The 91,118-nt window shown below is 71.0% G+C and carries 85 protein-coding genes and 2 tRNA genes (1 of these 87 cut by a window edge); 46 read left to right on the forward strand and 41 right to left on the reverse strand.

Annotation, left to right across the window (positions count from 1 at the left end; all coding sequences use genetic code 11):
* From flgF to ASF58_RS21690, 3 genes are all read right to left on the reverse strand, one after another.
* Positions 1–446, reverse strand: the 5' portion of a protein-coding gene (gene flgF, locus ASF58_RS21680) for a flagellar basal-body rod protein FlgF (RefSeq protein WP_055957446.1). The gene continues 280 nt to the left of window position 1, outside the view; only the first 446 of its 726 coding nucleotides appear in the window; the start codon lies at positions 444–446; its stop codon lies off the left edge, out of view.
* A gap of 6 nt (positions 447–452) precedes the next feature.
* Positions 453–1,229: a DUF1217 domain-containing protein gene (locus ASF58_RS21685; RefSeq protein ID WP_055957450.1), complete on the reverse strand. Its 777-nt coding sequence runs from the start codon at positions 1,227–1,229 to the stop codon at positions 453–455.
* Positions 1,230–1,398: 169 nt separating this feature from the next.
* A complete protein-coding gene (locus ASF58_RS21690; RefSeq protein ID WP_082513244.1) occupies positions 1,399–1,950 on the reverse strand; it encodes a hypothetical protein in 552 nt (183 codons plus the stop codon).
* Positions 1,951–2,091: 141 nt separating this feature from the next.
* On the opposite strand from ASF58_RS21690, the gene ASF58_RS21695 reads away from it, so the two are divergent.
* Together ASF58_RS21695 and ASF58_RS27565 are read left to right on the forward strand one after the other, a co-directional pair.
* Positions 2,092–2,385, forward strand: a complete 294-nt coding sequence (locus ASF58_RS21695) for a PilZ domain-containing protein (RefSeq protein WP_055957452.1) — start codon at positions 2,092–2,094, stop codon at positions 2,383–2,385.
* 330 nt (positions 2,386–2,715) lie between these two features.
* Positions 2,716–4,005: a flagellin gene (locus tag ASF58_RS27565; protein ID WP_055957455.1), complete on the forward strand. Its 1,290-nt coding sequence runs from the start codon at positions 2,716–2,718 to the stop codon at positions 4,003–4,005.
* Between the two features lie 121 nt (positions 4,006–4,126).
* On the opposite strand, the gene ASF58_RS21705 is transcribed toward ASF58_RS27565, so the two are convergent.
* The 4 genes from ASF58_RS21705 to ASF58_RS21725 form a co-directional block, all read right to left on the reverse strand.
* On the reverse strand, positions 4,127–4,801 hold the full coding sequence (locus tag ASF58_RS21705) for a response regulator transcription factor (protein ID WP_055957459.1): 675 nt from the start codon (positions 4,799–4,801) through the stop codon (positions 4,127–4,129).
* A 425-nt stretch (positions 4,802–5,226) separates the two neighbouring features.
* Positions 5,227–7,395 carry an FUSC family protein gene (locus tag ASF58_RS21710; RefSeq protein ID WP_055957461.1) on the reverse strand — a complete coding sequence of 723 codons (2,169 nt, stop codon included), beginning with the start codon at positions 7,393–7,395 and terminating at the stop codon, positions 5,227–5,229.
* 266 nt (positions 7,396–7,661) lie between these two features.
* On the reverse strand, positions 7,662–8,402 hold the full coding sequence (gene aqpZ, locus ASF58_RS21720; RefSeq protein WP_055957467.1) for an aquaporin Z: 741 nt from the start codon (positions 8,400–8,402) through the stop codon (positions 7,662–7,664).
* A 510-nt stretch (positions 8,403–8,912) separates the two neighbouring features.
* A complete protein-coding gene (locus tag ASF58_RS21725; protein WP_055957470.1) occupies positions 8,913–9,290 on the reverse strand; it encodes a hypothetical protein in 378 nt (125 codons plus the stop codon).
* Positions 9,291–9,709: 419 nt separating this feature from the next.
* Between ASF58_RS21725 and ASF58_RS21730 the strand changes: the two genes are divergently transcribed.
* The 3 genes from ASF58_RS21730 (at position 9,710) to ASF58_RS21740 (ending at position 13,927) form a co-directional block, all read left to right on the forward strand.
* Positions 9,710–10,555 (forward strand): PRC-barrel domain-containing protein, encoded by an 846-nt coding sequence (locus tag ASF58_RS21730; protein ID WP_055957473.1) that lies wholly within the window; start codon positions 9,710–9,712, stop codon positions 10,553–10,555.
* Positions 10,552–11,904 (forward strand): MFS transporter, encoded by a 1,353-nt coding sequence (locus ASF58_RS21735; protein ID WP_055957476.1) that lies wholly within the window; start codon positions 10,552–10,554, stop codon positions 11,902–11,904. Before ASF58_RS21730 ends, ASF58_RS21735 begins: the two co-directional genes overlap by 4 nt.
* A gap of 256 nt (positions 11,905–12,160) precedes the next feature.
* Entirely contained in the window at positions 12,161–13,927 is a 1,767-nt protein-coding gene (locus ASF58_RS21740) for an ABC transporter ATP-binding protein (RefSeq protein WP_055957479.1), read from the forward strand.
* Between the two features lie 390 nt (positions 13,928–14,317).
* Here the strand turns inward: ASF58_RS21740 and phaZ are convergent, their stop codons facing one another.
* Positions 14,318–15,532, reverse strand: coding sequence for a polyhydroxyalkanoate depolymerase (gene phaZ / locus ASF58_RS21745; RefSeq protein WP_055957482.1), 1,215 nt, complete (start codon positions 15,530–15,532; stop codon positions 14,318–14,320).
* Between the two features lie 374 nt (positions 15,533–15,906).
* Between phaZ and ASF58_RS21750 the strand changes: the two genes are divergently transcribed.
* Positions 15,907–16,563, forward strand: coding sequence for a glutathione S-transferase family protein (locus tag ASF58_RS21750; RefSeq protein ID WP_055957486.1), 657 nt, complete (start codon positions 15,907–15,909; stop codon positions 16,561–16,563).
* A 221-nt stretch (positions 16,564–16,784) separates the two neighbouring features.
* The gene (locus ASF58_RS21755) at positions 16,785–17,054 is read left to right on the forward strand and encodes a hypothetical protein (protein WP_055957488.1); all 270 of its coding nucleotides are present in this window, start codon (positions 16,785–16,787) and stop codon (positions 17,052–17,054) included.
* Positions 17,055–17,179: 125 nt separating this feature from the next.
* Here the strand turns inward: ASF58_RS21755 and ASF58_RS21760 are convergent, their stop codons facing one another.
* Together ASF58_RS21760 and ASF58_RS21765 are read right to left on the reverse strand one after the other, a co-directional pair.
* Entirely contained in the window at positions 17,180–18,613 is a 1,434-nt protein-coding gene (locus ASF58_RS21760) for an ATP-binding protein (protein WP_055957491.1), read from the reverse strand.
* A gap of 10 nt (positions 18,614–18,623) precedes the next feature.
* Positions 18,624–19,352, reverse strand: a complete 729-nt coding sequence (locus tag ASF58_RS21765; RefSeq protein WP_055957686.1) for a response regulator — start codon at positions 19,350–19,352, stop codon at positions 18,624–18,626.
* Positions 19,353–19,651: 299 nt separating this feature from the next.
* Here ASF58_RS21765 and ASF58_RS21770 point away from each other — a divergent pair, with 299 nt between their 5' ends.
* From ASF58_RS21770 to ASF58_RS21785, 4 genes are all read left to right on the forward strand, one after another.
* Positions 19,652–19,930: an accessory factor UbiK family protein gene (locus ASF58_RS21770; protein WP_055957494.1), complete on the forward strand. Its 279-nt coding sequence runs from the start codon at positions 19,652–19,654 to the stop codon at positions 19,928–19,930.
* A gap of 303 nt (positions 19,931–20,233) precedes the next feature.
* Positions 20,234–20,737, forward strand: coding sequence for a YbjN domain-containing protein (locus ASF58_RS21775; protein ID WP_055957499.1), 504 nt, complete (start codon positions 20,234–20,236; stop codon positions 20,735–20,737).
* Complete coding sequence (gene proC / locus ASF58_RS21780) at positions 20,734–21,561, forward strand: pyrroline-5-carboxylate reductase (RefSeq protein WP_055957502.1); 828 nt, start codon at positions 20,734–20,736, stop codon at positions 21,559–21,561. Before ASF58_RS21775 ends, proC begins: the two co-directional genes overlap by 4 nt.
* Positions 21,562–21,627: 66 nt before the next feature.
* Positions 21,628–22,446, forward strand: coding sequence for a TetR/AcrR family transcriptional regulator (locus tag ASF58_RS21785; RefSeq protein WP_244477440.1), 819 nt, complete (start codon positions 21,628–21,630; stop codon positions 22,444–22,446).
* 4 nt (positions 22,447–22,450) lie between these two features.
* On the opposite strand, the gene ASF58_RS21790 is transcribed toward ASF58_RS21785, so the two are convergent.
* Entirely contained in the window at positions 22,451–22,804 is a 354-nt protein-coding gene (locus tag ASF58_RS21790) for a cupin domain-containing protein (RefSeq protein ID WP_055957505.1), read from the reverse strand.
* A gap of 166 nt (positions 22,805–22,970) precedes the next feature.
* Here ASF58_RS21790 and ASF58_RS21795 point away from each other — a divergent pair, with 166 nt between their 5' ends.
* Entirely contained in the window at positions 22,971–23,882 is a 912-nt protein-coding gene (locus tag ASF58_RS21795; RefSeq protein WP_156375837.1) for a DUF3471 domain-containing protein, read from the forward strand.
* 288 nt (positions 23,883–24,170) lie between these two features.
* On the opposite strand, the gene ASF58_RS21800 is transcribed toward ASF58_RS21795, so the two are convergent.
* Complete coding sequence (locus ASF58_RS21800; RefSeq protein ID WP_055957512.1) at positions 24,171–25,310, reverse strand: HPP family protein; 1,140 nt, start codon at positions 25,308–25,310, stop codon at positions 24,171–24,173.
* Positions 25,311–25,539: 229 nt separating this feature from the next.
* A complete protein-coding gene (locus ASF58_RS21805) occupies positions 25,540–26,766 on the reverse strand; it encodes a phosphatase domain-containing protein (RefSeq protein ID WP_055957514.1) in 1,227 nt (408 codons plus the stop codon).
* Between the two features lie 208 nt (positions 26,767–26,974).
* Between ASF58_RS21805 and gntA the strand changes: the two genes are divergently transcribed.
* From gntA to ASF58_RS21825, 4 genes are all read left to right on the forward strand, one after another.
* A complete protein-coding gene (gene gntA, locus ASF58_RS21810; protein WP_055957517.1) occupies positions 26,975–27,673 on the forward strand; it encodes a guanitoxin biosynthesis heme-dependent pre-guanitoxin N-hydroxylase GntA in 699 nt (232 codons plus the stop codon).
* Positions 27,663–28,286 (forward strand): urea carboxylase-associated family protein, encoded by a 624-nt coding sequence (locus tag ASF58_RS21815; protein WP_055957520.1) that lies wholly within the window; start codon positions 27,663–27,665, stop codon positions 28,284–28,286. Before gntA ends, ASF58_RS21815 begins: the two co-directional genes overlap by 11 nt.
* Positions 28,287–28,391: 105 nt before the next feature.
* Positions 28,392–29,168, forward strand: a complete 777-nt coding sequence (gene rnhA / locus ASF58_RS21820) for a ribonuclease HI (protein ID WP_055957522.1) — start codon at positions 28,392–28,394, stop codon at positions 29,166–29,168.
* Positions 29,165–29,779 (forward strand): DNA-3-methyladenine glycosylase, encoded by a 615-nt coding sequence (locus ASF58_RS21825; protein WP_055957526.1) that lies wholly within the window; start codon positions 29,165–29,167, stop codon positions 29,777–29,779. The genes rnhA and ASF58_RS21825 overlap by 4 nt, the downstream gene beginning before the upstream one ends.
* On the opposite strand, the gene ASF58_RS21830 is transcribed toward ASF58_RS21825, so the two are convergent.
* Positions 29,766–31,457: a methyl-accepting chemotaxis protein gene (locus tag ASF58_RS21830; protein WP_055957528.1), complete on the reverse strand. Its 1,692-nt coding sequence runs from the start codon at positions 31,455–31,457 to the stop codon at positions 29,766–29,768. The two genes, ASF58_RS21825 and ASF58_RS21830, sit on opposite strands and share 14 nt — an antisense overlap.
* A gap of 443 nt (positions 31,458–31,900) precedes the next feature.
* On the opposite strand from ASF58_RS21830, the gene ASF58_RS21835 reads away from it, so the two are divergent.
* Together ASF58_RS21835 and ASF58_RS21840 are read left to right on the forward strand one after the other, a co-directional pair.
* Complete coding sequence (locus ASF58_RS21835; protein WP_156375838.1) at positions 31,901–32,119, forward strand: hypothetical protein; 219 nt, start codon at positions 31,901–31,903, stop codon at positions 32,117–32,119.
* 422 nt (positions 32,120–32,541) lie between these two features.
* Positions 32,542–34,635, forward strand: coding sequence for a carbohydrate porin (locus tag ASF58_RS21840; RefSeq protein WP_244477442.1), 2,094 nt, complete (start codon positions 32,542–32,544; stop codon positions 34,633–34,635).
* Between the two features lie 22 nt (positions 34,636–34,657).
* On the opposite strand, the gene ASF58_RS21845 is transcribed toward ASF58_RS21840, so the two are convergent.
* Entirely contained in the window at positions 34,658–34,951 is a 294-nt protein-coding gene (locus tag ASF58_RS21845) for a hypothetical protein (RefSeq protein ID WP_146056431.1), read from the reverse strand.
* Positions 34,952–35,063: 112 nt separating this feature from the next.
* Positions 35,064–35,693 (reverse strand): recombinase family protein, encoded by a 630-nt coding sequence (locus tag ASF58_RS21850; protein WP_055957539.1) that lies wholly within the window; start codon positions 35,691–35,693, stop codon positions 35,064–35,066.
* 373 nt (positions 35,694–36,066) lie between these two features.
* Here ASF58_RS21850 and ASF58_RS21855 point away from each other — a divergent pair, with 373 nt between their 5' ends.
* From ASF58_RS21855 to mnhG, 7 genes are all read left to right on the forward strand, one after another.
* Positions 36,067–36,327 (forward strand): hypothetical protein, encoded by a 261-nt coding sequence (locus tag ASF58_RS21855; protein ID WP_055957542.1) that lies wholly within the window; start codon positions 36,067–36,069, stop codon positions 36,325–36,327.
* Positions 36,328–36,671: 344 nt separating this feature from the next.
* Positions 36,672–39,605, forward strand: coding sequence for a monovalent cation/H+ antiporter subunit A (locus tag ASF58_RS21860; RefSeq protein WP_055957545.1), 2,934 nt, complete (start codon positions 36,672–36,674; stop codon positions 39,603–39,605).
* Positions 39,605–39,973: a Na+/H+ antiporter subunit C gene (locus tag ASF58_RS21865; RefSeq protein ID WP_055957547.1), complete on the forward strand. Its 369-nt coding sequence runs from the start codon at positions 39,605–39,607 to the stop codon at positions 39,971–39,973. The genes ASF58_RS21860 and ASF58_RS21865 overlap by 1 nt, the downstream gene beginning before the upstream one ends.
* A 46-nt stretch (positions 39,974–40,019) precedes the next feature.
* Positions 40,020–41,627 (forward strand): monovalent cation/H+ antiporter subunit D, encoded by a 1,608-nt coding sequence (locus ASF58_RS21870; protein WP_055957550.1) that lies wholly within the window; start codon positions 40,020–40,022, stop codon positions 41,625–41,627.
* Entirely contained in the window at positions 41,624–42,112 is a 489-nt protein-coding gene (locus tag ASF58_RS21875) for a Na+/H+ antiporter subunit E (RefSeq protein ID WP_055957552.1), read from the forward strand. Before ASF58_RS21870 ends, ASF58_RS21875 begins: the two co-directional genes overlap by 4 nt.
* Positions 42,109–42,393, forward strand: coding sequence for a K+/H+ antiporter subunit F (locus ASF58_RS21880; RefSeq protein WP_055957555.1), 285 nt, complete (start codon positions 42,109–42,111; stop codon positions 42,391–42,393). The genes ASF58_RS21875 and ASF58_RS21880 overlap by 4 nt, the downstream gene beginning before the upstream one ends.
* Positions 42,390–42,731, forward strand: coding sequence for a monovalent cation/H(+) antiporter subunit G (gene mnhG / locus ASF58_RS21885; RefSeq protein WP_055957558.1), 342 nt, complete (start codon positions 42,390–42,392; stop codon positions 42,729–42,731). The genes ASF58_RS21880 and mnhG overlap by 4 nt, the downstream gene beginning before the upstream one ends.
* 324 nt (positions 42,732–43,055) lie before the next feature.
* Here mnhG and ASF58_RS26315 read toward each other — a convergent pair whose 3' ends face one another.
* A complete protein-coding gene (locus tag ASF58_RS26315; RefSeq protein ID WP_156375839.1) occupies positions 43,056–43,238 on the reverse strand; it encodes a hypothetical protein in 183 nt (60 codons plus the stop codon).
* Between the two features lie 309 nt (positions 43,239–43,547).
* Between ASF58_RS26315 and soxC the strand changes: the two genes are divergently transcribed.
* Together soxC and ASF58_RS21900 are read left to right on the forward strand one after the other, a co-directional pair.
* Positions 43,548–44,852, forward strand: a complete 1,305-nt coding sequence (gene soxC / locus ASF58_RS21895) for a sulfite dehydrogenase (RefSeq protein WP_244477443.1) — start codon at positions 43,548–43,550, stop codon at positions 44,850–44,852.
* Positions 44,833–45,456, forward strand: a complete 624-nt coding sequence (locus ASF58_RS21900; RefSeq protein ID WP_244477444.1) for a cytochrome c — start codon at positions 44,833–44,835, stop codon at positions 45,454–45,456. The genes soxC and ASF58_RS21900 overlap by 20 nt, the downstream gene beginning before the upstream one ends.
* 58 nt (positions 45,457–45,514) lie before the next feature.
* Here ASF58_RS21900 and ASF58_RS21905 read toward each other — a convergent pair whose 3' ends face one another.
* The 9 genes from ASF58_RS21905 to ASF58_RS21945 all read right to left on the reverse strand — a co-directional run bounded on the left by ASF58_RS21905 (position 45,515) and on the right by ASF58_RS21945 (position 54,256).
* Positions 45,515–46,531: an ABC transporter substrate-binding protein gene (locus ASF58_RS21905; RefSeq protein ID WP_055957563.1), complete on the reverse strand. Its 1,017-nt coding sequence runs from the start codon at positions 46,529–46,531 to the stop codon at positions 45,515–45,517.
* 49 nt (positions 46,532–46,580) lie between these two features.
* Positions 46,581–48,311: a thiamine pyrophosphate-binding protein gene (locus tag ASF58_RS21910; RefSeq protein WP_055957564.1), complete on the reverse strand. Its 1,731-nt coding sequence runs from the start codon at positions 48,309–48,311 to the stop codon at positions 46,581–46,583.
* A gap of 100 nt (positions 48,312–48,411) precedes the next feature.
* The gene (locus tag ASF58_RS21915; protein WP_055957567.1) at positions 48,412–50,142 is read right to left on the reverse strand and encodes an FAD-binding protein; all 1,731 of its coding nucleotides are present in this window, start codon (positions 50,140–50,142) and stop codon (positions 48,412–48,414) included.
* Positions 50,142–50,747 (reverse strand): fumarate hydratase C-terminal domain-containing protein, encoded by a 606-nt coding sequence (locus ASF58_RS21920; protein WP_055957569.1) that lies wholly within the window; start codon positions 50,745–50,747, stop codon positions 50,142–50,144. The genes ASF58_RS21915 and ASF58_RS21920 overlap by 1 nt, the downstream gene beginning before the upstream one ends.
* 56 nt (positions 50,748–50,803) lie before the next feature.
* The gene (locus ASF58_RS21925; RefSeq protein ID WP_055957572.1) at positions 50,804–51,676 is read right to left on the reverse strand and encodes a fumarate hydratase; all 873 of its coding nucleotides are present in this window, start codon (positions 51,674–51,676) and stop codon (positions 50,804–50,806) included.
* Positions 51,677–51,702: 26 nt separating this feature from the next.
* Positions 51,703–52,083, reverse strand: a complete 381-nt coding sequence (gene sdhC / locus ASF58_RS21930; RefSeq protein ID WP_055957575.1) for a succinate dehydrogenase, cytochrome b556 subunit — start codon at positions 52,081–52,083, stop codon at positions 51,703–51,705.
* On the reverse strand, positions 52,080–52,409 hold the full coding sequence (locus ASF58_RS21935; protein WP_055957578.1) for a succinate dehydrogenase: 330 nt from the start codon (positions 52,407–52,409) through the stop codon (positions 52,080–52,082). Before ASF58_RS21935 ends, sdhC begins: the two co-directional genes overlap by 4 nt.
* Positions 52,406–53,191 (reverse strand): succinate dehydrogenase/fumarate reductase iron-sulfur subunit, encoded by a 786-nt coding sequence (locus ASF58_RS21940; protein WP_082513235.1) that lies wholly within the window; start codon positions 53,189–53,191, stop codon positions 52,406–52,408. The genes ASF58_RS21935 and ASF58_RS21940 overlap by 4 nt, the downstream gene beginning before the upstream one ends.
* Before the next feature lie 3 nt (positions 53,192–53,194).
* Positions 53,195–54,256, reverse strand: a complete 1,062-nt coding sequence (locus ASF58_RS21945) for an ABC transporter substrate-binding protein (RefSeq protein ID WP_082513236.1) — start codon at positions 54,254–54,256, stop codon at positions 53,195–53,197.
* 105 nt (positions 54,257–54,361) lie between these two features.
* Here ASF58_RS21945 and ASF58_RS21950 point away from each other — a divergent pair, with 105 nt between their 5' ends.
* Positions 54,362–55,258: a GntR family transcriptional regulator gene (locus tag ASF58_RS21950; protein ID WP_055957581.1), complete on the forward strand. Its 897-nt coding sequence runs from the start codon at positions 54,362–54,364 to the stop codon at positions 55,256–55,258.
* 191 nt (positions 55,259–55,449) lie between these two features.
* Here the strand turns inward: ASF58_RS21950 and ASF58_RS21955 are convergent, their stop codons facing one another.
* Together ASF58_RS21955 and ASF58_RS21960 are read right to left on the reverse strand one after the other, a co-directional pair.
* The gene (locus ASF58_RS21955) at positions 55,450–56,349 is read right to left on the reverse strand and encodes an ABC transporter permease (protein WP_055957584.1); all 900 of its coding nucleotides are present in this window, start codon (positions 56,347–56,349) and stop codon (positions 55,450–55,452) included.
* Complete coding sequence (locus ASF58_RS21960; RefSeq protein ID WP_055957586.1) at positions 56,342–57,136, reverse strand: ABC transporter ATP-binding protein; 795 nt, start codon at positions 57,134–57,136, stop codon at positions 56,342–56,344. The genes ASF58_RS21955 and ASF58_RS21960 overlap by 8 nt, the downstream gene beginning before the upstream one ends.
* A gap of 524 nt (positions 57,137–57,660) precedes the next feature.
* Here ASF58_RS21960 and ASF58_RS27330 point away from each other — a divergent pair.
* Positions 57,661–57,810 (forward strand): hypothetical protein, encoded by a 150-nt coding sequence (locus ASF58_RS27330; RefSeq protein WP_156375840.1) that lies wholly within the window; start codon positions 57,661–57,663, stop codon positions 57,808–57,810.
* 232 nt (positions 57,811–58,042) lie between these two features.
* The gene (locus ASF58_RS21965) at positions 58,043–58,843 is read left to right on the forward strand and encodes a TerC family protein (protein WP_055957590.1); all 801 of its coding nucleotides are present in this window, start codon (positions 58,043–58,045) and stop codon (positions 58,841–58,843) included.
* 63 nt (positions 58,844–58,906) lie between these two features.
* Here ASF58_RS21965 and ASF58_RS26770 read toward each other — a convergent pair whose 3' ends face one another.
* Positions 58,907–59,071 carry a hypothetical protein gene (locus tag ASF58_RS26770; RefSeq protein ID WP_200930235.1) on the reverse strand — a complete coding sequence of 55 codons (165 nt, stop codon included), beginning with the start codon at positions 59,069–59,071 and terminating at the stop codon, positions 58,907–58,909.
* Between the two features lie 230 nt (positions 59,072–59,301).
* A complete protein-coding gene (locus ASF58_RS21970; protein ID WP_055957699.1) occupies positions 59,302–60,318 on the reverse strand; it encodes an NAD(P)H-binding protein in 1,017 nt (338 codons plus the stop codon).
* A 250-nt stretch (positions 60,319–60,568) separates the two neighbouring features.
* Between ASF58_RS21970 and ASF58_RS21975 the strand changes: the two genes are divergently transcribed.
* From ASF58_RS21975 to ASF58_RS21985, 3 genes are read left to right on the forward strand one after another with little or no spacing between them, the layout of a single operon-like run.
* The gene (locus ASF58_RS21975; protein WP_055957593.1) at positions 60,569–61,321 is read left to right on the forward strand and encodes an NUDIX domain-containing protein; all 753 of its coding nucleotides are present in this window, start codon (positions 60,569–60,571) and stop codon (positions 61,319–61,321) included.
* A 29-nt stretch (positions 61,322–61,350) separates the two neighbouring features.
* Positions 61,351–62,346, forward strand: a complete 996-nt coding sequence (locus ASF58_RS21980) for an SPFH domain-containing protein (protein ID WP_055957596.1) — start codon at positions 61,351–61,353, stop codon at positions 62,344–62,346.
* A gap of 9 nt (positions 62,347–62,355) precedes the next feature.
* Positions 62,356–63,249 (forward strand): NAD(+)/NADH kinase, encoded by an 894-nt coding sequence (locus ASF58_RS21985; protein WP_055957599.1) that lies wholly within the window; start codon positions 62,356–62,358, stop codon positions 63,247–63,249.
* Between the two features lie 110 nt (positions 63,250–63,359).
* On the opposite strand, the gene ASF58_RS21990 is transcribed toward ASF58_RS21985, so the two are convergent.
* The 4 genes from ASF58_RS21990 to ASF58_RS22005 all read right to left on the reverse strand — a co-directional run bounded on the left by ASF58_RS21990 (position 63,360) and on the right by ASF58_RS22005 (position 69,271).
* A complete protein-coding gene (locus tag ASF58_RS21990) occupies positions 63,360–65,036 on the reverse strand; it encodes a cache domain-containing protein (protein WP_055957602.1) in 1,677 nt (558 codons plus the stop codon).
* A 283-nt stretch (positions 65,037–65,319) separates the two neighbouring features.
* The gene (locus tag ASF58_RS21995; RefSeq protein ID WP_055957606.1) at positions 65,320–67,680 is read right to left on the reverse strand and encodes an EAL domain-containing protein; all 2,361 of its coding nucleotides are present in this window, start codon (positions 67,678–67,680) and stop codon (positions 65,320–65,322) included.
* A gap of 190 nt (positions 67,681–67,870) precedes the next feature.
* The gene (locus ASF58_RS22000) at positions 67,871–68,563 is read right to left on the reverse strand and encodes a hypothetical protein (RefSeq protein WP_055957609.1); all 693 of its coding nucleotides are present in this window, start codon (positions 68,561–68,563) and stop codon (positions 67,871–67,873) included.
* 60 nt (positions 68,564–68,623) lie between these two features.
* Positions 68,624–69,271 (reverse strand): hypothetical protein, encoded by a 648-nt coding sequence (locus tag ASF58_RS22005; RefSeq protein ID WP_200930239.1) that lies wholly within the window; start codon positions 69,269–69,271, stop codon positions 68,624–68,626.
* 190 nt (positions 69,272–69,461) lie between these two features.
* On the opposite strand from ASF58_RS22005, the gene ASF58_RS22010 reads away from it, so the two are divergent.
* Positions 69,462–70,445: a hypothetical protein gene (locus ASF58_RS22010; RefSeq protein WP_055957704.1), complete on the forward strand. Its 984-nt coding sequence runs from the start codon at positions 69,462–69,464 to the stop codon at positions 70,443–70,445.
* Here ASF58_RS22010 and ASF58_RS22015 read toward each other — a convergent pair.
* Entirely contained in the window at positions 70,433–71,650 is a 1,218-nt protein-coding gene (locus tag ASF58_RS22015) for a glycosyltransferase family 4 protein (protein WP_055957611.1), read from the reverse strand. The genes ASF58_RS22010 and ASF58_RS22015 overlap by 13 nt on opposite strands.
* Positions 71,650–72,690 carry a glycosyltransferase family 4 protein gene (locus ASF58_RS22020; RefSeq protein WP_055957613.1) on the reverse strand — a complete coding sequence of 347 codons (1,041 nt, stop codon included), beginning with the start codon at positions 72,688–72,690 and terminating at the stop codon, positions 71,650–71,652. Before ASF58_RS22020 ends, ASF58_RS22015 begins: the two co-directional genes overlap by 1 nt.
* 75 nt (positions 72,691–72,765) lie before the next feature.
* Between ASF58_RS22020 and ASF58_RS22025 the strand changes: the two genes are divergently transcribed.
* From ASF58_RS22025 to ASF58_RS22050, 6 genes are read left to right on the forward strand one after another with little or no spacing between them, the layout of a single operon-like run.
* Positions 72,766–74,820: an HAD-IIB family hydrolase gene (locus tag ASF58_RS22025; RefSeq protein ID WP_055957616.1), complete on the forward strand. Its 2,055-nt coding sequence runs from the start codon at positions 72,766–72,768 to the stop codon at positions 74,818–74,820.
* Positions 74,810–75,721, forward strand: coding sequence for a galactosyltransferase-related protein (locus ASF58_RS22030; protein ID WP_200930236.1), 912 nt, complete (start codon positions 74,810–74,812; stop codon positions 75,719–75,721). The genes ASF58_RS22025 and ASF58_RS22030 overlap by 11 nt, the downstream gene beginning before the upstream one ends.
* A gap of 21 nt (positions 75,722–75,742) precedes the next feature.
* Positions 75,743–76,879: a glycosyltransferase gene (locus ASF58_RS22035; protein ID WP_055957619.1), complete on the forward strand. Its 1,137-nt coding sequence runs from the start codon at positions 75,743–75,745 to the stop codon at positions 76,877–76,879.
* Positions 76,880–76,925: 46 nt separating this feature from the next.
* Positions 76,926–77,843, forward strand: coding sequence for a galactosyltransferase-related protein (locus tag ASF58_RS22040; RefSeq protein WP_055957622.1), 918 nt, complete (start codon positions 76,926–76,928; stop codon positions 77,841–77,843).
* A complete protein-coding gene (locus ASF58_RS22045) occupies positions 77,840–78,916 on the forward strand; it encodes a glycosyltransferase (RefSeq protein WP_055957625.1) in 1,077 nt (358 codons plus the stop codon). Before ASF58_RS22040 ends, ASF58_RS22045 begins: the two co-directional genes overlap by 4 nt.
* 56 nt (positions 78,917–78,972) lie before the next feature.
* Entirely contained in the window at positions 78,973–79,656 is a 684-nt protein-coding gene (locus ASF58_RS22050; RefSeq protein WP_055957627.1) for a class I SAM-dependent methyltransferase, read from the forward strand.
* A gap of 123 nt (positions 79,657–79,779) precedes the next feature.
* Here the strand turns inward: ASF58_RS22050 and ASF58_RS22055 are convergent, their stop codons facing one another.
* The gene (locus tag ASF58_RS22055) at positions 79,780–80,223 is read right to left on the reverse strand and encodes a MarR family winged helix-turn-helix transcriptional regulator (protein WP_055957630.1); all 444 of its coding nucleotides are present in this window, start codon (positions 80,221–80,223) and stop codon (positions 79,780–79,782) included.
* Positions 80,224–80,299: 76 nt separating this feature from the next.
* Between ASF58_RS22055 and ASF58_RS22060 the strand changes: the two genes are divergently transcribed.
* A complete protein-coding gene (locus ASF58_RS22060; protein ID WP_055957632.1) occupies positions 80,300–82,162 on the forward strand; it encodes a chloride channel protein in 1,863 nt (620 codons plus the stop codon).
* Between the two features lie 176 nt (positions 82,163–82,338).
* Here the strand turns inward: ASF58_RS22060 and ASF58_RS22065 are convergent, their stop codons facing one another.
* Positions 82,339–86,358 carry an SdrD B-like domain-containing protein gene (locus ASF58_RS22065; protein WP_055957635.1) on the reverse strand — a complete coding sequence of 1,340 codons (4,020 nt, stop codon included), beginning with the start codon at positions 86,356–86,358 and terminating at the stop codon, positions 82,339–82,341.
* A gap of 510 nt (positions 86,359–86,868) precedes the next feature.
* A tRNA-Ser gene (locus ASF58_RS22070) sits at positions 86,869–86,958 on the reverse strand.
* Positions 86,959–87,201: 243 nt separating this feature from the next.
* On the opposite strand from ASF58_RS22070, the gene ASF58_RS22075 reads away from it, so the two are divergent.
* From ASF58_RS22075 to ASF58_RS22095, 5 genes are all read left to right on the forward strand, one after another.
* Positions 87,202–88,269, forward strand: a complete 1,068-nt coding sequence (locus ASF58_RS22075; protein ID WP_082513237.1) for an HD domain-containing phosphohydrolase — start codon at positions 87,202–87,204, stop codon at positions 88,267–88,269.
* A gap of 211 nt (positions 88,270–88,480) precedes the next feature.
* Complete coding sequence (locus tag ASF58_RS22080) at positions 88,481–88,945, forward strand: MarR family transcriptional regulator (protein ID WP_181017394.1); 465 nt, start codon at positions 88,481–88,483, stop codon at positions 88,943–88,945.
* 326 nt (positions 88,946–89,271) lie between these two features.
* A complete protein-coding gene (locus ASF58_RS22085) occupies positions 89,272–89,730 on the forward strand; it encodes an NUDIX hydrolase (protein WP_055957640.1) in 459 nt (152 codons plus the stop codon).
* A 159-nt stretch (positions 89,731–89,889) separates the two neighbouring features.
* Positions 89,890–89,964, forward strand: a tRNA-Thr gene (locus ASF58_RS22090).
* 105 nt (positions 89,965–90,069) lie between these two features.
* Positions 90,070–90,279, forward strand: a complete 210-nt coding sequence (locus ASF58_RS22095; protein WP_055957643.1) for a hypothetical protein — start codon at positions 90,070–90,072, stop codon at positions 90,277–90,279.
* A 3-nt stretch (positions 90,280–90,282) separates the two neighbouring features.
* On the opposite strand, the gene ASF58_RS22100 is transcribed toward ASF58_RS22095, so the two are convergent.
* Both ASF58_RS22100 and ASF58_RS26325 read right to left on the reverse strand, forming a co-directional pair.
* Positions 90,283–90,651, reverse strand: coding sequence for a hypothetical protein (locus ASF58_RS22100; protein WP_055957646.1), 369 nt, complete (start codon positions 90,649–90,651; stop codon positions 90,283–90,285).
* Positions 90,652–90,706: 55 nt separating this feature from the next.
* On the reverse strand, positions 90,707–91,003 hold the full coding sequence (locus ASF58_RS26325) for a hypothetical protein (RefSeq protein ID WP_156375841.1): 297 nt from the start codon (positions 91,001–91,003) through the stop codon (positions 90,707–90,709).
* Positions 91,004–91,118: the final 115 nt, after the last annotated feature.

Consider the following 91,118-nt stretch of genomic DNA (forward strand, 5'->3'; position numbering starts at 1 on the left):
TTGATGCCCTGGGAGACGCTGCCGTCGCGCCCGATGGTGGGCGGACCGGCCTGCGGATCGAGCAGGATCGGCGCGCCGCCGGGATCCAGCATCGGCTGGCCGGTGAGGTTGCGCAGCTGGCCCAGCGCATCCATCGTCATGCGGCCGTCGCGGGTATAGACGGGGCCCTTGGCACCGCGCACGGCGAACCAGGCCTCGCCCTGGACCGCCACGTCGAGGGGGCTGTCCGTCTTGATCGTCGGTCCGGCGCGCTGGGAGATGTAGGTGTCGCCGGAGGACGCGAAGGCGATGGCGCCCTTGGTGGCCTGGGCGAGGAGCGCGGTGAACTTGGTGTCCTCGGCGCGGTAACCGCTGGTGGAGAGGTTGGCGACGTTGTTGGCGACCGCGTTCAGCCGCTTGTCCATCGCGATCTGCGCGGAGAGCGAAACGTAGAGGGCGTTCTGCATGGCGCCTCAGTTCCCCGTTCGGATGCGCTGGAGGCTGAGCAGCAGGCTCGCGTCGAGCCCCTGCGTCGACGAATCGGCGAACAGGTTGAGGATGGGCGCCGAGGCGGCGTTGTTCTGGGCGTCCCAGATCGCGGTGAAGCGCTGCACGAAGCGCTGCAACTTGTCCGGGTCCTTGAAGCTCGCCAGATCCACCCGCTTCTCGATGATCGCCGCCTGGCTGGCGATGCCGTCCGCGCTGGACCCGTCGGGCAGTCCCAGGACGGTCTTGACCACCTGCGACAGGGCCGGGTCTCCCAGCACGCCGTAGCCCGAGGAGACGGTGGGCGCCTTGCGGGCGAAGTACAGGGCGAGACGCACGCCGGCATCCTCGCTGCCCGCATCGGTTTCCAGGGTCTGGCGCAGGTAGGCGGTGGTGGTCTCCGAGGTGGCGGCGGCCCGGGTCGTGGCGGCCGCGCCGTAGGTGTCGAAATCGAAGGCGCTGGCGAAGGCGACGTAGCGGTCGTCGGCGAGACGGTTGGCGAAGGCCCTCGGGTCCAGGACCCCCTCGGTCAGGACCTTGCGCATGAAGGCCTTGGCGTAGGTCATGTCCTCCAGGCCATAGGCCTTCATCGCGTAGGTGTAGAGGCGCCGGTCGCCGAGGAAGTCGTCGATGGATTTCACGTCGCCGATCTTGGCCTTGTAGTAGGCGGTCTCGCGGGCGACGTCGGGCTGTGCGGCCTTGCGCGCCAGGGTCGCGTCGAGGTCGCGGGCGATCAGACGGTAGCTCGTGAAGGTGCTCGTCATGGCAGGACGCGATCGCTCGTGCGGCGCGGTGGCATCGCCGGATGGAAGGATGGGGGCGGACACGGCCGGCCCGGGAAGGCTCCCGGCAGCGGAGCCAGGGCGGCGCCCGTCTGCTCTAGAGCGCATGGCTTGCGGCAGGCTGGTGCCGGGGCGGGGCCTCGCCCGGACGTCACAGCGGGGACGGCCCGATGATCGTCTCCGAGGTGATCACGACCCAGCCGGACCCGGTGGCGCGAATGGAGAGGATGCGGCCCGCGCCCGGCAGGACGGCGCCCGGCACGACCTGGCGCAGGCCCTCGGGGCCTTCCACCAGGGCCGCGCCCTCGGTCACCCGGCGCAGGACGTAGCCGCGCGCCTTCGCGGGGGATTCGCTCCGCTCCTCGTCGGATTGCGGCGGGACGGGATCGGGCAGCGCGCCGGTGGTGGTCGGATCGAGATCGAGGGCCGCCTCGCGGGTGGGGGCGACGGTTCGCTTCCAGGCGAAGCCGCCAGCCACCGCCGGCAGGAAGGGCTGGACCGAGTAGGTGTTCGTCGCCCCCGTGATCGCGTAGGCCGCGAAGGTGCCGGAGACGACGGCGAGGCCGAGGCAGATGCCGATGGCGGCGCGCTCCACGGCGGCGGCCCGGGACCGGCGCAGGACCTCGGCCCCGGCCGAGGGACGGGTGTAGCCGGGACGCGGCGAGAGCGGGGTGGCGGCGCGACGGGAGAGGGTCGTGGTCATGGCCATCGCAAGAGGAAGCCGGCGGACGTCACTGAACACTCCCATGTTATAGTTACCAAAGCGTTAAGGCTGGGTCTGGATCGACAGTCCGGACACCCGCTGTTAAGCCTGCGCGCAGGTTGCAGACAGGACAGCGGGACGATGGCGGATTGGCAGGAGGCGGTTGCCCGGGGAGACCGGCCCGCGCGCACGCCCGCGCCGAAGCGCTTCCGCGTGATGCAGCAGGGCCGCATCGTCCTCGGCCCGGAACGGCTCGTGGCCTGCATCGTCCGGGACCTCTCGCCGAAGGGCGCCAGCCTGCGCCTGCCGCGCCCGACCCCGCTGCCCGAGCGCTTCGACCTCGTCATCGCCGGCCACGAACTCCGGACCGTCGCGGTCCAGCTGCGCTGGCAGCGCGCCGACTTCGCCGGCGTGACCTTCCTGACGCAGGACTGAGAACAGGCCCGACGCACAACCCAGACTGGCATTCGGTGCATCCGGGACAGGCCCGGGCGATCGGCCTTAAGCTCCTGCTAAGTCGGAGCGGGCATAGTCGCCTCATCGGCAAGCGACTGTCCCGGATCGGGACGGAAGCCCCTCGATACGAGCGCGGTGGATAGGTTTCGTGGACCTATAGACATGATGTCGTCCCACCGGTCCGGTGAAAATCCGGGATGTATGAAGCAATACTAGGACCTCACTCAGGGATCCCTATCGCCCTCGCGGCGTATTGCTCGGCGACGCACACGAATTCCTTGTAATTCCTGTCAACCGGACATCCTCGCAATGACCAGCCTGCTGACCAACAACGCCGCCATGACGGCGCTGACGACCCTCAAGAACATCACGACCCAGCTCGACGTGACCAGCAACCGGGTCTCGACCGGCCTGCGCGTGTCGTCCGCGGCCGACAACGCCGCCTACTGGTCGATCGCCACCACCGTCCGCGCCGACAACGGCTCGCTCGGCGCCATCAAGGACGTGCTCGGGATCGGCAGCTCCTCGATCGACACGGCCTATAACGGCATCAACGCCATCATCGAGAACGTGAAGAACCTGCGCAACCAGCTGACCTCGGCCCTGTCCTCGAACGTGGACCGCGCCAAGGTTCAGTTCGAAATCTCGGCGATCCAGTCGACCATGAAGGCCACGGCCGACTCGTCGGTCATGAGCGGGCAGAACTGGCTCTCGGTCGACTCGTCCAGCGCGAAGTTCGCAGCCACGCAGAAGATCACGGCCGGCTTCTCCCGCGACATTGCCGGCGGCATCAAGTTCTCCGAGGTGTCGATCAACGTCGGCAACGCCGGCGGCCTGAAGCTCTACGATGCGGGCGCGAGCGCCGGTACGTCGGGTAAGGTCACGGCGGCGGCCTCCTTCGGCCCCACCACCGATGTCTCGACCGCGATCGCCTTCTCGGTCAACGCCGGCGGCGGTGCCGTGACCGTCACCCTGAATGCTGCGAAATTCCCCGCGGCCTCGGGCTTCGACCCGACCAAGGTCACGAGCGATCAGATCGTTGCAGAGATCAACAACCAGCTGGCGGCTGATCCCAAGACCAACGGCGCCGTGACGGCGAGCCTGGACGAGGACGGCCGTCTCCAGTTCGAGACGACCAAGCTCGGGGCTTCCGCCTCGGTCGTCGTGACCTTCACGGCCGCCGGCCTCGGGTTCGGCACGACCGCTCAGACGGGTACCGGCGTCGCCGGAACTGCGGCCTCCAAGGGTATCCTGGACAGCGTGGATGCGATCACCGGCAAGTCGGTGAGCAACATCGATATCTCCACCGCCACCGACGCCCAGGTGAAGGCCTACATCACCCAGGTCGACAAGGCCCTGGCCGCCATGACCAACACCGCGACCTCGCTCGGTTCGAGCAAGAAGCAGGTCGATGGCCAGAAGGCGTTCATCGACACCCTGATGAAGGCCAACGACCGGACGATCGGCACCCTCGTCGATGCCGACATCGAGGAGGAGTCCACGAAGCTCAAGGCCCTGCAGACCCAGCAGCAGCTCGGCGTGCAGGCCCTCAGCATCGCCAACTCGGCCAGCCAGAACGTCCTCTCGCTCTTCCGCTAAGCCGCACGGCGCCCCCGGAGGATCCGGGGGCGCTCCACGCGAAAAAGGCCACGCGTCCGCGAGGAGGCGTGGCCTTTTTTCGATTCCGGAGGGTGCGCGACCGCGACGGGGCCCGCGCGGATCAGCCCACGAAGGTGTAGCCGGCCAGCCGCTTGGCCTCGATCGGGTCGTAGCCGAGGCGCATGCGCAGCTTCTTGCGCAGCTTGCTAATGTGGCCCTCGACCACGCTCTCCTCCACGTCGGTGCCGTGGTCGGCATAGACCGCGGTGAAGATCTGCGCCCGGCTGAGCTGCCGGCCGCGATGGCTGGCGAAATACTCGAGGATGTGCCGCTCGCGGCGCGGCAGGATCAGGCTGATCCCGTCGATCTCCGGGTCGCGGCCGTCGGAGAAGACCTTGAGGCGGCCGCTGCGATCCTGGGCGGGGGGCGCCTGGATCTCGCCGCGGATACCGCGCCGGCGGATCGCCTCGGCCCGGGCTAGGATCTCGCGGACATGGACCGGGCGGCGCACGACGTCGTCGATGCCGGCGGTGAAGAGGTCGAGGGTCTGCTCCAGGGAGCGGGTCTCGTTGAGGGCGATGATCGGTGCCTGGGAGAAGCTGCGGATCGCGGCGGTCCGGCTGGCGCGATCGGCGCATTCGCCGAGCACGATCCCCTTGAGGGCATCGGCCGGGTTTCCGGCGAGCCAGGCCAGGAAGTCGTCAGCATTGGTGCCACGCGCCGGAACCGATTGCGCGTTGAAGCCCGCCACGTACTCGGCGGCAACCGAGTGCCGCTCATCGACAACGATATACATTCCAGCGCCCCGCCGAAAACGAACTGTTATGCAAACCCACCGGACGATCACCTGGGAAGCGGAGCGACTTCGTTGTTCGCCCTTGATACCCAAGCTTTACTTGATGATGACTTCGCAGCGACATCTCTTTGGGGGGATGTATTTGCTGCCGTCCGGCGCTTTGCGTTAAGAATGTTTCTTTAAGGAAATGGTTAATTTTGAATTAAGTGAATCGGCGTCCTGTGATCCCGGGCCGATTTTGGGGCGTTTGGCATACCAGACGTGCCTCCGGAGGCGTCGGATGTGGCAAATCGATCACGGTTTCGCGAACGGCCGGATCCGATTCCCCGCGCCGTACGAATCGCGCGAGCAGCATGCGGGACCTGTTCGGAGCGCCGACCGCGACGGCGGGCGCCGGGCCGAGGGCCGCGCGCCGGGACCGCGCCTCAGGCGCTCCGCGCCGCGGCGGGGGCCAGGGTCTCGCCCAGGAGTTCGATCTGGGCGACGAGGCGGGTCAGGCCTTCGCTGCGGGGAACCGAGGGCATCGGCGGTGACGTGCCCTCGCCTTCGCCCCCGAGGCTCGACAGGGTCGCGGTGATCCAGCCGCTCCAGGCCGCGAGCGCCTCGGGTTCGGCCACCTCGACGGCGTAGCGCAGGGCGGTGAGACGGGCCGAGATCCGCCGCAGGGTGGCGTCCGCCACCATGGCGGATTCCACCTGCGGGTGTCGCCCGGCCCGGGGCTGCTGGAGGGCGCGGGCGAGGGCGGCTTCGAGGTCGTTGAGGGCGAGGCCGGCACCCCGGGCGGCCTGGGCCCGCAGGCCGCTGGCCTCCGCTTCGGGCCCGGCGCAGAGCACCGCCCGGGCAAAGGCCGCATGGGCCCGCACCGCCTTGCGCAGTTCGATGCGTACCTGATCGGGCTCCCAGATCGGCCAGAGCACGAGGGCGCTGGCCACCGCGATGAGGCCGCCCAGGAGGGTGAGGAGGGCGCGCATGCCCGCCACCTCCCAGGAGCCGTGCCCGGGCTCCACCACCTCGACGAGGAGGACCACGAGCGGCGTCAGGCAGGCGATGAAGACGCCGTAGCTCACCTGCCGGGCGGCAAAGCCGATGATGCTCAAGGGAAAGACCAGGGCGGCCAGGGCCAGGGGCGAGGTGGCGAAGCTGGCGAGGATGGCCCCGATCAGGCCGCCGAGCACCGTGCCGCCGATCCGCTCCAGGGCCCGCTGCCAAGTGGCGGCGTAGAAGGGCTGCATCGTCAGCACCACCGTCATGGTGAGCCAGTGGGCGAACGGCCCGGCCCAGACGAGGGTCGCCCAGAGGGCGGGGGCCGCCACCACGGTGGCGCGCACGGCGTGGCGCAGGTTGGCGGAGGCGACGGTGAAATTGGTGCTGAGCGGCCCGAGGAGTCGGGTCCCGAGGGGGAGGCTGGCCCGGCCCAGCAGGGCGCCGCCGGGCCGGTAGCCGTCCGGCGTCGAGAGTTTCGCGCCGATGCGGACGCGGTCGAGGATGCGGGTGGCGAGATCGTGCAGCCCGCGGTCATGGGCGAGGCGCCGGGTGCTCCGGTCGATCGCCCGGTCCAGGCGGGCGAGGTCGATCACGCTGTCGTCGCGGATGGCCCGGGCGATCACCCCGAGGAGCGGACGCAGGCGGCGCAGGAAGCGGCGGGCCATCCGGCGCCGGCGCGGGTCCGGCTCGCCCTCGATCAGGTCCGAGACCGCGATCAGGGCGGCGAAGATCTGCTCGGCCGCCTCCAGGCGGATCAGGGCCTGGGCCGTGCGGTCCGAGATGCGCTCGCGGCTGCGGGCGAGGTCGACGATCACCGTCCGGGCCTGCTCAATCGCCTCGCGCACACCCCGGCGGTGGGCCCGGGCATGCCGGTCGAAAGCCTGCAGATCGAAGGTCTGGCGGTCGAAGATCTGGCGGGCCCCGCCCCGGGCGGCGGCCTTGGTCTCGGAATTTTCCGGCCAGGCGAGATTCTCGGGCCAGGTCAGGGAGGCGAGATCCTCGAGATCGTCGCAGAGGCGGGTCAGGCGGCGCCAGACCTCGGCCACCGCGCGATGCGTCGGGCGATAGGGATGGAGGCGCCACAGGAGGAGCGCCAGCAGCGTCGCCCACAGGCCTCCGGCGCTGAAGACCAAGCCCGCCACCAGGGCCTGGTCAGGGGTGAGCGGCCGGTCCAGGGCAAAGCACAGGACGAGGACCAGGACGTTGCCGGCGGCCTGGGCCTGCACTCCCCAGACCCGGGCGTAGGTGCAGCCGAAGATGACGATGCCGGCGAGCGGCACCACCGGCAGCGGCCCGAGCGGCTGCATCAGGCCGAACAGCCCCCAGATGATCCCGCCGAGGAGCGAGAACACCGTCAGCACGAGGAGGCGCGAGCGCATCGGGCCGCCCGCATCGGCGAAGCAGGCGAGGTTCGCCGCGAGCGCCACGGTGAGGAGCGGCGGCCAGGGAAACCCTTCGTGCAGCAGGATGACGAGGCCGAAGGCCAGGGCCGCCCGCACCCCGTCGACGAGGCTGAGGCCGCGGGGATCGAGGCCGATCGGCAGGCGCGTGAGGTCGAGCCCCGGATTGGTCAGCGTCCCGCGGCCCCGCAGGAAGGCGGCCGCGCGCACCCGCCGGCGTCGGCTCCCCTCGGGGCCGGTCGGGGCAGGCGTCGACGGGCCGGGGGTAGACCGGGTGGGACTGGACCGGGTGGAAGGGGGCCGGGTGGAGGACGAAGGCATCGCGGACGAGCGGAACTCCCGGCGGGCGCAGGCCTGCCGTACCTCCGCGATCTAGGGCGCATCCGTCTCGCGTGGAACCGCCAGGCTCGGCACGGGAGCCCTGCGCGACGCGGGAGCCTTCCGTATCCCGCAGGGCGAGACGCCGGTGCCCGAGGTCAGATCGCGCGGCCTTTCTCGACCACCGTCGTGTTCACGACGTCCGCGGGCTCATAGAGCCAGCGCGTCATGGCGCCCGCCGCCATCGCGCCGACGATCGGCGCGAGCCAGAACAGCCAGAGCTGCGCCACGGATGCGCCGCCCGCGATCAAGGCCGGACCGGTGCTGCGCGCCGGATTGACCGACGTGTTGGTCACCGGGATCGAGATCAGGTGGATCAGCACCAGGGCGAACCCGATCGGGATTCCGGCAAAGCCCGTCGCGGCCCCCTTCGAGGTGGTGCCGACGATGATGACGAGGAAGAAGAACGTCGTCAGGAATTCGGTGATGAGACAGGCCGCGAGGCTGTACTGGCCCGGGCTGAGGTCTCCGTAGCCGTTCGCGGCGAATCCGTTCGGGAGCCAGCCGGCCTTGCCCGAGGCGATGGAATAGAGGACGCCGGCCGCCAGGAGCGCGCCCGTCACCTGGGCGACGATGTAGGGCAGGACGTGCTGGTTGGCGCAGCGCTGGGCCGACCACAGCCCGAGGGTCACGGCCGGGTTGAAGTGCCCGCCGGAGATGTGCCCGACCGCGTAGGCCATCGTCAGCACCGTGAGGCCGAAGGCCAGGGCGACCCCGAGAAAGCCGATGCCGAGGTCGGGAAAGGCCGCCGACAGGATTGCGGCACCGCAGCCGCCAAAGGTCAGCCAGAACGTCCCGAAGACCTCGGCGGTCGCCCGCCGCATCGTGTCGTGATCCATGACGCCGCCTCCCGCTCGCGTGGTCGCGAGGCGCTCGTCCCGTGGCGGGTTCGCCGCCACCGCCGGCACGACGCGAGATCGAATCCCCTGCGTCGCAGAAGCGGCGCAGGATCGCGGATGACACGGCCGCAGGATGACAGCAACGACACTGTAAACTCAAATTGTCATATCTCCGACCGGCTGCGGAGATTGGCCTGTTTTCAGTGTTCGGCGACACTGAACCGGCGCGAAGACTGGGCAGGACTGACGAAGGCCGCTGCGCGAGCGATCGCCGGAAGGCGGTGTCCGTCCGGCACAGCTGTGGGTCCGCGCCGTTCGGACGCCGCGCGCCCCGTACTTCCTTCCGCGCAGGGCGGGCTGACAGGCCGGTTTCAGCCGGGCCGGCGGCGCGTCCCCGCGCAAGTCTGGCCCAGGCGAATCTGGCGAAGGCGAGTCCGGACCGCGTCGCGGGGCCAAAGCGCCGGACCCGACCGTTCGGACCGTCAGGCCGCGGCCGTCAGGTCCCGGCCGTTAGAATTTGCCGCCGAGACCGACGCTGCCGCTCTGCCCCATCTGGGGGGCGAGGCCGCCGGAGCTCGACCGGGTCGTGGTCTCGCCCTCGATATCCTCGCGGCGGATCCGGCGCTCCTCGTTCGCGGCCGCGCGGGTCTGGCCGCCGGCGGCGGTCGGCACGTTGAGGCGGCGGGTCGGCGAGGTCTGCAGCGGGCCGCCGTCGGGATCGACCTCGGCGGAGCGGCTGCGCTGGGGGCCCGGCACCGCGCCGCGCATGGAGGGCGGCGGCCCGATTTCCGTCTCGGGCATCACACCGCCGCCGCCGCCGAGCGCTTGGCACCCGGCAAGCGCAGCGGCAACGAGCGCGACGGCGCAAACTCTGGACGGAAGGGACATCGGTTCTGGTCCTCGGCAACACCGGCGACCGCATTCGGACGCCCACTCAAGCTAATCGCCTCTGTACGACGCAGTTTTGTCGAAAACCAGACACGCTCTGGTGCGCAAGAGCATTGCGGCCACGCTTGGCGCAATGCCAGAGTGCTGGGATCGGAACGAAGATCGGTCGCAGCCCGGTCCGTTTCTTGCGCGCGATCGCGTCGTCCTGCTTTCGCCGGGGTCGGGTTCATCCATCCCCGGGGATCGCAGGAGGGACGCCGCTCGCGGGTCCATTCCTGTCGCCCATCCACAACTTCGCCTTGGTCCACGCGCAATGAGGCCGGAGCCGCCCGTCAGGCGGAACCCGCCGCCCAAGCTGCCATTGTGTCAGGCCGGCGAGTCGCACCACTCGGGGAACGCGCGTGTTCAGAACTGTCCGGATGATCGCCACTGCGACGATCACCCTGTTGGCCGCCTCCGCGGCCGCCGAAACCCCGGCCGCGCCGGGCAAGGACGCCGCGCCGAGCTCCGGCGAGGTGACGACGGGCGCGTCCGCGCCGCCGGCCTCCGCCCCCGGGGCTTCCGCCCCGGCCCCGACCCCGCCGAACCAGGCGCAGCCGGCGCAAGCCCCCGCACAGCCCGCGCCGGTGCCCGTCCAGCCGGCGGCGCCCGGAACCCCACCCGTGGCCGGCCCGCCCGCACCGAGTGCGCCCGCCGGGGCGCCCGCGACGGGCACGCCCGCCACCGTCCTGGACACCCAGGATTACGAGGGCGTCCTCGGCAAGGCCGTGCGCAGCTCAACCGGCGAGGATATGGGCCGGATCATCGACATCATCCTCGACAAGGACGGGCGTCCGCGCGCGGCCATCATCGATTTCGGCGGCTTCCTCGGGGTCGGCTCCCGCAAGATCGCGGTGGACTGGCGCGCCATGCGCTTCACCACCGACGGCAAGGCGAGCCGGCCGGTCCTCCAGCTCAGCCGCAACCAGGTTCGCGTCTCGCCGGAATACAAGCCGGGCGAGCCGATCGTGGTGCTCGGCCCGGCGAGCCCGGCCGCCCCGGCCGAGGGCGAGCAGGCCGCGGCACCGGCCCAGGGGCCGGTCGCCCCCCCGGCAATCGTCGCGCCGCCTCCGGCCTCCAGCGCCGCCCCGGGCACAGCGCCCACCCCGACCACAACACCTGCCGCGACCACAGCCCCTGCCGCGCCGGTGCCGCCCGCCCCGGCCGCCGCGCCGATGCCTGAGAGAGCGCCGGACAAACCGGCCGAGAAGTCGCCGGATCGATGACGGTTCCGCTTCCGAAGGATCGCCGGGCGCTCAAGCCGCGGGAGGTGGCGCGTCCGGAGTTCCGGCCACGGCCGCTCCCGCGCCGCGACGCCCTCACGGACGACGTCCCGCCGGGGACGGCAGCGGAGAACCCGGCCGACATGAAGGTGATCTCGCGCCGGAGCACGCGCGGCCTCGACGGGTTCGCGTTCTTCGTGGCGAACCTCCAGACCGGCTTCGGACCGTTCCTGGCCGTCTACTTCACCCAGGCGAAGTGGACGCAGTCCGATATCGGCTTCGCGCTGACCGTCGGGAGCCTCGTGAGCCTGCTCGGCCAGGTGCCCGGTGGCGCCTTCGTGGACGCCGTGCGCTCGCGCCGCTTCGCCGCCGGCTTCTCGGTCGTGGCGATCGCGCTGAGCGCCTTCGCGCTGGCCATGTGGCCGAACTTCCTCGTCGTGCTCCTGGCCATGGCCGCCCACTCGGCGGCGAGCTGCATCCTCACCCCCGCCATCGCGGCGATCAGCATCGGCCTCGTCGGGCATGCCCGGGCGGGCGAGCGGCTGGGCCGCAATGCCAGCTTCTCGGCCCTCGGCAATGCCGTGGCCGCCGCCGGCATGGGCGCCTGCGGCTACTACCTCTCGAACGACGCGGTGTTCTACCTCACCGCCGCCCTGATGGTGCCGACCCTGATCGCGCTGTCGCGCATCCGGCCGGAGGAGATCGACGGGCCGGCCCACGCCAAGGCGGCCGGGGCCACCGGCGCGCCGCAGGGCGAGGCCGGCCTGCGCGCCCTCCTCACCAACCGCGCGCTCCTGTGCTTCGGGGCCTGCATGACCCTGTTCTTCCTCGCCAACGCGGCGATGCTGCCGCTGGTGGGCAGCATGCTGACCCTGCGGGCCAGCGAGACCGCCACGGCGCTGATCGCCGCCTGCATCGTCGTGCCCCAGGTCGTCCTCGCGGTCTCGGCGCCCACCATCGGGCGGCTGGCCGAGCGCTGGGGCCGTCGCCCGCTGCTGCTCCTCGGCTTCGCGGCCCTGCCGATCCGCGGACTGCTCTTCGCCTACGTCGACAGCCCGGAACTCCTCGTGGCGGTCCAGATCTTCGACGGCATCTCGGCGGCGGTGTTCGGCGTGATGGTGCCCCTGGTGGTCTCGGACGTCACTCGCAGGACCGGCCACTTCAACCTCGCCCTCGGCGCGGTCGGCACCGCGATGGGCATCGGCGCCGCCCTGTCCACCTCGCTCGCCGGCGTGATGGCGGATCGGCTGGGCAGCCACACCGCCTTCCTCGGCCTCGCGATCGTGGGCTTCGCGGCCTTCGCCCTCGTGGTGCTCATCATGCCCGAGACGCGCCGCGACCCCGCGGTGTAACGTCGGGCGGGTCCAAAGACGGATCCGCGCGGCATCGAATTCGCTTGCCGCTCAAGCGATGTTCAGGTTTGCACGCTAAAACGCGCAAACCTCCGCCCGACACTGCAACGCTTGCGTTTGCTTCGCGTTGCGAGTTCGGGGGGCTCCGAAACCTGTGTGGGGCACGCGCGGGAAACCAGGGTCCGCGAGGACGCCTTAACAGAAGCCGGTCCACCCAACGTCCGGGCGGACCCTCGAAACCGGGACGGTCACCGTGATGGAAGACCTCTGCGTTTATGCCGATAGGCCGTTCGCCTTCGTGGGACGCTATCTGCGCCGACGCGCCCTGCCGCACCTCGTCATCCTGTGCGCCGTGCTCGGCGCCGTCGGATTCTCCGTCAGCACGGACTACGCGCTGAAGGGCGTGGTCGATGCCCTGAGCAAGGGACCGGATGCCGGCCTGATCTGGGGCGCGCTCGCCCTCCTCATCGCCTTCATCGCGGCCGACAACATGCTCTGGCGCGTGGCGAGCCTCGTCGGCTCCTTCACCTTCGTGGGCGTGACCGGCGACATCCGCCGCGACCTGTTCCGGCACATGACCGGGCATTCGCCGACCTTCTTCGCCGACCGCCAGCCCGGCACCCTGGCCTCGCGCATCACCGCGACCTCGAACGCGATCTTCACGGTCGAGAACATGTTCGTGTTCAACGTGATGCCGCCCTGCGTCGCCGCCTTCGGCTCGATCCTCTACATCGGCACCGTCAGCCTCACGATGGCGCTGGTGCTCGCCGGCATCTTCGCCGCCGTGGTGCTGCTGATGTTCAAGATGGCGGCCGCCGGCAAGCCGCTGCACCACGACTTCGCCGCCAAGGCCGCTTCGGTCGACGGCGAGATGGTCGACCTCGTCGGCAACATGCCGCTGGTCCGCGCCTTCTCGGCCTTCAAGCGCGAATACGTCCGCTTCGACGGCACCATCGGCCAGGAGATGCGCTCGCGCCGCTCCTCGCTGCTCTACCTCGAGAAGCTGCGCATCGTACACGCGATCCTCACGGTGCTGGCGGTGCTGGGCCTGCTCTACTGGGCGATCAACCTGTGGGAGAACAAGCAGGCCACCAACGGTCAGGTGGTTCTGGTCTGCACCCTCGGCATCCGCATCCTCGCCGCCACCCGCGACCTCGCCGTGGCGCTGGTGGACGCCACCCAGCACACCGCCCGCCTCTCGGAGGCGCTCCACACCCTGCTGCAGCCGCACGACCTCATCGACCACCCGGAGGCGGAGCCGCTCTCCGGCAGCACGGGCGCCGAGATCACCTTCGACCACGTCGCCTTCTCCTACCCGGACGGCCGCGGGGTGTTCACCGACTTCGACCTCGTGATCCAGCCGGGCCAGCGCGTTGGCCTCGTGGGCAAGTCCGGCGGGGGCAAGTCGACCCTGTTCTCGCTGCTGCAGCGCTTCTACGACGCGCAGGGCGGGCGCCTCCTGATCAACGGCCAGGACATCCAGCGGGTCACGCAGGAATCCCTGCGCGAGGCCATCACGGTGGTGCCGCAGGACGTTTCGATGTTCCATCGGACCTTGCGCGAGAACATCCGCTACGGCCGGCCCGACGCCTCCGACGAGGATGTCTGGAAGGCGGCCGCGGCGGCCCATTGCACCGACTTCATCGAGGCACTGCCGGAAGGCTTCGACACCATCGTGGGCGACCGCGGCGTGAAGCTCTCCGGTGGCCAGCGCCAGCGCATCGCCATCGCGCGGGCCATCCTCAAGGATTCGCCGATCCTGCTCCTCGACGAAGCGACCTCGGCTCTCGACGCCGAGTCCGAGGAGGCGATCCGGCACGCGCTCGCCAACCTGATGGAGGGCCGCACGGTCATCGCGATCGCGCACCGTCTCTCGACCCTGAAGGACTTCGACCGGATCGTGGTGCTCGAGGGCGGCCGCATCATCCAGGACGGCTCGCCCGACAAGCTGACCCACCTCGACGGCTTCTACCGCGAGCTGATGAAGAAGGAATCGATGTCGATGTCGCTCGCGGCCGCCTGAGGGCCGGTCTTCCGCGGTTCGGTCGGGGGGTCCCCGCTGGCGCAGGGCCGGGTTCAGACGGCGAGGAAGTGCGGTCGCCGATACGGATGATCGTCCCGACATCGTTCCCGCAGCACCGCGTCATCCTGGGGCCGCGCAGCGGAGCCCGGGATCCCGATACCCAGGTGGTGCAAGATCCGGCGCTGTCGTGCGGTTCGGGTGTCCGGGCTCGCCTGCGGCGACCCGGAATGACGGCGCGGTTCACGGGCCATCGCCCTGCCGGCGGGGCGAGGGCGTGGGCACCATCGGCGTGCATTGCCGGCCCACTGACCTGCGTCACGCCCACCGAGCCACCAACGGCGTCGGCCGGCGCGAAACGGGGGCGGATGAGAACCGCCCCCGGGGTCGGCGTCAGTTGTGCGACTGGATGAAGTTGCGCACCAGCGGGTAGGTCTGGGTCTCCCACTTGCGGCCCGAGAACACCCCGTAGTGGCCGACGCCGGCCTGGAGGTGATGGCTCTTCATGTGGTGCGGCAGGCTGGTGCAGAGGTCGTGCGCCGCCATGGTCTGGCCCACGGCGCAGATGTCGTCGCGCTCCCCCTCGACCGTCATGAGCGCGGTCTTGCGGATGGCGCCCATGTCGATCGGATTGCCGCGATAGGTGAGCTCGTTCTTGGCCAGGGTGTAGTCCTGGAACACGGTCTTGACCGTCTCGATGTAGAACTCCGCCGCGAGGTCGAGGACGGCGAAATACTCGTCGTAGAAGCCCTCGATCTGGCGCGCCTTCTCGGTCTCTCCGTTGGCGAGATGCCAGAACAGATCGGCATGGCCCTGGACGTGGCGCTTGGCGTTCATCGAGACGAAGGCCGAGACCTGCATGAAGCCCGGATAGACCCGCCGTCCGGCGCCCTTGTGCCGGTCGGGCACGGTGGCGATCAGGTTCTTCTCGAACCACGCGATCGGCTTCGAGGTGGCGAGGTGGTTCACCGAGGTCGGCGAGATCCGGCAATCCACCGGGCCGGCCATCAGCGTCATGCTGCGCGGATGCGCCACGTCCTTCGAATGCGCCATGACGGCCGCGGCGGCCAGCGCCTGCACGGCCGGCTGGCACACGGCGACGAGATGGGCGCCCTCCCCGATTACCCCGAGGAACTGCACGAGGTGGTCGACATAGTCGTCGAAGCCGAACGGGCCGGCGCTCAGCGGCACGTCGCGGGCATTGTGCCAGTCGGTGATGTAGACGTCATGATCGGGCAGCAGGGTCCGCACCGTGCCGCGCAGCAGCGTGGCGAAGTGGCCCGACAGGGGCGCCACCACGAGGACGCGGGGCTGATCGGTGTCGATGTCCTTCTTGAACCGCAGCAGCGTGCCGAACGGTGTCGCGAACGCCGCCTCCTCCGTCACCGGCACCTCGCGGTTGCCCACCATCACGCTGTCGATGCCGTAGGCGGGCCGTGAGAAGGTCAAGCCGGCCCGCATCATCATTCGGGCGCCGGCCGACCACCAGCTCAGCGGCTCCCGGAAGCCGGCCGCGGTCCAGGGCGAGACGGCGTCGTGGACGAGCCGTCCCCAGGCGCGCGTCTGCTCAGCCAGGTCCGACTGGGCATCGAAGGCACGATAGAGCATGCAGCCCGAACTCCTACGCGAACGGTCAAATCGCAGAACGTCCGCGGCAAGCGGGCGCGACGGCAGAGCCGCCGACGATGGGGCGCTAGGCTGCGGCAGGCGGGTCTCGGACGCAACGGTCTTAACGTGTGATATCCTGCGGTTGTTGTGCGTATGCATCACCTCGGATGTGTCGCGTTTCGCGTCGGAATAACTGGTGAACATCGCGCCGCCGGGTGTCGTGACTGTGAAAGGTCAACCTTCGCGATGGGAAAAGGCTCCCGCGTCGGTGGATCCTGCGCCGAGCGCACCGGAAACATCCTGCCTGTCGGGGCTGCGGGCGGCACGAGTCTTGGATCACGTGTCGGCGAGGGACCACCAGGGGGGACGGACCGATGCCCGCGGCAACGCTGACGATTTCAAGCCGGAACTACTCGTCGTGGTCGCTACGAGGCTGGCTGGTCTGCCGCATGGCCGGCCTCGACTTCGAGACCGAGCTCCTGTCGGGGAACGACGCCTCCACCCGGGCGGAGCTGCTGCACCTGTCGCCCTCGTTCCTCGTGCCCCGCCTGGTCCACGGCGAGATCATCGTCTGGGACACCCTCGCCATCGCCCAGTATCTCAACGAGATCCGTCCGGAGGCGGGGTTCCTGCCGCGCAACGCCGTGGCGCGGGCCCATTGCCGCTCGATCTCGGGCGAGATGCACGGCGGCTTCATCAACCTGCGCTCCGCGCTGCCCATGAACCTCAAGGCGCGCCACACGAACTTCAAGATCTTCAATGGCGCGCGCGGCGACATCGAGCGCATCATCACGATCGTCGACGAGTGCCTGGGGCGCTACGACGGCCCGTTCCTGTTCGGCGAGACCCCGAGCCTTGCCGACGCCATGTACGCCCCCGTCTGCACGCGGTTCCGCACCTACGACGTGAGCCTGACGCGCCGGACCGAAGCCTATCGCAACACCATCCTGGCCTGGCCGCTGATGGCGGAATGGGCGGCCGAAGCGGCGCGGGAGCCCGACGAGATCGAGGAACTCGACATGGAGTTCTGAAGCGCCGAGTTTCAAAGCGCCAAGCTCCGCTCCGAAGCGCCAAGCTCCGAGGCGCGCCCACGTCGAAGCCGCACCGGCGCGGGAAGCCTTCGGCAGCGTCGCCCGCCGTCAAGGTGCGCGGTGGCACGTCGTCCCGGTCGAGCGCTTCCCATATCACTCTCATCGCAGTCGAGACGCAGAGACATACGGTTCTCGTCTCACACAGGAGTGATCATTTTCCAATGAACCATCGTCTTTTCGCCCTCGTTGCTGCAACTGTTCTTGCTGTTGCGGCCCCGGCGACCGGCAGCTTCGCGCGCGATCGGGTTGCACCGGCCTACGGCGATGTGCCGGCCTCGCGCTACGACGACATCACGACGGGTTCGATCCGCTCCTACGACGCCCCGGTGACCGGACGTTGCGCGGACAATTCGGCGAGCCAGGGCAATGCCAACCAGCAGAACTTCCCGGTCCAGCAATATGGCCAGACCTCGGGCGGCCCGCGCTGCTGACGCCCTGATGACGTGAGGCAAGCCGGCGCGAGGCGCACGGCTTCAGAGGAAGGCCCGCCCGCGAGGGGCGGGCCTTTTTCGTGTCTCCCCCCGGAGCGATCACGCCACGGGATTGCTCGGCGTGGTCACTCGGCGGCAGCGCGGTGGTCCGTATCGAGCGCAACGCTCGGCGCGGTGGCCGGGGCGGAGGCGGCCCGCGGCAGCTCGATCCGCGCCGTGAGACCGCGCGGGGTCCGGTTGCGCAGGGTGAAGCGGCCCTCGTGCGAATCCGCGATGGCCAGCACGATGGACAGGCCGAGGCCGAAACCGCTGGCCGTGTCGAGGTTGCGCGCCCGGTCGCCGCGCACGAAGGGCTGGAGCATGGCGTCCCGCTCCGCCTCCGGGATGCCGGGGCCGTCGTCACTGACCTCCACGGCGACACCGCGCTCGGTTTGGGTCACGGTCAGCCGCGCCGCGCCGCCATACTTCACCGCGTTGTCCACGAGGTTCATGATCGCGCGCTGCAGCTCGTCCGGCCGGCCCTGGACCAGCACGTGGCGGGTCTCGTCGACCCGGACATCGGCGCCGATATCGGCGAACTCGTCGGCCACGGTCTGGACGATGGAGGCGAGGTCGACCAGCATTTTCGCGCCGCCTTCCGGGCCGTGGCCGTCCCGGACGAAGGACAGGGCCGCCTCCACGAGGCCGTTCATCTGGTCGAGGTCGCGCAGGGTCATGGTCCGGGCGTGATCATCCTCGATGAACTCGGCGCGCAGGCGCAGGCGCGTGATCGGGGTGCGCAGGTCGTGGCTGATGGCCGCGAGCATCTGGGTACGGTCGTCGATCAGGCGTCGCACGCGGGCCCGCATCCGGTCGAGGGCGCGGGACAGGGTGACGACCTCGCGCGGTCCATTCTCGGGCAGATCCACGAGGTTCATGCGGGTGCCGAACACGTCCGCGGCCTCGGCGAGGCGCGCCAGGGGCGCCGTGAGCGCCCGCGTGGCCCAGAGGCAGATCAGCGAGACGGCCACGCCCAGGAACACGAAGGTGAAGATGATCGCGCCCTGCCGCATGGGCGGGCGGTCGTCGTCCGGCACCAGGGCGGAGAGCCGGGCGCCACCCGGCGTCGCGATGCCGACGCGCACGCCCGCGGTCGCATCCGCCGGGCGCCGGACCGCCCAGAGGTCGGTGATGGCGAGGGGCCGCCCGAAGCCGTCACGCAGGCGCTGGACCATGGAATGGTCGCCGATCCGGTCGCCCGCGGCCGTTTCGGGGCCGGCAATCTCCGGGACGGTGCCGTCCCAGGCCTCGATCCGCAGGGTGGGCAGCATCCGGGCGGCATTGGCGAGCAGCGCCGGACGATCCGCCGGGCTCGCGCCGTCGAGGAGGCGGGAGACCGTGGCGAGGCGGGTGGCGGCCACGCCGGGATGGTCGTCGGGCCGCCAGGGCTCGCGCAGGGTGAAGAACGCCAGGGTCGCCATGGCGTGCGCCAGCACCACGGCGGCGACGATGAGCAGGGCGATCTGCCCGGCGACGCTCGCGGGGACGAGGGCGCGCAGGCGGTTCCACGGGGCCTTCACGAGCGAGCCTTCATGTGCGGGTGACCTCGGGGGTGAAGAGGTAGCCGCCGGAGCGGATGGTGCGGATGATCTCCGGGTTGCGCGGATCCTGCTCGACCTTCTGGCGGATGCGACTGATCAGGACGTCGATGCTGCGCTCGAACGGGCCGGCGGCGCGCCCCTGCGTCAGGTCGAGGAGCTGATCGCGGGAGAGCACCCGGCCGGGACGCAGGCAGAGGGCGTGCAGCAGGTCGAACTCCGCCCCCGTGATGGCGATGCGCGCCTCCTCCGGGCTGAGAAGCTGGCGCAGGGAGACGTCGAGGGTCCAGCCCAGGAAATGCAGGCGACGCACGCCCTCCTCCGCCTCGGCCTCCGGGCCCGAGCCCCGCCGCAGGATCGCGCGGATGCGGGCCAGGAGCTCGCGCGGGTTGAACGGCTTGCCGAGATAGTCGTCGGCGCCGATCTCGAGGCCGATGATCCGGTCGATCTCCTCGGCCTTGGCGGTGAGCATCAGGATGGGGATGCGCGAAGTGGCGCGCAGGCGCCGGCACAGGCTCAGGCCATCCTCGCCCGGAAGCATCAGGTCGAGGACGACGAGGTCGACCCGGGCGTCGGCCAGGACCTTGTCCATGGCCGCCCCGTCCCCGGCGAGGCTGACCCGGCACTCGTTGGCGCGCAGGTAGCGGGCGACGAGGGCGCTGATCTCGCGATCGTCTTCCACGAGGAGGATGTGCGGATGGGTCGTGGTCGTCTGCGTCATGGTCCCGAGCATCGCGGCTCCCTCCGCATCCGGGGCCGGCGCCCGGACCCCATGCGGATCTGTCAACGCGCGAGTATGCGCCGACGCGCACGGAGTTCGAAGGGCCGGCGCGGCGGGGATTTGTAAATGCCTGTTTCGGACCGCCCCGCCGGACAGGGCCGGAAACATCCCCGTCGGGGCTCCCAAAGCACCGGCGCGGATTGCCGGGACGCCCGGGGATTCTTATGTCGTGGCGCACAGGCGCCGGTCTCGTGGCCGTCACGGACGGATGGCGGCCTCACTGCTCCCGGGAGACGACGATGCAAGGCTCGAACCGGCTGTTCGACGATTTCGCCCGCCTGATGACCGATGCCGCCGGAGCCGCGCAGGGTGTGCGCCGCGAGGCGGAGACGGTGTTCAAGGCCCAGGTCGAGCGCCTGATCCGCGACATGGACATCGCCTCCCGCGAGGAGCTCGACGTGCTGCGCGACCTCGTCTCGGCCCTGCGCAGCCAGAACGACGCCCTGGCCGCCCGGGTCACCGCCCTGGAGGCGAAACTCGGCGCCGATCCGGTGGCCGGAGCCAGCGAGGCGATCTGATTCCAGGTTGATTCGCAGGGGCTCCGGCCCCGCCACGCTTGTGCACAGGAAGGAACGGTGGACGGTCGCTTTCCTGTTCACCGGCTTCCCGGGCCGCTTTGAAACGCGAGTCCGGCACGGTCTATAGTGGGTCATGACCTGATTCGCTCCTGCCCCGAACCGCTCTGAACCGAACAGAATCGCCGCCTGCCACACCCTTCCGGGTGGGCGCGGAGCAAGTCCGGAACAGAGTGCCGACGGTCACCGGAACGAGTTTCACAACGACTTCGCCGATCTTCGACGAGATCGACACACTGGACCGCCATGACCCAACTCCACATCGAAGATCACGATCGGCACGAGCATCCCCTCGACATCGTCGAGCGCCTCGCGTCGCTGCGCGACTGGATCTTCGACCGGGCCGAGACCGACGAGATGTCCGTCTCCGTCGCCGGGCGCTGGGCCGACTACCACGTGGCGTTCACCTGGATCGAGGACGTGGAGGCGCTCCACGTCGCTTCCGCCTTCGACCTCAAGGTGCCGGAGCGCCGGCGCACCGAGATCCTGACCTTGGTCTCCCTGGTCAACGAGCAGCTGTGGGTCGGGCATTTCGACCTGTGGTCCACCGACAACGTCGTGATGTTCCGCCACTCGCTGCTGCTGACCGGCGGCGCCGCCCCGACCCAGGGCCAGTGCACCATGATGCTGAAGTCGGCGGTCGATGCCTGCGAGCGCTACTACCAGGCCTTCCAGTTCGTGCTCTGGGCGGGCAAGTCCGCCCGCGAGGCGCTCGACGCGGTGCTGTTCGAGACCGAAGGCGAGGCGTGAGCGCGCCCGTCGACGCCGCCCTCCCCGCCTCCCTCACCCTGGTGGGGGCCGGCAAGATGGGGGGGGCCATGCTCGCCGGCTGGCTGGCAGGCGGGCTCGACCCGGCCCGCACCACCGTTCTCGATCCGCAGGCCTCGCCCGAGATGCAGGCGCTCTGCGCCGAACGCGGGCTCGCCCTGAACCCCGCCGCCCCCCCGGTCGCCGACGCCCTGGTGCTCGCCATGAAGCCGCAGGGGCTGGAGGGCGCCGCACCCGCGCTGGCGCCGCTGATCGGCCCCGGAACCCTCGTCGTGTCGATCCTGGCCGGCAAGACCATCGCCAACCTGCGCGACCGGCTGCCCGGCGCCCGCGCCATCGTGCGGGCGATGCCGAACCTGCCCGCCAGCATCGGCCGGGGAGCCACCGGTGCGGTGGCCAGCCCGGAGGTCGATGACCGGCAGCGGGCGCAGGCGCACGCGCTCCTCGCCAGCGTCGGCCTGGTGGAGTGGCTCGACGACGAGGGGCTGATCGACGCCCTGACGGCGGTGTCGGGGTCCGGCCCCGCCTACGTCTTCCTCCTGGCCGAGGTGATGGCCGAGGCGGGCATCGCCGCCGGACTGCCCGCGGACATGGCCACGCGCCTCGCCCGCGAGACCGTCTCGGGGGCCGCCGCGCTCCTCGCGGCCAATCCTCGCGACGCCGCGCTGCTGCGCCGGGACGTAACCTCGCCGGGCGGGACCACGGCTGAGGCCCTCGCCGTGCTGATGCGCGACGGCGGCCTGCCGGACCTGATGCGCGAGGCCGTGGACGCGGCGCGGCGCCGCGCCGGAGCCCTCGCGGGCTGAGCCGGCCCTGACGATCCGGCCGCGGGACCCTACATGAAGGCCTGATTGGACGAGGATCGCACGACCATGGCCAAACGCCCCGGCTCTCCCAAGCCCGAAACCGACACGCACGAGTCTCACCCGCAGGAATCGGATGCCACCGGTACCGTGGCGGTGTCGGCCGCCCCTGCCGAGAAGGCGCTGCCCCCGCGCGAGGCGGCGGTCGAGGCGCTGATGCGGCTCGCAGCCGAGCAGCCCTGGAACGACATCGAGGTCGGCGACATCGCCCGGGAGGCCGGCCTCACGCTGGCGGAGTTCCGCGACCTGTTCCCGTCGAAGGGCGCCGTTCTCGGAGGTCTGTCGCGTCTCATCGATCGCAAGGTGCTGGAGGGCGACAATACCGATCTCGCCGACGAGCCGACCCGCGAGCGCCTGTTCGACGTGCTGATGCGCCGCCTCGACGCGATGACGCCCTACAAGGACGCCCTGCGCCGGATCTCCTACGCCCTGCGCGGCGATCCGCTGTCGATGCTCGCCCTGAACGGGGTCGCGCTGAACTCGCACCGCTTCATGCTGGCCGCCGCCGGCATCAACACCGAGGGGCCCCTCGGCCGTCTCAAGCTCCAGGGCGTGGTCATCGCCTTCGCCCGCACGGTGGAGGTCTGGCTCGACGACGAAGATCCGGCCCTGGCCCGTACCATGGCGCGCCTCGACAAGGAGATTCGCAACGGCGAGCGCTTCATGGAGCGCGCCGACGATGCTCGCCGCCTCACGGCCCCCTTCCGGGCACTCGGGCGCTCGCTGCTCGATCGGGGTGGCCGCGCGCGCCGGGAACGGCACGCGGCGGACGACCGCAACGAGGATGCGGGCAATCCCCTCGGCGGCGATCCGGCCGCCGCGATCTGAAGCGCTAGTCCCCGGCCGGGCGGTCGGTCTCGCCGAGATGAACGGCGAGCCAGACCGTCGGCCGGTCGGGATCGGTGAAGGTGACCCGGTGCACGCACCCGGCCGGGATGAACAGGGTGTCACCCGGCGAGAGCGCGATCTCCGCACCCGCCATCGCGACGCGGGCCGCACCGGCAAGAAGCAGCACCCACTCGTCATGGGCCTGTTGGTAGGGCATGTCCGGCGGCGTGACCTGACCCTGCGAGACGATGCGCTCGATCCGGCAGCCCGGCCGCACGAGGAGTTCGGTGAAGACCTCGCCCGCCGCGGCGTCGGGCAGGTCCGCGAGCAGATTGCCCGCGTGGGCGGGGCGGGTCATGTGCCGAGTCCTCTTGCCGTTTTGCGGGTCCGATCCTAGCATCGCCTCGGCCTCCGGATAGGCCAACGGTCCGCGTAAAGGGCTCAGCCCATTCGTCGTTGTCTGATCATTCCCCGACTTCCTGCCCGAGAACGCGGACAAAGGGCGCTGAGGAAGGAAGGATTCGATGACGGCTACACTTTTATCGGGCGCCGCTCCCGTGCGTGCACTCCCCGTCCGCCCCAACCTCGAACACCTGCGCAACGAAGCCAAGTCGCGGTTGAAGCAGGAGCGCGCCACCGACCCGACGGCGCAGCTCGCGACGGCGCAACGCGATCTCGCCCGTGACTACGGTTTCCCTAGTTGGCGCCGTCTCTTGGCTGAAGTCCGGAAGTTGACCGAGGGGCTGACGGAGACCGGCAAAGAACGCATGGAGCGGCTCAGGATCGAGCAGGCGCGTCCGCGAACGGAAGTCCCGATCGATCCGACGGTCGTGGACGGATATCTCGGCTTCTACGAACTGACTCCAACGATTATCCTCGTAGTCCAGCGCGACCAAAACGATCTTATCGTCCGCCTCACCGGACAGGCGTTCTGCGCGATCGTGCCCGAAAGCCGTCGGAAGTTTTTCTATCGAAACAGCACCATCCAGGCACAGATCAGCTTCACCGTTGGTCCGGATGGCATTGCGACCGCCGCCACCCTTCATCAGAACGGGCTCGAACAGACGTCTCCGCGGATTACGGGAGACCGGGCGAACGCCATCGAGGCACGGCGGGAGGCGCGGCAGGCTGCGAATACGCCGGCCCCCGGAAGTGAAGCGGCGCTGCGGCGGATCATCGAGGCCACCCAGCAGGGCAGGCCGGAACTCGCGCGTATGAGCAAGCCGCTCGCACGGGCGTTCGACGAACAGTTGCCCGACAACTTGAGGACGGTGAGATCCTGGGGCGATCTCGTGTCGGTCGACTTCAAGGGCGTCTCTCGCATCGACGACAGCGATGTCTTCACCGTCGTCTTCTCCGCCGCAGAGAGCGAATGGCGGCTCACCATGAACGGCCCCGAGACGATCGAGAGCGCCAGCTTCCGATTGACGCCCTAGGACAGGTCCGGCGCGAGCTGCGCATCAGCGGCGGCGGCAGGGCGTCCCTGCCGCCGTACCGCACCGCGCAGCCGGCCGTCAGCCCCGTCCGAGGAGCCGATGGACCTGCCAGGTCAGCATCATGCTGGCCACCATCAGGGTGGCGTACAGGAGGTGGAGATAAAGCGGTGCGTCGTGCATCGGCTCGAACCCGTGGGCTCCGGTGCGAGGAGAGCTCGGCTCCCTGCAACAACCGCGCCACGGTTTGAAGACGGGCTGGGACGCCCGCCTGCCTTCCGTGCCCGCCACTCAGGCCGCCGACGCGGCGCTCAGGTCGAAGGCCTTGGTGGAGGCCAGGCGCGTCAGCACGGCGAGCAGATCGGTCTGGGTGATGATCCCGAGGATCCGACGGTCTTCGCCCGTGACCAGCACGGCGTGCGTGTGGCCGTTGGTCAGCGGCTCCACCAGGCTCACCACGGGCTCGCTGGCCTTGGCGGTCCGCGCCTCGGACATCACCTGCGCGATGCTGCCCTCCCCGCGCAGGGCCAGCTCGCGCAGGCCCAGGGTCCCGGCGAGGCGGCCCGCCTCGTCCACCACCGGCAGGGTCCGGATGTTGTGCCGGAGCAGGAGGTCACGCGCCCGAGCGAGCGGCTCATGCAGACCGATCGTCACCACGTCGCGGGACATCACCGCCTGGCAGTCCAGGGCGCCGTGCGCCCGCACCAGGGCCTGGCTCTCGACCTCCCGCAGCAGCCGGTCGAGGTCGGTGCGGTCGATGTCGAGGGTCTCGTTGAGGTTGAGGAGCGCGGCGTCGACGTCGCGGGCATGGAAGCCGACCCGGATGGGGGCCGGCAGGTCGGCCGTACCGTGCACGTTGGCCGGAGGTGCCGCCGGGACGTGCGGATACTTGCGCCCGGAGATCCGATGGAAGGCGATGCCGAGGCTGACCAGGATGATGGAGTTCAGGCAGACCGGCACGAAGGGGAACAGGAAGCCCGAGGAGGCGATGGCCGGGCCGCCGATGAGCGCGGTGAGCGCCGCGGCCCCGCCCGGCGGATGCAGGCTGCGGGTGAACGACATCGCCGCGATGGCCAGCGAGACGCCGACCCCGATGGCCAGCACCGGATTGGGAATGAAGTGGGCGGCCGTGACGCCGATCAGAGCCGAGATCGTGTTGCCGCCGATGATCGGCCAGGGCTGGGCCAGCGGGCTCGCCGGCACCGCGAAGAGCAGCACCGCCGTGGCGCCCATGGGCGCCACGATCAGGGGAATGTGCGGGCCCTGGCCGACCATCCAGCCTGTCATGAGCCCCGTCAGGGCGATGCCGATGAGGGCGCCGAGGCAGCCGATCAGGCGCTCACGCAGGGTGGCGCCGGCCAGGATCGGCCGGAACAGGCGGGAGCCGAGCAGCGTGTCGGCGTGGCGGTCGGGACCGGCGGTGTCGGACATCCTGTGCCCCTGTCTCGCGAAGCGCCCGCGTCACGGGCAAACGCCGAAAATGCAGGCCGGCGCCTCTGGTATACCAGAGAGACCTTACAGGGCGAGGACGAAATTGCAAACGGTTCAGGCAGATTGCCCACCTCGACGGCAGAACGCTCCGGGCAAAACACTCCGGTCTGCCGCCAGGGGGTTCTCGAAACGGGCCACGAGCGCTGCAGGGCAGCCGCCTGCCGGCCGGTCAGGCCGGCGGGTCGGCGCGGCCGGGCTCGACGATGACGTTGGGCGGCGTCGGGCCGGCCCCGTCGAGGACCTTGCGCAGGGCGCGGGCACGGGTGCGGCCGGCGCGGCGGCGGGTCTCCGGCACGGCGCCGTATTCCCGCGCCACATCGGCCACGGCCGTCCGGGCGATCAGGCCGTGCTCGGCGGCATGCTCGGCCATGGCGAGGCTGTCCGCGGCGAGAACGAGGCTGCTGCCGGCGGCCTCCACCGCCTCGGCGAGCTTGGCGATCTCCTCCAGCCGCCCCGCATCCCGCGAGACGTTGCGGATATAGACCGCCGCCACCCGGCCGGGATGCGCGGCGACGATGCCTGCATAGACCTCGGGATCGTGCTGGCCGCTGTCGCCGATGAGCACGAAGGGCAGGTCGTGGTAGAGCGTCAGCATGTGGTCGATGAGGTGGCGCTTGTGGTCCTCGGCCCGGCGCGGCAGCGGGCTCGTCCAGGACAGGCCCCACTCGCGCAGGAACAGCACCGGCCCGACCGGGATCCGATGCATGACGAAGAACTCGCTGAGCATGTCGTAGATGCCCCACGGCGCCCGGGAGACGTAGAGCATCGGATTGCCCTCCGCCCCGCACGGCCCGGCATAGAGGGCGCGGTAGAGGGCGGCGGCGCCCGGAAAGGCGACGCGGTTCTCCGCATCCTCCACGAACAGCCGCCACAGCATCTTGACCTTGTTGGCCACGCCCGTGCGCATGATCGTGTCGTCGATGTCGCTGATCACCACCCGCCGGCAATCGGCCGAGGGGATGAACACCTGCCCCTTCGCCCGCACGGGCTCGGGGCCGGCCAAGTCGAGCTCCATGCTGTGCCAGGAGGCCTGCGGCGGCGCGGGCAGGTTCGGGCGCAGGTGGACGCGGAAGTAGCCGTCCCGGTCGGTGACGACCTGTTCCTCGCAGCCGAAGAAGCGCGCGGTGAGCACCGCGCCCGCCACCGTCCGGCGGGTGATGCGGCGCCGGATGTCGCGCAGTTCGGCGGTCCAGCCCTCGTCCGGGGCATCGGCCGCCCGGCTCGACTGCCGGAAGACCCGGCCGATGAGAAAGACCTCGTCACGGGAGCCGTAGCCGCGGTAGGTCTCGACCACCGTGCCGGCGCGCCCCTGGGAGCGCCGGACCGGCTTGGCCAGCAGGCGCAGCCCCCGCAGGGCGCCTTTCGCGAACCGGGCGGCCCCCTGTCGGCCGGTCATCGTTGCGTCGTCATCGTCGTAGGGCCCCGTCGCAGCATCGCCGGTTCAATGCCCGGCGCCGGCAAAGGTTCGGCGCCGGCCCCGGCAACCGTCGCCCACAAGGCTGTGGAGCATGCGTGCCATGCCGTCGCGCGAACGGAACTCGGCCATCGAGCCCCGGTTCATCCCATGCACCCTGCGTTCCGGGTGCTGTCAGCGTCGAGTTTCCATGCATCTCCCCACCGATGACAGCGGCCATCCCCTGGCCGTGGACTTCCAGAATTTCATCCGAAGCCAGCCCTTTCCCTGCGTCGGCGCGAAATCCGCCCTCTCGAAGGGCCAGATGAAGATCGTCGTGGCGCGCAGTATCGCCTCGAGCTGGGACGACCCCCGGCTCTATCCCGCGCTCCTGGCCTTCATCTGCCGCTATCGCGCCAAGCCCGACCTGTTCCAGAGCTTCGCCGTCATCTTCGAGGGGCCGACGGACCTCGGCGAGGAGGCCTTCGAGCGCCACCTCTGGGACCGCGTGCAGTCCCTGTCGGACAAGGACGCCTTCCTCGGCCAGCGCTACGACACCCGCGTCGAGGCCGACCCGAACGATCCGCACTTCTCGCTCTCCTTCGGTGGCGAGGCGTTCTTCGTCGTCGGCATGCATCCCGGCGCCAGCCGGCCGGCCCGGCGCTTCCCGCACCCGGTCCTGGTGTTCAACCTGCGCGCCCAGTTCGAGCAGTTGCGCGCCGAAGGGCGCTACGAGAAGCTGCGCAGCGCGATCCTGTCGCGCGACGAGGCGCTGGCCGGCTCGATGAACCCGATGCTCGCCCGGCACGGCGACGCCTCGGAGGCGCGCCAGTACAGCGGTCGGGCCGTCGGAGCGGACTGGGTCTGCCCGTTCCGGGGTCGCGACGCGGAGGCCCGCGATGCCGCCTGAGACCCACGCGCACCCGGCGACCCTGCACGAGATTGCGCCGCGCTCCGGCGTGGCCTTCACCCTCGACAAGGGCGAGCGCCTCACCGTGATCGACCCCCAGGGCGAGCAGGTGGCCGACCTCCTCGCCTTCGTGCGCGGCGACCTCGACGAGGTGATCTCGTCGGGCCGCACTCTGGATTACGCCAGCCGGATCTATCTCACCACCGGCGACCCGATCTATTCCAACCGCTCGAACGTGCTCCTGCGCATCGTCGAGGACACGGTGGGCCGCCACGACTTCCTGCTGACCCCGTGCTCGGCCGACACCTTCCGGATCATCTACGGCGACACCCATCCGCACCGGGGCTGCTTCGGCAACCTCGCGGCGGCACTGGCACCCTACGGCGTCGTGCCGGACCGGATCCCGGTGGCCTTCAACGTGTTCATGAACGTCACGGTGGACGGCGGCACGGGCGAACTGAAGGTCGAGCCGCCGCTCAGCCGAGCCGGCGACCACGTCACCTTCGAGGCCGAGTGCGACCTCGTGATCGGGCTGACCGCCTGCTCGGCCCTGCAGTCCAACAACAACAGCTTCAAGCCGATCCGCTACCGCATCGACCCCGCCCGCGCCTGAGGCGGGTGCCCGAGGGGGCCGCGGTCGTGCTATGGGCGGCGCCCGGATGCCCCGGCGCCGCCTCTCCCCGGGGCGGCCCGTCGTGAACAGGTCGAAGCGAGCCCCATGCGAACCATCGTCTATGCCGACGGCGGATGCGATCCCAATCCCGGTCCCGGTGGCTGGGGCGTGGTGATCGAGGCCGAGAGCGGCCGGATCGAACTCTGCGGCGGCGACCGGGCCACCACCAACAACCGCATGGAACTGACCGCCGCGATCAATGCCCTGCGCCACTTCCCGGAGGGCGCGCAGATCGAGATGCGCTGCGACAGCCAGTACGTCATCAAGTCGGTGACCGAGTGGATGCGCGGCTGGAAGGCCAAGGGCTGGCGAACCGCCACCGGCCCGGTGAAGAACGTCGAGCTGATGCAGGAACTCGATGCCCTCGCGGCCCGCCGCGACGTGCGCTGGACCTGGGTCCGGGGCCATACCGGCGAGGTCGGAAACGAGCGGGCCGACCGGCTGGCGGCGCAGGGCCGGCGCGAGGCCCTCGGCCTGCCGTCGCGCCCGGAGAGCGGGCCGGCACCGCTCACCGGCACCGCAGCCCTGCGCGCGGCGGTTGCCCCCGCCGTCTCGCAGGCTGCCTCGCAGACTACCTCTCAGGCTGCCTTGGCCACGGCGCCCGCCGCGGCCGAGCCCGCGCCCGCGCGCACGAGCGCGATCCCCCTCGACCTCGGCCTCGGCCTGGAGGTGTCGCGCGCCGCGAAGGCCTCCGGCCTGACCCCGCAGGCCTACGTGGAACGGGCAGTGCGGCTCGCCCTCGACCTCGGACCCGAGGGGCTGGAGCGGGCCCGTGCCGACCTGCGCAGTGCCAAGGGTGCCAAGGGCGCCTCCCCCCCGTGACTCCGTCGAGCCGTCCCCTCGGCCCGCCCCTACGGGCCGGGTTCTTTGCCCGGCCGGCGGCGGACGTGGCCGCGTCCTTGATCGGCTGCGACCTGCGGGTCGACGGGATCGGCGGGATCATCGTCGAGACGGAAGCCTATGATCGGAGCGACCCGGCCTCACACAGCGTCAACGGTCCGACCCGGCGCAATGCCAGCATGTTCGGGCCGCCCGGGCACGCCTACGTCTACCGCTCCTACGGCATCCACTGGTGCCTGAATCTCGTCTGTGAGCCGGGCAGCGCCGTGCTGATCCGGGCGCTGGAGCCCCGCCACGGCCTCGAAACCATGGCGGCCCGCCGGGGCTTGTCCGATCCACGCCGCCTCTGCGCCGGGCCCGGCCGCCTGTGCCAGGCCCTGGCCGTCAGCCTCGCGATGGACGGCCTCGCCCTCGACGCGCCCCCCTTCGCGCTGGCTGCCCCCGAGACGGCCCCGGCCTGGATCGCCGATCGCCGGATCGGCATCTCCCGCGCGGTGGAGACACCCTGGCGCTTCCTGCTCGCCGGCTCGCGGGCGTTGAGCCGGCCGGCCTCGCCTCACGCGACGCCGGGCCGTTCCCTCACGCCGCCCTGACCGTCTCCAGGAAGCGGGTGACCTGCACGGTCAGGTGCTCCGACTGGGCCGTCAGGTCAGAGGCCGACACCAGCACCTGACGGGCGGCGGCGCCGGTCTCCTCGGCCGCGTGGGCGACGCCCGAGATGTTCTCCGTGACCTCGCTGGTGCCGCTGGCGGCCTGGCCGACGTTGCGCACGATCTCCTGGGTCGCCGAGCCCTGCTCCTCCACCGCCGCGGCGATCGAGGTCGTCACCTGGCTGATCTCGCCGATCCGGCCGCTGATGGTGCGGATCGCCCCGACCGCGTGCTCCGTCGAGGCCTGGATGCGGCCGATCTGCTCCTCGATCTCGTGGGTCGCCCGCGTGGTCTGGTTGGCGAGCTCCTTGACCTCGGCGGCCACCACCGCGAAGCCGCGGCCCGCCTCGCCGGCCCGTGCCGCCTCGATGGTGGCATTGAGTGCCAGCAGGTTGGTCTGGCCCGCGATGGTGGTGATGAGCGCCACGACGTCGCCGATCCGCGCCGCAGCGGTGCTGAGGTCCTGGACGAGGCCGGCGGTCTGGGCCGCCTCCTCCACCGCCCGCAGGGCGAGGTTGGCCGACCCGTCGACCTGGCGGCCGATCTCCTGCACGGAGGAGCCGAGCTCCTCGGCCGCGGCCGCCACGGTGTTGACGTTGGAGGCCGCCTCCTCGGCGGCTGCCGCCACCGTCACCGACTGGTCGGTGGTCCGGGCCGCGTTGGTGCTCATCGCCTCGGCGGTCTCCTGCAGCGCGCCGGCCGAGGCCGACACCGTCGCGATGATCGAGCCCACCGCCGCCTCGAAGCCGTCGGCGAGCTCGTGCATGGTGCGCTGGCGCTCGGCTGCGGCCGCCGCATCGGCGATCTGCCGGCGCTCGGCCTCCTCCGTCGCCTTGCGGGCGACCAGGGCGCGGATCTCCTCCACCGCACGGCCCACGGCGCCGACCTCGTCGCGCCGGTCGCGCCCGAGGATCACCGCGTCGCTGTCCCCGCGCGCCATCCGGCGCAGGGCCGCGACCAGTTGGCCGATCGGCCGGGTGATACCGAACACCGCAACGAGCCCAGCCGCCGCGAGGCCGACGAGGAGGCCGAGGCCGCCGAGGAGCAGGGTGTTGGTCCGCGTCCGATCCGTCAGCGCCGCGAGATTGCGGGCGCCCTCGTCGACGAAGGTCCGGATGTCCCGGCCGAGCGCGCTTCCCTCCAACACCATGGCGTCGAAGGTCGGGTCGACGGTCTGGTGCAGCAATGTGACGGCCTCCGCCTTGAGGCCGCTGCTGGCCAGGGTGCGCGCCTCGGAGCTGTCGGCCATGAAGCGGTTGACCTTCTGCTTCAGGCCGTCGATGCGCGGCGCGAAGCTGGGGGCGGCATCGCGCAGTTCCGCCAGCACCTTGTTCAGGCGCTCGCTCGCCTCGTCGAATCCCTTGTCGGTCTTCTGCATCTCGTCGGGGCTGGCCTCGGCGATGTTGCGGAAGTTGAAGTAGCTCATCGTGAAGACCAGCCGGTTGACCGTCCGCAGATCGGCGATCGCCTTCGTATCGTGGGAGACGAAGCGGCTGTAGGCCTCGTCGATCGTCGTCATCTGGGTCGTGGCGTACCAGAGGCAGCCACTGACGATGACTCCGATCAGGCTGACCACCGCGATCAATTTGGTGATGATGCTGAAGCGAGCGAGCAAAGCCACGAGAGATCTCCGGACCAATATCGGTGCCAGGGCTAGCAGCCGGAAACTTAAGGCCCCGCTAAAGGATCGCAGTTGCTCACCGTTTGCGCTGACCTGCAATGGCATTGCATTATATTTACTTTCTGGTTTGTGTCTGAAGGTCTCCAATTACGGACTTGCTCCAGGTCTTTGCCGAATTGATCCGGCAGAAATACCTGGCGAAACGTGCGTTGCCGGTGGCAGCCGCTGGAGCGGAGCGCCGGCACAGGCCCGAAAAAACCCGCCTCGGCGTGAGCCGGGCGGGGATGAGGTCTTCGAGCTTGGGTCGTCGGTGCAACGGCCGGCCGGCGCTATGGTTCCGGTCCGCGCCACCTGAACCCGGGACCGAATGTCCGCGTTTCCCGGGCGAGGCCTGCCCGTCAGGCGATCCGGGTGCATTGCGCGCCATCCGCCAGGGAATGACCATGCCCGCCACCGACGACCGGAAGACCCAGTATCTCGCCGAGCGCGATCGCCTGATGGCAGAGCTCGCCGCACTCGGACAGGTCGCCCATACGGAAAAGCGCCAGTTCGAGGACGGGTACGCCCTGCGCGACATGGACGAGAGCACCCGGGAAGGCCTTCGGCTGCGCATCGGAGAATTGACGGCGCTCATCGAGAAGATCGAAACCGGCACCGCCTAGCCGGGAATGGACCGGCTGCAGCGACCGAAAAAAAGAGGCTCGCAAGGGCGGTGCCCTGCGAGCCGAGACGGTCCGAAACCTTGGAGACGCCCAGGCTAGACCGCAGCTCCCGTGCCTCGCATCCCCCAAATGGAGGGTGACGAGAGGGTCATCCGGTCTTCGTATGAAACCGCTACGGGGTCGGAACGTCGCGAAAAAGCTCCCTCCCAACAGGCTGGGCTTCGGACGGCGGGCCCCACGGACCAGAGATCCCGACCGGGTCGCCCTTGCGCTGTTTGCGCAACAGTCGCCTCGATCCTGTCCAGCCCTGGATTAAACCATATTGTCATAGTTATAGCACCGTCTATACCGCGGTCTGGGACCAGAGGCGCGGGGGCGGCATGTCGAGAGTGGATCGCTATGGGCGCAGCGGCTCTGGCCGCGTGAGGCTCACGGGCCTCGCCCTGCTCACCCTGACGGCCGCTTCGAGCGCCCACGCGGCCGATCTCGGTGCGCCGCGCCCGCGGGCCACCGCGCCTGCGTTCGTCGATTGGTCGGGCCCCTATCTCGGGATCGAGGGCAGCGCCGGCAATTCCTACGGCGCCTACAACTTTCGCGACACCACGGTCGGTGGCCGCCCCGTCCGGGCATTCAAGACCGGCGACGCCACCGGTCAGTCCGACCTCGGTCGCAACGCCACCACCGCCGTCGGCGGCCTGTTCGGCGGTTACAACTGGCAGACCGGCCCCTGGCTGTACGGCATCGAGGCCGATGTCGCGGGCGCGAACCTGAAGCGGCCGGTGCTCCTGCCCACCCCCGGCTTCGTCGGCGACGGCGATCCGGGTCTCGGCCTGATCCGGGCCAAGACCGACGCCTACGGAACCCTGCGCGGGCGCTTCGGCTACGCCTTCGAGCGGTCGCTGGTCTATGCGAGCTTCGGGCTCGCCGGCGCCAATGCCCGCCTCCTGGCGAGCTATCCGGATCCCGGCACCGGCCTCGTCACCCCTGCGCGGCGCGACCTCGCCTCCCTCGGCTTTACGCTGGGTGCCGGCGTGCAGTTCGCCGTGACCGAGAGCCTCGCCCTCGGGATCGACTACCGCTATCTCGACCTCGGCGACAACGGCCGCGTCAACCTCGGCGCCGTCCCGGGCCTCGGCCCGGTCACGACGCACCAGGATTCCTTCACCTCGCACCAGATGATGGCGCGCCTGTCCTGGCACCCGAACGGCTTCGTGCTGCCACCGGAGGTCGACGAGGCCGCCCCCCACGATCCCGGCGACGGCTCCGGAGACCGGTTCTCGCTCCACGGCCAGACCACCTTCATCGCCCAGGGGGTGCCGGGCTTCCGCGCGCCCTATACCGGCCCGGCGAGCCTGATCGGCCATCAGGTGCAGTCGACTACCACCGCCACCGCCTTCCTGGGGCTCAAGCTCTTCGAAGGCACGGAACTCTACTACAATCCCGAATTCTCCCAGGGCTTCGGCCTGAGCCGGACCCTGGGCGTTGCCGGCTTCGTCAACGGCGAGGCGCAGAAGGCGGGCGCGCCGTTTCCGAAGCTGCGCTCCAACCGCTACTTCGTGCGTCAGACCTTCGGCTTCGGCGGTGAGACCGAGGACGTTCCGGACGGCCCGAACCAGGTCGCCACCCGGCGCGACATCGAGCGGATCACCGTGGTGGCGGGCAAGTTCGCCCTCGGCGACTACTTCGATGGCAACATCTACGCCCACGACCCGCGGGTCGACTTCATGAACTGGGGCATCTGGGCCTCCGGCGCCTACGACTTCCCCGCCAACCTGCCCGGCTTCACCCAGGGCGTGATGGTCGAGTACAACCGCGCCGCGTTCGCGATCCGGGCCGCCTACACCCAGGTGCCGAAGGAGCCCTCCAGCGACGTCCTCGACCCCCGCGTCTTCCGCCGGGCCGGCACCACCATCGAGTTCGAGGAACGCCACGTGCTGCCGGTCCTCGACCAGCCCGGAAAGCTGCGCCTCGGCTTCTTCAGCAATGTCGGCAACACGGCGGATTTCCGGGAGGTGGTGTCGCTGACCCAGGCCGGGCTCTTCGGTGACATCAACGACGCGGCCGCCGCCACGCGGGCCGCACGGCGCAAGACCGGCTTCTACCTGAATCTCGAGCAGGCGGTGACGCCGGACCTCGGCGTCTTCGCCCGCTTCAGCGCCAATGACGGCCGCACCGAGAGCCTGTCCTTCACCGATATCGACCAGTCCGTCTCCGGCGGCCTGTCCCTCAAGGGCACCGCCTGGGGCCGGCCCGGCGACACGGTGGGCCTCGGCACCTCGATGAACACGATCTCGCCGAGCCATCGCGCCTTCTTCGCCAACGGCGGCGTCGGCCTCCTCATCGGCGACGGCCGGCTCGACTATGCCCCCGAGCGCGCGGTGGAGGCCTACTACGCCTTCGCCCTGAGCAAGTCCCTGACCCTGTCGGTCAATTATCAGCACGTGGAGAACCCGGCCTACAACCGGGACCGCGGACCGGCGGACTTCTTCGGCACCCGCATCCACGCGGATTTCTGAACACGACGGCGCCGGTCTCGCGTCAGGAGCGCGGACGCTCCGGCTGGTCGCAGCGATAGGCCCGCCCGTTGAGCGACGCGACCGGCACGAACCGGCCGCCCGCGGCCCGGCACTCGGCGACATGCGCGTCCATGGCCCACTTGTCGGCGAGGGCGAGGCTGAGCGGGACGACCGTAACCACCAGCAGCAGCGCGACCACGGCGCAGACGGCCCAGCCGATCCCACGGGGCGGCGGCTCCGGTGGATGGAATCGCTCAGGTGGAAGCGGCGCGAGGAACGCCAGCGTGGTGAGCCCGAGGAGAGTGGCGCCGCCCATGATCATCCCGCATCGGTCAGGCACCCCAACCTATCGGATGCCGGCGCCCAGGGGAGGCGACCATACGAAGCAGCGCCCCCGCCGAGCCCCGGGGCACCGGCCGGCCCCGGCCTCACGCCCAGCGCGCCAGGGCCGCCTCCGCCTCCGCGGCGTTGTCGCGGATGCGGTAGACGGTCTGCCGGCTGAGGCCCGTGGCGGTGGCGATCGCCGAGATCCCCCTCCCCTCGACCAGGGCGGAGCGCACCGCCTCGTACTGCGCCCGGCTGAAGCTCGGCTTGCGTCCGCGATAGACGTCGCTGCGCGCCCGCGCCTGGGCGATGCCGGCCTTCTGCGCCTCACGCATGGCCTCCGCCTGGGCCTGGGCCGTCGCCGCCATGAAACCGATGAGGGCATCGCGCACGGCCTGTTGCATCGGATCCGCCGTGGCCCCGTCGAAGGTCAGCCGGTGGATGACCGTGCGCACCACGACGCCTCGGCGCATCATCTCTCGGAGCGTGTCGCAGACATCCGCGTAGTTGCGGCCCAGGCGGTCCACCCAGCGCACCACCAGCACGTCGCCCCGCCGCAGCAGATCGAACAGTCGGCGCCCCTGCGGCCGCTCGCGCAGGCAGGTGCTCAGGCCCGACACCCCGTCATCGGCCACCACCTCGTCGATCACGAAGCCCGCGGCGACCGCCTGCGCCTCCTGGAGGGCGATGGTCTGGTCTCCTGTCGAGACCCGGGCATACAGAATGGTCTTCATCGATCACGACCGCACCTGGACATCAGGCCCGCACGACGCCGTCCGTCCGTTCCCGTGTCAATCCATTCAACGGGAGGAGGGCCGAGGTGCGGCGGCGTGATGCGGCGGCTCGACACCCCGGAGGCTTGGCATCCGGAGGCTTCGTCCGTCGCCGACCCGCAAGGCCGAGGCTGCCGGCTGACGACGTCGTCCAAGATGTATTCATGATGCATCGAGACTTGATCAGACCCTGATCTCAGGCCCCAGCGTTTAATCCTGCCCTCCACGTGCCTGGACGCACGTCATGGATGAGATCGAGGCCCCATATTGGGTTCAGACAGATGAAACGAGCCAATTAACCCGGCTTGCACTGTATAGGAGCTCGATAGCCTCAATGAAGACCCGTATCGCCGCCATCGCCGCCGCTCTCGTCCTCGGCGCTGCTCCGATCTCGTCCGCCATGGCCTACGACAGCCCCGCCCGTTACACGTCCTTCGCGCCCTACGATGTCGAGACGACGGGCTCGGTGAACGACATGCGCCGTCCCCCGGCCTATCTCGGTTGTCCGATGAGCTCGGCCGCCGAGGGCAACGCCAACCAGCAGAACTTCCCCACCCAGCAGTACGGCCAGACCTCGGGCGGTAACCGCTGCTGATCGGACGCGGGAAGGAGACTCACATGCTGCTGAAAGGCTTCTCCTACGCCATGGTCGCGGCCTTTGCCGGCGGCCTCGTCTTCACCATCGTCGGCTCGGCCCAGGCCTATCTCAACCTGTAAGCCGTGCCTGGACCGACAGGATCCCCCACCGACCCGCCCGGCCTTCGCCGCGGCGGGTCGCGTCGTGAGCGCGGGCAGCGCCCGTTGCCCAGCGCTCGCCACCCGGTCTCCGGGAGGCTATAGCCGTCGGGCGTGCGTCAGTGCGTCCCCGCTCGCGGAAGGGCGCCTCCGGCCGATCCCGAGGCTGCCCGTGTCTGCCCGTTCCTCTCATCGCTCGAGCTGATGCCGCCTCAACTCCTCCTTGCCATCGCCGCGATCCTTCCCTTTCTGGGCAGCGCGGCCGTGATCAGCCTGCCCGGACATGCGCGCAACGCCGCCGCGATCCTGGCCGGGTCGATCCTGCTGGCGTGCCTGGCCTGCATCGGGCTCCTCTACCCGGCGGTCTCCGCGTCCGGCAGCAGCCTCGTCTGGGCGGTGGATTGGTTGCCGACGCTCGGCGTCCAGTTCGTCCTGCGGCTCGATGGCCTGGCCTGGCTGTTCGCGATCCTCGTGCTCGGGATCGGCGCGCTCGTGGTCCTGTACGCCCGCTACTACATGGCCGCCGAAGATCCGGTCCCGCGCCTCTTCAGCTATCTCCTCGCCTTCGTCGGCGCGATGCTGGGAATCGTGCTCTCGGGCAATCTGATCCAGCTCGTCGTCTTCTGGGAACTGACGAGCATCGTGTCCTTCCTGCTGATCGGCTACTGGACCGACAACGCCTCCGCCCGCGATGGGGCCCGGATGGCCCTCACCATCACGGCGGCCGGCGGGCTCTGCCTGTTCGTCGGCATGGTGCTGATCGGGCAGATCGTCGGGAGCTATGACCTCGGGGTGGTCCTGGCCTCGGGCGACGCGATCCGCTCCAGTCCGCTCTACCTGCCGGCCCTGGTGCTGGTGCTGGCGGGCGCCCTGACCAAGTCGGCGCAGTTCCCCTTCCATATCTGGCTGCCGCGCGCGATGGCGGCCCCGACGCCGATCAGCGCGTACCTGCACTCCGCCACGATGGTGAAGGCCGGCATCTTCCTGATGATCCGCTTCTGGCCCGTGCTGGCCGGCACCGAGAGCTGGTACTGGATCGTCGGCACCGCCGGCATGGCGACGATGCTGGTGGGGGCCTGGAGCGCGATCTTCCAGCACGACCTCAAGGGCCTGCTCGCCTACTCCACGATCAGCCATCTCGGGCTCATCACCCTCCTGCTCGGCCTGGATTCGCCCCTCGCCGTCGTGGCGGCGATCTTCCACACCGTGAACCACGCGACCTTCAAGGCCTCGCTCTTCATGGCGGCCGGGATCATCGACCACGAGACCGGCACGCGGGACATGCGCCGCCTCAGCGGGCTGTGGCGGGCGATGCCCTACACGGCGACGCTGGCGATGGTGGCTGCCGCCGCGATGGCGGGCGTGCCCCTCCTCAACGGCTTCCTCTCGAAGGAGATGTTCCTGGCTGAAGCCGTCGACAATGCGGGCGAGCACTGGCTGAACCTCGCCCTGCCGGTGCTGGCGACGCTCGCGAGCGCCTTCACCATGCTCTACTCGGTGCGCTTCATCCGCCAGACCTTCTTCGGGCCCGCCCCCCACGACCTGCCGCACGCACCCCACGAGCCGGTCCGGTGGATGCGCATCCCGATCGAACTCCTCGTCCTGGTCTGCATCGCGATCGGCCTCGTGCCGAACCTCACCATCGGGCCTGCCCTGGCGGGCGCGGTCCGGTCGGTCCTCGGCGCACGGACGCCGGACTACGACCTCGCGATCTGGCACGGCTTCAACGCGCCGCTGGCCCTGAGCGTCGTGGCGCTCGTCGGAGGCGTCGCGCTCTACGTCGCGTTCGGGCGGCGGATCAACCGCAATCCCCGCGGCGGCCCCTGGCTGATGGACCGGATCGACGGCGGCTGGCTGTTCGAGCGGGCGATGACGGGCCTCGTGACCGGTGCCCGGCGGCTTGAGGGGCACCTGGGCAGCGAGCGCCTCCAGGTGCAGTTGCGCATCCTCTTTCTGACCGTGCTCCTGGCCGCCATGATGGCCGGAGCCGACCGGGGGCTCGATCTCTTCGCTTCGGGAAAAACAACGGCGTTCGACCCCGCCTTCGCGCTGATGTGGCTGGTGGGCGCGGCTTGCGCGATCGGGGCGGCGGAGCGGGCGAAGTACCATCGCCTCTCGGCCGCCATCTTCGTCGGCGGCGCCGGGCTCGTGAGCAGCCTGACCTTCCTCTGGCTCTCGGCGCCCGACCTCGCGGTCACGCAGATCCTGGTGGAGATCGTCACCACGGTGATGCTGCTGTTGGGCTTGCGCTGGCTGCCCAAGCGCGACGCCGCGATTTCGGCGTCGGCCTCCGAGACCGCGCGCGCCCGGCGCCGGCGCATGATCGATTTCTGCATCGCGGCCTTCGCCGGCCTCGGTCTCGCCGGGCTCGCCTACGCGGTGATGACGCGGCCGGCGGTCGACGGCATCGCGCGCTGGTTCGTGGAGGAGGCCTACCCGCGCGCTGGCGGGCGCAACGTCGTCAACGTCCTGCTGGTCGATTTCCGCGCGTTCGACACCCTGGGCGAGATCTGCGTGCTCGGCATCGTCGGCCTCACGGTGTTCGCGCTGCTGCGCCGCTTCCGCCCGGGGTCGGACAGTCTGCAGCGTCCCAAGCAGCAGGTCAGCCACGATGCCTACGACGCGGCGCGGGCCGACCGCAGCCCCGGCGACACTGCCGCCGATGCCCTGCTGGTTCCCCGGGTGGTCACGACCTGGCTGTTCCCCTTCATCGTCCTGCTCGCCCTGCACCTGTTCCTGCGGGGACATGACCTGCCCGGCGGGGGCTTCGCGGGCGGCATCGCGCTGACCATCGCTTTCGTGCTGCAATACATGGCCCAGGGGGCCGAGTGGGTGGAGGAGCGCCTGCGCATCCGACCCATCGCCTGGATCGGCGTCGGCCTGCTGGTCGCCGTCCTGGCGGGCGCGGGATCCTGGCTGTTCGGGCGGCCGTTCCTCACCGCCTACTTCGCCTACTGGGAGCCGCCGCTGCTCGGAAAGGTGCCGGTTGCGAGCGCGCTGGTGTTCGACCTCGGGATCATGGTCCTGGTGGTGGGGGCGAGCGCGCTGATGCTCGTCGCCTTGGCGCACCAATCGGTGCGTCGGACGCGGGCGGCCGAAGCCGAGGCGGAGCGGATCGCCGAGAGGGAGCCGGCCTGATGGAACTCGTCCTGTCGCTGGGCATCGGCGTCTTCGCTGCCTCGGGCATCTGGCTGATGCTGCGCCCGCGCACCTTCCAGGTCGCCCTCGGTATTTCGCTGCTGAGCTACGCCGTGAACCTCTTCATCTTCGCCATGGGACGTCTCACGGTCGGGGCGCCGCCGGTACTCGGGGCCGGCGCCGAGGTGGTCTCCGTCGACGATCCGGTGCCCCAGGCCCTGGTCCTCACCGCCCTGGTGATCGGCTTCGCGCTGACCGCACTCTTCCTCGTCGTCCTGCTGGCCGCCCGCGGCATCACCGGAAGCGATCACGTGGATGGGCGCGAGCCCGCCCAGGCCGAACCGCAGCCCGGGAATCCGCACCCATGAGACGCTCCCCCAGCAGGAGGCCTCCCTCCGCGATGGCCCGTTGCCGATGACCTCGTCCGTCCTGACTGCCACCGCGGAGACCGCCTGGTCGGACCACCTCGTGGTGCTGCCGATCGTGCTGCCGATCGCCGTGGCGGGGGTGATGCTCCTGTTGGACGAGCGACGGCGCCGGCTGAAATCGGGGCTCAGCCTCGTCACCGTGCTTCTGCTCCTCGGCATCGCCCTGATGCTGGCCCTGCGCGCCGATGCAGCGGCCCAGGTCTACCGCCTCGGCAACTGGGACGCGCCCTACGGCATCGTCCTGGTGGCCGACCGGCTCTCGGCGATGATGCTGGTGCTGGCCAGCGTCCTCGGCCTGTGCGCCCTCGTCTTCTCCTTCGCCCGCTGGGGCCGGGCCGGGCCTCGCTTCCACGGCCTGTTCCTGCTGCTCCTGATGGGCGTGAACGGGGCCTTCCTCACCGGCGACCTGTTCAACCTGTTCGTCTTCTTCGAGGTGATGCTGGCCGCCTCCTACGGCCTCGTCCTGCACGGCTCGGGCGAGACGCGGATCCGGGCCGGCCTCGGCTACATCGCCGTGAACCTGGTCGCCTCGCTGTTCTTCCTCGTCGGCGTCAGCCTGATCTACGGAACCATGGGGACGCTCAACATGGCGGACCTCGCGCGGCGGCTCGCGGCGCCGGCGGCCGCCGAACCGGCCCTGTTCGAGATCGGCTGCGCCGTGCTGGGCATCGCCTTCCTGATCAAGTGCAGCGCCTGGCCCCTCGGCTTCTGGCTGCCGACGACCTACGCGGCGGCGAGCGCGCCCGCGGCCGCGATCCTCGCCATCCTGAGCAAGGTCGGCATCTACGTGGTGATCCGGCTGAGCCTGCTCCTGTTCGGTTCGGGTCTGTCCGCCGGCTTCGGCCAGACCTGGATCCTCGCGGCCGGGCTTGCGACCATGGCCTACGGGACCATCGGGATCCTCGCCGCGCGGGAACTCACCCGGGCCGCGGGCTACGCCGTGATGATCTCGTCCGGCACGATGCTGGCAGTCCTGGGCACTGGCAGCGCCGCGGCGCTCGCGGGCGCCCTGTACTACCTCGTCGGATCGACGTTGGCGGCCGGAGCCCTGTTCCTCCTCGCCGAGATCCTGCAGCGCGGCCGTGCGCCGGGGCAGGCCCAGCAAGCGGTCTTTGCGGACGAGTACCGCGACCCCTTCGACGACGCCGACGCCATCGAGATCGGCCGGACGTTTCCGGCGGCGGTCGCACTGCTGGGCAGCGGCTTTCTCCTCTGCACGCTGATGCTCGCCGGTATTCCACCCCTGTCCGGGTTCGTCGGCAAGCTCGCGATGTTCACCGGACTGGCCACCGGCCCGATCACGGCCGTGGCCTGGTGGCTGATCGCCGCCCTGACGCTCTCCAGCTTCGGCACCCTGGCGCCGCTGGTGCGCCTCGGCATCCAGAACCTCTGGGTTCCGAGCGTCGACCCGCCCCCGGTCCTCCGAACGTCCGAGTTCCTGGCCCTGTCCGGACTGCTCGCCGCCTGTCTGGCCCTCGCCCTCTGGGGCGGCCCGGCCCTCGCCTATGCGGACGCCACCGTCCGTTGGCTGGCGCAACCGCAGGATTACGTCCGGGCCGTTCTCGGCGCGGCCCAGGGAGGCGCGGGCACTTGAGACGGTTCCTGCCCTACCCGCTGCTGACGGTCGGCCTCGCCCTGACCTGGCTCCTGCTGAACGCACCGGTCACACCCGGAAGCGCCGCGCTGGCGCTCCTGGTCGGGTTGTCGGTTCCCGCCGTGATGCGGGCCCTGAAGCCCCAGGCCGTGCCCCTGCGCGCGCCGGGTACCCTCGCGCGCCTCGCCGTCGTCGTCCTCTACGACATGGTCCGGTCGAACATCGACGTCGCCCGGATCATCCTGGGGTTGCGCCGCGGCGAGCGGCGCACCGGGTTCGTGACGATCCCCCTCGACCTGCGCGAGCCCTTCGGCATCACGGTCCTGTCGATCATCCTCACCGGCACCCCCGGCACGCTCTGGGTGCAGTACGATTCGCAGACCGGCTGCCTGCTCCTGCACGTGCTCGACTATACGGGCGGGGACGAATGGGTGCGGCGCGTGAAGGATCGCTACGAGCGCCCCCTGATGGAGGTCTTCGCATGAGCGCCACCACCGTTCTCGACTGGGGGCTCGGCCTCGCCCAGGGCATGCTGGTGCTGGCCATGGCGCTCGCCGCGTGGCGGATGCTACGCGGTCCGCGCGCGCAGGACCGCATCCTCGGGCTCGACACCCTCTACCTCAACGGCATGCTGGCGATCGTGGTCCATGGCATGCGCACCGGCAGCGGCCTCTACTTCGAGGCCGCGCTGATCCTCGGCATGATCGGCTTCACCGCCACCGTGGCGCTGGCCAAGTTCCTGATGCAGGGTGAGGTGATCCAGTGAGCGGCGCGGAGCTGCCGCTCTGGGCGGCCTGGCTGGTGGTCGCCCTGGCGGTCGTCGGAGCCGCCTTCGCGCTGACCGGCGCCCTCGGCCTCATCCGCCTGCGGACCTTCTACGAGCGCGTCCACGCGCCGACCCTCGGGGCGACGCTGGGCATGGCCCTGATCCTCATCAGTTCCATGCTGCTCCTGTCGCTCATCGAGGGCCGGCTCGTCCTGCGCGACGCCCTGATCGGCGTATTCCTCACCGTGTCGACGCCCGTCACGCTCCTGCTCCTCGCGCGGGCCGCGGCACATCGCGACCGCCACGAGGGCACGCCCGGCGCGCCGCCGGAGGTCTGACGCTCGCTCCGACCAGCGCCCGGCTTTGCCGGACCGGGCCGCCGCGATGGTCGCGTTCAGGGCTAAGAGGTTGATCTGGCTCGCGATTGCCGACCTGCCGGAGGCGGTCGCGCGCAGGGCGCCCTGCAACACCGACGACCGGGTCCTGGGCGCGGACGGCCTCTGCCGCGGGTTCGAGGCCAGCGGCGCTCCGGTCCTGGATCGTGACGGCGCGGTGCGGGAGCGGGTCGGACACGACGCGATCCGGGCCGGGCGCTGGGGATGGGTGGCGTCGCGTCGTGCGTTTCGCGGGGCGACGGCATCGGGCCGCCCCGGACAAATTGCTCAGTTGGCCGTCCGATCCGACGCGGCCGGCGCGAAGGTCCAGCCGTTCAGGGAGCGGGGAATCGGCAAGCGCGCAAGGTCCAGCCCACACGAGGCTTTGTAGGCGTGCTCCTCGGTCAGCATCTTGAGCCCCTGCTCCGCCGACTCGCAGGTTCCGAGAACGTCATGGTCCAGCAGAACCACGTAACAATCCTTCTGCGCCAGGAGCGTTCGCTGGATGCGGAGCGCTCCTTGAGGCGTGTCACAGAGCCAATAACCACCCATTGCACGCACCTCCGCCTGAGATCCGGGAGCGAGATCATGGGGCGCGCACCCGATTCCTGTCCAGAACCTTAATGCATACCATTTGGTATGACATGCAAAATTCCGCCGGCGCGCCTGGCCTGCCGCGATGCCGGACCTTCGAAGGCCCGAGAGGGGATGACGGGGTCGGGGGAGCGGTTCTACACTCCCGCCCCCGACGACGGCCCCGATCCGGTGAAGGAGTGCAGGGTGAGCGGAACAGAATCCGACGAAGACCGCCTCCGGAATACCACGCGGGTCGTGTCGAGGTCGCGCCGGTCCTTCCTGGCGCAGGGCACCGCCCTCGTCGGCGGCGGCCTGATGGCTGAACGCGCGGTGGGTCCGGCCACGGCGCAGGAATCGGCCGACGGTCCGCCCGGCGTACCGCCGTGGATGACGACCCCCGGCGCGGATACCGGGGCGCAGCCCTACGGGACGCCGTCGCCGTTCGAGAAGAACGTCGTCAAGAACATTCCGAAGACCCTCAAGCAGTATACCTCGGCCTCGGTGCGCACGCCGCTGCAGGAGCTCGACGGCATCATCACGCCCAACGGGCTGTTCTACGAGCGCCACCATGGCGGGGTCCCCGAGATCGACCCGGCCCAGCACCGGCTGATGATCCACGGCCTGGTCGAGCGGCCCCTGGTCCTCACCATGGCGGACGTCCGGCGCTTCCCGAGCGTGTCGCAGATCCATTTCATCGAGTGCTCGGGCAATCCCGACTTCAAGGCGATCCGGGCGGGCCGCACCGCGTCCGACCTGGTGGGGCTGGTGAGCTGCGCCGAATGGACGGGCGTGCGCCTGAGGACGGTGCTGGAGGAGGCCGGTCTCAAGCCGGGCGCCAAGTGGGTGATCGCCGAGGGCGCGGATTCGGCCGCGCTGACCCGCAGCCTGCCGATCGCGAAGTGTCTCGACGATGCGCTGCTGGTCTACAGCCAGAACGGCGAGCGCCTGCGCCCGCAGCAGGGCTACCCCCTGCGCGTGCTGCTGCCCGGCTACGAGGGCAACATGAGCGTGAAGTGGCTGCGCCGGCTCAACGTGACGGACGAGCCGGCCTATTCCCGCGAGGAGACGGCGAAGTACACCGACCTGATGCCGGACGGGACCGCGCGGCAGTTCACCTTCACCATGGAGGCGAAGTCGGTGATCACGCGCCCCTCGGGGACGCAGCGGATCGTGCCCGGCTTCAACGAGATCACCGGGATCGCCTGGAGCGGGCGGGGCAGGATCGCCCGGGTCGAGGTCTCGGTCGATGACGGCCGGAGCTGGCAGGAGGCGCAGCTCCAGGCACCCGTCCTCGACAAGGCGCTGACCCGGTTCCGCCTGGCCTGGAGCTGGGGCGGAGAGGCCGCCGTGATCCAGAGCCGGGCCACCGACGAGACCGGCTACGTGCAGCCGCTCTTCTCCGCGCTGGCCGGGGCCCGGGGCCTGAACTCGTTCTATCACAACAACGCCGTCATCCCCTGGCGCATCGCGGAGAGCGGAGAGGTCTCGAATGGCTATCCCAAGGCGTGACGGCGCCGCGCGCCCGATGGGCGCGAGTCCCGCGACCACCCCGGCCGCCATCGGCTTTTCCGCCATCGGCTTGGCCGCACTCACCCTGGCCGCGCTCACCCTGGCCGCGCTCACCCTGGTCGGCCCGGCCTCGGCCGAGACCCGCTACGGGATCGGGCGCCCCGCCACCGCGGCGGAGATCGCCGCCTGGAACATCGACATCGACCGGGACGGCCGCAAGCTTCCGCCGGGCCGCGGCAGCGTCGCCCAGGGCGGCACGCTCTTCGCCGAGCGCTGCGCCGCCTGCCACGGCGAGAAGGCCGAAGGCGGCCTCGGCGACCGGCTCGTGGGCGGCCAGGGCACGCTCGCCTCGGCCACGCCGGTGAAGACGGTCGGCAGTTTCTGGCCCTATGCCCCGACGCTGTTCGACTACGTCCGCCGCGCCATGCCGATGAACGCGCCGCAATCGCTCACGGACGACGAGGTCTACGCCGTGGTCGGCTACCTGCTGAACCTGAACGGCCTGGTGCCGGACGACGCCGTCCTGGAGGCCAGGACGCTCGCCGCCGTGCGGATGCCCAACCGCGACGGCTTCGTGCCGGATCCGCGCCCCGACGTGCCCTGAGGCGCGGCCGGAAGCCGGGGCCTCGGCTGCCGGGCTTGAGTCAGCGGCCCGGCTCGACTCAGCTGCCCGGCTTGGCGTGGACGTTGGCGAAGAACAGCTCTCGCCAGTCCTGGGCGCCGCGGCGGATCACCTTGGTGCGGGCCATGAAGGTCACCACGGGGAGGATCGCCTGGGGCGTGGTCGTGAAGGTGACCTGGGGCGAGGCCAGGATCGACGCGATCAGGCCGACATCGGAGCCGTCGCGGGCGAGGCGCGCATAGGCCGCGGCGGCGGCCCGGGGGTCGCCCGCGATGGACGCCACCGCCTCCTCGAGAGCGGCCGTGAAGGCGGCATGGACGGTGGGGTTGGCCTCCACGAAGGCGGCGGTAGCCCAGACCACGTTGAAGGTCGAGGGCCCGCCGAGCACGTCGAAGCTGTTGAGGATCGTCCGGATGCCGGGCCTGCGCAGCTCCAGCTCCTGGATCGGCGCGGCGGTGAAATGCGCGGTCACCTCCTGGCCGGCCAGGAGCGCGGCCATGCCGTCCGGGTGCGACAGGGTCACGGTCAGGCGGTCGAGGTCGTTCCGCCGCGCCGCGCCGAGTTCCTTCTCGGCCGCCATCTGCAGGAACATGGCCTGGACCGAGACCTTCACGGCGGGCAGCGCGATCTTGTCCCGGTCGGTGAAGTCGGCCAGCGACCGGATGCGCTCCGCGTTGGTGTTCATGAGGAGCGGCATGGCGTTCATCGCCGCCACGCCCTTCACCGCCAGGCCGGTGCCCTCGGTCTTGGACCAGAGCAGGACGAGGGGCGGCACGCCGCCGGCCACGAACTGGATCGAGCCCGACAGGAGCGCATCGTTCATCGCGGCCCCGCCCGCTAGGGTGACGTAGCGGGCGGCGAGCCCCGTCAGGCCCCGGGCCGCGGCGTGCTTCTGGAGCAGGCCCTGGTCCTCCATCAGCATCAGCGGCAGGTGCCCCAGGCTCGGCTGGCGCGCGATGCTGACCGCCTGCACCTCGGCCCGGGCCGGGCGCAGGCCCGCGAGGAGGGGCAGTCCCGCGCCGAGCAGCCCCCGGGCCAGTACGTCGCGTCGGCGCATGTGAACCTCCCTGGACCGGACTCGCGAGGGTGGGGGCGGTCGGCCCGCCTTACGGAGCGGAGACCTTCGGCCGGCGGATCACCGGGGCGGGCACGCTGTCGATCAGCACGTTGAGGCAGGCCGGCAGGCCGCTGGCATGGGCCTCCTCCAGCGCCCCGGGCAGGTCCTCGGCCCGGGTCACGAGGGCGCCGTGGCCGCCGAGCGCCGTGACGACGCGGTCGTAGCGGGAGCTGAGGAGGTCGCAGTGGCGGGCCCGCGCCGCGCCGTACTGGCGCAGCTGGATCTGGTACTCGGCGTTCCAGCGGGCATCGTTGCCCACCACCGCGATGAAAGGCAGGCCGTAGCGCACGGCGGTGTCGAACTCGGCCATGTGGAAGCCGAAGGTGCCGTCCCCCAGGACCGCCACCACGGGCCCCGCCGGGTCGTGGAGCCGGGCCGCCAGGGCGAAGGGCAGCGAGGCCCCGATGGTGCCCGAGACCCCGTTGATGAGGCGCCGGGGGGCCTGCACCAGGGCCTGGGGCCATTGCCCGATCTCGCCCCCGTCGCAGATCAGCGTGCCGCCGGGATGCCGGTCGAGGAAGGCGGCGACCCCGCGGCACAGCTCCACCGGATGGAGGCGGCCCTCGGGACCGCGCCGGTCGTCCCAGTCCGCGGGCCGGTACGCCACCGCGGCCCGCACGGCGGCCGGCCAGTCCGTCCCGTCGCCGGGGCGGCGCGCCGCGTCGGAGGAGCGTGCGCGGCAGGATCGGGCCAGGGCCGCGAGGGTCGCCAGCGCATCGCCCGCGCCCGCGACGGCGAGGCGGGCCGGGTCGACCCGCGCGACGAGGGTGGGATCGGGGTCGATGACGACGAAGCGGCAGGCCGGCGCCACCGCGGGCGCCTCGCCGAACTTCAGGGTGAAGTCGAGGGGCTTGCCCACGAGCACGAGGCAGTCGGCCTGGGCCAGCACCTCGGCGAAGGCACCGAGACTCGGATCGTTGAGGCCGCGCGGGCTTTCCATGCCGAGGACCGGCAGGCCCGAGGCCGCCTCCAGCGCCGCCATCCGGGCGCGCCCCGCGGCGCCGCAGGCGACCGGGCCGCACAGGATCAGCGGGCGCTGCGCCCGGCCGAGCTCCGCCATCACCGCCGCGACGAGGTCGGCGCCAGGCTCGCCGGCCCGGATCGCGGCCTCGGCCGGGGCCGAGGAAGGAGGGGCGGCCGCGGCGGGGGCCGAGGAAGGGGGGGCGGCCTCGGCTGGGACTGAGGAAGGAGGGACGGCCTGGGCCGGTGCCTCCAGGAGGTCGACCGGCAGGCTGAGATGCACGGGCCCCGGCCGGCCCTCGCGGGCGATCCGCAGGGCCCGGGCGATGTCGTCCGCCAGGGTGTCGACGGAGGCGGCGGTCCACGAGGCCTTGGTCATCGGCCGGGCGATGTCGGCCTGGGCGAGTTCCTGGAAGGCGCCGCGCCCGATCTCCGACAGGCCGGCATGCCCCGAGAGCAGCAGGACCGGGCTCTCCGCCGCCAGCGCGGTGAACAGGGCGGCGGCACCGTTGGTCTGCCCCTGGCCGCCGGTGACCAGGGCGACGCCGACCTCCCCGGTCAGGCGCCCCCAGGCATCGGCCATGTGCACGCAGGCGGCCTCCTGGCGGACATGCACCACCGCGATGTCCGTGCCCAGCAGGGCGTCGAAGATCGGCATGATGTGGTTGCCCGACAGGGTGAAGATGCGGCGGACGCCGAGGCGCTCCAGCGTCTCGACGACGATGTCGGCGCCGCGCGGCCGGCCCGGGGACTGGTCCATGACGTCTCTCTCCGCGCTCCGTCGGATGGGGGTGCGGCCTCAGGCGGCCGCGTTGAGGGGGTGCGGCCTCCGGCGGCCGCGTCGAGGTGGGGGTGCGGCCTCAGGCGGCCGCGTCGAGGAGGGAGGCGCCCGGGCGCACATGGGTGAAGGCGACGGGCTCCAGGGTGACGTCGAGTCCGTCCCCGGCCTGGCGCACCACGGTGTAGTGCGAGGTGGCGAGATCCGAGGTCTCGGGGAAGTCCTCGCGGAAATGCGCCCCGCGGCTGTCGGTGCGGGCCAGGGCCGCGGCCTGGATCGCCTGGCTGACGAGGACGAGGTTCTCGAGGTTGAGCCGGTCCATCCAGGTCAGGTTGTAGCGGCGGTCGCCGTCGGGGATGCCGGCCTCCGCCACCGCGGCCGCGAGGCCGTCGAGGCGCTCGCCCGCCCGGGCCAGCCCGGCCGCGTCGCGCAGGATGCCGACATCGTCCCACATGGTGGCGTAGAGGGCCTCCCGGATCGCCTCCAGGTCTCCGGCCGGGCGGCCGAGGGGACCGTAGGCGCGGGCGAGCCCGGCCTCGACCGCGTGGGGATCGGGCTCGGCCAGGGTCCGCGCACCGCGCACCGCGCGGGCCATGGCGGAGCCGGCCAGCCCGCCGAACACCGTCGAGTTGGCGACGCCGTTGCCGCCGAGGCGGTTGGCCCCGTGCACCCCGCCGGTATCCTCGCCGGCCGCGTAGAGGCGCGGCAGCGCGGTGCCGCAGCCGGGACGGAAGGCGACCCCGCCCATCATGTAGTGGGCCGTGGGGATGACCTCGACCAGGCCCCCGGCGAGGTCGAAGCCGCAATCGGCGCAGCGCTCGACCATGCCCTTGAACTTGGCGGCCACGTCCGCGGTGCCGAGATGGCTCATCTGGATGTAGACGCCGCCATGCGGCGTGGCATGGCCGTCGCGGATCCGCCGCATGATCGAGCGGCTGACGACGTCGCGGGTCGCCCGCTCGGCGCGGGGATCGTAGTGCTGCATGAAGCGCTCCTGCGACGCATCGAGCAGGTAGCCGCCCGCGCCCCGGAGCCCCTCCTCCAGCACCGTGCCGGTCATCCGGGTGCCCGCGCCCGCCAGCAGGCCGGTGGGATGGAACTGGACCATCTCCATGTCGCGCAGGGGCAGGCCCGCGCGGAGCGCCATGGCGAGCCCGTCGCAGGTCTTGTCGCCGGAGGGCGTGTGGAACTTGTACATGGTCGGGCCGCCGCCGGTGGCGAGCAGGGTCGCCCGGGCGCGGACCAGGACCGGGATGCCGGTCCGCATGTCGAGCATCAGGACGCCGGCGAGGCCGGAGCCGTCGGCGGCCGGGATCAGCTCGAGGGCGCGGTGATCCTCCAGGCGCCGGACGTCGCGGCGCCAGACCTGCTCGGAGAGGCGGTTGATGATCTCGATGCCGGTGAGGTCGCCCTTGTGCACCGTGCGGTCGAAGGTCTGCCCGGCGAAGGCCTTCTGGTGGACGCTGCCGTCGGGGTTGCGGTCGAAGAAGCAGCCGAGCTCGGTCTCCAGCTCGCGGATGCGGACCTGCGCCTCCGTGACCAGGGTCCAGGCCAGCTCCTGGTTGTTGAGCCACTTGCCGCCCTCGATCGTGTCCATGAAGTGGCGCTCGACCGAATCGCCCGGGGCGAGGGCGACGTTGTAGCCGCCCTGGACCATGCGGGTGCAGCCGCACTTGCCGAGCAGCCCCTTGACCGCGACGGTGACCTCCAGGTCGGGGGCGGCCTTCTTGGCGTGGAGGGCGGCGAACAGGCCGGCGCCCCCGGAGCCCAGGATGAGGATGTCGGTCTCGATGGTCGTCGGCACGGTGCGCATCAGGCGGCTCCCAGGCTCTCGATGATGGCATCCCGCCGGCTGGCGACGTCGCGCTGGACCTCGGCGAAGAGCGAGCCGCCATGGGAATCCATGCCGACCAGGAGGGGTCCGAAGTCGCGGATCGCGAACTTCCACAGGCTCTCGGGGTGGAGGTCGTCGAGGTCGATGTCGTCGATCCGCTCGATCCAGGTCGTCTCCAGGGCAGCGGCGCCGCCCACGATGGCGAGGTAGGCGCCGCCCTGCTCGGCGAAGGCCTCCAGGGTCTTCGGCCCCATGCCGCCCTTGCCGACGATGAGGCGGACGCCCTCGCGCCGCATCAGGGCGTCGGTGAAGCGCTCCATCCGCATGGAGGTGGTGGTGCCGATGCAGAACGGCGCGTAGCCCACGGGCGCCTCGGGCGAGACCGGCACGCGGTGGACGTTGGGCGCGGTGTGGATGACCGCGTGGCCGGACAGGTCGAGATGGGTCCGGCGCTCCCGGTCGAACATGTGGATCAGGGTGGCGTCGCGGATGCCGAACAGGGTCTTGCGCAGGGTGACGGTGTCGCCGATCTTCAGGGCGCGGGCCTGCGCCGCGTCGATCGGCATGTCGAGAACGTGGTGCATGGCGCTGCCCTCCCGGCGGCCGCGTCTGTGAAGGCGTCTGGTGGCGTGCGCCGGGCTCAGTCGAAGGCGATGCCGCCGGGCGTGAAGGTCGCCCGGGCCCGGCGGGCCGAGTGGCACTGGATGTTCACCGCCACCGGGTTCTGGGTGATGTGGGTCGCGGCGACCTCGACATGGACCGCGAAGCTGGTGGAGCGGCCGCCGAGCCCTTGCGGGCCGATGCCGAGCTCGTTGACGGCGCGCGACAGCTCCGCCTCGATCCGGGCGCCCTCGGGATCGGAGCAGGCGGTGCGCAGCTTGCGGGTGGCCGCCACCTTGGCGAGGTGCATGCACAGGTCCGAGGTGCCGCCGATGCCGACGCCCACGATGGTCGGCGGGCAGACGCGGCCGCCGAGCTCGATCACCCGGTCGATGACGAAGCGCTTGACCGCGTTGATGCCGTCCGAGGGCAGGAGCATCTGCAGGAACGAGCCGTTCTCCGAGCCCGAGCCCTTGGGGATCATCTCCACCGACACGGTCTCGGGCCGGTCGTCGAAATCCACGTGGATGATCGGCACGCGGAGGCCGCAGGAGGTCTGCTCGTTCACGCGGGTGATCGGGTGGACCACGGAGGAGCGCAGGGAGTGCTCGGTGGTGGCCCGGGCGCAGCCGCGTCGGATGGCGGCCTTGAGGTCGATGCCCTCGACGCGCACGTCGCGCCCGATCACCACGTTGTAGATCGGGATGCCGGTGTCCTGGCAGAGGATGTTCCTGGTGCGCTCGGCCACCGCGATGTTCTCCACCATGGTGCCGAGGATCGCCCGGCCGGTGGCGCTGGTCTCGTCGCGGGCGAGATCCGCGAAGCCCGCCTTGATGTCCGGCGGCAGCAGCTTCAGGGCGCGGACGTAGAGGTCCTTGCACACCGCTTCGACTTCGGTGAGGTCGAGGTCCATGCCGGTCTCCTTTCAGGGGGTTGGGCTCAGGCGCCGCCGAGCAGGAACAGGAGCCCCACCGCGAGGCCCGCCGCCACGCAGGCGGAGACGACGAGCGCCGTCCGCTCCCGGGCGACGAACCACTCCACGGCCAGCACGCGCAGGCCCAGGACCATGTGCAGGGCGAGCGCGCTGACGAGGCCCCATTCGGCCGTGCGCACGAAGCCGTTATGGGTCAGCCCGAGGAAGCTCTCGAGGCGGTCGGCCCCCTGCAGCGCGGTGCCGAGGGCGATGAAGTGCATCGGCAGGAACAGCGCCAGGGCGATCCCCGAGAGGCGATGCAGCAGGGCGGCGGCGAAGCCCGCGCGCGGACGGGCCGCCCGGAATGCGCCGCGCCGCGGGCCGGCGGTCTGCGTCCCGGCGCTCATGCGACGTAGACCGCTAGCGCCGCCCGCAGGCCGAGGACGAGGAGGAGCGCCGCGACGGCGAGCATCGCCCCGTCGAGGGAGCGTCCGCGCCAGGACGTCCACTCCCGCAGGATGCTGCGCAGGCCGATGGGCGCGTGGATCGCCGCCGCCACCACGAAGAGGCCGTAGAACAGCAGGAAAGCGTGGTTGCCCTGCGTCCGGCCGAGGATCTCCCCGGCGGTGAGGCCGCCGCGCACGGCGTACAGGATCGTGCCGAGATGGACCGCCACCGCCACCGCCAGGATCACGGCGGTGCCGCGCTGCGCCACGTAGAGGAGCGGGCTCATGCCGACCTCCGGAAGTGCCGGGCACCGAGCCGCTTCAGGGCGGACCGGGCGGTGGCGCGCTTCAGGCCCGCGATGGCGAAGGTCGGCGCCAGGGCCTTCGGGCAATGCTCGGTGCAGCTCATGTGGGTGTGGCAGGACTGGCAGCCCGCATCCCCGGACACGGCCTCCAGCCGCGCCTCCTGGCCCCGGTCGCGGACGTCGTTCACCAGGGTCCAGGCCCGGTTGAGGGCGGCCGGGCCGAGATAGTCCGGGTTCCAGGTAACCACGTCGCAGGCGGCGTAGCAGACGCCGCAATTGATGCACTCGATGCCGGCATCCACCGCCCGGCGCGCCGGCGAGTCCGGCGCCACCCGGGCGAAGTCCGCGGGCGGCGCGTCGCCGGGCTCGAAGGCGCCGTGGGCGGCCGTCCACTTCGCGAAGAACGGCTCCATGTCGACGGCCAGATCCTTGATCACCGGCAGGTTGCGCAGGGGCTCGAGGGTCAGGCCGTCGTCCTCCGCCACCGCCGCGACCCGGGTGCGGCAGGTCCAGCGCGGGCGGCCGTTCACCGTCATGGCGCAGGAGCCGCACATGCCGACCCGGCAGGCGAAGCGGTAGGCGAGCGTCGGGTCCTGCGCGCGCTGGATCTCCGTGACCACGTCGAGGATGGTCTGGGCCGGGCGCCGCGCCACGGTGAAGGTCTGGAAGCCGTCGTCCCGCCGGATGCGCACCGTCAGCGCTTCGCCCGGCACGGCCTCGACCGTGGGGTCGGCCCGGGAGGGGGTGGGAACCGGAGCGTTCATGCCTCAGCGCTCCGCCTTGGCGACGGCGCCGGGGAAGAACAGCTCGCCCTGGTCGGTGGCCTTGGCGGCCACGAGGCCGGCGCGGTTCATGTAGTCGAGATAGGCCAGCATGTTCAGGGGCGCACTGGTCCACTGGGTCTGCGGCGCGCGGATGATCTCCACCGCCTCCGCCTCGGTGAGCCGGGCGTTCTCCGCCTTGATCCAGAGGGCGGCGACCCGGGCCGGCTCGGCCTTGATCAGGGCCAGGCTCTCCTCCAGGGCGGCCCGGAAGGCGGCCACGATCTTCGGGTTGGCGGTGACGAAGCGGCTGCTCGCCCAGACGAGGTTGAAGGTGTGCGGCCCCCCGAGGACGTCGTAGCTGTCGAGCACCTTGCGGGCCTTGGGGTCCTTCAGCTCCATCTCCTGGAACGGCGGCGACCCGAAATGCGCGGTGATCTCGGAGCGGCCGCCGAGCATCGCCGTCTGGGCGTCGGGATGGCCCATGGAGACCGTGAGGGGGTCGAGCTTGCCCTGCTGGCCCGGCCCGAAGGCCTTCTCGGCGGCCATCTGCAGGGTGATGGCCTGGATCGAACTCTTCACCGTGGGCAGGGCGATCTTGTCCTTCTCGGTGAAGTCCTTGATCGACGTGACCGCCGGGTTCACGCTCACCAGCCAGAGCGGCATGGCGTTCAGGGCCGCCACGCCCCTGACCTGCAGGTTGCCCCGCGTGCGCCCCCAGATCGTGAGCATCGGCCCGACCCCGCCGGCGGCGAAGTCGAGGTTCCCCGAGAGCAGGGCCTCGTTCATGCCCGAGCCGCCGGTGAAGCGCAGCCACTCGGTCTTGAGCTCCAGCCCCTGCTGGCGGGCCTGCTTCTCGAGGAGCTTCTCCTCCTCCATCACGGTGAGCGGCAGGTAGGAGATGCCGAACTGCTTGGCGAGGCGCACCACGGAGGCCTCCGCCCGGGCGGATCCCGCGCCGGCCAGGAGGCTCGCGGAAAGACCCGCCGCGAGACCGGCCGAGATCACGGCCGCGGCGCCGCAGAGCCGGACGAGACGGCCAAAAGCCACGAGACGGCCGAGTGCCATGGGTTCCTCCTGCGCAGGCCCGAATTCTCTGGTCCGGTGCCGAGCGCCACGATAGCCTCGTGCCGACCCCTGTCAACGGTCATATGTCATATACATGAGTTGTCGATGTCGAACCGCATGCGCGCCCCCGCCGATCCCGAGGCGCATCCCGACGTCCGGTCGCCGGACGCGGCCGAGGACGCCGCCAAGGACGCGGCCCGGGTCGAGCCCAAGCTCGAGGCCCGGGTCGAGCCCAAGCTCGAGCCCAAGGTCGAACCCAAGCTCGAACCCATGACGTCGCTGATGACGGAACCCCTGGCGAGTCGCCCGCTCTACCTGCAGGCCCGCGACCTGCTGCTGCGCCGGATCGTGGACGGGACCTGGAAGCCGGGCGGCTACCTGCCGAGCGAGCCGCAGCTGGCCCTCGACCTCGGCGTCTCCATCGGGACGATCCGCAAGGCCATGGAGGACCTCGTCGGGCAAGGGCTGCTGGAGCGCCAGCACGGCCGCGGCACGCAGGTCGTGCCCCATTCCAGCGACCGGTCGCGCTTCCGCTTCCTGCGCTTCGTCCACGGCGACGGGCGGCCGTTCCGCCCCGTGGCCCGCGTCCTCTCGGCCGGGACCGCGCGGGCCGACGCGCAGGACCGGGCCGCCCTCGGGCTGGCGGCGGGTGCGCGGGTGCTGGTCCTGCTGCGGACCCGCAGCGAGGACGGCGTGCCGCTGATCTACGAGCGCATCGCGCTGCCGGCCGAACCCTTCGCCGCCCTGAAGCCGGAACCCGGCGCCGAGATGCTGGAGGAGATCTACGTGCTCTACCAGGCACGCTGCGGCCAGACCGTGGCGCGGGCCCGGGACACGATCGCCACCGACCGGGCTGGCCCCGCCATGGCGGACGCCCTCGGCTGTGCGCCGGGCGCGCCCCTGCTGCTGGTGCGCCGGGTCGCGGTCGCCCTCACGGGCGACCCCATCGAGTATCGCCAGAGCTGGACGGCGGCGCTCGACTACCGCGCCGACCTCGACTGACGGAGCGGAGGCCGGTCGGGCACCCCTGGGCGGCGCGCGAAGCCCCCGTCCGCGCCCCTGAGGGATCGAACGGATCGGGTCCCGGACCCTCTCCGATCGCTCCCTCCGGCGCCTGTCACGCGCGGGTCCCACACGGGCGGGGAGGCCCGCTCCGCCCGCGCCGATCGGAAAGCGATCGACCGGACGCGGACTTACGCCTGCATGCCCCAGCGCTGCAGGGTGTGGCGCTCGATGGTCTGGAAGATCAGGTTCTCGACGCAGAGACCGATGAGGATCACCGTCAGCAGCCCCGCGAAGACATTGGGGATGTCGAGCATGTTCTTGTTCTCGAAGATGAACCAGCCGAGGCCGCCCGAGCCCGAGCTGACGCCGAAGACCAGTTCCGCCGCGATCAGGGTGCGCCAGGCGAAGGCCCAGCCGACCTTGAGGCCGGTGAGGATGCTGGGGAAGGCCGCCGGGATCAGGATCTTGGTGATCAGCCGGCCGCCGCGCAGACCGTAGTTGCGCCCGACCATCTTCAGGGTCCGGCTGACCGAGAGGAAGCCCGAATGGGTGTTGAGGGCGATGGCCCAGGTCACCGAATGGACCAGCACGAAGATCAGGCTGCCGTTGCCGAGGCCGAACCAGATCAGCGCCAGGGGCAGCAGCGCGATGGCCGGCAGGGGATTGAACATCGACGTCATCGTCTCGAGGAAGTCGGTACCGATGCGCGAGCTGATCGCGATGCCGGTGAGCAGGGTCGCCAGCACGATCCCGAGGCCGTAGCCGATCAGCAGGACCTTGATCGAGCCCCAGGCCCGCAGCACCAGGGTGCCGTCCGCCACGCCCCGGCCGAAGGCCGCCACGGTGGCGGTGAAGGTCGGGAACAGGAGGTCGTTGTCGAGGTAGCGCCCGTAGGCCTCCCAGATCAGGGCCAGCACCGCCAGGATCACGAGCTTGCGCAGCCAGCCCTGGTTGTAGAGACGCTCGACGGTCGAGAGCGGCTTCTCGACCACGGCGCCGCCATAGGCGCCGCCGGTCTCGCGGACGATCTCGGGACGGGCGGGCCGGAGGAGGACGGGTGACACGAGCGCCTTCGCAGTCCTAGACATTCTCCGCCTCCTGGATCTCTTCGGAAAACAGCATCTGATGGATGCGCTGCTCCAGCAGCAGGGTCTCCTGCGGCGAGCCGGCGGTGTTGAGCTCGGCCTTGACCTCGCCGGGATGCGGCGAGAGCAGGAGGATGCGCGAGCCGATCTTGATCGCCTCCGGGATCGAGTGCGTGACGAACAGCACCGTGAAGCGGGTCTCCTCCCACAGGGCCAAGAGCTCGTCCTGCATCCGCCGGCGGGTGAGCGCGTCCAGGGCCGCGAAGGGCTCGTCCATCAGCAGGATGTCGGGCTCCATCGCCATGCCGCGGGCGATGGCCACCCGCTGCTTCATGCCGCCCGACAGCATGTGCGGATAGCTGTCGGCGAAGGCCGAGAGGTTGACCTTGTCGATATAGTGCATGGCCCGCTCGTCGGCGGCCCGGCCCGACAGGCGCCCCGAGGCCTCGAGGGCGAAGGCGACGTTCTGGCGGACGGTCTTCCAGGGCAGGAGCTGGTCGAATTCCTGGAACACCATCATCCGGTCCGGGCCGGGCTCGGTGATGGCCTGGCCCTTGAGGCGGATCTGCCCCTCCGTCGGCGCCATGTAGCCGCCCACCGACTTCAGCAGGGTGGATTTCCCGCAGCCCGAGGGTCCGAGCAGGACGAAGCGGTCGCTCGGGAAGACCTGGAAGCTGACCCGGTAGGTCGCCGTGACGAGGTGGTGGGGGGTCTTGTACTGCAGCGTAACGCCGTCGACCTCGAGCAGCGGCACCGTGAAGGTCGAGGGCAAGCCTGTCACCAAGCTCATGGCATCCTCCCGTTAGCCACGCGTAGGGCGGCCGTGCTGATTTTGATGAGCGGTCTGGAGCCGCTTTGCCTTCGGACGTTCGTCCACCGGAGTTCCGGGTTCGCCGGAATCCGGTGTTCGCCGGAGCCCCGAACCGTCGGCCCCGGCAACATCGTTCGCCCGCCTCCTCGATACCAAGCAGGATCCTTCCTGTAAATATAATAGCTATCTATTATAAGACAGGTTTTTATTCTTGTTCGACAGGGTTTCGGCGCCGCCGGCTGCCTCCTCGGCCGCGGCGCGGAGGCGTCCTCGGTCCCGGTCCACCCCGGCAAGGCGCGCGCCGCGCGCGGCGTGCCGCTGATCCGATGCTCGGGCCGGAACCTGGTCGCTCCGCAGCACAGTCCGCCTCCGCACGATCCCCGATCGGCCAAGGATTAGAACCTGTTCTGCGATGTCTTCAAGTCTCGTGTGGCGAGATCTTCCAATCGGTCGATTGCGCCGTCACGGGCTCTCGCCGGGACTTCGTTCTACGACACAGGCTCTTGAGAAGAACCATTCCGAGCGACCCCGATCCTGCGGGGCGCATCGTCCTGGTCCTGCTCGGGACATTCGGCCTCTGGGCCGCGAGCGACCGGCCGCGCGGCGGCGCGGCGCGCGCGGATCCGGGCACGACGCAGCGCATCCTGGAATAGGGTGGTACAGTGCCTGGGGAGGCCGAAGCCGGTCCGCTCGCCCTGCAGGCCCTCGTCGCGCGCGAGGTCGCGCGGCGGACGCCCGTGCTCCGCTCCGCCGTCGAAGCCAATCCCTCGATCGTGTCCGAAACCGGTCCGCCGCGCGCGGCCGTGCCGGTCCCTTCAGCATCCCGAGCGCGTTGCCCGGTCCCCCATCGCTTCGCCGAGCCGGAGCAGCAGAGGCGTTTTCCGCGTGGATTCCTACTTCACCTCTTCCTTCCTGCTGTCGCTCCTGCAGATCGTCTGGATCGACATCATCCTGTCGGGCGACAACGCGGTGGTCATCGCCATGGCCTGCCGCGGCCTGCCCGAGCGGCAGCGGCGGATCGGCGTCTTCGCGGGCGCCCTCGCGGCGGCCCTGCTGCGGATCTTCTTCGCCGTCATCATCTCGCAGCTGCTGGCGGTGCCGCTCCTGAAGGTGGTGGGCGGCCTCATCCTGCTGCACATCGCCGTCAAGCTCGTCTGCGGCGAGGCGGAGGACGAGAGCGCCATCCAGGAGCATTCCAGCCTGCCCAGGGCGATCTGGACCATCGTGGTGGCGGATGCCGTCATGAGCTTCGACAACGTCGTGGCGGTGGCGGGGGCCGCCAAGGGGCACGACGCGCTCTTCATCATCGGCCTCGCCCTGTCGGTGCCGCTCCTGGTGGTCGGCGCAAGCCTGATCACCCGGCTGATCGACCGGTTCCCGGTCCTGATCTGGTTCGGCGGCGGATTGCTGGGCTGGGTGGCCGGCGAGATGATCGGCACCGATCGGCTGGTCCAGCGGCACCTGATCGAGGGGCTGCCCGCGGCCCTGCAGGGCGCCGTCCCGCACGCGATGGGCGCCCTCGGGGCCGCCCTCGTGGTCGGCATCGGCCTGCTGCTCAAGCGCCGATCCGAGCGGGCGATCACGCGGCCGCCGTCGGCCGCCGTGGGCCGGGCCGAGGCGGACGTCCGCGGCAGCCGATCCGCAGCGCCCGCGTCAGGCCTCGGCCGCGGCGGAACACAGACCTGAAAAAGCCCCGCCTCGAGGAGGCGGGGCCGATGGCTCCGGTCGTCAGGAGAGGGTGACGGGCCGTCAGGCGGCCAGCTTCACCGCCGAGGCCGGGGCGTTGTCGTTCACGACGACGAGCTCGCCCGCCGCGGTGACGGCAGCGTCCTTCGGGGTCAGCCGGTCGGCCACGAAGGCCACGAGCGCCACGTTGGCGGTACCGGCGAGGGCGACGAGAAGCAGAGCGGTCATGAAGGGCGGTCCCGAGCGGTGATGGCGTTGCAGCGCTTATGACGCGTCCCGCCGCTCCTTGGTATGCCAGATACGATATGCCAGATATACCAGTCTTGCATGGATGACGGCGCCGGCGCGACTGAAGCCTCTCTTTATTGCATTATGCTGCGCGATGCTGATCTCGCAACACGGTACTATTCTTCAGCATAGCCGGGTGGCGCGTGCTGGTCCGAGCGCGCCGCGCCGCCTCAGAACACCGCGTGGTCGCCGCGCTCGGCGACCGCCTCGCCGCGGATCAGCTGGGCGTAATAGTCGAACAGCGTCTCCGACCCCGTCGCGGGGGTCATCGCGTCATCGTATCGGCCGGTGGCGGGATCGCGCACGAGCATGGACTCGGTGGCGTAGTAGCGGCCGATCCGGGCGAGTTCGGCCTTGGCCGCCAGCGCCGGCACCCCGCGTCCGAGCGTCGCCATGACGGCGACGATCCCGTCGAGCAGGGCGACCGGAACGTGCCGGAACCGCGGTTCGCGCCCGAGCAGCGCGAACAGTCGCTCACCCTGCGCCCGCGGCGTGATGGCGTCGCCCGGTCCGCCGATCGGCAGCACGCGATTGCGCCGCGCCGGGTCATCGAGGCAATCCGCGAGGTAGCGGCCCAGGTCCCCGTCACTGATCGGCCTGCAGGCCGTCAGGGTCCCGTCACCGAAGACCAGGAAGGGCTTGCCGCGCTTCACGCGCTCCACTTGGCCCGAGAGGGATTTGAAGAAGGCCGTCGGCCGAACGATGGTGTAGGTGAGCCCCGAGGCGACCAGGACCGCTTCGAAGGCCAGCTTGGCCCGCTGAAAGGCGAGGATCGGCTTCTGGACGCAGATCGCCGACAGCAGGACGACCTGGGTCACGCCGGCCGCCCGGCTCGCCTCCAGGGCGTTCCGCGACACGCCGTAATCGATCGCCCAGGCATCCGCGGGCAATCCGGTCCGCGACGCGAGACACGAGACCAGGACGTCGAACCGTTCGCCGCGGATGCCGTCGCGCGCCAACGACGCGGGATCCGCGAAGTCCACGATCCGTTCGGAGGCGCCCGGGGGCGCTCGGGGCGGGTCGGCTGCACCGGTCGGGGGCGTGGGACCGACCCGGCGCCGGACGAGGCAGACGACCGCATGCCCGCGGGCCACGAGCGCCCGCGCGGTGGCCCGTCCGATCGTGCCGGTCGCCCCCAGGAGGAGGACGCGGCGCGGCCCCGGGCCGTCCGGTCGATCCAGGCTCATGCGCGCGTCCTCCCGGTGCTCGGACATCCCCGGCGCCCGGCGTTTGTCGGGGATACGGGGGAACCGCTTATCCCGATACGACGAACGCCAAGACAGACCCTAGCCGAACGGCACCGCATAGCCCTCCCCGAACGTCCGGTCGTGGCCACGCCCGGCGCCGCCGACCCATCGGGCGCCCCCCGGGAGCACGGGCTTGACTTATATCCATTTTGCATCTTAGTTAGATGTGAAATGGACATAAGGCCCCGCCGTGACCGAGGACGACTTTCTCCGCGCGTATGACCCCGCCGCCTTCCCGCGGCCGGCCCTCACCGTCGATCTCGTCCTGATGGGGCTGCGCGCCGGCCGTCCGGCCGTGCTCCTGACGCAGCGCACCCAGCACCCGCATGCCGGCCGCTGGGCGCTGCCCGGCAGCTTCGTGCGCCCCGACGAGACCCTGGACGGCGCGGCCGAGCGCGTGCTGCGCGAGAAGGCGGGGTTCGCCCCGGCGGCGGTGGCGGACACCCACCGGGAGCAGCTCTACACCTTCGGCGCCCTCGACCGCGACCCGCGCATGCGCATCGTCACCGTGGCCTACCTCGCGCTGATGCCGGAGGCCGCCTTCGCCCGGGCGCTGGCGCAGGAGGCGGGGCTGTCGGCCGCCCTCCTCGCGGTGCCCTGGGCGGGCGAGGCGGGGGGCCCGGTCGCGGCCTTCGCAGCGGGCGACCCCGACCGGGCGACGCCGCTGCGCCTCGCCTTCGACCACGCCGCGATCCTCGCCCTGGCGGTGCAGCGGATGCGGGGAAAGCTCGACTATTCCGACGTCGCCTTCGCGCTGCTGCCCGAGGCCTTCACCCTGCGCCAGTTGCAGGACGTGCACGAGGCGATCCTGGGCACCGCCCTGAACAAGCCCGCCTTCCGCCGCCGGATGCTCGACCGCGGCTGGCTCGTCCCCACCGGCGCCCGCGAGGCCGGCACCTCGTTCCGGCCCGCCGAGCTCTACCGCTTCCAGAAACCGCTCTGAACCCAGTGCGCGCCCCACAGGAGGGTCCCATGGCTACGATCCGCAACCTCGGCCCGGTCGCCCAGCTCAGGAGCGAGGCGAGCAGCCACGTCATCCGCTACCGCAACGGCCGCATCCGGCAGAGCGGGCGGGGCCTCGTCTTCTGGTTCCGGCCGGAAACCGCGAGCATCAGCGAGGTGCCGATGGACGACCGGGAGATGACCCTGTTCGTGCGCGGCCGCAGCCGGGACTTCCAGACCGTGGTCGTGCAGGGGACGATCGGCTGGCGCGTCGTCGACCCGGAGCTGCTGGCGAGCCGCGTCGACTTCTCCCTCGGGCTTCGCACCGGCCGGCCGCAGGGCGAGCCGATCGAGCGGATCGAGGCGCGTCTCGGCGGCATCGCCGGCCAGGCCGTCCTGGAGGTGATCGGCGCCAGCCCGGTGGGCGCCCTCCTGGATGCCGGGCCCGAGCCCCTGCGCCTGAGCCTCGAGGCGGTGCTGGGGACGGCCCCGGCCCTGGCGGAGATCGGCCTCGCGGTGGTCTCGGTGCGGCTCACCAACCTGGCGCCGTCGAGCGAGCTGGAGCGCGCCCTGCAGACGCCCACCTTCGAGGCCCTGCAGCAGAAGGCCGATGCGGCGACCTTCGCCCGGCGCGCCCTGGCGGTGGAGAAGGAGCGGGCCATCGCGGAGAACGAGCTGGAGACCCGGACGGAGCTGGCCCGGCAGGAAGCGCTGCTCATCGCGCGGGAGGCGGAGAACGCCCGCGACCGCGCGGCGGGCCTCGCCGAGGCGACAGGGCTGGCGGCGGCGGCGGAGGCCGAGCGCATCCGTCTCGTCGAGGGCGCCCAGGCCGAGGCCGAGCAGCGCCGGGCCGCGATCTACCGCGACCTTCCGCCGGCCGTGCTCCTCGGACTGGCCGCCCGCGAACTCGCGGGCAAGCTGGAGACCATCGAGCACGTCAACGTCACGCCGGACCTGCTGGCGAGCGCCCTCGGGGCATTCCGCGGGGCGGCCCCGCCGGTCGCACCCCCCGCCCCGCCCCGCTGAGGACGCGCCATGGCGGTCATCACCCCGCGCGCCGTGTTCGTCGTCCGCGAGACCGATTACGAGGCCCTGCTCGCCCGGCACGCCACCCGCGGCCAGGCCCGGTTCTTCCTGGAGAGCCGCGGACAGAGCCTCGCGGAGGTCGAGGACCGGCACGCCCGCTTCCACGCCGTGCTCGGCCAGGCGCGGGCCGCGGTGCCGGGGGACTGGCGGCAGGCGCTGGCCCGGCGCATCGACCTCGATCGCTTCCTGTTCGCCCCCGAGGACGTCGTCGTCACGGTGGGCCAGGACGGCCTCGTCGCCAACGTGGCGAAGTACCTGCGCGCGCAGCCGGTGATCGGCGTCAATCCGGCCCCCGACCTCTACGACGGCGCCCTCGCGCGGGTCGCGGTGGAACGCCTGCGCACCCTGCTCCCGGCCAGCGCCGCGGGAGCGGCCCCGGTGGAGCGGCGCACCATGGTGCAGGCTGCCCTCGACGGCGGCCAGCGGCTCGTGGCCCTGAACGAGATCTTCGTCGGCCACCGCAGCCATCAATCCGCGCGCTACCGGATCGCGGTCGACGGCACCGCCGAGGATCAGTCGTCGAGCGGCCTCATCGTGGCCTCGGGCACCGGCCTGACCGGCTGGGCTCGCTCGATCGGCGAGGCGACGCACCTCACCGTCGGGATCGGCACGGAGGAAGCGGCGGTCGGCTACTGGGTGCGCGAGCCGTTCCCGAGCGTCGCCACCGGGACGACCCTTCGGGCGGGCCGGCTCGCCGGGGCCGTCCTCGCCGTCACGTCACGGATGAACGAGGGCGGCGTGGTCTTCGCCGACGGGATCGAGCAGGACTTCCTCGCCTTCGACTGGGGCCGCCGGGTCGACCTCGGGCCGGCAGATCGGGCCCTGACCCTGGTGGTCGGCTAGGGCTGCGGTACGGGCCTGGGGCGATCCCAGGCCATCGGGCCCCCGCCGGATCGGGCGGAGGCCTGGCCGGGACAGGCCCGTCGCCCGTCCCGCGCGACGAACGCCCCCGCTCAGGCGGCCCGGATGGTCGCGAGGAAGCGTCCGACTTCCTGGTTCAGCTGCTCGGCCTGGCGCGAGAGGTCCGATGCCGCGCCGAGGACCTGGCTGGCGGCGGCGCCGGTCTCCTCGGCCGCAGAGGCCACACCGGAGATGTTGCTGGTGACCTCGCCCGCGCCCGCCGCGGCCTGGTTCACGTTCCGGACGATCTCCTGCGTGGCCGCTCCCTGCTGCTCGACGGCAGCCGCGATCGACGCGGCCACGCCGCTGATCTCCTGGATCCGACCGGCGATCCCGCCGATCGACGTCACGGCCCGCCGGGTCGACGCCTGGATCTGCCCGATCTGCTGCGAGATCTCGTTCGTCGCCTCCGCGGTCTGCTGCGCCAGGACCTTCACCTCGGAGGCCACGACGGTGAAGCCGAGGCCGGCCTCGCCGGCACGGGCCGCCTCGATGGTCGCATTCAGCGCCAGGAGGTTGGTCTGGCGGGCGATCGACGCGATCAACCCGACCACGTCCCCGATCCGCGTGACGGCCGCGCTCAGGTCCCGCACCAGGGTCGCGGTCTCATCCGCCTCGCCGACGGCGGCCCGGGCCAGCTGGGCCGAGCCGGTGACCTGCCGGCCGATTTCCTGGACCGACGAGCCGAGCTCCTCGGCGGCTGCGGCGACGGTGCCGACGTTCGAGGTGGCTTCCTCGGCGGCGGCGGCAACGGTCGTCGACTGGCTGGCGGTCTCGGTCGCGGTGGTGGTCATCGCCTGCGCGGTGGCCTGGAGTTCGGTGGCTGCCGAGGAGACCAGGCCGATGACGCCACCGACGGCCGATTCGAAGGCGTCGGCCATCTGGTACATCCCGGCCCTGCGCTGCGCCTCGGCGCTCAGGCGCGCCTGCGCCGTCTCGGCCTCCAGCACGCGCGTGCGGATCAGGTTGTCCTTGAAGACCTGCACGGCGCCGATCATGCGCCCCACCTCGTCGGCCCTTTGCGCGGCCGGGACCGCCTGGTCGAGATGGCCGGCGGCCAGCCCTTCCATCGCGCGCGTCAGGGTGTCGACGGGCCGTGCCACGCCGCGTCCGATCAGCGTCGCCAGGATCCCCAGCAGGATCGCGGCCACGATCGCGGCGCCGAACAGCCGCACCAGGGTCGGCCGGAGCTGGGCCGCCGTGTCGTCGGCGTAGATGCCCGAGCCGATGATCCAGCCCCAGGGCTCGAACCCCTGGACATACGAGATCTTGGCGACCGGAGCCGCGACGCCGGGCTTCGACCACATGTAGGGGACGAAGCCGGCCCCGGATTGGCGGACCCGCGCGACCATCTCGGCGAAGAGAGGCTTGCCGGTGGGATCGGTGATTCCGCCGATGTCCTTGCCGATGAGCTCGGCCTTGGGGTGCAGCACCATGCGGGGCTGCATGTCCTGGATCCAGAAATACTCGCTGCCGGCGTAGTGCAACCCGCGCACCGCCGCCACGGCCGCCGCCTGCGCCGCCGCGCGGTCCATCCGGCCGGCGCGCGCCTCCCCCTCGAAATAGGACAGGACGCCGTGAGCGGTCTCCACGAGATCGCGCGTCTTCATCTCACGGGCGTCCGTGATCGCCTGCGAGAGATCCCAGGCCGACAGGCCGATCAGCGCGGCCATGCACAGGAGGGCCGTGACGGTGATGAGTTGGATTCGCGTACCGATGCGGAAGGTCATGGATGCCTGGACTCTGGAGATGCCTGGATTCTGGACTGGCCCCGCAGGCGGCGGACGGGCCTTGGCCTGCCGGCCGCCTGCGGGGCGATGGATGTCTGAAGGGGCGAGAGCCGCACGCCACCGGCGCGCGGCGCGATGTCTTCACGCGGAGGCGAGCGGGACGGTCTGGCCCTCGATCCGGGTGAGCGTGCGCCGCTCACGGCAACGCCGCGTCACGATGAGGCTCGAGCTTCGGGGTCCCCGTTCCGAGGACGCGGCGTGCCGACGGACTGACGGGGCATCCTCAGGCCGCCATCTTCGTGTCGGTGAGAAAGGCCAGGAAGTCGCCGTGGGGCAGCGGGCGGCTGACGTGATAGCCCTGCACCTGGCCGCACTGCTCGGCCGCCACGAAGGCGTATTGCTCGGCGGTCTCGACCCCCTCGACCGTCGTCGCCATGCCGAGGCAGGCCCCCATGGTGATGATGGCCCGAACGATGGCCGCGCTCTCGGGGTCCGAGGGCAGCTGGCGGACGAACGAACGATCGATCTTGATCTTCGAGAACGGAAAGCGGCGCAGGTAGCTCAGGGACGAGTAGCCGGTACCGAAATCGTCCATGGCGAGGCCGACCCCGATGGCTTTGAGCTTGGTCAGCATCGCGAGGGTGCGGGTCTCGTCGTCGAGCATCACCCCCTCGGTGATCTCCAGCTCGAGCCGGTTCGCGGGGAGTCCCGTCGTCTCCAGGACGGCGGCCACCATCTCGGGAAGCCGGTCGTCCCGGAACTGAACCGGCGAGAGATTGACGGCGATCTTGATCGTGCCGGCCCAGGCCGCCGCATGGGTGCAGGCGGTCCGCAGCACCCAGGCCCCGAGGGGCATGATGAGGCCGGTCTCTTCCGCGAGGGGAATGAAGTCGGCCGGGGCGACGAGCCCCTGCTCGGGATGGCGCCAGCGCACCAGGGCCTCCGCCGCCGTGACCACGCCCGTCTGCGAGTCGACGAGGGGCTGGTAGTGCACCTCGAACTCGCCGGCCTCCAGGGCGCGGCGCATGTCGGCCTCGAGGCGGCTGCGCGCCTGCATCCGCTCGGCCAGCGCCGGCTCGAACATCCGGAAGGTCGCCCTGCCCTCGGCCTTGGCCTTGTAGAGGGCAAGGTCGGCGTTGCGCAGCAGGGCGTCGGGCTCACGGCCGTCCTGGACGGCGATCGCGACACCGACGCTGACGCCGACATGGACCAGCTGGCCGTCCAGCAGGAAGGCGCGGTCGATCGCCTCGACGATCCGCGCGGCGATGGCCTCCGGCCCCGGCGCGCCCGCCCGGTTTAGGAGGAGGATCGCGAACTCGTCGCCCCCGAGGCGCGCGACGACGTCGGCCTCGCCGACGGCCGCCTGCAGGCGGGCCGCGACCTTGCGCAGGAGCTCGTCGCCCATCCCGTGCCCGAGCGTGTCGTTGACGAACTTGAAGCGGTCGAGGTCGAGCATCAGGACGGCAAAGCCACGCTCCTGCTCGCGCAGGGCGGCGGCGTGGTGGGCCAGCAGATCGCCGAAGCGGGCCCGGTTCGGCAGGCCCGTCACGGTATCGGTGAAGGCGAGCGTCCGAAGCCGGGCCTCGGAGCGCAGGCGCTCGCGCTGATCGCGGAAGGCGACGACCGTCTGGCGCTTGTGCCCCAGCATGATGTCCTTGCGCAGGACCCGCACCGGGACGCCCTGGCCGTCCGCGTCGATGAGCTCGGCGTCGCGCTCCTCCTGCTCGGGCAGGTCGGCCAGCATCAATCCCGGCAGCATCCGGGTGATGCTGGAACCGATGAGCGCGCTCTGGCTCCGGCCGGACAGCAGTTCCAGGCTTCGATTGGCGGTGGTGATGGTGTCGTCCTCGCAGACGGCGAGCCCCTCGAGGGCCAGGCTCGCCAGCTCGCGCAGGCGCTCGCGGTCGCGACGCAGCTGCGCGCGGGCCGCCAAGGTCATGCGCAGGCCGACGAAGGCCAGCACCAGCAGGCCGATCGAGATCGCGGCGATGATCGGCGCGATCGTCGACGGCGCGATGGCCGTCGCCGGCAGTTGGACCTCGGGGTCGTAGACCAGCGTCGCCGCGGTCATGCCGCAGAGGTGCAGGACGATGATCGAGCCGAGGAGAAGGGGGACGGCGCCCCGGCGCCACAGGCGATTGCGCTCGCCCGCCGCGATGAGGGCAAGGCCGGAGAGGACGAGGCTGATCAGGACGGACGCGCCCACCAGGCCCATGTCCCAGGAGACATGGCCGGTCACGCGATACGACGCTTGCCCGACATAGTGCAGGGCCGCGATCCCGAGGCCCAGGATCACGCCCGCGGCAAACCGGCGGAGACGGCTTCGCTGACCCAGGGACAGCTGGACCCCGGCGCCGATGCCGCCGATCACCAGGAGCAGGGAGACGGCCGTGAGGATCGGCTCGAAGCCGGATGCCATGCCGGGCTGGAACGCCAGCAAGGCGATCATGTGCGTGGCCCAGGCGGTACACCCGGACGCGACGATGCTGGAAATCCCCCACTTGAGACGCGTCAGGCCCTCCGCCCGTGCGGCGTGGGTGGCAATGGCGGACGCGGCGTAGATGCCAATCGAACAGACCAGAGCCGCAGCGAGTAAGAGCTGCTGGTCATGCCTCTGAGTAACACACGTTAAAAGCGCCTGCATGGCCACCTCACTGCTTAGGGTCTGAGCCGGCAGGGGTTAAGCCTTCGAAAAAATTCCCAACTATTTACTCAGAGAAAACATCCGGAAACACTTTTTACACCTTCAATGCAGCTTCGTTTTACGTCGAGCCGAGTGCGACATTGTGAACGTCGAAGATGTCCCGTCCGATGCCGGCCGTAAAGATGAAGGGTCAGCGCACGGCTCCCGAGGCCCCGGCGGGATCGTCGCCCCGCGCGGGCGACGCGCCGTCCCAGGCGGTCCGGATCGGGCCGGTCGCGGTATCGGGCTTTGACTCGCCGATGAAGATGACCACCGGACCGTGTTCGGCCCGTCGCGGGTCGTAGAAATCGAGCAGCGCGGGGGACCGATGCTGGAAGAAATCCGGAGTCAGGCCCTCCCGGCGCAGCAGGTGGTCGATGACGACCTGATCCCCGTGCACGGCGTTCGGCACCGGTCCGCAGGAACCGGCCGCCATCCAGCGCGCCGGCTCGGCCGCGAAGGCGGTGTAGAGGAAATCCAGTTCGCCGCCCCGCCACCGCAGCAGGGCGCTGGAGAGGCGGCCCTTGTGGAAGTAATCCTCCATGGCGGTGAGGCCCGGCTCCGCCAGGGCATCGGCCGGCCCGGTGAGGACGGTGTCGAGGTCGCAGAGCAGCGTCGGTCCGCGCGTGAGCCCGGGGCGGAACGCCTCCATCTTCGCCCACCAGGCCGGCCAGTCGTGCCGGAGCGGCACGCGCTCCACGCCGGCCACGGCCAGGGGCAGGTCCGTGAGGCAGAGGATCCGGTCGAAGGCCGGGGCGTGGCGGCGCACGCCGCGGGCGAGGCGCTCGACCCAGGCCGCGTCGTAGCGGCCGCCGCTCTTCAGGACGGTGATGAGTGTCGTCATCGGAGGGGCGCGATCCTGGGCGGGGCGGTCGGAGAGGACTGGGAAGTCGGGTGGCGGCGTTCAGGAATGGCAAGGATGGAGGCGGAGATGCCCGGCCGCCTCGGCCTGCCGGAACCAGGCGCGCTCGGCCGTCCAGGGATGGCCGGGCCAGCCGTCGAAGCCGAAGCCATGCGCCGCGACCGGGCCGCGCCGGAGGGGGCGGCCCAGGAGGAAGGCCAGCGTCACCAGGAAGCCGGTGCTCGGGTTCGGCCGCCCGGCCGGTCCAGGGTCGGTGGTGACGGGTGCGAGCCGGAGCCGTGCCGCCCGATGCAGGTCCTCGGGCAGGATGTGGACGGGTTTGCCCAGGGGAGCCAGCAGGTCCAGCACCTCGCGGGTCCAGCACACCTGTTCGGGGCGGTTCTGCTCCGCCGGCAGCATCGGGAACGGCAGGATGAAGGCATCCGCACACCGGACCACCGGGCGGTCGAGGAAGCGCGGATCGCGGAGCCACTCGCGCATCTGCCCGCCCCGATTGACCAGGGCGAGATGGGTGACCCGGACGCCGGCGCGGCCGCCGAAGCCCGGCGCGTTGTTGAAGCGCACGACGCAGGACGCCGCGTCGATCGCGGCGGCGGCATCGAGGCCCGGCGCATTGCCGACGATGGCGAGCGGTCCCGAGGCGGCGGGGAACAGGTCGAGCCTGCGCGGGGAGTCGACCGGGAGGTCCACTTGGTAGAAGTCCGATGGCGGCAGGGGTTCGCGGAGCAGCGGACGTATGGCGCCGGCCCGGCGCGGCAAGGTCCGTTCGGATCCTTCCGCTACAGGCCGAGTCGATTGGTGCAGAGTCAGTTGATGAAAGCAGACCGTCTCCGGTGAGCGCCGGGATGTCCGCGGTGAGACGAAGGGTCCGGGACCGATGATGCGCCGATGCTTCGTCTGCGCGGCCGACATGCTCGGGCCGAGCAGCCGTACCCTCGCCTACCCGAACGGGCGGGTCAGGAGGTTTCCCATCGCCTGCGGCGCCTGCGGCCTCCTGCTGGAGGTGGCGGCCGATCCGGCGGAATGCCGGGCGCACCTGGCCGCGCAGCTCGCCGGCCCGGTCTTCGACCCCGACCCGGATGCGCCCTACGGCCTCGACCTCTACACCCTGCGCAGCGCCGCGACCGGCCACGGGCGCGGCGTCCGGCCCCGTGACGCGGCAGGGCGCGCGGCGCTCAGCCGGCCACACGACCGGCACGCCGCATGCGCGGCGCTCTACGCCCTCGACCGGGCGGCGGGGCGGCCCGTCTCCCTCGGCCTGCTCTGCCGCCCCGACGCCGTGGAGGCTGTCCTGGCGACGCTCGCGGTCCATGCGGCCTGGACCGACGACGTCGTGATCCTCGCCGATGCCGAGGCGCGTCCGCCGGGCGTGGTGCCGTCCGCCGCGTTCCCGCGGGGCGCCGTTCGGGTGGGGGCCCGGCCCCTGGGGCAGGACTTCGCGGCCCAGCGCAACGCCCTTCAGGACCTCGCCCGCCATACCTGGATGCTGCAGCTCGACGCCGACGAGACCCTGTCCGCCGAGGCCGGCCGGCGGCTGCCGGCGCTGGCGGCCCTGGCCGAGGCGGGGGATGTCGTCTCCATCGGATTGGCGCGCCGGAACCACGTCGACGGCCGCCTCTCGGACGTCTACCCGGACGTCCAGTACCGGCTGAACCGCCGGTCCGTGCGCTATGCCGGCCGCGTGCACGAGCGGCCGGTGCTCGACGGCGGCTGGCCGCGCAGCCTCATCGCCCTGCACGGGACGATCGCGCATCATCTCGACCGGGCCCACGTCCTGGCGCGCTCGCGGCGCTACGAGCGCCTCGCGCCCGGGCACGGGCGCCCCGAGGAGGAAGCCGCGCTGCTGCGCCCCTACCGGGACTGAGGCGCGGAAGCGCGCCGGCGCGGGCCGGTTTGGGCCGCCGCGACGGCGCGGGCGTAGAGGTCGAGGGTCTCGCGCGCCAGGACCTCCCGGGTGAAGCGGCCGGATGCCGCCAGCGCCCGCCCCCGGTAGGCCGCGCGCAGAGCCGGATCGGCGAGGAGCGGACGCAGGGCCTCCGCCAGGGCCGCACCGGTGGCCTCCGACGCCAGGGGCCCTGCACCCGGCGCCCCCACGAAGGCGCGGGCGCTCGCGTCCGCGGCGCAGGCCACCACCGGCCGGCCATAGGCGAGGGCCTCCTGGTAGACGAGACCGAAGCTCTCGTAGCGGGAGGGGGCGAGCACCGCGTGGGCCTCCGCATAGGCCTGGGCCAGGGCCCCGGCCGGGACCCGACCGCGGGCGTGGATGCGGGCACGGGCCGCCTCGGGCAGGTCGCCCGGCAGATCCTCCGGGGGCACGCCGATCAGGTCCAGGCGGAAGGGGGGACCGGCGCCCCGCTCCGCCGCGTCGGCCAGGATCGCGATCGCGCCGAGGAGCGCGTCGAAGCCCTTGCGCGCCTCCGCCCGGCCCACGAAGAGCAGGCGCACCGGCCCGGTCTCGTCCGGATAGGAGGCCCCGCGCGCCGCGGCCGTGATCTCCGGCGGAAGGCTGAGGCCGATCACCGCCTCCGGCTGCCGTCCCGACAGGCCGTAGGCCCGGGCAATCACCGCCCCGTGCGCGGCGGTGTTGGCGATGAGGCCGGCGCTGCCCCGGGCCTGGGCGCGCTCCAGGGCGTCGGCGGCCGCACCGTCGAGGCGGTCGCGCAGGCTGGCGGGGGCGTCCCGGGTGAAGGCGGCGGGCGTCGAGCTTCGCGTGACCAGCGGGAGGTCCCGGCGCCCGGCCAGCAAGGCGGCGGGGGCGTACCAGTTCGTGGCTTCCGCGACGTCGAACGGCTGGCGGGCATGCGCCGCCAGGACGGCGCGGCGGAAGGCGAGCGGCGCGGCGAGGTGTCCCGCGGCCCCCCAGCGGCGCAGGCGTGCCAGCCCGCCGCCGGGCGGAAGGGCGAGGCCCGCCACCGTGACGCCCCCGCGGCGCTCGCCACCGGTCCGGTCGAGGCTGAAGACCGTGACGTCTGCGCCGGACCCGGCGAGGCTCTCGGCGATCTCGCGGGCCGCGGTCGAGAGGCCGCTCGGGGCCGGCGGGTAGTCCCAGGCGAGGAGGGCGACGCGCATCAGGCGGCCAGCAGGCGCCGATAGAGGGCGAGGTAGTCGGCCGCCATGCGCGCGGCGGTGAAGCGCGCCTCGAAGCGCCGGCGAATCCGGGTCCGGTCGAGCTCACCGATCCGGGCCAGGGCGGCCACCGCATCCGCCTCGGAAGCGACGATGAAGCCGGTCACGCCGTCCTCGACGATCTCCGGCACGGAGCCGCGGTTCCAGGCCACCACGGGCGTGCCGCAGGCCATCGCCTCGATCATCACCAGGCCGAAGGGCTCCGGCCAGTCGATGGGGAAGAGGAGCGCCCGCGCGCTCCCCAGGAGGTCGGCCTTCCGGGCATCGTCCACGGGGCCGAGATAGGCGGCGTCCTCCCCCAGGAGCGGGCGCACCCGGTGCTCGAAATAGTCGGGATTGCCGACATCGATCGTGCCCCCGAGCCGGATCGGCAGGCCGGCGGCGCGCGCGACCCGGATCGCCGTGTCGGGCCGCTTCTGGTCGGTCATCCGGCCCACGAAGGCGACGTGCGGGCCGGGCTGCGTGCTCAGGGCGTAGCGGTCGCGCGCGAGGCCGTGATGCACGATCCCGGCCCGGTTCGCCGGGGGGATGCCGGCCGCCTGCGCCGCCGAGATCGCCGCCACCGGCAGGTCGGGGAAGCCCGCGAAGAACAGTTCCCGGTCGAGTTCGTCCACCCGCCAGTGCACTGTCGTCAGGCTGTGCCGCCGGCGCGCGCCGAGGAGCGCCGCATGGGCGAACTCGCCGTGGCAATGCACGATGTCGAACTGGTCCAGCCGGGACCGCAGCGCTTCCAGTTGCAGGGCGTCCAGGGCTGCCGGGACGCCCGGCGCCACCCGCCCGTGGCGCTGCTCCAGGGCCGCGAGGCTCGGCTGGTCGCCGATGCGCGGCAAACCTGTCGCACTGTCGGACGGCGCGAAGAGCGTTACCTCCACCCCTAGGTCAACCAGTGCTGTGCTGAGGTCATGTATCACCCTCTCCGTGCCGCCGTGGTGCCTGGGGGGAACGGGGAATATGTTGGGGGCGACTTGGGCAACACGAATCACGGTATGTACTTCCCCGATAACGCTTCTTTGTCTGAATTCTGTTTGTCAGAAGACGCTTGAGTTGCAAGCGGCCTGATGTTTGTCTTGCATATTGCCCTGCAGGGCTGCCTTCGCGGCGGCGGGGTCGTGTTCGGTCTGACCGCCGATACGGGTGGCCACATCCGCTACCTGCTCGATCTGGTGGCCGCTTCGTCCCAGGATGACCGCATCGCGCGGATCGTGATCGCGACGCGCCTGTTCCGCGGCGCGCTCGGCCCGGACTACGCCGTGCCCGAAGAGCGGATCTCCGACAAGGTCGCGCTCGTGCGGCTCGCGAGCACGTCAGCGGATTACCGCTCGAAGGAGGAGATGCACGCGGAGGTCGACAGCTTCGCGCGCAACCTCATGGCCTGGATCGCGGCCCAGCCGCAGCCCCCCGACCTGATCCACGCCCACTACGCCGATGCCGCCACCGTGGCGACGATCGTCGAGGATGCCCTCGGCATTCCCTTCGTGTTCACGGCCCATTCCCTCGGGCGGGTCAAGGCATCGATGCTCGGCCACGGCGCCGAAGCCTGCCCCGAGCTCGCCCGCCGTATCGACGCCGAGGAGGGCGCGCTCGCGCGCGCAAGCCTCGTCGTCGCCTCGTCCCGCGACGAGGCCGAGGTGCAGTATGCCGGGTATGCGGCCTACGATCCGGGTCGCATCCGCGTCCTGCCGCCGGGCAGCGATCTGGCCCGGTTCGCGGCAGCCGAACCCCTGCCGCGCGTGGACGCCACCATCGACCGCTTCCTGCAGGATCCGGGCAAGCCGGTGCTGCTCGCCCTCGCCCGGCCGGTGGCGCGCAAGAACCTCGGCGCCCTGGTCCGGGCCTACGGCGAGAGCCCCGCCCTGCAGGCGCGGGCCAACCTCGTCCTGATGGCCGGGACCCGCGAGGACATCGATGCCCTCGACGGCGACATGGCCGGCACCATGCGGGAAATCCTGGTGCTGATCGACCGCTACGACCTCTACGGGCGGGTGGCCTATCCCAAGACCCACGGGCCGGAGGACGTCCCGGCCCTCTACGCCTATGCCCGCGCGCGCGGCGGCCTCTTCGTCAATCCCGCCCTCAACGAGCCCTTCGGCCTGACCCTGCTGGAGGCCTCGGCCGCGGGCCTGCCGCTGGTGGCCACCGACAGCGGCGGCCCCAACGACATCGTGGAGACCTGCGGCAACGGGCTGCTGGTCGATCCGCGCACCCCCGACGCCATCGCGGCGGCGTGCCTGCGCATCCTGGACGATCCCGCCCTCTATGCCCGCTGCGTGGCGGGGGGCGCCCGCGCGGCGGCCGCCTACGACTGGGACCGGCACGCCGCGCGCTACCACGACCTGCTGCGGGCGTTGCTCGTCCCGATCCCACCGTTGGCGGGTGCGCGTCAGCTCCTCGTCTGCGACATCGACAACACCCTGGTGGGCTGCGAGGCGGCGCTCGGCATCTTCCGGCGCTGGCGCAGCCGGCAGGCGGGCCTCGCCTTCGGGGTCGCCACCGGCCGCTCGTTCCACAGCGCCATGGCGATCCTGGAGCAGCAGGCCAGTCCACGCCCCCAGGTGATGATCACCTCGGTGGGATCGGAGATCTACCACCTCGACCCCAACGGCGTAACCTACACGGCCGATGCCGCCTGGCGCGCCACCGTCTCGGCCGGCTGGGACCGGGCGGAGGTGCGCGCGGCGCTCGCCGATCTCGACGGCCTCGTGCCCCAGGGGCCCCTGGAGCAGCGCGGGCACAAGCTCAGCTATTTCGGGGATGCGGCGACCGCCCAGCGGGTCCGCGCAGGGCTCGCGCGGGCGGGACTGTCCGCGAGCGTGATCCACAGCCACGGCCTCTACCTCGACGTCCTGCCGGAGGCGGCCTCGAAGGGCACGGCGGTGGGCCATGTCCGAGCCCTCTACGGCCTGCCGGAGCAGGCGGTGTTCGTGGCCGGCGACTCCGGCAACGACGTCGAGATGCTGCGCGCCCAGGCCCAGGCGATCATCGTGGCCAACTACTCCGACGATCTCGCCAGCAACGCCGCCCTGCAGCACTCCTACGTCGCCCGGGCCTCGCACGCCCGCGGCATCATCGAGGGTGTCGGCCATTTCCGCCGGATGCTGGCCGATGCCGGCTGAGCCGTCCGCCGGACCATCCAGCGGGGCATCCGGCGGTCTGGGCGCGAGCGTGCTCACCCTGGTGCGCGGCCGGGCCGACCGCCTGCGCAACCTAATGGCGGGGCTGGCGCGCCAGTCCGTGCGCCCGGGCGAACTGGTGATCGCCTGGATGCAGCCGGACCGCGCGCCCGACCTGCCGGACCCGGGCTGCCCCGTGCGCCACTGCCACGTGGCCGGAGAGCCGCTGCCCCTCGCCGCCGCCCGCAACCGCGCGGCCGAGGCCGCCGCGGGCGAGCTGCTGATCTTCCTCGACGTGGACTGCATCCCCTCCCCCACCGTGGTTGAGGCCTACCGGCGTGCGGCGGGGGAGACCGACGGCCTGTTCCTCGGCGAGGTCCTGTACCTGCCCGAAGGGCTGAGCCCGGAAGCGGCCACCGACGAAGCGGCGCTGGCCCGGCTCGGCCGGACCCATCCGGCGCGCCCCTCGGTCCCGCCGGAGGGCCTGCACCGGGAGGCCGATCCCGGCCAGCTCTGGGGGCTGTCCTTCGCGCTCCCGGCCCGGTCCTGGCGCGCCGTCGGCGGCATGGACGAGGCCTATCGCGGCTATGGCGGCGAGGAGACCGACCTCGCCGCGCGCCTGGCGGCCTCCGGGCTGCCGACCTACTGGGTCGGGGGCGCCCGGGCCTACCACCAGCATCATCCCGTCCACGTGCCGCCGCTGCAGCACTTCGATTCCATCCTCGCCAACGCCGCCCGCTTCCGGCACACGCACGGGCGCTGGTGCATGACCTACTGGCTCGACCAGTTCCGGGCCGCCGGGCTGATCGACTGGGCCGACGACGCCCCCGCGATCCGGGTCCTGCGCCGGCCGGCGGCCCCTGAGATCGCCGCCGCCCTGAAACCCGACGCCCTGTTTTCCTGACGGATCGCGAACCCGACAGCCATGAAGAAACCCATTGCGTTCTTCGTCCATCACCAGGGACGCGGCCACGCCAACCGCACGATGGCGGTGGCCGCCGCCTTCGCCCAGGACCGGCCCGTCTCCGTCCTCACCGCCGGCCCGCAGCTCTTCGACGGGTTCTCCCGCGACATCGAGATCGTGCCGCTGCCGAACATGATCGGCGCCGAGGTGCCGACGCCGCGTCTCTACGCGGAACCGACGCCCCAGGTCATGCACTGCGTGCCGCTCGGCCTCACCGCGATGCGCCGGACCATGCGGCGCATCCTCGACCATCTCGACGAGCGCGACGTCGGGCTGTTCGTGGTCGACGTCTCGGCGGAGATCGCGCTGCTGGCGCGCATCGCCAGCGTGCCGGCGGTGCAGATCCGGATGCACGGCGACCGCACCGATATCGGCCATGTGGGCGCCTACGAGGCCTGCGTCGGCATGCTGGCCCCCTTCGACGCGCGCATGGAGCAGGACGATTACCCGGCCGCCCTGCGGGCCAAAACCTTCTACAGCGGCGGGCTCTGCACCAGCGTCGACCGGGTGCCGGATCGGGCGGAGGCCCGGGACAAGCTCGGCCTCGACCCGGACCGCGAGATCGTCGTCGCGGTGACCGGGGGTGGGGGCAGCGGCACGCCCTACGCCCCCCTGACGGTGGCTGCCCGGGCCGCGCCCGAGGCCCTGTGGCTGACCCTGGGACCGACCCATCGCGAGGGCCACGAGACCGATTTCGCCAACCTGCGCGAACTCGGCTGGGTGCCCTCGGTGACCGACTACCTCGCCACCGCCGACATCGTGGTGGCCTCCGCCGGCGACAACACCATTCACGAGGTCGCCCGCGTCGGCGGACGCCTGATCGTGATGCCCGAATGGCGCTATTTCGGCGAGCAGACCCGCAAGGCCGAGGCCCTCGTCCGCCTCGGCGCCGCCGTCCAGGCCCCGGTCTGGCCCGGCGATCTCCAGGGCTGGCGCGACCTCCTCGCCCGGGCCCGCGCCCTCGACACCGCCCCGCTGCGCAGCCTGTACGCGCCGGACGCCGCCGCCCGCGCCGCCGGCTGGCTCGAGGGCCTGACCGACGAGCTCTGGCACGGCGCGGCGGCGCCCGCCGCCCTCACGGTCGTTGCCGCCGGCTGACCGCCCGCTTTCCCCGCGCTCGAACCTCCCGGAGCCAGACCGCCCCATGTCCACCGTTTCCGTCGTGACCCTGGCCAAGGGACGGCCGGCGCACCTGCGCAACCTGCTCCGCGGCCTGGAGCGCCAGACGCAAGCCCCCGCCGAGTTCATCGTGGCGGTGATGCAGGACGCGCCCTACGATCTGCCCGAGGTCGCCTTCCCGGTCCGCCAGATCCTGGTGCCGGGCACCGACCTGCCGCTGGCGGCGGCGCGGAACCAGGGGGTGGCGGCGGCCGGCGGCGACGCCGTCGTCTTCCTCGACGTCGACTGCATCCCGGCCCCCGACCTCGTGGCCGACTACGCGCGCGGCCTCGCGGAACTCGACGGCCTGCTCATGGGCGAGGTCCTCCACCTGCCCGAGCGCGCGACCGCGGGGGATTGGACCTGCGAGGGCTTCGCGGCGGTCGCCGAGCGCCATTCCGACCGCCGCGGTCCCCCGGCCTCCGGTCTCGAGATCTGCCCGGATTACCGCTGCTTCTGGTCCCTGAACTTCGCCATCCGGCGCGCCACCTTCCTGGCCACGGGCGGCTTCGACGAGCGCTACACCGGCTACGGCGGCGAGGACACGGATTTCGGCAAGGTCCTCGACCAGGCCGGCCTCCCCATCGCCTGGATGAAGGGCGGGCTGGCCTATCACCAGTACCACCCCCATCACATGCCGCCGGTCCATCATCTCGACAGCGTCGTGCGCAACGCCGAGCTGTTCGAGGCCAAGTGGGGCTACCGCACGATGGGCCACTGGCTCTACGCCTTCAAGGTGATGGGGTTGATCGACGACACCCCCGACCGGCCGATCCGCATCCTGCGTCGCCCGGAGGCCGGCGACTTCGCGCTGACCGGGCAGCAGAGCCACCAGCCCTACAGCAACTCGGCCTCCGTCATCCGCCACCTGGAGGCCCAGGCCGCCGCGGCGGCGACGGCGTGAGGATCGCGCTCCTCGCCCATCTGCGCCATCCGGTGGCGCGGCCCTTCGCGGGCGGCATGGAAGCCCAGTGCTGGGCGCTGGCCGACGGGTTGATGGCGCGGGGACACGACGTGGTCCTGTTCGCCGCCGGGGACAGCGACCCGCGCTTCCCCGTCGATCCGGTGATCCCGGTCCATCACGAGCGCAGCTTTCCGGAGCTCGAACATCGGGGCGATGCCGGGCTCAAAGCCCACGTGGATGCCGGATACGCCGCCGCCTGCGACCGGATCGCGGCCGGGGGCTTCGACGTACTCCACAACAATGCGTTGAGCCGCCTGCCCCTGGAGCGGCGGCGTCTCGCGGGGGTGGCCACCGTCACGTCGCTGCACGTCCCGCCCTACGACGCCCTGCGCTGGTTCGTATCGGACAGCCTCGTGCCCGGGCACCGGATCACCGTGACCTCGGAGGCTCAGCGCCGGACCTGGTGGCCCGAGGGCGCGCCACCGGAGGTGTCCGTGCTCCACAACGGCGTCGATCCCGCGGCCTGGCCCTTCCGGGAACGGGGAGACGGTGGCGCCGTCTGGTCCGGGCGCATCGCGCCGATCAAGGGCACGCATCTCGCCGTCGCGGCGGCCCGGCGCGCCGGCCTTCCCCTGACGCTCTTCGGTTCGATCGAGGACCGGGATTACTGGGAGGCGCAGATCGCCCCGCAGCTCGGTGGATCGATCCGCTACGGCGGCCATCTCTCCGGCGACGCCCTGGCGGGCGAGATCGGCCGCGCCTCCGTCTTCCTGTTCACGCCCTGCTGGGACGAGCCCTTCGGCCTGGTGGCCATCGAGGCGATGGCCTGCGGCGTACCGGTGGCGGGCCTGGCCATGGGGGCGGCCGCGGAGGTCGTCGGCGAGGCCGGCCATCTCGTGCCGCCGGACGCGGGGCCGGCCCTCGCGCAGGCCCTCGCGCAGGCCATCGGCGACGCCCTCGCGATCCCGCGCACGGTCCCGCACGCACGGGTCCTGCGCCTGTTCACCCGCGATCGCTGGCTGACGCGCTGCGAAGACCTCTACGCGCGTGCGCACCGCGCCGCCCACGGCTGATCCCCCCGACGCACCCGAGTCCCCGGCGGGCGCGCCCCGCATCGCGAGCCGACACCATGAGCCGTCCCCCGACGACCCGCCGCACCCTCCTCGATGCCCTCTGGCACGGCCGCGATCCGTTCGCGGACCCGCCGGACGATCTGCGCCCCCTCGACCTCCAGGGCTGGCGCAGCGTCCATCCCTTCCTCGACGAGGCCGTGACGGCATTCCGCCCCGGCGTGGTTGTGGAGATCGGCGCCTGGAAGGGCGCCAGCACCTTGCACCTGGCCAAGGCCCTGGCGGCGCACGGCGTCGACGGAACCGTCATCGCGGTCGATACCTGGCTCGGTGCCGTCGATCACTGGGCCGACGCGGCCCTGTTCGCCGAACTGGCCACCGAGCACGGCTACCCGAGCCTGTACCGCACCTTCCTGGCCAACGTGCTGCGCGAGGGGCTCGCGGACCGGGTCCTGCCCCTGCCGCTGGACTCGGTGAATGCCGCCGAACTCCTGCGCCTGCGCGGCGTGACCGCGGATGTCATTCATCTCGACGCCGGTCACGAAGAGGCCTCCGTGGCGGCGGATCTCCGGGCCTGGTGGCCGGTCCTGCGCCCCGGCGGCCTCTTCATCGCCGATGATTACGACAGCCTCGGAGGCCGCTTCCCCGGGGTGACCCGCGCGGTCGACGCGTTCTGCGCCGAGGCACGGGTGCAGGGTCCCTGGGCCCAAGGGGGAAAGTGCAAGTTTCTCAAGCCGATCTGAGCCCCTGAGACGACGCTCCCGGGAGGGGCGCTTCCGGGAGGGGCGCTTCCACGGTGCGCAGGTCGGAGCCCGGCGGTCGCAGCGTCCTCCCCGGGGCGGGCAGCGCCCATCGCGATTTGCGTCTCACCCGTCGCGCGATGTCCGATCGAGCCCGCCCAGCGCGCGCACGAGGGCCGGCTCCATGGTCTGGAGTTCCTCGAGATGGGCCACCGTCAAGGCGGCCAGGATGACCTCCGCCCGCGGCGTCAGCGCCAGCTCCATCCGTCGTCCGTCCTGGGGGCTCCGCGTCTTTGTCAGAAGCGACGCTTCGACCATGCGTGAGACGAGTTCGGCAGCCGTATGCGGCGCGATCAGCAGCCGCTCCGCCAGCAGGCCGACGGTCGGGGGTTCCGCGCCCACATGGCCCGCGATGGCCAGCAGGGCCTGGTGCTGCTGATGCGGAAGGCCGGCCTGCTGGGCGGCCGCCTCGCTGAACGCCAGGAAGCGGCGCAGCTGATAGCGGAAGGCCGCGATGGCCGCGTATTGGGCACGCGACAGGGCCTCCCGCGGCGGGGGGTCGGCGGACATCTCCAAATCCTCTGCTCCAGGGGCTTTATTATATCGTGGTACGATATATATCGCCAGCGATCTCAGGGAGACGATCATGCCGCAGGACAGGACGGGCGCAAACGACGGGGCAGGCCTCGCCGACGGACATGGCGGAGGAGTCGCGCTTCGTGCGAAGCGGCCCCTCGGCGATTTCACGACGGATCGGCGCGTCCTGATCCTGGTGGCGATGTCGCTCGTCGTCGGCACCGGCGGAGCGCTGGCGGCCTGGCTGCTCGTCCAGCTGATCACGCTCGTGACGAACCTGGCCTGGTTCGGCCGCCTCGACACGATGCCGGTCTCCATGGCCGCCGCGGCGCGGACGCCCTGGATGGTGTTCGTACCGATCCTGGGCGGGCTCGTGATCGGGGCGATGGCGCGCTTCGGCTCGGAGAAGATCCGCGGTCACGGCATCCCGGAAGCCATCGAGGCGATCCTCATCGGCGGGAGCCGCATGTCGGCGAAGGTCGCCGTGCTCAAGCCGATCTCCTCGGCGATCTCGATCGGCAGCGGCGGGCCGTTCGGCGCGGAAGGGCCGATCATCATGACGGGCGGCGCCATCGGCTCCCTGTTCGCGCAGTTCTTCCACCTGAGTGCGGCGGAACGCAAGACGCTCCTCGTGGCCGGCGCCGCGGCCGGGATGACCGCGATCTTCGGGACACCGATCGCGGCCGTGCTCCTGGCCGTCGAGCTGCTGCTGTTCGAGTGGCGCCCGCGCAGCTTCATCCCGGTGGCCGCCGCCGCCATCACGGCCACCTGCTGGCGCCCGCTGCTCTTCGGAGCCGGGCCGCTGTTCCCGTTCTCGGCCGATCCGGCCCTGCCCTGGTGGGGCCTGATCGCCTGCGCGGGACTGGGTATTCTCGCCGGACTGCAGTCGGGCCTCCTGACGAAACTCCTCTACGTCCTGGAGGACGCCTTCGAGCGCCTGCCGATCCATTGGATGTGGTGGCCGGCCATCGGCGGGCTCTTCGTCGGCCTGGGCGGTCTGGTCGAGCCCCGCGCCCTCGGCGTCGGCTACGACGTGATCGGCGATCTCCTGACCGGCGACCTCGCCGTCCGGGCCGTCCTGACGATCCTCGTGGTCAAGGCGGCGATCTGGCTGGTGGCCCTCTCGTCCGGCACCTCCGGGGGCGTGCTGGCGCCCCTGCTCATCCTCGGCGGTACCCTCGGCTGGGTCGTCGGCCTCGCCCTGCCCGGTTCCCCCGGCTTCTGGGCCTTGCTGGGCATGGCCGCCATGCTGGGCGGCACCATGCGCGCGCCCCTGACCGGGGCGCTCTTCGCGGTGGAACTCACCGGCGACGTGCACATCCTGGCCCCGTTGCTGGCCGCCACCGTCGCGGCCTACGCGGTGACCGTGCTGCTGCTGAAGCGCTCGATCCTGACGGAGAAGATCGCCCGGCGCGGGCAGCACGTGACGCGCGAGTACGGGCTCGATCCCTACGAGCTGACGCGCGTGGGCGCGGTCATGACCCGCACGGTCGATGTGTTCGATGCGGAGCGGTCGATCGCCGACACCATCCGGGCGATCGAGACCGGGCCGCATCACGCCTACCCGGTCGTCGACGGGCAGGGACGCCCGGTGGGGCTGGTCACCCGTGGCGATGCCCTGCGCTGGACGGCGGACGGCGGGCATGGCGGGGAGCGCCTCGGGGCGCGGGTCTCCGATGCCGCGCTGGCGGTCGTTCATCCGGAGGACGTCGTCGCCCGCGCCCTCGACATCATGATGGCTGCCGGCCAGGGGCGGGTTCCGGTGACGGATGCGGCGAGCGGTGCCCTGGTGGGCCTGCTCACCCGCAAGGACCTGCTGCAGGTTCGCGCCACGGTCGTGCGGTCCGAGCGGGAGCGGCGGGCCTTTCTCGGCCCTCGCCCCCTTCGGCACATGAAGGCCCGCTCGGCCGGCGGGACCCCGGACGCGCGCTGACCGCGCCCTGCCGGCGAAGGTCACGGCGCTTCGTCTCGCAGCTTGGCCCACGATGCCGGAGCACCCGCCGACCAGCCCGACCCTGCCCGACGGCGGCTGGATCGCGGCGCCAGGGCGCCCCCCTCCGGCAGCGGCCCGGGGAGCCCCCCACCGCCGCGGCTCTTGCACGTCGGGCGTCAGGCAAGGTCGCGATGTTCGAGGATGCCGTACCGGAGATAATGGGCCAGCGGATCGATACCGGCAGCGGCGACATCCGGGTTCACGGCGAGGTAGGCCTGGGTGTCGAACAGGGCCGACGGGTTGCGGCCCTCGCGCCATCCGAAATCCTCGTAATGAAGCATCGGATTCAGGCCCGCTGCGGCCACGTCCGGGTAGGCGGCCAGGTAGCCCTTCGTCGAGAAATAGGCGTCCGGGTCGCGTCCCTCGGCAGCCCCGAACTGCAGGTAATGCGTGAAGGCGAAGCTGTCCGGTGCGACGCCGGATGCGGCGGCCGCACGGGCCACGTCCGGATTGCGGTCGAGATAGTAGGTGGCATCGAAGTCGCCGTCGAGCTGGTCGACGATCGGTGTGGTCGGAGGAGTCGGTGCCGTCGGTGCCGTCGCTGAGACAGGCGCTTCCGTGCGCCCCTCCGTCCGCCCGAACTCGAGATAATGCGCGAGGGGATCGACGCCCGCCGCAGCCACGTCCGGGTTCGCGGCGAGGTAGGCTTTCGCGTCGAACGAAGGCGACGGGTTGCGTCCCTCGCGCCAGCCGAACTCATCGTAATGCGCGAGGGGGTCGATGCCGGCCCTGGCGACGTCCGGGTTCGCCGCCAGGTAGCCGGAGGTCGAGAACAGCGGATTCGGGTCGCGCCCTTCGCGCCAGCCGGACTGGGCATAGTGCTGGTCGGGATCGACCTGCATCTCCCAGACATCGGGGTTGGCCGCATAATAGAACAGGTCGTCGACGAGGGGCGATCCGTCGGCTTCGTCGATCGTGCCGTCGGTGAAGTGGAGATGGCCGATGCCGGTGACGTCGTGCACCACGCCATCCGGCCCGGTCAGCAGCGCGTCGCCGCTTCGATAGGTGAGGCTCGCCTGCGCGAAGGCGAAGGCGAAGGTCGCGTCCGTTGCGGGCGCGGCCGATGCCACGGTGGCGGTGAGCGCGGCCGAGGCGCTGCCCCCGCGGCCATCTGCGACGGAGTAGGTGAAGGTGTCGGAGCCGGCGCTCCGGCCCAGATAGGTATAATGCCCGTCGGATTCGATCGTCAGGGCGCCATGGGCGCTCGCGACCGTGACGCTGCCCTTCGTCGGAACAGCGTAGGTCGTTCCGGAATCCGAGTGGACCGACGCGACCTGCAAGGCACCGCCACCGGGATCGACGTCGTTGGCGAGCACGTTTCCGCTCGCGATCGTGTGCGCGTCGAGGTTGACCGCGTCCGCCCGGGTAACCGGCGTGGTGGTCACCGCGAAGGTGAAGGCGACCGGGTCGGCAAGATTGCCGGCCGCGTCGCGCGCGGTCGCGGTGACCGTGTGGCTGCCGAGGCCGAAGACCTGGCCCGACGTCACCACCGCACCGCCCTCCGTGAAGGCGACGCTCGGGTGGGCATCCACGGCATCCGTCGCCGTGGCGGCGAAGCGTACGGCCGCGCCCGCGGCGGAGGTCGCCTCGATCGTCGCCGACGGGGTCTGCGTCAGGGCCAGGGCGGGCGCGGTGGTGTCGATGGTCAGGGTGCCGGGCATCGCCGTGACGAAGCCGGCCAGGGCGACGGGACTGCCGTCGTGGCCGACCAGGGCGGCGTTCGTCAGGCCGATGCCGGTGACGGCCAGGTCCTGCACGTCCTGGCCGGGGGCCACCACGTAGGCAAAGCGCAGCGTGGTCGTTCCGGACCCGCCCGCGTAAGCGGCGGTGGCGCCGTTGCTCAGGGTCAGCACGGGCGCGCCCGTCACGTCGACGGCGGCGGCGACCTGGACGGCCAGGGTGACGGCGGCCCCGGCCTTGAGCAGGCCGTTGCCGCCGGCGTCGATGCCGGTGCCGCTGTCTGCGATCGCCTGGACCGCGATCGGGCCCGGACCGACGCTCGGGCTGGTGACCGCCAGGCCGCGGGGATCGACCCAGAGCGGCAGGTTGTTGGCGTCGTAGATCGCGGCGCCGATGCCGGGCTGCCCGGGCAGGGCGATGCGGTCGCCGCCCCATCCGTAGAACAGCTCGGTGGCGGCGGGGACGTCGCGGTCGAAGGTCAGCCGGATGTGGGTGGCGTCGACGATCTCGGCCCGGGTGGCGAGCGCCTGGCTGGTTCCGACGCTCCAATCGGGGCGCAGGCTCCAGCCGGTCCCGGCGGCGGCGGCGCTTCCGAGGGCCTTGATCGCCGTGGCCTGGTCGAACTCGACGGTGAGCAGGAGCTGGTTGGCGGCGCCGGCGACGCGGTCGGCGCGCACCACGTGGGGGCCGTCGTCGTCGATGTCGCCGCCGGCCAGCGCCATGGGCGAGCCGGGGCGGGCCGAGGCCTTGAACTCCTCCGCCACCGACAGCGCGATCCGGTTGAAGATCAGATCCGCGTCCGCGCGGTCGAAATGCACGCTCCCCGGCTGCCGCGTGATGCCGTGGCCGTCGACGTCCATGTTGACGTCGCTCGCCTGGTGGGTGGCGTAGCCGGCGTTGAAGGCCTTGTCCTCGGTGAGCTCGGCCTGCCCGACCCGGATGGCCTGGTTCTGGATCGGCTGCGTGCGGGTGACTCCCGCCGTCTGCGCGGGGAACGGGATGGCGTTGACGAACAGGTAGGGGACGGTGGCCGCATCCTGGCCGAGCACGCCGCGCACGAGGCCGGCCTCGTAGCGCACCGCGCTCTCCCACATGGCCGTCGTGAGGTTCGTGTTCTGGCTGTCGTTCTCGTTGTGCAACCAGACGATGGCCGTTGGCGCGGCCCTCTGGGCAGCCGGAAGCTGCCCGATCGTGTTCAGAAGGCCGATTTCCTGCTGGTTGGCGGTCCATCCGTTCCGGTAGTCGCCATTGACCGGGGTCAGCCAGTCGGTGAGCATCCCGGTGCCGGGCCACTCGGTGTTGGCCCCATTCGCATTGTCATGCGTGCCGATGACGTTGACGACCTGCTGGACTCCGTCAAATCCCAGCTGCGCCTCGATGGCGGCCTTCAGTTTCGGCAGGTTGCCGTACAGCGTCGGGAAGTAGGTGTTGGACTGGCCGCGAAGCACGACGTTGAGCACGGTGGCCCCGGGTATCGCGTCGGTCTTGTCGCTGACCGGATCCGCCGCGAACCCCACATTGAGCTGCGCGTTCGACGCCCCGTCGGCGACGCGCCCCGTCGCGATTGTGGTCGGCACGGTGCCTTTCAGGCCTTCCGGGGTCGCGACGGTGATCAGATAGCTGCCCGCCGTCGTCCCGAAACTGTAGTGCCCGGCGGAGTCGGTGACGGTGGATTTCAGCGTGTCCCCCGTGACCGCGTCGCGCAGGAGCAGGCTGGCGCCGCGGATGCCCCCTTCGCTCGCCGACTGGAGACCGTTGCCATCCGCGTCGCCGAAGATCGTCCCGGACAGGCTGACCGTCGGCGGATTGTTCTTCACACCGAAGTTCTGTGAACTGAGAACCGCACCGCTGGTGACGCTCTCGGTGAGTGTGGATGCGCCGCTCGTGACCTTGCCGTCCGGTGCGGTCACGCTGACCGTGTAAGTCCCCGGGGCGAGATTCTGGAAGCTGTAGACGCCGCTCGTGCCCGGCCGGAACGCGTCCTTGTTGCTCGACGTCGTGGTGGCCAGGAGGACGCCGATGTCATTGTAGAGCTTCACATCGACGCCGTTGGTCAGCACTTCGCCCGCGTTGAAGGCGCCGTTCCCGTTCGCGTCGGTGAAGACGATCCCGGCGATCGTGCCCGCCTTGGAGAATCCCTCGTCGAAGACCGTCGCCGTGTTTCCGGGAACGCTCAGATTGGTGACGAGCGTCCGGCCATCCGTCCCCGTCGTCCCGGCACTGCCCCGATATCCGGCGGTCGGCGGCGTGAAACGCACCGCGTAGGTGCCACCCGCGATGTTGGCGAAGGCGTACGTGCCGTTCACGTCGGTCGTGACCGTCGCCAGCACGCTGCCGCTCCCGTCGGCGGCGAGCAGATCGACCGAGAAGCCGGCGAGGGCGGTCTCCATCGCCTCGCGGGCGCCATTGCCGTTGAGATCCGCAAAGACCGTCCCGGACAGCATCGCAGCAGCCATACGAACCTCCCTGATGTTTGACGATGCTTCGCCGCACCGCGCTTTATCAATCCAGGTAGGCCGCTATAGCGCCGAGGCGCAACACGATATAGTGACAAAACAGGCTATTTGGTGGAACAATATCGCTATAACGCCGGGATAAGTGTCTCGCCCCGCACAAGCTCGGGCCGCTTTGTCTTGAGCCGTCTCCCGACGGCATCCGCAGGCGATGGTGCAGGCCAGGTCGCGTCAGGGAGCGTGAGCGGCCCCCCTTTGGAGGGGCCTGCCCTTTGGTAGGGCCTTTGAGCCTGGAGAAGGGCCGCACGACATCACCGTGGGCGAGCATCCGGCTCTGGGCCGGTGCGCTGTCAGTCCCTACGGGCTGGACGACCGGATCGTCTGGATCACCGAGAATCCGATGACCGACACGATCCGATAGGGCGCGGCTGCTACAACACGGCACCCACAAAAAACTACAAACCGCCTTGCCAGTGCCAAGCTAAGTGACTGACGTTGAACCACGAAATAGAATGGCGGAGAGGGGGGGATTCGAACCCCCGATGCCCTTGCAGGCATGCCGCATTTCGAGTGCGGTGCATTCAACCGCTCTGCCACCTCTCCGCGAAGGCGCCTCGATGAGACGGGCGGTCACTAGCACGAGTGCTCCGGCTTTCACAAGCGGGGATCGCGGGAAAGCGTGGGGGGAGCGGACGGGGTGGCCGGCCTCCGCGCAGGTCAGGTACGCCGGGGCCTTCAGCGTTGCTTAACCGGACCGGTGCGAGGGTCTCAGGGACGCGGAATCGGGAACCCGTCGGCGACGCCTTGGGCGCCGTACGGGGATTTACAGGATCGGGAAGCCGAGGGATGGCATTGGACGCCGCCACTGCCGTGATCGCCATCCTGGCCGGCTCCGCGCCCCTGCATCTCATCCGCGTGCTGTCCCCCCTCGGCTGCGTCATCCGTCCGGTCACCGGCCTGCCGCAGGATCTCGCGACCGATCGTGGGCCATTGCCGGCCTGCGACCTGGTCGTGGTCGAGGCGGGTGCCCAGGATCCGCGCGCGGTGCTCGCGCTGATCGCACGGGTGCGCAGCCTGGCGGCGCTGGCCCGGACGCCGCTTCTGCTGATCGCACCCGAGGATGCGGAACCGGTCCGGCGCGAAGCCGCGGCTGCCGGGGCCACCGATGTCATGGCGTATCCGGTCGATCCCTTCGCTCTGCGGACCCGGGTCGGCAACTTGATCGAGCTCGCCCTCGCCCGCCGGGCCGCCGAGCACCAGGGCCGAGTGGCAGCCCACACCGTCGAGCGGGCCGTCGTCGAGGCCGCTGCCCGGGAGCGGGAGATCATCCGCCGCCTGATGCTGGCTGCGGAGTTCCGCGACGACCAGGCGGGGGGCCACCTGACCCGCGTCGCCGGCTGCGCCATCGCGATCGCCGAGGGCCTCGGCCTCTCGGAGCAGGAGGCGAACGACATCGCCTTCGCGTCGACGATGCACGACATCGGCAAGATCAGCATCCCGGATCATATCCTGATGAAGCCGGGCGCCCTCACCGAGGCCGAGCGCGAGGAGATGAAGCAGCATGCCCTTCGGGGTTACCGCATGCTTCACGACAGCCCCTCCCACCTGCTGCAGCTCGCCTCCGACATCGCGCTGACCCATCATGAGCGCTGGGACGGCGAGGGCTACCCCCAGGGCCTGAGAAGCACCGAGATCCCCCTGGCCGGCCGGATCATCGCGGTGGCCGACGTGTTCGATGCCCTCATCTCCGAGCGGGTCTACAAGAAGGCCTGGTCTCTGGAGCGAGCGCGCCAGCACATCGAAGCGCATGCCGGGACGCATTTCGATCCCGACTGCGTCGCCGCCTTCGTCTCGCGCTGGAGCGACATCGTCGTGCTGATCGCGGAGCATCCGCCGGAGAGCGCGGCGGCCTGACCCCGTCGGGACACCACTGATCCCGGCTCAGCCGGCGAACATCCCCGGATCCGGTTGGGCTACAGAAGGCCGGGATCCTGTTACCGCTGCGGCGAAACAGGCATATACTAGAGCCATCTACGTCCGCTATCCTCGATTGTCCGCAGGGGCGTTCCCCGTCGTCTTGCTGGGACGTCGGGGGCTTCGGGATTTCAGTGGCATGGCATGCATGATGGACGCTCCTCGCGAGACAACCGCGCCCCTCACCGATCCGCTGCTCCTCGACAACCAGCTCTGCTACGCCCTCTACGCGGCCGCCCACCGGATGACGAAGTCCTACCGCCCGATGCTGGAGCGGATGGGCCTGACCTACCCGCAATACCTTGTCCTCCTGGTGCTGTGGGAGACCGACGGCATCACGGTTTCGGAGATCGGGCGGCGCCTGCGTCTCGATTCCGGCACCCTGACCCCGGTCTTGAAGCGCCTAGAGGTGGCGGGCTTCCTTGTTCGGAGCCGCCGGCGCTCCGACGAGCGCGAGGTCGAGATCGCGCTCACGCCGCGTGGACAGGGGCTCCGTGCCGAGGCGGCCGCCGTGCGGGAATCCGTGATGTGCCAGCTCAACATGTCGGAGCCGGAGGTGCAGGCCATGCGGGCCGACCTGAACGCCCTGATCGAGAACCTCAGTGCGGCCGGGTGAGGGAGCAGGGTGCCGGCCCGGCCGCGCCTGGCTCCAGACGCCGTCGTTGGGAGACGCGCAGGAACTTTGCCGGATAAGTTTTTCTTGAACCGGACGGGACAGTGCCGCTAAGGCGGGTCTGTCGAGCGCGCGATGCCGCGGACAAGCCCTCGGTCACACCTGTGCGGGATTGAGCGTATCGTGGAACTCCACCGACCGGTTCAGCAGGCCATCGCGACCCGGCACCGGGTTCCGGCGAACGGAGTGCCGTGGCCGTCGATCGGTTGCGTGCCCGGGCGCGGACGCATCAGGGTCGAACTTGCTGGTCGGTCCGGCGTTTCCGACCGATGAGCGCGCATGCGGGCGAAGCGGATCTGGCCCCGCGACGGCAGGTTGGAGTTCTGCCGTTCCGGCGGATGCCCGACGGCGGCTTCATGATCATGCTCATCACCTCGCGGGAAAGCCGACGCTGGGTGATCCCGAAAGGCTGGCCGATGAAGGGGCGCAAGCCCTACGACGCCGCCGCCCGGGAAGCGTACGAGGAGGCCGGCCTCCTCGGCACCGTCGGCAAGCGTCCCCTCGGCTTCTACCTCTACGAGAAGCGCCTGAAGAGCCGCGATGCGGTCCTGTGCCAGGTGAAGGTGTTCCCCCTGGAGGTGCGCAAGCAGCTCAAGCACTGGCCCGAGCGTCACCAGCGCGAGGACCGCTGGTTCAAGCCGTCCGAGGCGGCCGACGCCGTGGCGGAGGCGGGGCTCGCCGCGATCATCCGGGCCGCCTGCAAGCGGGACACCGGCGCCCTGGCCTGAGGCAGGCGCGCCAGGTGCCCACTGCGCCCGTGGGAATTCGGCCACCGGCCTGAGAGAAACCGACACAATTCGCTGCGATGCGATTGCCAAGGGGATGATGATCGGCTAATTGCCCGTCCGTCCGGTTCGCACGGCCCTTGCCGCAACCCAGGACGTTTAGCTGCTGTAGCTCAGTGGTAGAGCACCTCATTGGTAATGAGGAGGTCGACAGTTCAATCCTGTCCAGCAGCACCATTCCCCTCAATGACTTAGCACCGGATTTGTGGAGTGCTCCAAGGTTCACCGGAACCTGGGGCCCGCGCCGGCGAACCTTTCAGGTTCAGGAACCCCCTCCCCCCGATGTCCGAACCGCGCCGCTTCCCCGCGCCCTGGCGCCTCGTCGAACTCTCCGAGGCTTTCCGGATCGAGGACGCCGGCGGCTTCCCCGTGGCCTACGTCTATTTCTGCGACGACGAGGAGCGCCGAGCCTCGATGGCCGAGCGCATGACGAAGGACGACGCCCGGCGGATCGCGGTCGGCATCGCCCGCCTGCCGCAGCTCGGCGGCTGACGCCTACCCGTGCGGGCGGCTTCCGAGGACTGCGTCGAGCAGCTCCTTACGGGTTGCCCGCATCTCGTTCTGTACCGATGAAATCAGACCGTCGATCCGACCCTCGAGCCGGGTGATGACGTCGCCGGTCACATAGGTCCGAGCGACCTCGACCTTGAAGGCGTTGAGGTCCTGCCCCTGCCGCTCGAGGTTGAGCTTCACGGTCGCCATCTCGAGCTGCAGCGGGCTCACAGCCTCCTTTGAGGCTTCCTTCGACCCGGTCTGGAAGCGCAGCACCAGGGCATCCCACCCCTTGATAAGGGTGATGATGAAGCCGGCGAACGCGAAAAGGGCGACCCAGGTGATAGGGCCGCCCGCGAGTACGTCTTGCATGATGAAGCCCCTCCGGGGCTCGAGGCGCGCCGGCGTCCGGTCGCGCGAGAGAGGATCAGCGGGCCAGGTCGCGGCGCACGCTGTCGATCCAGAACACGGCGCGTTCGCCGCAAGCTGATTTGGCCCGGTCGAGGGCCCTGGCCTCGCCGATGATCCGGACCACGTCGCGCTTCGTCAGCGCCCGGTCGGGGATCTCCGGGAAGGCCTGGCGCAGGCAGACCGCCACGCCGTCGGGAGCCGGAGGAAGCGTGACGCGGACGTCAGGCCCCGCCCCGCTAGAGTGCTCGCAGGCGCCGAGCGTCGTCGCGAGTAGTGCAGCGGCGATCGCGCTCCGGGTCGTGGTCCATGTCATCGAGCAGCTTCCTGAGTTGTCCGACGTCAGCACCTGTGGGACAGAATGAGGGTCTTCCCGAACGGAGGATGGCTGGTTCATCGTAGCCCCTGAGGAGCGAAGATGAAGCAGACAT

It is taken from the genome of Methylobacterium sp. Leaf125, assembly GCF_001423085.1.
Classification (GTDB): domain Bacteria; phylum Pseudomonadota; class Alphaproteobacteria; order Rhizobiales; family Beijerinckiaceae; genus Methylobacterium.

What these genes read in the sequence shown, in the direction of transcription:
- ASF58_RS21900 (WP_244477444.1), top strand. Translation starts at nt 44,833, where the DNA reads ATGGCTATCCCAAGGCGTGACGGCGCCGCGCGCCCGATGGGCGCGAGT.
- ASF58_RS21910 (WP_055957564.1), bottom strand. Translation starts at nt 48,311, where the DNA reads ATGGACCAGTCCCCGGGCCGGCCGCGCGGCGCCGACATCGTCGTCGAG.
- ASF58_RS21955 (WP_055957584.1), bottom strand. Translation starts at nt 56,349, where the DNA reads ATGTCTAGGACTGCGAAGGCGCTCGTGTCACCCGTCCTCCTCCGGCCC.
- ASF58_RS21705 (WP_055957459.1), bottom strand. Translation starts at nt 4,801, where the DNA reads ATGTATATCGTTGTCGATGAGCGGCACTCGGTTGCCGCCGAGTACGTG.
- ASF58_RS21765 (WP_055957686.1), bottom strand. Translation starts at nt 19,352, where the DNA reads ATGACGCAGACGACCACGACCCATCCGCACATCCTCCTCGTGGAAGAC.
- ASF58_RS22000 (WP_055957609.1), bottom strand. Translation starts at nt 68,563, where the DNA reads ATGACGACACTCATCACCGTCCTGAAGAGCGGCGGCCGCTACGACGCG.
- ASF58_RS21960 (WP_055957586.1), bottom strand. Translation starts at nt 57,136, where the DNA reads ATGAGCTTGGTGACAGGCTTGCCCTCGACCTTCACGGTGCCGCTGCTC.
- ASF58_RS21755 (WP_055957488.1), top strand. Translation starts at nt 16,785, where the DNA reads ATGAACCATCGTCTTTTCGCCCTCGTTGCTGCAACTGTTCTTGCTGTT.
- ASF58_RS22050 (WP_055957627.1), top strand. Translation starts at nt 78,973, where the DNA reads ATGAGCCGTCCCCCGACGACCCGCCGCACCCTCCTCGATGCCCTCTGG.
- ASF58_RS21775 (WP_055957499.1), top strand. Translation starts at nt 20,234, where the DNA reads ATGACCCAACTCCACATCGAAGATCACGATCGGCACGAGCATCCCCTC.
- ASF58_RS27565 (WP_055957455.1), top strand. Translation starts at nt 2,716, where the DNA reads ATGACCAGCCTGCTGACCAACAACGCCGCCATGACGGCGCTGACGACC.
- ASF58_RS21735 (WP_055957476.1), top strand. Translation starts at nt 10,552, where the DNA reads ATGACGGTTCCGCTTCCGAAGGATCGCCGGGCGCTCAAGCCGCGGGAG.
- ASF58_RS21940 (WP_082513235.1), bottom strand. Translation starts at nt 53,191, where the DNA reads ATGAACGCTCCGGTTCCCACCCCCTCCCGGGCCGACCCCACGGTCGAG.
- ASF58_RS21685 (WP_055957450.1), bottom strand. Translation starts at nt 1,229, where the DNA reads ATGACGAGCACCTTCACGAGCTACCGTCTGATCGCCCGCGACCTCGAC.
- ASF58_RS21970 (WP_055957699.1), bottom strand. Translation starts at nt 60,318, where the DNA reads ATGAGCCTGGATCGACCGGACGGCCCGGGGCCGCGCCGCGTCCTCCTC.
- ASF58_RS21730 (WP_055957473.1), top strand. Translation starts at nt 9,710, where the DNA reads ATGATCGCCACTGCGACGATCACCCTGTTGGCCGCCTCCGCGGCCGCC.
- ASF58_RS21725 (WP_055957470.1), bottom strand. Translation starts at nt 9,290, where the DNA reads ATGTCCCTTCCGTCCAGAGTTTGCGCCGTCGCGCTCGTTGCCGCTGCG.
- ASF58_RS22100 (WP_055957646.1), bottom strand. Translation starts at nt 90,651, where the DNA reads ATGCAAGACGTACTCGCGGGCGGCCCTATCACCTGGGTCGCCCTTTTC.
- rnhA (WP_055957522.1), top strand. Translation starts at nt 28,392, where the DNA reads ATGCGAACCATCGTCTATGCCGACGGCGGATGCGATCCCAATCCCGGT.
- phaZ (WP_055957482.1), bottom strand. Translation starts at nt 15,532, where the DNA reads ATGCTCTATCGTGCCTTCGATGCCCAGTCGGACCTGGCTGAGCAGACG.
- ASF58_RS22035 (WP_055957619.1), top strand. Translation starts at nt 75,743, where the DNA reads ATGAAGAAACCCATTGCGTTCTTCGTCCATCACCAGGGACGCGGCCAC.
- ASF58_RS21850 (WP_055957539.1), bottom strand. Translation starts at nt 35,693, where the DNA reads ATGAAGACCATTCTGTATGCCCGGGTCTCGACAGGAGACCAGACCATC.
- ASF58_RS26325 (WP_156375841.1), bottom strand. Translation starts at nt 91,003, where the DNA reads ATGACATGGACCACGACCCGGAGCGCGATCGCCGCTGCACTACTCGCG.
- ASF58_RS21690 (WP_082513244.1), bottom strand. Translation starts at nt 1,950, where the DNA reads ATGACCACGACCCTCTCCCGTCGCGCCGCCACCCCGCTCTCGCCGCGT.
- ASF58_RS21915 (WP_055957567.1), bottom strand. Translation starts at nt 50,142, where the DNA reads ATGCGCACCGTGCCGACGACCATCGAGACCGACATCCTCATCCTGGGC.
- ASF58_RS21920 (WP_055957569.1), bottom strand. Translation starts at nt 50,747, where the DNA reads ATGCACCACGTTCTCGACATGCCGATCGACGCGGCGCAGGCCCGCGCC.
- ASF58_RS22025 (WP_055957616.1), top strand. Translation starts at nt 72,766, where the DNA reads ATGTTTGTCTTGCATATTGCCCTGCAGGGCTGCCTTCGCGGCGGCGGG.
- ASF58_RS21695 (WP_055957452.1), top strand. Translation starts at nt 2,092, where the DNA reads ATGGCGGATTGGCAGGAGGCGGTTGCCCGGGGAGACCGGCCCGCGCGC.
- ASF58_RS21880 (WP_055957555.1), top strand. Translation starts at nt 42,109, where the DNA reads ATGAGCGCCACCACCGTTCTCGACTGGGGGCTCGGCCTCGCCCAGGGC.
- ASF58_RS21995 (WP_055957606.1), bottom strand. Translation starts at nt 67,680, where the DNA reads ATGCAGGCGCTTTTAACGTGTGTTACTCAGAGGCATGACCAGCAGCTC.
- ASF58_RS22075 (WP_082513237.1), top strand. Translation starts at nt 87,202, where the DNA reads ATGGCATTGGACGCCGCCACTGCCGTGATCGCCATCCTGGCCGGCTCC.
- ASF58_RS22060 (WP_055957632.1), top strand. Translation starts at nt 80,300, where the DNA reads ATGCCGCAGGACAGGACGGGCGCAAACGACGGGGCAGGCCTCGCCGAC.
- sdhC (WP_055957575.1), bottom strand. Translation starts at nt 52,083, where the DNA reads ATGAGCGCCGGGACGCAGACCGCCGGCCCGCGGCGCGGCGCATTCCGG.
- ASF58_RS22085 (WP_055957640.1), top strand. Translation starts at nt 89,272, where the DNA reads ATGAGCGCGCATGCGGGCGAAGCGGATCTGGCCCCGCGACGGCAGGTT.
- ASF58_RS21815 (WP_055957520.1), top strand. Translation starts at nt 27,663, where the DNA reads ATGCCGCCTGAGACCCACGCGCACCCGGCGACCCTGCACGAGATTGCG.
- ASF58_RS21990 (WP_055957602.1), bottom strand. Translation starts at nt 65,036, where the DNA reads ATGACCTTCCGCATCGGTACGCGAATCCAACTCATCACCGTCACGGCC.
- ASF58_RS21980 (WP_055957596.1), top strand. Translation starts at nt 61,351, where the DNA reads ATGGCTACGATCCGCAACCTCGGCCCGGTCGCCCAGCTCAGGAGCGAG.
- ASF58_RS21865 (WP_055957547.1), top strand. Translation starts at nt 39,605, where the DNA reads ATGGAACTCGTCCTGTCGCTGGGCATCGGCGTCTTCGCTGCCTCGGGC.
- gntA (WP_055957517.1), top strand. Translation starts at nt 26,975, where the DNA reads ATGCATCTCCCCACCGATGACAGCGGCCATCCCCTGGCCGTGGACTTC.
- ASF58_RS22010 (WP_055957704.1), top strand. Translation starts at nt 69,462, where the DNA reads ATGCGCCGATGCTTCGTCTGCGCGGCCGACATGCTCGGGCCGAGCAGC.
- ASF58_RS21845 (WP_146056431.1), bottom strand. Translation starts at nt 34,951, where the DNA reads ATGGGCGGCGCCACTCTCCTCGGGCTCACCACGCTGGCGTTCCTCGCG.
- ASF58_RS21855 (WP_055957542.1), top strand. Translation starts at nt 36,067, where the DNA reads ATGAAGACCCGTATCGCCGCCATCGCCGCCGCTCTCGTCCTCGGCGCT.
- ASF58_RS21805 (WP_055957514.1), bottom strand. Translation starts at nt 26,766, where the DNA reads ATGACCGGCCGACAGGGGGCCGCCCGGTTCGCGAAAGGCGCCCTGCGG.
- ASF58_RS21905 (WP_055957563.1), bottom strand. Translation starts at nt 46,531, where the DNA reads ATGCGCCGACGCGACGTACTGGCCCGGGGGCTGCTCGGCGCGGGACTG.
- ASF58_RS22030 (WP_200930236.1), top strand. Translation starts at nt 74,810, where the DNA reads ATGCCGGCTGAGCCGTCCGCCGGACCATCCAGCGGGGCATCCGGCGGT.
- ASF58_RS22015 (WP_055957611.1), bottom strand. Translation starts at nt 71,650, where the DNA reads ATGCGCGTCGCCCTCCTCGCCTGGGACTACCCGCCGGCCCCGAGCGGC.
- ASF58_RS22080 (WP_181017394.1), top strand. Translation starts at nt 88,481, where the DNA reads ATGGACGCTCCTCGCGAGACAACCGCGCCCCTCACCGATCCGCTGCTC.
- ASF58_RS21750 (WP_055957486.1), top strand. Translation starts at nt 15,907, where the DNA reads ATGCCCGCGGCAACGCTGACGATTTCAAGCCGGAACTACTCGTCGTGG.
- ASF58_RS22040 (WP_055957622.1), top strand. Translation starts at nt 76,926, where the DNA reads ATGTCCACCGTTTCCGTCGTGACCCTGGCCAAGGGACGGCCGGCGCAC.
- ASF58_RS21945 (WP_082513236.1), bottom strand. Translation starts at nt 54,256, where the DNA reads ATGGCACTCGGCCGTCTCGTGGCTTTTGGCCGTCTCGTCCGGCTCTGC.
- aqpZ (WP_055957467.1), bottom strand. Translation starts at nt 8,402, where the DNA reads ATGGATCACGACACGATGCGGCGGGCGACCGCCGAGGTCTTCGGGACG.
- ASF58_RS21950 (WP_055957581.1), top strand. Translation starts at nt 54,362, where the DNA reads ATGTCGAACCGCATGCGCGCCCCCGCCGATCCCGAGGCGCATCCCGAC.
- ASF58_RS21925 (WP_055957572.1), bottom strand. Translation starts at nt 51,676, where the DNA reads ATGGACCTCGACCTCACCGAAGTCGAAGCGGTGTGCAAGGACCTCTAC.
- ASF58_RS22095 (WP_055957643.1), top strand. Translation starts at nt 90,070, where the DNA reads ATGTCCGAACCGCGCCGCTTCCCCGCGCCCTGGCGCCTCGTCGAACTC.
- ASF58_RS21790 (WP_055957505.1), bottom strand. Translation starts at nt 22,804, where the DNA reads ATGACCCGCCCCGCCCACGCGGGCAATCTGCTCGCGGACCTGCCCGAC.
- ASF58_RS22055 (WP_055957630.1), bottom strand. Translation starts at nt 80,223, where the DNA reads ATGTCCGCCGACCCCCCGCCGCGGGAGGCCCTGTCGCGTGCCCAATAC.
- ASF58_RS21935 (WP_055957578.1), bottom strand. Translation starts at nt 52,409, where the DNA reads ATGAGCCCGCTCCTCTACGTGGCGCAGCGCGGCACCGCCGTGATCCTG.
- ASF58_RS21800 (WP_055957512.1), bottom strand. Translation starts at nt 25,310, where the DNA reads ATGTCCGACACCGCCGGTCCCGACCGCCACGCCGACACGCTGCTCGGC.
- ASF58_RS21795 (WP_156375837.1), top strand. Translation starts at nt 22,971, where the DNA reads ATGACGGCTACACTTTTATCGGGCGCCGCTCCCGTGCGTGCACTCCCC.
- ASF58_RS26770 (WP_200930235.1), bottom strand. Translation starts at nt 59,071, where the DNA reads ATGACCGCTCTGCTTCTCGTCGCCCTCGCCGGTACCGCCAACGTGGCG.
- ASF58_RS21740 (WP_055957479.1), top strand. Translation starts at nt 12,161, where the DNA reads ATGGAAGACCTCTGCGTTTATGCCGATAGGCCGTTCGCCTTCGTGGGA.
- ASF58_RS21870 (WP_055957550.1), top strand. Translation starts at nt 40,020, where the DNA reads ATGACCTCGTCCGTCCTGACTGCCACCGCGGAGACCGCCTGGTCGGAC.
- ASF58_RS21860 (WP_055957545.1), top strand. Translation starts at nt 36,672, where the DNA reads ATGCCGCCTCAACTCCTCCTTGCCATCGCCGCGATCCTTCCCTTTCTG.
- ASF58_RS21770 (WP_055957494.1), top strand. Translation starts at nt 19,652, where the DNA reads ATGCAAGGCTCGAACCGGCTGTTCGACGATTTCGCCCGCCTGATGACC.
- ASF58_RS21835 (WP_156375838.1), top strand. Translation starts at nt 31,901, where the DNA reads ATGCCCGCCACCGACGACCGGAAGACCCAGTATCTCGCCGAGCGCGAT.
- ASF58_RS21785 (WP_244477440.1), top strand. Translation starts at nt 21,628, where the DNA reads ATGGCCAAACGCCCCGGCTCTCCCAAGCCCGAAACCGACACGCACGAG.
- ASF58_RS22065 (WP_055957635.1), bottom strand. Translation starts at nt 86,358, where the DNA reads ATGGCTGCTGCGATGCTGTCCGGGACGGTCTTTGCGGATCTCAACGGC.
- ASF58_RS21985 (WP_055957599.1), top strand. Translation starts at nt 62,356, where the DNA reads ATGGCGGTCATCACCCCGCGCGCCGTGTTCGTCGTCCGCGAGACCGAT.